General features: G+C 73.2%; 103 protein-coding genes, 1 tRNA gene, 1 pseudogene and 1 riboswitch. Of the genes and pseudogenes, 57 read left to right on the top strand and 48 right to left on the bottom strand.

The annotated features are described in order from the left end of the window. Positions 1-253: 253 nt before the first annotated feature. The 3 genes from CD790_RS29435 to CD790_RS29445 all read right to left on the bottom strand — a co-directional run bounded on the left by CD790_RS29435 (position 254) and on the right by CD790_RS29445 (position 3,026). Positions 254-1,018, bottom strand: coding sequence for a nucleotidyltransferase family protein (locus tag CD790_RS29435; RefSeq protein ID WP_144386424.1), 765 nt, complete (start codon positions 1,016-1,018; stop codon positions 254-256). 157 nt (positions 1,019-1,175) lie between these two features. Continuing rightward, positions 1,176-1,592: a hypothetical protein gene (locus CD790_RS29440; RefSeq protein WP_144386425.1), complete on the bottom strand. Its 417-nt coding sequence runs from the start codon at positions 1,590-1,592 to the stop codon at positions 1,176-1,178. A 306-nt stretch (positions 1,593-1,898) separates the two neighbouring features. Continuing rightward, the gene (locus CD790_RS29445; protein ID WP_144386426.1) at positions 1,899-3,026 is read right to left on the bottom strand and encodes an ABC transporter ATP-binding protein; all 1,128 of its coding nucleotides are present in this window, start codon (positions 3,024-3,026) and stop codon (positions 1,899-1,901) included. A gap of 182 nt (positions 3,027-3,208) precedes the next feature. On the opposite strand from CD790_RS29445, the gene CD790_RS29450 reads away from it, so the two are divergent. From CD790_RS29450 to CD790_RS29485, 8 genes are all read left to right on the top strand, one after another. Then, positions 3,209-3,281, top strand: a tRNA-Thr gene (locus tag CD790_RS29450). A gap of 676 nt (positions 3,282-3,957) precedes the next feature. Next, the gene (locus CD790_RS29455) at positions 3,958-4,824 is read left to right on the top strand and encodes a response regulator transcription factor (RefSeq protein WP_144386427.1); all 867 of its coding nucleotides are present in this window, start codon (positions 3,958-3,960) and stop codon (positions 4,822-4,824) included. A gap of 40 nt (positions 4,825-4,864) precedes the next feature. Then, positions 4,865-5,731: a LuxR family transcriptional regulator gene (locus CD790_RS29460; protein ID WP_144386428.1), complete on the top strand. Its 867-nt coding sequence runs from the start codon at positions 4,865-4,867 to the stop codon at positions 5,729-5,731. Positions 5,732-5,921: 190 nt separating this feature from the next. Further along, positions 5,922-6,656: an IclR family transcriptional regulator C-terminal domain-containing protein gene (locus tag CD790_RS29465; RefSeq protein ID WP_313956550.1), complete on the top strand. Its 735-nt coding sequence runs from the start codon at positions 5,922-5,924 to the stop codon at positions 6,654-6,656. A gap of 388 nt (positions 6,657-7,044) precedes the next feature. Next, positions 7,045-7,830 carry a LuxR C-terminal-related transcriptional regulator gene (locus CD790_RS29470; protein ID WP_260867988.1) on the top strand — a complete coding sequence of 262 codons (786 nt, stop codon included), beginning with the start codon at positions 7,045-7,047 and terminating at the stop codon, positions 7,828-7,830. A gap of 48 nt (positions 7,831-7,878) precedes the next feature. After that, the gene (locus CD790_RS29475) at positions 7,879-8,772 is read left to right on the top strand and encodes a LuxR family transcriptional regulator (protein ID WP_144386429.1); all 894 of its coding nucleotides are present in this window, start codon (positions 7,879-7,881) and stop codon (positions 8,770-8,772) included. Positions 8,773-8,861: 89 nt separating this feature from the next. After that, complete coding sequence (locus tag CD790_RS29480) at positions 8,862-11,105, top strand: MMPL family transporter (RefSeq protein WP_144386430.1); 2,244 nt, start codon at positions 8,862-8,864, stop codon at positions 11,103-11,105. 159 nt (positions 11,106-11,264) lie between these two features. Next, positions 11,265-11,516 (top strand): acyl carrier protein, encoded by a 252-nt coding sequence (locus CD790_RS29485; protein ID WP_144386431.1) that lies wholly within the window; start codon positions 11,265-11,267, stop codon positions 11,514-11,516. Positions 11,517-11,636: 120 nt separating this feature from the next. On the opposite strand, the gene CD790_RS29490 is transcribed toward CD790_RS29485, so the two are convergent. The 5 genes from CD790_RS29490 to CD790_RS29510 are packed head-to-tail and all read right to left on the bottom strand — an operon-like array spanning position 11,637 to position 15,513. Beyond that, the gene (locus CD790_RS29490) at positions 11,637-12,062 is read right to left on the bottom strand and encodes a DUF3995 domain-containing protein (RefSeq protein ID WP_144386432.1); all 426 of its coding nucleotides are present in this window, start codon (positions 12,060-12,062) and stop codon (positions 11,637-11,639) included. Positions 12,063-12,101: 39 nt separating this feature from the next. Continuing rightward, positions 12,102-13,049, bottom strand: coding sequence for a 3-hydroxyacyl-ACP dehydratase FabZ family protein (locus CD790_RS36310; protein WP_260867989.1), 948 nt, complete (start codon positions 13,047-13,049; stop codon positions 12,102-12,104). Between the two features lie 5 nt (positions 13,050-13,054). After that, complete coding sequence (locus CD790_RS29500) at positions 13,055-13,300, bottom strand: acyl carrier protein (protein WP_144386433.1); 246 nt, start codon at positions 13,298-13,300, stop codon at positions 13,055-13,057. A gap of 6 nt (positions 13,301-13,306) precedes the next feature. Then, on the bottom strand, positions 13,307-14,356 hold the full coding sequence (locus CD790_RS29505) for a beta-ketoacyl synthase N-terminal-like domain-containing protein (protein WP_144386434.1): 1,050 nt from the start codon (positions 14,354-14,356) through the stop codon (positions 13,307-13,309). After that, positions 14,353-15,513 (bottom strand): beta-ketoacyl synthase N-terminal-like domain-containing protein, encoded by a 1,161-nt coding sequence (locus CD790_RS29510; RefSeq protein ID WP_144386435.1) that lies wholly within the window; start codon positions 15,511-15,513, stop codon positions 14,353-14,355. The genes CD790_RS29505 and CD790_RS29510 overlap by 4 nt, the downstream gene beginning before the upstream one ends. Before the next feature lie 338 nt (positions 15,514-15,851). On the opposite strand from CD790_RS29510, the gene CD790_RS36680 reads away from it, so the two are divergent. Genes CD790_RS36680 through CD790_RS29540 form a run of 6 tightly spaced genes read left to right on the top strand, consistent with a single transcriptional unit; the run spans position 15,852 to position 21,585 of the window. Further along, the gene (locus CD790_RS36680; RefSeq protein ID WP_144386436.1) at positions 15,852-18,218 is read left to right on the top strand and encodes an aminotransferase class I/II-fold pyridoxal phosphate-dependent enzyme; all 2,367 of its coding nucleotides are present in this window, start codon (positions 15,852-15,854) and stop codon (positions 18,216-18,218) included. Further along, positions 18,211-18,549 carry a DsrE family protein gene (locus CD790_RS29520; RefSeq protein WP_260867990.1) on the top strand — a complete coding sequence of 113 codons (339 nt, stop codon included), beginning with the start codon at positions 18,211-18,213 and terminating at the stop codon, positions 18,547-18,549. The genes CD790_RS36680 and CD790_RS29520 overlap by 8 nt, the downstream gene beginning before the upstream one ends. Position 18,550: 1 nt before the next feature. Then, positions 18,551-18,955 carry a hypothetical protein gene (locus tag CD790_RS29525; protein WP_144386437.1) on the top strand — a complete coding sequence of 135 codons (405 nt, stop codon included), beginning with the start codon at positions 18,551-18,553 and terminating at the stop codon, positions 18,953-18,955. Then, the gene (locus tag CD790_RS29530) at positions 18,955-19,332 is read left to right on the top strand and encodes a hypothetical protein (RefSeq protein ID WP_144386438.1); all 378 of its coding nucleotides are present in this window, start codon (positions 18,955-18,957) and stop codon (positions 19,330-19,332) included. Before CD790_RS29525 ends, CD790_RS29530 begins: the two co-directional genes overlap by 1 nt. Positions 19,333-19,363: 31 nt before the next feature. Continuing rightward, on the top strand, positions 19,364-20,554 hold the full coding sequence (locus CD790_RS29535) for a beta-ketoacyl-[acyl-carrier-protein] synthase family protein (protein ID WP_144386439.1): 1,191 nt from the start codon (positions 19,364-19,366) through the stop codon (positions 20,552-20,554). Beyond that, the gene (locus CD790_RS29540) at positions 20,551-21,585 is read left to right on the top strand and encodes a beta-ketoacyl synthase N-terminal-like domain-containing protein (protein ID WP_144386440.1); all 1,035 of its coding nucleotides are present in this window, start codon (positions 20,551-20,553) and stop codon (positions 21,583-21,585) included. The genes CD790_RS29535 and CD790_RS29540 overlap by 4 nt, the downstream gene beginning before the upstream one ends. A gap of 9 nt (positions 21,586-21,594) precedes the next feature. Here the strand turns inward: CD790_RS29540 and CD790_RS29545 are convergent, their stop codons facing one another. Both CD790_RS29545 and CD790_RS34950 read right to left on the bottom strand, forming a co-directional pair. Next, positions 21,595-22,044, bottom strand: coding sequence for a DUF3515 family protein (locus CD790_RS29545; protein WP_144386441.1), 450 nt, complete (start codon positions 22,042-22,044; stop codon positions 21,595-21,597). 101 nt (positions 22,045-22,145) lie between these two features. Continuing rightward, complete coding sequence (locus CD790_RS34950; RefSeq protein WP_186319295.1) at positions 22,146-22,316, bottom strand: hypothetical protein; 171 nt, start codon at positions 22,314-22,316, stop codon at positions 22,146-22,148. Between the two features lie 69 nt (positions 22,317-22,385). On the opposite strand from CD790_RS34950, the gene CD790_RS29550 reads away from it, so the two are divergent. Continuing rightward, positions 22,386-22,871: a hypothetical protein gene (locus CD790_RS29550; protein WP_144386442.1), complete on the top strand. Its 486-nt coding sequence runs from the start codon at positions 22,386-22,388 to the stop codon at positions 22,869-22,871. Positions 22,872-23,046: 175 nt separating this feature from the next. After that, entirely contained in the window at positions 23,047-23,352 is a 306-nt protein-coding gene (locus tag CD790_RS29555) for a cupin domain-containing protein (RefSeq protein WP_144386443.1), read from the top strand. Positions 23,353-23,405: 53 nt separating this feature from the next. Here CD790_RS29555 and CD790_RS29560 read toward each other — a convergent pair whose 3' ends face one another. Then, a complete protein-coding gene (locus CD790_RS29560; RefSeq protein ID WP_144386444.1) occupies positions 23,406-24,125 on the bottom strand; it encodes a hypothetical protein in 720 nt (239 codons plus the stop codon). A 185-nt stretch (positions 24,126-24,310) separates the two neighbouring features. Between CD790_RS29560 and CD790_RS29565 the strand changes: the two genes are divergently transcribed. The 3 genes from CD790_RS29565 to CD790_RS34955 all read left to right on the top strand — a co-directional run bounded on the left by CD790_RS29565 (position 24,311) and on the right by CD790_RS34955 (position 27,529). After that, entirely contained in the window at positions 24,311-25,414 is a 1,104-nt protein-coding gene (locus tag CD790_RS29565) for an aminopeptidase P family protein (protein ID WP_144386445.1), read from the top strand. Positions 25,415-25,524: 110 nt separating this feature from the next. Then, positions 25,525-26,745 carry a helix-turn-helix domain-containing protein gene (locus CD790_RS29570; protein ID WP_144386446.1) on the top strand — a complete coding sequence of 407 codons (1,221 nt, stop codon included), beginning with the start codon at positions 25,525-25,527 and terminating at the stop codon, positions 26,743-26,745. 112 nt (positions 26,746-26,857) lie between these two features. Next, on the top strand, positions 26,858-27,529 hold the full coding sequence (locus CD790_RS34955) for a hypothetical protein (protein WP_186319296.1): 672 nt from the start codon (positions 26,858-26,860) through the stop codon (positions 27,527-27,529). Between the two features lie 6 nt (positions 27,530-27,535). On the opposite strand, the gene CD790_RS29580 is transcribed toward CD790_RS34955, so the two are convergent. The 3 genes from CD790_RS29580 to CD790_RS29590 form a co-directional block, all read right to left on the bottom strand. Beyond that, positions 27,536-28,534 (bottom strand): zinc-binding dehydrogenase, encoded by a 999-nt coding sequence (locus CD790_RS29580; protein WP_144386447.1) that lies wholly within the window; start codon positions 28,532-28,534, stop codon positions 27,536-27,538. A 64-nt stretch (positions 28,535-28,598) separates the two neighbouring features. Continuing rightward, positions 28,599-29,561, bottom strand: coding sequence for an LLM class flavin-dependent oxidoreductase (locus tag CD790_RS29585; RefSeq protein ID WP_144386448.1), 963 nt, complete (start codon positions 29,559-29,561; stop codon positions 28,599-28,601). Positions 29,562-29,638: 77 nt separating this feature from the next. Then, complete coding sequence (locus CD790_RS29590) at positions 29,639-30,823, bottom strand: FAD-dependent oxidoreductase (RefSeq protein ID WP_144386449.1); 1,185 nt, start codon at positions 30,821-30,823, stop codon at positions 29,639-29,641. A gap of 171 nt (positions 30,824-30,994) precedes the next feature. On the opposite strand from CD790_RS29590, the gene CD790_RS29595 reads away from it, so the two are divergent. Next, positions 30,995-31,654, top strand: coding sequence for a pentapeptide repeat-containing protein (locus CD790_RS29595; RefSeq protein ID WP_144386514.1), 660 nt, complete (start codon positions 30,995-30,997; stop codon positions 31,652-31,654). 26 nt (positions 31,655-31,680) lie between these two features. Here the strand turns inward: CD790_RS29595 and CD790_RS29600 are convergent, their stop codons facing one another. Continuing rightward, the gene (locus CD790_RS29600) at positions 31,681-32,178 is read right to left on the bottom strand and encodes a hypothetical protein (RefSeq protein ID WP_144386450.1); all 498 of its coding nucleotides are present in this window, start codon (positions 32,176-32,178) and stop codon (positions 31,681-31,683) included. Positions 32,179-32,453: 275 nt separating this feature from the next. Between CD790_RS29600 and CD790_RS29605 the strand changes: the two genes are divergently transcribed. Further along, positions 32,454-33,374 carry a zinc-binding dehydrogenase gene (locus CD790_RS29605; protein ID WP_144386451.1) on the top strand — a complete coding sequence of 307 codons (921 nt, stop codon included), beginning with the start codon at positions 32,454-32,456 and terminating at the stop codon, positions 33,372-33,374. 58 nt (positions 33,375-33,432) lie between these two features. Here the strand turns inward: CD790_RS29605 and CD790_RS29610 are convergent, their stop codons facing one another. Continuing rightward, the gene (locus tag CD790_RS29610) at positions 33,433-34,518 is read right to left on the bottom strand and encodes an S-(hydroxymethyl)mycothiol dehydrogenase (RefSeq protein ID WP_144386452.1); all 1,086 of its coding nucleotides are present in this window, start codon (positions 34,516-34,518) and stop codon (positions 33,433-33,435) included. 138 nt (positions 34,519-34,656) lie between these two features. Next, positions 34,657-36,288, bottom strand: coding sequence for a M4 family metallopeptidase (locus CD790_RS29615; RefSeq protein ID WP_144386453.1), 1,632 nt, complete (start codon positions 36,286-36,288; stop codon positions 34,657-34,659). A gap of 434 nt (positions 36,289-36,722) precedes the next feature. On the opposite strand from CD790_RS29615, the gene CD790_RS29620 reads away from it, so the two are divergent. Both CD790_RS29620 and CD790_RS29625 read left to right on the top strand, forming a co-directional pair. Further along, positions 36,723-36,947 (top strand): hypothetical protein, encoded by a 225-nt coding sequence (locus CD790_RS29620; RefSeq protein ID WP_144386454.1) that lies wholly within the window; start codon positions 36,723-36,725, stop codon positions 36,945-36,947. Between the two features lie 74 nt (positions 36,948-37,021). Then, on the top strand, positions 37,022-37,276 hold the full coding sequence (locus tag CD790_RS29625) for a hypothetical protein (protein ID WP_144386455.1): 255 nt from the start codon (positions 37,022-37,024) through the stop codon (positions 37,274-37,276). A 70-nt stretch (positions 37,277-37,346) separates the two neighbouring features. Here CD790_RS29625 and CD790_RS29630 read toward each other — a convergent pair whose 3' ends face one another. After that, the gene (locus CD790_RS29630; protein ID WP_144386456.1) at positions 37,347-37,922 is read right to left on the bottom strand and encodes a TerD family protein; all 576 of its coding nucleotides are present in this window, start codon (positions 37,920-37,922) and stop codon (positions 37,347-37,349) included. Between the two features lie 195 nt (positions 37,923-38,117). Here CD790_RS29630 and arfB point away from each other — a divergent pair, with 195 nt between their 5' ends. Together arfB and CD790_RS34960 are read left to right on the top strand one after the other, a co-directional pair. Next, positions 38,118-38,546 carry an alternative ribosome rescue aminoacyl-tRNA hydrolase ArfB gene (gene arfB / locus CD790_RS29635; RefSeq protein ID WP_399218441.1) on the top strand — a complete coding sequence of 143 codons (429 nt, stop codon included), beginning with the start codon at positions 38,118-38,120 and terminating at the stop codon, positions 38,544-38,546. Between the two features lie 205 nt (positions 38,547-38,751). Then, complete coding sequence (locus CD790_RS34960; RefSeq protein ID WP_186319298.1) at positions 38,752-39,618, top strand: hypothetical protein; 867 nt, start codon at positions 38,752-38,754, stop codon at positions 39,616-39,618. A 113-nt stretch (positions 39,619-39,731) separates the two neighbouring features. On the opposite strand, the gene CD790_RS29645 is transcribed toward CD790_RS34960, so the two are convergent. Continuing rightward, positions 39,732-40,289, bottom strand: a complete 558-nt coding sequence (locus CD790_RS29645) for a flavin reductase family protein (protein ID WP_260867992.1) — start codon at positions 40,287-40,289, stop codon at positions 39,732-39,734. A 389-nt stretch (positions 40,290-40,678) separates the two neighbouring features. Between CD790_RS29645 and cdgB the strand changes: the two genes are divergently transcribed. Both cdgB and CD790_RS29655 read left to right on the top strand, forming a co-directional pair. Beyond that, positions 40,679-42,352, top strand: coding sequence for a diguanylate cyclase CdgB (cdgB, locus tag CD790_RS29650; protein ID WP_144386458.1), 1,674 nt, complete (start codon positions 40,679-40,681; stop codon positions 42,350-42,352). A gap of 117 nt (positions 42,353-42,469) precedes the next feature. Next, positions 42,470-43,480, top strand: coding sequence for a carbohydrate-binding protein (locus CD790_RS29655; RefSeq protein WP_144386459.1), 1,011 nt, complete (start codon positions 42,470-42,472; stop codon positions 43,478-43,480). Positions 43,481-43,545: 65 nt separating this feature from the next. On the opposite strand, the gene CD790_RS29660 is transcribed toward CD790_RS29655, so the two are convergent. The 5 genes and pseudogenes from CD790_RS29660 to CD790_RS29680 form a co-directional block, all read right to left on the bottom strand. Further along, positions 43,546-44,496 carry a class II fructose-bisphosphate aldolase gene (locus CD790_RS29660; protein ID WP_144386460.1) on the bottom strand — a complete coding sequence of 317 codons (951 nt, stop codon included), beginning with the start codon at positions 44,494-44,496 and terminating at the stop codon, positions 43,546-43,548. A gap of 99 nt (positions 44,497-44,595) precedes the next feature. Further along, positions 44,596-45,546 carry a 1-phosphofructokinase family hexose kinase gene (locus CD790_RS29665; protein WP_144386461.1) on the bottom strand — a complete coding sequence of 317 codons (951 nt, stop codon included), beginning with the start codon at positions 45,544-45,546 and terminating at the stop codon, positions 44,596-44,598. Between the two features lie 153 nt (positions 45,547-45,699). Continuing rightward, complete coding sequence (gene nagA, locus CD790_RS29670) at positions 45,700-46,893, bottom strand: N-acetylglucosamine-6-phosphate deacetylase (RefSeq protein ID WP_144386462.1); 1,194 nt, start codon at positions 46,891-46,893, stop codon at positions 45,700-45,702. A gap of 191 nt (positions 46,894-47,084) precedes the next feature. Continuing rightward, positions 47,085-48,002, bottom strand: a pseudogene (locus CD790_RS29675) (ROK family protein); the annotation flags it as partial. Between the two features lie 171 nt (positions 48,003-48,173). Beyond that, positions 48,174-49,220: an SIS domain-containing protein gene (locus tag CD790_RS29680; RefSeq protein WP_260867993.1), complete on the bottom strand. Its 1,047-nt coding sequence runs from the start codon at positions 49,218-49,220 to the stop codon at positions 48,174-48,176. Between the two features lie 354 nt (positions 49,221-49,574). Between CD790_RS29680 and CD790_RS29685 the strand changes: the two genes are divergently transcribed. The 3 genes from CD790_RS29685 (at position 49,575) to otsB (ending at position 52,265) form a co-directional block, all read left to right on the top strand. Continuing rightward, positions 49,575-50,801 (top strand): extracellular solute-binding protein, encoded by a 1,227-nt coding sequence (locus tag CD790_RS29685; RefSeq protein WP_186319299.1) that lies wholly within the window; start codon positions 49,575-49,577, stop codon positions 50,799-50,801. Between the two features lie 259 nt (positions 50,802-51,060). Beyond that, positions 51,061-51,258 carry a DUF3263 domain-containing protein gene (locus tag CD790_RS37025; RefSeq protein ID WP_144386518.1) on the top strand — a complete coding sequence of 66 codons (198 nt, stop codon included), beginning with the start codon at positions 51,061-51,063 and terminating at the stop codon, positions 51,256-51,258. A 143-nt stretch (positions 51,259-51,401) separates the two neighbouring features. Then, complete coding sequence (gene otsB / locus CD790_RS29695; RefSeq protein WP_144386464.1) at positions 51,402-52,265, top strand: trehalose-phosphatase; 864 nt, start codon at positions 51,402-51,404, stop codon at positions 52,263-52,265. A 20-nt stretch (positions 52,266-52,285) separates the two neighbouring features. Here the strand turns inward: otsB and CD790_RS29700 are convergent, their stop codons facing one another. From CD790_RS29700 to CD790_RS29710, 3 genes are all read right to left on the bottom strand, one after another. Beyond that, on the bottom strand, positions 52,286-53,125 hold the full coding sequence (locus CD790_RS29700) for an endonuclease/exonuclease/phosphatase family protein (protein WP_260868004.1): 840 nt from the start codon (positions 53,123-53,125) through the stop codon (positions 52,286-52,288). A 221-nt stretch (positions 53,126-53,346) separates the two neighbouring features. Beyond that, on the bottom strand, positions 53,347-54,828 hold the full coding sequence (locus CD790_RS29705; RefSeq protein WP_144386466.1) for a trehalose-6-phosphate synthase: 1,482 nt from the start codon (positions 54,826-54,828) through the stop codon (positions 53,347-53,349). Between the two features lie 49 nt (positions 54,829-54,877). Further along, positions 54,878-55,870: a glucosyl-3-phosphoglycerate synthase gene (locus CD790_RS29710; protein WP_144386467.1), complete on the bottom strand. Its 993-nt coding sequence runs from the start codon at positions 55,868-55,870 to the stop codon at positions 54,878-54,880. Between the two features lie 155 nt (positions 55,871-56,025). Then, positions 56,026-56,195: riboswitch (SAM riboswitch) on the top strand. Here CD790_RS29710 and thrC point away from each other — a divergent pair. From thrC to groL, 4 genes are all read left to right on the top strand, one after another. Beyond that, on the top strand, positions 56,189-57,535 hold the full coding sequence (thrC, locus tag CD790_RS29715; RefSeq protein ID WP_144386468.1) for a threonine synthase: 1,347 nt from the start codon (positions 56,189-56,191) through the stop codon (positions 57,533-57,535). Its footprint overlaps the riboswitch before it by 7 nt. Before the next feature lie 42 nt (positions 57,536-57,577). After that, positions 57,578-57,853 (top strand): MoaD/ThiS family protein, encoded by a 276-nt coding sequence (locus CD790_RS29720; RefSeq protein WP_144386469.1) that lies wholly within the window; start codon positions 57,578-57,580, stop codon positions 57,851-57,853. A gap of 416 nt (positions 57,854-58,269) precedes the next feature. Then, positions 58,270-58,473 (top strand): cold-shock protein, encoded by a 204-nt coding sequence (locus CD790_RS29725; RefSeq protein ID WP_010035953.1) that lies wholly within the window; start codon positions 58,270-58,272, stop codon positions 58,471-58,473. Between the two features lie 442 nt (positions 58,474-58,915). Next, positions 58,916-60,538: a chaperonin GroEL gene (gene groL, locus CD790_RS29730; RefSeq protein WP_144386470.1), complete on the top strand. Its 1,623-nt coding sequence runs from the start codon at positions 58,916-58,918 to the stop codon at positions 60,536-60,538. A 113-nt stretch (positions 60,539-60,651) separates the two neighbouring features. On the opposite strand, the gene murQ is transcribed toward groL, so the two are convergent. Both murQ and CD790_RS29740 read right to left on the bottom strand, forming a co-directional pair. Next, entirely contained in the window at positions 60,652-61,602 is a 951-nt protein-coding gene (murQ, locus tag CD790_RS29735) for an N-acetylmuramic acid 6-phosphate etherase (protein ID WP_144386471.1), read from the bottom strand. Between the two features lie 57 nt (positions 61,603-61,659). Next, the gene (locus CD790_RS29740; RefSeq protein WP_144386519.1) at positions 61,660-62,604 is read right to left on the bottom strand and encodes a MurR/RpiR family transcriptional regulator; all 945 of its coding nucleotides are present in this window, start codon (positions 62,602-62,604) and stop codon (positions 61,660-61,662) included. 223 nt (positions 62,605-62,827) lie between these two features. Here CD790_RS29740 and CD790_RS29745 point away from each other — a divergent pair, with 223 nt between their 5' ends. Then, the gene (locus CD790_RS29745) at positions 62,828-63,190 is read left to right on the top strand and encodes a hypothetical protein (protein ID WP_144386472.1); all 363 of its coding nucleotides are present in this window, start codon (positions 62,828-62,830) and stop codon (positions 63,188-63,190) included. Positions 63,191-63,368: 178 nt separating this feature from the next. On the opposite strand, the gene CD790_RS29750 is transcribed toward CD790_RS29745, so the two are convergent. Beyond that, positions 63,369-64,427 (bottom strand): hypothetical protein, encoded by a 1,059-nt coding sequence (locus CD790_RS29750; protein WP_260867994.1) that lies wholly within the window; start codon positions 64,425-64,427, stop codon positions 63,369-63,371. Between the two features lie 551 nt (positions 64,428-64,978). Here CD790_RS29750 and CD790_RS29755 point away from each other — a divergent pair. Genes CD790_RS29755 through CD790_RS29765 form a run of 3 tightly spaced genes read left to right on the top strand, consistent with a single transcriptional unit; the run spans position 64,979 to position 68,276 of the window. Then, entirely contained in the window at positions 64,979-66,166 is a 1,188-nt protein-coding gene (locus tag CD790_RS29755) for a phosphotransferase (protein WP_144386474.1), read from the top strand. Beyond that, complete coding sequence (locus tag CD790_RS29760; protein WP_260867995.1) at positions 66,163-67,107, top strand: lactate/malate family dehydrogenase; 945 nt, start codon at positions 66,163-66,165, stop codon at positions 67,105-67,107. The genes CD790_RS29755 and CD790_RS29760 overlap by 4 nt, the downstream gene beginning before the upstream one ends. Next, entirely contained in the window at positions 67,104-68,276 is a 1,173-nt protein-coding gene (locus tag CD790_RS29765; protein ID WP_144386475.1) for a hypothetical protein, read from the top strand. Before CD790_RS29760 ends, CD790_RS29765 begins: the two co-directional genes overlap by 4 nt. On the opposite strand, the gene CD790_RS29770 is transcribed toward CD790_RS29765, so the two are convergent. Further along, positions 68,245-68,925 carry a hypothetical protein gene (locus tag CD790_RS29770; protein WP_144386476.1) on the bottom strand — a complete coding sequence of 227 codons (681 nt, stop codon included), beginning with the start codon at positions 68,923-68,925 and terminating at the stop codon, positions 68,245-68,247. The genes CD790_RS29765 and CD790_RS29770 overlap by 32 nt on opposite strands. Positions 68,926-68,996: 71 nt before the next feature. On the opposite strand from CD790_RS29770, the gene CD790_RS29775 reads away from it, so the two are divergent. Further along, positions 68,997-69,719, top strand: a complete 723-nt coding sequence (locus CD790_RS29775; protein WP_144386477.1) for a copper homeostasis protein CutC — start codon at positions 68,997-68,999, stop codon at positions 69,717-69,719. Positions 69,720-69,786: 67 nt separating this feature from the next. On the opposite strand, the gene CD790_RS29780 is transcribed toward CD790_RS29775, so the two are convergent. After that, on the bottom strand, positions 69,787-71,862 hold the full coding sequence (locus CD790_RS29780) for an ATP-binding domain-containing protein (RefSeq protein WP_260867996.1): 2,076 nt from the start codon (positions 71,860-71,862) through the stop codon (positions 69,787-69,789). A gap of 334 nt (positions 71,863-72,196) precedes the next feature. On the opposite strand from CD790_RS29780, the gene CD790_RS29785 reads away from it, so the two are divergent. Beyond that, complete coding sequence (locus CD790_RS29785; RefSeq protein WP_144386478.1) at positions 72,197-72,391, top strand: hypothetical protein; 195 nt, start codon at positions 72,197-72,199, stop codon at positions 72,389-72,391. Positions 72,392-72,400: 9 nt separating this feature from the next. Here CD790_RS29785 and CD790_RS29790 read toward each other — a convergent pair whose 3' ends face one another. Further along, on the bottom strand, positions 72,401-74,050 hold the full coding sequence (locus tag CD790_RS29790; protein ID WP_144386479.1) for a DNA repair helicase XPB: 1,650 nt from the start codon (positions 74,048-74,050) through the stop codon (positions 72,401-72,403). Positions 74,051-74,134: 84 nt separating this feature from the next. Beyond that, positions 74,135-76,963 (bottom strand): helicase C-terminal domain-containing protein, encoded by a 2,829-nt coding sequence (locus CD790_RS29795; protein ID WP_144386480.1) that lies wholly within the window; start codon positions 76,961-76,963, stop codon positions 74,135-74,137. A 296-nt stretch (positions 76,964-77,259) separates the two neighbouring features. Between CD790_RS29795 and CD790_RS29800 the strand changes: the two genes are divergently transcribed. Both CD790_RS29800 and CD790_RS29805 read left to right on the top strand, forming a co-directional pair. After that, the gene (locus CD790_RS29800) at positions 77,260-78,723 is read left to right on the top strand and encodes a hypothetical protein (protein WP_144386481.1); all 1,464 of its coding nucleotides are present in this window, start codon (positions 77,260-77,262) and stop codon (positions 78,721-78,723) included. A 159-nt stretch (positions 78,724-78,882) separates the two neighbouring features. Next, a complete protein-coding gene (locus CD790_RS29805) occupies positions 78,883-79,557 on the top strand; it encodes an HAD family hydrolase (protein ID WP_144386482.1) in 675 nt (224 codons plus the stop codon). Here CD790_RS29805 and CD790_RS29810 read toward each other — a convergent pair. Beyond that, positions 79,485-79,739 (bottom strand): hypothetical protein, encoded by a 255-nt coding sequence (locus CD790_RS29810; RefSeq protein ID WP_144386522.1) that lies wholly within the window; start codon positions 79,737-79,739, stop codon positions 79,485-79,487. The genes CD790_RS29805 and CD790_RS29810 overlap by 73 nt on opposite strands. Positions 79,740-79,984: 245 nt before the next feature. Between CD790_RS29810 and CD790_RS36690 the strand changes: the two genes are divergently transcribed. After that, positions 79,985-80,368 (top strand): cold-shock protein, encoded by a 384-nt coding sequence (locus CD790_RS36690; RefSeq protein ID WP_144386483.1) that lies wholly within the window; start codon positions 79,985-79,987, stop codon positions 80,366-80,368. A 221-nt stretch (positions 80,369-80,589) separates the two neighbouring features. Here the strand turns inward: CD790_RS36690 and CD790_RS29820 are convergent, their stop codons facing one another. Genes CD790_RS29820 through CD790_RS29835 form a run of 4 tightly spaced genes read right to left on the bottom strand, consistent with a single transcriptional unit; the run spans position 80,590 to position 84,176 of the window. After that, positions 80,590-81,435 (bottom strand): 1,4-dihydroxy-6-naphthoate synthase, encoded by an 846-nt coding sequence (locus CD790_RS29820; RefSeq protein WP_144386484.1) that lies wholly within the window; start codon positions 81,433-81,435, stop codon positions 80,590-80,592. Beyond that, entirely contained in the window at positions 81,428-82,204 is a 777-nt protein-coding gene (locus CD790_RS29825) for a futalosine hydrolase (RefSeq protein ID WP_260867997.1), read from the bottom strand. The genes CD790_RS29820 and CD790_RS29825 overlap by 8 nt, the downstream gene beginning before the upstream one ends. Further along, the gene (locus tag CD790_RS29830; protein ID WP_144386485.1) at positions 82,174-82,671 is read right to left on the bottom strand and encodes a hypothetical protein; all 498 of its coding nucleotides are present in this window, start codon (positions 82,669-82,671) and stop codon (positions 82,174-82,176) included. Before CD790_RS29830 ends, CD790_RS29825 begins: the two co-directional genes overlap by 31 nt. 26 nt (positions 82,672-82,697) lie before the next feature. After that, positions 82,698-84,176 carry an MFS transporter gene (locus CD790_RS29835; RefSeq protein ID WP_144386486.1) on the bottom strand — a complete coding sequence of 493 codons (1,479 nt, stop codon included), beginning with the start codon at positions 84,174-84,176 and terminating at the stop codon, positions 82,698-82,700. A gap of 317 nt (positions 84,177-84,493) precedes the next feature. On the opposite strand from CD790_RS29835, the gene CD790_RS29840 reads away from it, so the two are divergent. Both CD790_RS29840 and CD790_RS29845 read left to right on the top strand, forming a co-directional pair. Then, positions 84,494-85,399 (top strand): DUF3027 domain-containing protein, encoded by a 906-nt coding sequence (locus tag CD790_RS29840; protein WP_144386487.1) that lies wholly within the window; start codon positions 84,494-84,496, stop codon positions 85,397-85,399. Between the two features lie 461 nt (positions 85,400-85,860). Next, on the top strand, positions 85,861-89,226 hold the full coding sequence (locus CD790_RS29845) for a sacsin N-terminal ATP-binding-like domain-containing protein (RefSeq protein WP_144386524.1): 3,366 nt from the start codon (positions 85,861-85,863) through the stop codon (positions 89,224-89,226). 325 nt (positions 89,227-89,551) lie between these two features. On the opposite strand, the gene CD790_RS29850 is transcribed toward CD790_RS29845, so the two are convergent. Continuing rightward, positions 89,552-90,370: an SAM-dependent methyltransferase gene (locus CD790_RS29850; RefSeq protein WP_144386488.1), complete on the bottom strand. Its 819-nt coding sequence runs from the start codon at positions 90,368-90,370 to the stop codon at positions 89,552-89,554. Between the two features lie 157 nt (positions 90,371-90,527). On the opposite strand from CD790_RS29850, the gene CD790_RS29855 reads away from it, so the two are divergent. Further along, positions 90,528-91,301 carry a calcium-binding protein gene (locus CD790_RS29855; protein WP_144386489.1) on the top strand — a complete coding sequence of 258 codons (774 nt, stop codon included), beginning with the start codon at positions 90,528-90,530 and terminating at the stop codon, positions 91,299-91,301. A gap of 42 nt (positions 91,302-91,343) precedes the next feature. Here the strand turns inward: CD790_RS29855 and CD790_RS29860 are convergent, their stop codons facing one another. Both CD790_RS29860 and CD790_RS29865 read right to left on the bottom strand, forming a co-directional pair. Continuing rightward, the gene (locus CD790_RS29860; protein WP_144386490.1) at positions 91,344-93,734 is read right to left on the bottom strand and encodes a cation-translocating P-type ATPase; all 2,391 of its coding nucleotides are present in this window, start codon (positions 93,732-93,734) and stop codon (positions 91,344-91,346) included. A gap of 87 nt (positions 93,735-93,821) precedes the next feature. Continuing rightward, positions 93,822-94,085: a DUF2530 domain-containing protein gene (locus CD790_RS29865; protein WP_144386491.1), complete on the bottom strand. Its 264-nt coding sequence runs from the start codon at positions 94,083-94,085 to the stop codon at positions 93,822-93,824. A gap of 351 nt (positions 94,086-94,436) precedes the next feature. Between CD790_RS29865 and CD790_RS29870 the strand changes: the two genes are divergently transcribed. Continuing rightward, the gene (locus CD790_RS29870; RefSeq protein WP_144386492.1) at positions 94,437-95,909 is read left to right on the top strand and encodes an NCS2 family permease; all 1,473 of its coding nucleotides are present in this window, start codon (positions 94,437-94,439) and stop codon (positions 95,907-95,909) included. Positions 95,910-95,927: 18 nt separating this feature from the next. Here the strand turns inward: CD790_RS29870 and CD790_RS29875 are convergent, their stop codons facing one another. Continuing rightward, positions 95,928-96,113, bottom strand: a complete 186-nt coding sequence (locus CD790_RS29875) for a ribbon-helix-helix protein, CopG family (RefSeq protein ID WP_144386493.1) — start codon at positions 96,111-96,113, stop codon at positions 95,928-95,930. Between the two features lie 383 nt (positions 96,114-96,496). Between CD790_RS29875 and CD790_RS29880 the strand changes: the two genes are divergently transcribed. From CD790_RS29880 to thpR, 3 genes are all read left to right on the top strand, one after another. Further along, on the top strand, positions 96,497-96,874 hold the full coding sequence (locus CD790_RS29880) for a MarR family winged helix-turn-helix transcriptional regulator (protein WP_144386525.1): 378 nt from the start codon (positions 96,497-96,499) through the stop codon (positions 96,872-96,874). Between the two features lie 78 nt (positions 96,875-96,952). Beyond that, entirely contained in the window at positions 96,953-98,413 is a 1,461-nt protein-coding gene (locus CD790_RS29885) for an MFS transporter (RefSeq protein ID WP_144386494.1), read from the top strand. A 222-nt stretch (positions 98,414-98,635) separates the two neighbouring features. Beyond that, a complete protein-coding gene (gene thpR / locus CD790_RS29890) occupies positions 98,636-99,220 on the top strand; it encodes an RNA 2',3'-cyclic phosphodiesterase (RefSeq protein WP_144386495.1) in 585 nt (194 codons plus the stop codon). Positions 99,221-99,471: 251 nt separating this feature from the next. Here the strand turns inward: thpR and CD790_RS29895 are convergent, their stop codons facing one another. Continuing rightward, positions 99,472-100,467, bottom strand: a complete 996-nt coding sequence (locus CD790_RS29895) for an aldo/keto reductase (protein ID WP_144386496.1) — start codon at positions 100,465-100,467, stop codon at positions 99,472-99,474. A gap of 161 nt (positions 100,468-100,628) precedes the next feature. Here CD790_RS29895 and CD790_RS29900 point away from each other — a divergent pair, with 161 nt between their 5' ends. From CD790_RS29900 to CD790_RS29910, 3 genes are all read left to right on the top strand, one after another. Next, positions 100,629-101,285, top strand: a complete 657-nt coding sequence (locus CD790_RS29900) for an RNA polymerase sigma factor (RefSeq protein WP_144386497.1) — start codon at positions 100,629-100,631, stop codon at positions 101,283-101,285. Beyond that, entirely contained in the window at positions 101,282-102,382 is a 1,101-nt protein-coding gene (locus CD790_RS29905; RefSeq protein ID WP_144386498.1) for a CU044_5270 family protein, read from the top strand. The genes CD790_RS29900 and CD790_RS29905 overlap by 4 nt, the downstream gene beginning before the upstream one ends. Positions 102,383-102,490: 108 nt before the next feature. Beyond that, positions 102,491-103,549 (top strand): hypothetical protein, encoded by a 1,059-nt coding sequence (locus tag CD790_RS29910; protein ID WP_260867999.1) that lies wholly within the window; start codon positions 102,491-102,493, stop codon positions 103,547-103,549. A 34-nt stretch (positions 103,550-103,583) separates the two neighbouring features. Here CD790_RS29910 and CD790_RS29915 read toward each other — a convergent pair whose 3' ends face one another. Continuing rightward, positions 103,584-104,039, bottom strand: a complete 456-nt coding sequence (locus tag CD790_RS29915; protein ID WP_144386499.1) for a PPOX class F420-dependent oxidoreductase — start codon at positions 104,037-104,039, stop codon at positions 103,584-103,586. Positions 104,040-104,079: 40 nt separating this feature from the next. Next, positions 104,080-105,198: a phosphoserine transaminase gene (gene serC, locus CD790_RS29920; RefSeq protein WP_144386500.1), complete on the bottom strand. Its 1,119-nt coding sequence runs from the start codon at positions 105,196-105,198 to the stop codon at positions 104,080-104,082. 217 nt (positions 105,199-105,415) lie between these two features. On the opposite strand from serC, the gene CD790_RS29925 reads away from it, so the two are divergent. Both CD790_RS29925 and CD790_RS29930 read left to right on the top strand, forming a co-directional pair. Further along, a complete protein-coding gene (locus CD790_RS29925; RefSeq protein ID WP_186319304.1) occupies positions 105,416-105,646 on the top strand; it encodes a hypothetical protein in 231 nt (76 codons plus the stop codon). Between the two features lie 435 nt (positions 105,647-106,081). Next, the gene (locus tag CD790_RS29930; protein ID WP_260868000.1) at positions 106,082-108,967 is read left to right on the top strand and encodes an FAD-binding and (Fe-S)-binding domain-containing protein; all 2,886 of its coding nucleotides are present in this window, start codon (positions 106,082-106,084) and stop codon (positions 108,965-108,967) included. 74 nt (positions 108,968-109,041) lie between these two features. Here CD790_RS29930 and CD790_RS29935 read toward each other — a convergent pair whose 3' ends face one another. Both CD790_RS29935 and CD790_RS29940 read right to left on the bottom strand, forming a co-directional pair. Continuing rightward, positions 109,042-109,935 carry an ABC transporter permease gene (locus CD790_RS29935; protein ID WP_186319301.1) on the bottom strand — a complete coding sequence of 298 codons (894 nt, stop codon included), beginning with the start codon at positions 109,933-109,935 and terminating at the stop codon, positions 109,042-109,044. Beyond that, positions 109,932-111,107 (bottom strand): ATP-binding cassette domain-containing protein, encoded by a 1,176-nt coding sequence (locus CD790_RS29940; RefSeq protein WP_144386501.1) that lies wholly within the window; start codon positions 111,105-111,107, stop codon positions 109,932-109,934. The genes CD790_RS29935 and CD790_RS29940 overlap by 4 nt, the downstream gene beginning before the upstream one ends. A gap of 92 nt (positions 111,108-111,199) precedes the next feature. Between CD790_RS29940 and CD790_RS29945 the strand changes: the two genes are divergently transcribed. Together CD790_RS29945 and CD790_RS29950 are read left to right on the top strand one after the other, a co-directional pair. Beyond that, the gene (locus CD790_RS29945; RefSeq protein WP_144386502.1) at positions 111,200-111,967 is read left to right on the top strand and encodes a TetR/AcrR family transcriptional regulator; all 768 of its coding nucleotides are present in this window, start codon (positions 111,200-111,202) and stop codon (positions 111,965-111,967) included. Between the two features lie 144 nt (positions 111,968-112,111). Beyond that, entirely contained in the window at positions 112,112-112,918 is an 807-nt protein-coding gene (locus CD790_RS29950) for a TIGR03084 family metal-binding protein (protein WP_144386503.1), read from the top strand. Positions 112,919-113,133 lie beyond the last annotated feature (215 nt).

Below are 113,133 nucleotides of genomic sequence, written 5' to 3' on the forward strand. Positions count from 1 at the left end.
ACACCGAACCCGGAAGGCCCTCACCCATTCAAGATCCCTCAACCGAGACCTGGGTCACCCGTCCACAACCTCCCCGGACAGAACAGCTAGGCGGCCGACGGTCCCGGACCGGACCCGGCCGGCCATCGGCGCCCGGCCGCCCCGCGCCGGGTGCCCGAAGGGCCCGTACGACGCTCTCGCGCGTCGTACGGGCCCTTCGTCGTGGCGCCGGGGCGTCGTGGCGTCGTGGCGCCGGGTGGTGCCTGTCGCCCGGTCAGCTCCGGGCCGCGGCCAGCTCCCGGGCGGCCTCCGTCAGGTCCTTCGCCGTGTCGATGGCCCGCCAGTAGGCGCCGTGCGGCAGCGGGAAGCCGGCCAGCCGGCGTTCGCGGGCCAGCCGCGGGAAGGTGGTCCGCTCGTGGTCGCCGTGGTCGGGGAGGAGCGCGGTGAACTCGGCGGAGAAGACGTAGACGCCCGCGTTGATCAGGTAGGGGGAGGGCGGTGCCTCGATGAAGTCGAGGACGTGGCCGAACTCGTCGGTCTCCACCGCGCCCCAGGGAATCCGCGGGCGGGCGAGGGCGAGGGTGGCCAGCGCGTCGCGCTCGCGGTGGAAGTCCGCCATGTCGCGCAGGGAGAAGCGGGTCCAGATGTCGCCGTTGGTGGCGTACCAGGGCTGGTCGGAGTGGGGGAGCGAGGCGGCGGCGTACTTCAGTCCGCCGCCGCGGCCGAGCGGCTCCGGCTCGACGACCGTGGTGACCCGCAGTGGGAGGTCCGCCGCGTCGAGCCAGTTCCGCAGCACGTCGGCGAGGTGGCCACAGGAGATGACCGCGTCGGTGACGCCCTCGGCCGCCAGCCACTCCAGCTGGTGGCCGATGATCGGGGTCCCGGTGCCCGGGATCTCCACCATCGGCTTCGGCCGGTCGTCTGTGTACGGGCGCAGCCGCGATCCCTGGCCACCGGCCAGGATGACGGCCTGTGTGGGGCGTATCGGCTGCGACCGCCCCGCGGCCGACAGGGTGGAACTGTGGGCATCACCATTCATGGACGGCACCCTATGCGGTGCCCGGGGCGGTCCCGCGCGGGGGAGAAGGGGCGGGGGAAGGAGCGGTGGGCGGGAAGCCCTCGGAGGGGCTTCCGAGCGGGGGTGGCCCACCGGGCCGCGGGAGGGGCGGCGAGCGCCCCGAGACGGGCCGCGCGGCTCAGCGGTCGGCCTGGGCGACTCCCGAGGCGAAGGAGACGTCGCAGACGGGCCGGGCGTAGGACTGGGCGCGGCTGGCGCTGCGGTACTTCTCCACCGCCGCCCGGCCCAGGGCGCGGGCGATCGAGGCGCAGTGCTCGGCGATCGAGGGTCGGCGCTCGCTCTCCGCCTGCAGATGGGTGAGGGCCGTGCCGGGATCGGTCTCCTGGAGCTCGGCCAGCAGCCGGTCGCGCAGCTCCTCGTGGGGGGCGAGCCGGTCCTGCGGGGAGGCCTTGTCGGAGGAGGCGGCGAGGACGCGTGAGTCGGTGCCGTGAGAGGCCCAGGGGACGCGGGTGACCGCGAGCGTCCCGGAGAGCACCAGGACGACGGGGAGGACGAGGGCGAGTGTTCTGCCGATGCGGCGGGCTGCGGTGTTCACGGAGGTCTTCCTCGCGGATCGGGGTGGGCGTGAGCGGTACGCCCGCGATCGTAGCGAGGAGTGATGATTTGGCGACATTTAGTCACCCCGTCGAGTGACGGAGTGGCGGTCGAGGCTCGACGTGATGTTGACGTACGGGGCTCGAAATGAACCTTCTGCTGGGCTATTTGTCGACAACGGCCGAGGGTGCCACCTCGTCCACGAGGTGGCACCCTCGGCTCCGTATGGGCCTCCGGCCCGTTCCGCACGGCCGCCCGGCCCGTTCCGCACGGGCCTGGGGGCCGGGCCGCGCCGGGCGCGGTGGGGTCAGTCGGTCAGGCGCTCGCCGGAGGAGGTGGAGAAGACGTGGGTCTCACCCGGACGCGGGACCACGTGCAGCACCGACCCCTTGGCCGGGACCTGGCGGCCGTTGACCCGGACCACCAGGTCCTTGACCGTGCCGCCGACCTCGGCGGTGCCGTAGACATAGCCGTCGGCGCCGAGCTCCTCGACGACGTTGACGGTCACGGCGAGCCCGGCCGGGGCGTCCTTGGAGAGCGACTCGCCCGCGTCGCCGCCCTGCTCGACCACGTCGAAGTGCTCGGGGCGGATGCCGACGGTGACCGTGCGGTCGCCCTTGTCGGCCGCGGCGCCCAGCGCCTCCCGGGAGACCGGCACGAGGCTGTTGCCGAACTTCACCCCGCCGTCGGTGATCGGCACCTCGACCAGGTTCATGGCGGGGGAGCCGATGAAGCCGGCCACGAAGAGGTTGGCCGGGCGGTCGTACATGTTGCGCGGGGAGTCGATCTGCTGGAGCAGCCCGTCCTTGAGCACGGCCACCCGGTCGCCCATGGTCATCGCCTCGACCTGGTCGTGGGTGACGTAGACGGTGGTGATCCCCAGGCGGCGCTGGAGGCCGGCGATCTGGGTACGGGTCTGCACGCGGAGCTTGGCGTCCAGGTTGGACAGCGGCTCGTCCATGAGGAAGACCTGCGGTTCGCGGACGATGGCGCGGCCCATCGCCACGCGCTGGCGCTGACCGCCGGAGAGCGCCTTGGGCTTGCGGTCCAGGTACTCGGTGAGGTCCAGGATGCGCGCCGCGTCCTCGACCTTCTGCCGGATCTCGGTCTTGTTGACGCCGGCGATCTTGAGCGCGAAGCCCATGTTCTGGGCCACGGTCATGTGCGGGTAGAGCGCGTAGTTCTGGAACACCATGGCGATGTCCCGGTCCTTCGGCGGCAGGTGCGTGACGTCGCGGTCGCCGATGCGGATGGCGCCCCCGTTGACGTCCTCCAGGCCCGCGAGCATGCGCAGCGAGGTGGACTTGCCGCAGCCCGAGGGGCCGACGAGGACCAGGAACTCGCCGTCCTCGATGGCGATCTCGAGCTGGTCGACGGCGGGCTTGTCGCTCCCCGGGTAGATCCGGGTCGCCTTGTCGAACGTGACCGTAGCCATGGGTGTATGGGTCCCTTCACCGGCAGGAACGTGCCGGACGATCCGAGTAAAGGTAGATGTGGTGTCCACCGGGTGGACATGCGGTGACGCTACCTGCCGTCGCGCGCCCTGTCAGCAGTGATGCGCAATCGCAATTTCCGACCGGGGCATCGCGCGGTCGTGGGTACACTGCTGTGAGTCTTGCCGCCTTAGCTCAGCTGGTAGAGCACCGCTCTTGTAAAGCGAAGGTCGTCGGTTCGAACCCGACAGGCGGCTCTGGATCGGAGAACCGCAGCTCGCCCCACCCGGTGACCTGCGGTTTTTCATGTCCTTACGTCCTGCGGGGGCCGGCCGGGGCGGGCGGCCGTGCGGGCGGCCCGCCCCCGGGCGCGGGGGGCGGCTCGGTGACGGGCGCCGCGACGGCCGGTGGCGGGCGTCGCGACGGCCGGTGGCGGGCGCCGGGACGGGCGTCGGGACGGCCCCCGACCGAGGGGCGCCGCGACAGGCCCGCAGGGTGTCGGAACGTTGTCGTCCGCGAGGCTTCCGGTATCCATCCTCTGGAACGGGGACGGTCGGGGCCGTCGTCTCGGACGGCGGGCGGGGTGGAAACCCCCGGATACGGGTGATCGTAAAGCTGTCAACAAGCGGCCACGGATGAAGGTGTCGCTCGCCGAACGTCGCCGTTCCAAGCCCTTCGCCTGCGGAGCGTGTTCGCTTCGTGAAGGTTGCCGACCGGGACTGCAGCTTGATGACAATCCGCGCACCCCCGATGCCCCGGTGAGCAGATCCATCGGAGGCGTGTGGGTGTTTTGCCCAAGCTTTACGGACTGGGTTTCGTTGACTGGCTCCCAACCGGCCAACTAGCCTCGCGCCACCAGAGCTTGGGAAGGCTTTCCTGACACAGCGCGATCGGTTCGGTGGAAATGCCTCCCGCGCATGGCATGGGGGAGTCATGTCTGAACAAGCGAATGTCAGCAATGTCAGCAAGGTTACTCATCCGGATGCGGGCGCCCGAGGCCGCTCGACCGTGCCCACCGACACCACCGGCGACGTCACCGAGGGTCTGGCCGCCAGCGGCCAGGACGGCTTAGAGGAGGCGTTGCTGCGGGTGCGCCGACTGATCGAGGCGGCGGTGGACCTGCACCGCCGCAACACCGTCCCGGCCACCCCGCTGGTGCCCGTCAGCGACGCCGCCGCCGTCCACGACGCGATAGCCCAGCTGATCGAGCAGGCCAAGCACCGGCTGAGCATCACCATGCCGGGCGGGGTCGAGCGGGCCCGGCCGATCATGCCGCTGCTGCCGCGGATCAGCGCCATCGCCCGTAGCGGCATCCCGGTGCGGATCCTGGCGCACCCGCGGGTGCTGGGGCCGCTGGGCATCCTCTCGGCGGTGCGGCGCGGCAACGCCGGATACGAGGTGCGGGTCCTCGACATCGACCTCCAGGGCACCGTGGTCGCCGACGGGCAGGTGGCCTTCGGGCGCTCGGGGCCGCAGGACGAGTGCGTGCAGGCGTCGGTCATCCTCGACCCGATGGCGGTCCGCACCCTGGATCTGCTGTTCGCCGCGAACTGGGGCAGCGCCCGCCCGCTCGCCGAGCATCTGCGGCTCGCGGAGCGGCTGCACACCGACTCCGCCCGGCTGATCCTGGGACGGCTGCGGGCCGGGCGCACCGATGACGCGGCGGCCCGGGAGATCCAGGTCTCGCTGCGCACCTATCGCCGCCATGTCGCGGCGATCATGCGGGACGTCGGCGCCAACTCCCGCTTCCAGGCGGGGGTTCGGGCCGTGGAGCTCGGCCTGCTCGCGGAAAGTGACTGAGTGAGCTGACCGGCCCGACTGATGTCACGAGGTGAGTAGGGTGAGCAACGCCGCACCGTCCGGAGCGAACGCCGAGCGTGGCCGGCTCCACCGCGCCATGGACCGTCGGACGGCCGGGGCCGTCGACGACCGGCAGATCGAGGACGACATCGCGCAGGAACTCATGGCCGTCCGAGAGCTCATCGAGACGACCGTCGTCAAGCACCGTGTCCGGCAGTCCCGTTCGCACTGGGTCTCCGCCGTCGACACCCATGACGAGGAGATGGTGGCCGCCGGCGACCAGCTCATCGGCACGGCGCGCAGATCCATCGACGTGGTGTACGCGGTGGCCGACCCCTCGCACTCGCGGGTCGTGCGGACCGTGCTCACCCGCTGGCTGACCACCGGCCCGAGGAACGTGCGCACCCGGATGCTGTGCAACCGGTCCACCGTCGACCGGCCGCTGATCCGCGCCTATGCGGAGGCCGGCCGCCCGCTGGAGGTGCGGGTGGCCCGGGTGCCGATGCTCTCCGCGCTGATGGTGGACGGCCGTGAGTCCCTGGTCTGCGCCGATGTGCCCGGGGGCAGCGAGGCGTCCTCGATCCGCGACAGCGGGGTCATCGAGACGATCGCGGTGCTGTTCGAGGGGCTGTGGCGCAGCGCCGTGGTGGTCACGGACGAGATCGACTTCGGTGACCGGGCGCGCACCAAGATGGTGCGACAGATCCTGGAGTGGCTGCGGCTCGGCGTCACCGACGAGGTGGCGGCGCGCGAGCTGGCGGTGTCGGTGCGCACCTACCGGCGCTGCGTCGCCGAGATCATGACACTGCTGGAGGCGAACTCCCGGTTCCAGGCCGGGGTGCGCGCCGCGGAGCTGGGGCTGCTGCCGCCGTCGAACGCGGCGGAGCCGCCGAGCAGACGCGGCTGATCCGCTGATGTGAAGGTCGACTCTCCACGCCCTGGCAGCTTCCTGTAGCGGTCGTATCCGGCTGCCCGGCACCGGGGTTAGATAGGGGCCCGCGGGACACCTTGATCCACGTGGCCGGTGAGTTGACGGGGGAGAGAGGGAGCGGCCGAGCCCGTATCCCGAATGGCTTACCGGACGAGGAGGCACCATCGTGACGACAGTGATTTCCGAGCAGACGCTGAGCGGAGTCGGCGTCCTCGATAAGGCGTCGCTCTTACTGGGAGTTCTGGAGAAGGGACCGGCGTCGTTGTCGCGGCTCGTCTCCGACACCGGGCTGAAACGCCCCACCGTGCACCGGCTGGTGTTGGCGCTGGAGCGGCTGCGGCTGCTGGCGCGCGACGCGCAGGGGCGGTTCATCCTCGGCCCGCGGCTGGGTGTGATGGCGGTCCAGGCGTGCCAGGACCGTCTGGTGACGGTGGCCGAGCCGGTGCTCTCGGAGCTGCGCGACCGCACCGGGGCCAACGCCCGGCTCTACCGCCGCCACGGCAATGTGCGGGTGTGTGTCGCCGAGGCCCAGGCGTTCGGCAATCCGGTCGGCCACGACCGGGCCGCGGTCGGCGCCGCGTTCCCGATGAGCGCCGGCCCCGCCTCCCAGGTGCTGCTCGCCTGGGAGCGCCCGGACGAGCTCAACGCGGGCCTGCGCGGCGCCCAGTTCACCGCGGCGGTGCTGTCCGGGGTGCGGCGCCAGGGATGGGCGCAGAGCATCGGCGGGCGGGAGCACCCGGGCGCCGCGGTGGCCGCTCCGGTGCGCGATCCGGGGGGCCGGGTGGTGGCCGCGGTGTCGATCTCCGGGCCGACCACCCGGCTGACCACGGCGCCGGGACGGCGATACGGCGGGGCGGTGGTGGACGCGGCGATCCGTATCGCCGGCGGATTCGTCCAGTAGCCGGATGTGGCGACGGCTGTTGCAGAACTGTCGAATTTCCCCGGGGAATGCCGAATTCCGGCATGGAATTAGGAATTCCATGCCGGATGGCGATGTCGGGTTCCAGAAAACGGGCTGAGGCGCCGCGGCGGGGGCCGGCGTCCGTAACGACTCTGTCACTCTTGTCACCGTGAGCCGGGGCGGGAGGCTTTGCGATCCCTTGGGCCGTGACTATCCGTCGTTGACTGGACAAGAACCAGCGAACTAATCTCAACTCGGCACGTTTAGCCGACCGTGCACCGATTTGCGGATGGCCGGCCCTGGAGCCGTCGTTTCAATTTTAAAGTGAAACGAAATCCGCGGACTCGGCAGGGCGAGAACACATTCGCTGAGGGCTCTAGGGGAAACCATGATCGATCTGTCGCTGCCGTCGCGCCCTGCCGAATCCATCCCGGACACACCCGAAGACACCCTGGAACGCGTGCTGCTCCAGGCCCGCGCACTGATCGAGTCCACGGTGACGGCGCGCCGCAGCGCGCCCGGCTCCCGCGCCCTGTTCGAGATACACCCGGAGGGCCAGGCGGTCGTGGACACCACCACGCGGCTCATCGGCCGGGCCCGGCACAGCGTCTCCATCGCACTGCCCGGCGGCTGCGAGCTCCAGGTGCGGGCGGTGGGGGCCGCCATCTCCGCGCTGGGCGCCGCCGGTCGGCGCGGGGTGACGGTCCGGCTGCTGTGCTCGCCGCTGATGATCGGCAGCGCGCTGGTGCGCGACGCCTCGGCCGCCGGCTGCGAGGTCCGGGTGGTCACCGGCGAGCTCCAGGAGTCCGTGATCGCCGACGGTCGGGTGGCGATGGTGCGCTCCGGGCCCGAGCGCACCGGGCGGAGCGCCGCGATCCTCGAGAACCCGGCCGCGGTGCGGGCGCTGGACCTGCTGTTCGCCAGCACCTGGGCCGGCGCGGTCCCGCTCGCCGCGGGGGCGGTGCTCAACGAGCGGCTGCGGCTGGAGACGGTGCGCAAGGTCCTCCAGTGGCTGTGTTCGGGCCAGACCGACGAGGTGGCCGCCCGGGAGCTCTCGGTCTCGCTGCGCACCTACCGCCGCCATGTCGCGGAGATCATGCGGGCGCTGGGCGCCACCTCCCGCTTCCAGGCCGGGGTGCGGGCCGTGGAACTCGGACTGGTGGAACGCGGCTGACCGGACGCGGTGTCGACGGCGAAGAGCACGTTCACGGGGGTGAGTGGGATGGACGAGGCATACGACGGGCGCGAGGCGTTCGGTGCCTATGGATCACACGAGACGGACGGGTCGCTTGAGGCACAGGGCAGCCACGACGAGCTGGAGCGTTCGCTGCTCGAGGTCTGCGCCCTGATCGAGCAGACCGTCGACAAGCACCGGGACCGGCGCGCCCAGCCGGCCCTGGTGTACGAGGTGCCGGCCGGCAGCGCCGACCACGCCGCGCTCGCCCGCGAGCTGATCGCCGGCGCCACCGAGAGCGTGGAGGCGGTGCTCGCGGGGGAGCCGGGGCGCCGCTGGGCCACCCACGGCACCCTGCACGAGCTGACGGTGGCCGGCCTGGTCGAGGCGGCCACCCGGGTGCTGTGCACCCGCGCCACCTTCGACCCGGAGCTGCTGCGGCGGCTGCCGGCGTGGAAGGGGCGGCCCGCGGTGCGGGTCAGCGGGATGCCGACCCTGGAGGTGCTGATCGTCGACGAGCGGGCGGCGCTGGTCTGCGTCGACTCCGGCTCCGGCGGCGCCGCCTCCCTGATCCACGCGCCCTCGGTGATCCGCGGGCTGCACACCCTCTTCGAGCGGGTGTGGCGGACGGCCATGGAGCCGACCGGGCCGGTCGGGCTGAACGACGGCGCCCGCACCCGGCTCAACCGACGCATCCTGGAGCAATTACGGGCCGGGGTGACCGACGAGGTGGCGGCGCGCGAGCTGGCGGTGTCGGTGCGCACCTACCGTCGTTACGTGGCGGAGCTGATGTCCCGGCTGGGCGCCACCTCCCGCTTCCAGGCCGGGGTGCTGGCCGCCGAGTACGGACTGCTGCCGGCCCCCACGGCCTTTCCCGCCCCGACCTCCGCGCCGGCTTCCGGTCCTGTTCCTGTCGACCGCCGCCCGTCCGCTGGCAGTTAGCTGACGGGTTCCTTTACCTCGCCCGGATTCCAGCCCTCCGGCGGAGCAGGGTAACGGACGGAAGGAAGGAACCACGGACGGAGTAAAGGGTGTTTGCTTGGCTGGGGCAGTTTGTGGTGCGGGCGCGCCGGGCGATTCTCGTCGCCGGGTTGGTCCTGATCGCCGCCGTCGGCATGTGGGGAATGGGCGTCTCGGAAACCGGCGTCCTGAGCCAGGGCGGCCTCGAAGACAAGAGCAGCGAATCCTATCGGGCCATGGAGCGGATGAAGTCCGAGGTGGGCCGGCAGGATTCCGACGTACTGGTGCTGTATTCACAACCCGGCACCTCCGTCGATAATCCAGAATTCAAGCAGTCGGTGACCGCGGCGCTGGAGAAGGCGCGGCGCAGCCCGGAGGTCGAGCACGTCGAGTCGTACTACGACGCCGGACTGCCGCCCTCGACGCGGGAGGCGCTGGTCTCCGAGGACCACGAGGCCACCTACGCGGTGGTGCGGCTCAAGGGCGCCGACGACGACCAGCGCATGACCTCGTACCTGGACCTGAAGGACGCCGAGGGCGGCAACCCGCTGGTGGTGCCGGGGGACGGGATCACCACCCAGCTGGGCGGCCTGCGGCCGATGCTGGACGACGTCAACAGCGGGATCACCGACGGGCTGACCATCATCGAGGTGGTCACCGTCCCGGTGCTGTTCCTGCTGCTGCTGTTCGTCTTCCGCAGTGTGGTCGCGGCGCTGGTGCCGGTGGTCGTCGCGGTCATCGCGCTGGTCTTCGGCATGGCCGCGATCAGGGCGCTGAACGAGGCCACCACCGTCTCGGTCTTCTCGCTGAACGTGCTGATGTTCATGGCGCTCGGCCTGGCGGTGGACTACGGCCTCTTCATGGTCAGCCGGTTCCGTGAGGAGTTGGCCGCGGGCCGGGAGGTGGGACCCGCGGTCGTGCGCACCATGCGCACCGCCGGGCGGACCGTCCTGGTCTCCGGTATCACCGTCACCCTCGCCCTGACCGGCCTGCTGGTCTTCCCGCAGGCGTATGTGCGCTCCATGGCCTGGGGCGGGCTGGTCGGCGCCTTCTTCGCGATGGTCGCCTCGCTCACCGTGCTGCCCGCCTTCCTCGCCGTCATCGGGCGGAAGGTGGACGCGCTGCGGGTGCCGCTGCCGCGCCGCCGCCGTAGCGCGGAGGGGGCGCCGGAGACCGGCGGCTGGGGCGCGGTGGCGCGCTTCGTGATGCGGCGCCCGGCGATCGTCACCGTGCTCACCGTGGGCGGTCTGCTGGTGCTCGCGGTGCCGGTGTCCGGGGTGACCTTCGGCACCAGCGACGAGCGCACGCTGGCGAAGGACGCGCCCAGCCGGGTGGTGGCCGACCGGCTGGACGACGAGTTCGCCTTCGACGCCCGCAAGTCGCTGTACGTGCTGGTCTCCGGTGTCGAGGGCGGCGAGCGCCAGGCGCGCTCCGCGGCGCAGGAGCTGGCCGGGCGGATCCGGTCGGTCGAGGGCGTGGACGCCCCGACCGTCGGCGTCGTGGGCGCCCGGGCGGAGGGCGGCACCGGTTCTGCCGTGGTCGTCGCCAACCACAAGGGGGAGTGGACCTCCGGGCAGGCGCGCGACGTGGTCGGCGACATCCGCGAGCTCAAGGAGCCGGACGGGGCCGAGGTGCTGGTGGGCGGCATGGCCGCCGATCTGAAGGACCAGCGCTCCGCGCTCGCCTCGCACCTGCCGCTGATGGCCGCCGTCATCATCGTGATCACGATGCTCTTCATGTTCCTGGCGTTCGGCTCGCTGCTGGTGCCGCTGATGTCGGTGGTGCTCAACATCGTCTCCATCGCGGCCGCGTTCGGTCCGATCGTGCTGATCTTCCAGGACGGGCATCTCTCCGGGCTGCTGGACTTCACCTCCTCGGGCTTCGTCACCGGCATGGAACCGGTGATGATGCTGGCCTTCGCCTTCGGTCTGTCCATGGACTACTCGGTGTTCCTGATGTCCCGCATCCGCGAGGAGTGGGACACCACGGGCGACGCCGAGCAGGCGGTGGTGGCCGGGGTGCAGCGCACCGGCGGGATCATCACCTCCGCGGCCGTGCTGCTCGCGGTGACCATCGGCTCCTTCGCCCTGGTCGAGGTGCGCGACATGAAGTTCATCGCGGTCGGGATGTTCGTCATCATCCTGCTCGACGCCACCGTGGTGCGACTGCTGCTGGTGCCCGCCGTCCTCAAGCTGCTGGGTCCGGCCGCCTGGTGGGCGCCGAAGCCGCTGCGTCGCTTCTACGCCTCGTACGGCATCAAGGAGACCGACGGCGAACCGGCGGAACCGGCGCCGGCTTTGAGCGGCCGACCCTGAGGAAATCGCGCTGTCAGCCCCTTGCTGACAAAGCCGCATAAGGCTTTGTCAGCTTGCTGCAGCACTTCTTGCGACGTCCGCCCGGGCATCGATAGAAAAGACTCGGGCGGACGTTCCGCGTATTCCCTGAGCAGATAATTCCCGAAAGAGGGCCCAGGCATGTCCCAAGAGCGTGAGACGCGCATCCAGACCATCAAGGAGATTGTCTGCGACATCCTTGAGATCGAAGAGGACGAGGTCACCCAGGACAGCCTCTTCAAGGAGGACCACGACGCGGACTCGCTGCGCGCCATCGAGATCCTGGCCGCGCTGGAGAAGGAGTTCAGCGTCGTCATCGACCAGTCCGAGCTGCCGCGCATGGTGAACCTCAAGGGCGTGTACGAGGTCGTGGCGGAGTCCGCCGGCTGGTGAGCCCGACCACGGATGAGCCCGCCGTCGCGGTGACGCGACGGCGGGCTCATCCGTGGTCCGGTTCCGTTGTCGGACACGGCCGTTGGCGGCGGCCGGGGGTCAAGCGGGATCGAAGGGCGCTCAGTTGGCGAGCGCCACCACGCCCACCATCAGACCCAGGGCGATGCACAGCGGCGAGTAGACGGCCGAGTTGAGCCGGCTGAACTCCTCGGCGGAGCCGCTGTTCATGGCGTAGCCGCCGAGCCCACGGCCCAGCAGCGCCACGGCCAGGCCGTAGATCGCGACGGTGCGCATCCAGCTCGGGCCGAGCTGCGGGACCGTGTCGTTGACCATCAGTGGCACGACCGCGGCGACGATGATGACCAGGCCCATCACGGCGGAGAGCGCGGCGGGGAACGGCCAGGCCCCGTCCTTCGCGCCGAAGACGGACTTGACGAATATCTCGGTGCTTTCAAAGGGCCACGGCGAGAACGCCCAGACCACATGCAGAAGGCCGATCGCCAGCAGGGCGATTGCCGCGATCCAAGCGGCCGCAGTGGTGATCATCACCATCCCTTTCGGTAAATGTGCATGGTCGGCTCGATGCTACGGGGTGGGGGCCATCTCGGGCCGTATCAGGGTGGCTTGACGGCGTGCCAGCACCATCTGGCCTGCGGTGAGCACCAATTTGCCACGTACACGAGTTGAACCTTCAAAGAATTGGGTGTCATTGAGGGTTCGGGTCAGCCGCACGGTGTGTTCCAGGAGATCCCCCGGATAGACCGGTTCGCCGAACGAGACGTGGCCGTAGCTGCCGAGCATCAGCACCTCGGAGGCCAGGACGTCGGTGTTGGCGGCGTCGGCGGTGGCCAGCATCGCGGCGGCCTGGTTGAGCGACTCCATCAGCAGGCCGATCGGGTACGCGTACGCCTCCGCGGCGGTCGGCTCCGGGCGCTGCCAGCGGTACCACGGCTCGCCGTAGGTCACCGCCTTCACCGCCGTGACGTGCTCCCCGGGCACGAAGTCCAGCACCTGGTCGATCAGCAGCATCTGCTGGCGGTGCGGGATGCGCTGGACGATGTCCGGGACGAGCATCCGGTCTCCGGTCCCGGAGGCCGGCGCCGTGACGGCGGGGAACGGCTCGACGGGCGCGGCGGCCGGGGCGTAGCGCAGTCGCACCCGCGCCACCGCCGCCCGCGGGCCGGAGAGGACGCCCCGGACCAGCCAGCCGTCGCCCTTCGGCGTCCAGGTGAGTTCGACGGTCAGCAGATCGCCGGGGTAGGCCGGGCTGAGGAAGCGCGCGGACTCCACGGCGGCGAGCCGGAGCGGCCCGCAGCCCTCGGGCGGGGCGGCGGCCGCGGCCCGGTGGGCCGACTCCACGAGGAAGACCCCGGCGAAGATCGGGAAGCCGGGGTAGTGGCCGTCGAAGACCGGCTCCTGGGCGTCCAGGGCGAGTTCGGCGGTGGTGATGTGGTGGGCGTCGGGGCCGGACCGGCCGGTCCGCACCACGGTGAGCGGGGTGCGGACCGAACGGCAGAACTGGGTCGAGCCCATCCGGCTCAGGCGGCTTTCCGGGTGAGCAGCTCGTAGGTCTGCCCGAAGTTCGTGATCTGCTTGAACTCCTCTTCGTTGATCTTGATGCCGAAGGTCTTCTCCAGCTGCACCATGATCTCCAGGCCCATCAGCGAGTCGACGCCGAGATCCTCGATGTAGTTCGCCTCGTCGGTGACCTCCTCGACCTCGACGTCGAGCGCGTCGGCCACGAGCTCGCGGAGTGCTTCCTTCTCGATAACGGCAGTCGACATGTCTGGTCAGCTTCCTTCCGTGGGTGAATCCATGGGTGACAGGGGAATGTGGGGCGCCGGGCTGACCCGGGCGACCGCGACGGTGCCCGCCCGGCCGGCGGTGATGATCAGCCGTGGTTCCGCGGCGCCGAGCGCGTCGGCGACCTGACGTACGGGGCCCAGGCACCCGGCACCGGCCGCGACCGGCTCCGCGCGCCCCTCACAGGCCCGCGCCAGCGCGTCGGCCACCGGAGAGCCGTCGGTGATCAGCCGGACGCCGTCGGCGGGCAGCCGCGGCAGGCCGAGCCCGGCCAGCGCGGCGGCGAGCAGCCGGCGGGCGTGCTCGGGTCCGTCCCCGGCGGCGGCCGCCGCCGGCGGCAGACAGAAGACCCGCGCCGTGACGGTGCCGAGGCTCCGGCCGCCGCGCGCCGCGACCGCGGACGCCGGCTCGAAGACCAGCGCCACGGCCCCGTCCTCGGGCGTCCCGTCGAGCGCGAGCGCCTTGTCGTCGGCCGGCGGCGGCTCCTCGGCGGCGCCCGCCAGCAGCCAGTCCGCGCGGCCGAAGCGCAGGGCGCGCAGCCCGGCGTGGACCGCCTCCAGGCCGCCGGTGCCCGGGGTGTGCACACCCAGGCTGAAGCCCTTGAGGGCGTGCTCGATCGCCAGCCGGCCGGCGATGAGGTTGGGCGAGAAGTAGGGCGCGGCGGCGGGCGAGATCAGATGGGCCTCGCCGCCGGTGGTGGCGGCGTCGACCTCGGTGTGGATCCGGGCCGCCCCGTGGTTGCTGCCGATCGCGACCGCGCGCCGCTCCTCCGGCGTGGTCTCCAACCCGCCCCCGGCCGCCGCCAGGGCCCGCCGGGTCGCGGAGAGCAGGTACTGACAGGCCGCCGGCAGCTTCTTGTACCCCCGCCCCAACTCGGCCCGCTGGTCGAACCACCCGTCGGCGCCCGGCGCCGGGGGAAGGGTGGTGCCGATGGCGGTGACCACGAGGTCCCGGGCGGGGGCGGCGGAGGTCGGGACGGCTGGGTCGGCCGTGGTGCCGGCGCTCGCCCGGGGCGTCGCGTCGTGGAGGTCGGTCATGCCGCCACCCCCTGGAGGGCCAGCGAGATGTTGTTGCCGCCGAAGGCGTAGGAGTTGACCAGGGCCACCCCGCCGTCCAGCGGGGTGATGCCGGTGGGGAGGTGGACGGGGCACTCCGGATCCGGCTCCCGCAGGGGAGGGTTGGGCGGGATCTCGCCGTGGTGGAAGGCGAGCGCGGCGAGGATGGTGCCCATCACACCGGCGCCGCCCGCCAGGTGCCCGATGATCGCCTTCAGGTTGTGCAGCGGGATCTCGGCCAGCCGGTCGCCGAAGGCGTCCGCCATGGCGGTGGCCTCGGTGGAGTCGTTCAGCGTGGTGCCGGTGGCGTGCGGCACGATGAACGAGACGTCCTCCGGCCCCGCCCCGGCCTGCGTCAGGGCGTCCCGCATGGCCCGCTTGATCTGGGTGCCCGACGGATCGGGAGCGGTGGGGTGGGCGGCGTCGCAGCTCCAGCCGGAGCCCGCCAGCCGGGCGTAGGCACGGGCGCCGCGCGCCGCGGCGTGCGCGGCCGACTCCAGCACCACCGCGCCCGCGCCCTCGCCCAGGACCACGCCCTGCCGCCCCTTGTCGAAGGGGCGGGGCCGCTCCGGGCCGAGGGCGCCCATCCGGTTGAAGGCCGCGATGGTCACCCGCGAGTACGCCTCCACGCCGCCCGCGATCACCACGTCCGCCTCGCCGGCCTCGATCATCTCGGCGCCCATGGCGATCGCGTAGCCGCTGCCGGAGCAGGCGTTGCTCAGGCTCACCGCCCCGGCGCAGGGTCCGATCCGGGCGGCCAGGGCCGAGGCCATCGAGAACGGCGGCGAGCCGCCCGTCACGGCCGGCGCCTCGCCGGCCCTGGCGAGCTCGGTCTGCCGCGCGTCCCCGACGCTGGAACCCATCAGCACGGCCACCCGGTACGGGTCCACCTCGCCGACGCGGCCGTCGGCGGCCGCCTCCTCCCCGGCGGCGACGGTGAACTCGGAGGCCGGCCCGCCCGCGTGGACGGCGGACCGGCCCGGCACCATGTAGTACAACGGGAGCGGCACCTCGGCCCGCTCGTCCGGCACCCGGTCCGGCTCCGCGGTACGGGCCGCCATGACGCCGTTCCAGAAAGCGTCGACACCCGTGCCGAGCCGGCAGACGGCACCGAGGCCGGTGATGACGATCTCGCTCACCGCGTGAAATCTCCCTGCTTCCTGGGGCTTTCCCGGACTTTCTTCGGGCTTTCCTGGGGCCTTAACGTCCTTGCGTCATATCCCGACCTCGACCGACCTCGACCGGCCTCGACTGAAAAGGCCGCGAATTGAAGCTAGCGGTCGTCCAATGTCCCCGACAACGCCTTGGCAACAACGTGCAGTTGCTCGCGGAAGGCGTGGACGGCCGCCGGGCAGGAACCTGTCAGGAGACCGCTTAAAACCGCGTTACCCCCGGTCGGCCCGGCTACGTTTCCGACACAGTAATCGTCCGGGCGGACCGCCGGGACGAGCCGGCGGAGAGGAACGGTAGAGGAGATATGTCGCTCTCGGAATGGGGTTTCGGGGACTTCGCGCAGACGCTGCGTGAACTCGGCTTCAGCCGCCCTCCGGCCTCCGACATCATGCCCGGCGCGGTCCATGGCAACGGCTCGTATGTCACGAATTTCGCGCCGGTCAACTTTCTCAATCTGCAGCGCCGCGCCGATGTCATGGAGCGCATGGTGGCGGCGACCCAGCAGTACGGCCTGGCCAGCGGCGGCTCCCGTACGCTGCAGGGCGTCTCGCTGCACCACCTGGCGATGGAAGAGACCATCTCCCGCTATCTCGGCAAAGAGGCGTCGATCAGCTTCGGCACCGGCGTGCTGGCCAACATCGGCTTCATCCACGCGATGTCCGGCCGTCAGGTCTTCAGCCGCGGCCTGGTGCTGGACAACAGCGACACCGTCTTCGTCTTCGACCGCGACGCGCACTGGTCGCTGTGGAAGGCCGCGGAGGGGCTGAAGTACGGCGAGCGGCTCTTCTCCTTCAAGCACAACCGGGTCGACGAGCTGGAGAAGGTCCTCCAGGGCCTCCAGGGCAAGCGGGTCGTGGTGGTCTTCGAGTCGGTCTACTCGATCGACGGCACCGTCGCCCCGATGCACGAGATCGTCGACGTCTGCGAGAAGTACGGCGCGCTGTCCTTCTGCGACGACGCCAACGGCTTCCTGGTCTACGGCCCGTCCCACCGCCGCTTCTACGACGAGTACCAGGGCCTGCTGCGCTCCACCTTCATCATGGTCTCGATGAAGAAGGCGGTGGGCGTGGAGGGCGGTCTGATCGCCGGCCCGCGGGACGCGATCGAGGGCTTCGAGGTGCTCACCGGCACGGCGACCTTCACCGCCGGCATGTCCGCCCCGGCCGCCGCCGCCACCGACTACATCACCCAGCTGCTCGCCTACAACGAGCCGGGGATCGTCGACAACTACCTGGCCAAGGTGGAGGACTTCCGGCGCCGGCTGTTCGCCGCCGAGCTGCCGGTCACCGAGACCGAGACCTGCTTCACCTCGATCCAGGTCGGTGACGAGCACAAGGCGTTCGCCGTCCACCACGACTTCCTGGAGCGCGGCTTCCGGGTGCCGGTCTACTGCTACCCGGCCACCAAACGCAACGAGGCCGTCCTGCGCATCATCCTCAACGACGCTCACACGGACGAGCAGACCACCGAGTTCATCAAGGTGGCCAGCGAACTTCGGGACAAGTACGGTTTCGACGGGCCCAAGAAGCGTCCGAACCGCAACGTCAGCCCCCTGCAGAAGACGGTCACCCACGTGCTGAACGAGCCCAGCCAGGTCGAGGTCCGCCCGCGCTACGAGGGCAACAACATCAACACCTGGATCGGCTTCAAGCACGTCAACTACATGGTGGAGGAGGCCGTGCTGGCGCACTTCCGCGCCGCCGGGCTCTCCTCGCGCACCCTCTTCGAGGAGTACGGTCTCGGGCTGGACATCGCCCGCCTCGACACCCGCATCCTCAACGCCTTCCACCTGGACGAGTCGGCCGTCGCCACCGTCACCCCGGTCGGCAAGGGCCAGGAGCTGACCTTCCGCGTCACCCTCTCGAAGAGCACCACGGGCGCCGAGGGCACCGAGGGGGCCGACGGCGCCGAGGGGACCGAGGCGGGCGGCAAGGCCACCAAGGACGTCACCGCGCAGGTCAAGGTGGTGCTGCGGCGGGAGAAGTACGTCGACGCGACCAACGCCGTGCCGCGCGAGCTCTCCCGGTTCGCGGTCAACAAGATCGCCCACGCCCAGCCGGAGCGCGACGCCGAGGTCACCCCGTCCGCGGACTGGGGCATCACCGCCACCCACCGCACCGACCCGCTGCTCAAGGAGCTCACCGAGGGCCGCAACGCGATCGGCTGGCGCTGGCGCATCCCCTACCCGTACTGCCACAACAACGAGCGGCTCCAGATGTCCGGCTACCTGCGGCTGATGGAGGAGGCCAAGGACCGGTTCGTCGCCGACCGCGGCATCTCCATCAAGACGCTGCTGGACGAGCGCAAGTGGATCCCCGTGGTGCCGCGGTCCCGGATCGAGTTCCTGGACGAGGCGCTGATGGAGGAGGAGCTGTACATCGTCTACTCCGTCGAGGACGTCTTCAAGGACTTCACGTACACCTCGCGGATGGACTGCTACGTGGTGCGCGACGGCAAGCTCGTGCCCACCGCCACCGGCACCATCGTGCACGGCTACGCCGAGATCGCCGACCGCAAGAACTGGTCGCTGGTCAGCTTCGACGACCGGGTGCTGGCCGCGCTGAACGGGACGGTGGCCGAGGAGGGCACCGCCGCCGAGGAGGAGCCGGCGGCCGCCGAGGCGGAGTCCGACCCGGGCGTGACGATGCACCTCTCGCTGCGCGGTGCGTGACCTCGTGCCGGGGTATCTGCTGATCGAGTCCAACGGACCCGCGTCCGGTCCGGGCGGCGCGCGCTTCTTCACCGATGCGCTGGCGCTCGCCCGGGCCGGGCACCCGGTCCGGCTGGTGCTCATCCAGGAGGGGATCGGCGCGGCCGTGCCGGAGACGGCGCCCGAGCTGGCGTCGCTGCTGGACGCCGGCGGCGAGCTGTGGGTGGACCGGTTCTCCGTCCTGCAACGCGGACTGACCCCGGACGACGTGGCGACGCGGGCACGACTGGTGGAGATGGACGAGGTGGCGGCGGCGCTGCTCGCCCCCGACGTACAGGTGGTGTGGCACTGAGATGGCCGGTGCACCCAAGACCGATGTGATGCTCGTGGTGATGGGCCCGCCGCACTCGGGGGAGCTCACCACCTCGGTGCTGCGGCTGACCCACGCGCTGCTGGCCCAGGGCGCCACCGTGCAGGTGTGGGCGTGCGGCTACAGCACCATGCTGAGCCAGCAGGCGATGGGCGAGACGAAGCCGATCAACCTGCTGGACCGGCACGCCGAGTACCCGACCACCGTGGCGCTGATCCGCTCCCTGCACGAGGCGTTCCCCGGTCGGCTGTGGTGGTTCGGCTGCCGTGCGTGCAGCGAGCACCGCGGCGCCACCGGACACATCCCGGAGGTCGTGATGCGGGCCCCGTCCACCTTCGGCAAGCACGTCGCCGCGGCCACCAAGACCGTTTTCATGGGGGTGGCGTGATGCCGTCGCTGGCGATCGTGGAGCGCGCCTACCGGGGCGCCCTGGAGGTCTCCTACTTCGACGCGCTCTTCCTGGCCATCGAGATCCATCGACAGCTCGGCCTGGACGTGCTGCTCCGCGGCGAGGCCGTCGGCTACGCGCTGCGGGCCGACCCGCCGCCCCCGCTGACGGTCGGCACCACCGTCGTGGAGGCGTACGACGCGCCCCGCGAGGACCTGCTGCGCCTGCGTGACCTGGGGGTGGGGATCTGGGTCGAGGAGCCCGACCTGAGGGCCATGGGGCTCGGCCCGGAGCGGCTGGCGGAAGGGGTGCGGTGCGTGGCGGCCGGGGAGTTCGCGGCGCGCTGGCCCAGTTACGACCGGGTCTTCTTCCTGTAGGGCCCGAATTCTCTAGATCCCGGAGGTACCGGTGACCGAGGTTGTCATAACCGGTCTGGGGGCGGTGTGCCACCTGGGCGGGGGCGTCGAGAGCTTCTATCGGGCGCTGCTCGATCCCGAGCGGGCCGTGCCCGACACGACGACCGACCCCCTGGCGCACGTACCCGTGCCGAACTTCTACTTCACCCCCAAGGGGGCGGTGCCGGCCGAGCCGGCCGTCGTGGACGGGCTGCCGGTCGGGCACGCCACCCGCACCGCGCTGACGGTCGCCCGCGAGGCGGTGGCCGACGCGGGCCTGGAGGGCGCCCTGGACGCGCACGGCACCGCCGTCCTCATGGGCAGCAGCGTCGCCGACGCGTATGTCGTCGAGGACTGGCGGGCCCACGGCTCCTTCCCGGAGGAGGACCGCTGGACGCCGGTCTTCTCCACCGCGTCGGTCGTCGCCCAGCTGCTCGGGGTCAACGGCCTGGCCACCGGTGTCAGCAACGCCTGCTCGGGCAGCGGCTACTCGATGGCCATCGGCGCCGACATGATCCGGGCCGGCGAGGCCGACGTGGTGGTCGCCGGGGGCTTCGAGACCTACTCGCGGGTGGCGCTGGCCGCCTTCAACCAGGTCGGCGCCCTGGACCCGGTCAGCTGTCGCCCGTTCGACGTGGGGCGGGGCGGGACGGTGCTCAGCGAGGGCGCGGGCGCGGTGGTGCTGGAGCGTGCCGACCGGGCCCGGGCGCGCGGGGCGCGGATCTACGCCACGCTGGCCGGCTCCGGCTGGAGCTGTGACGCCTTCCACGCCACCGGGCTGGACCCGGAGGGCGCCCAGATCGTCCGCGCGATGCGGGACGCGCTGGAGGAGGCGGAGGCCAAGCCGGACGACGTCTCGTTCATCGTGCCGCACGCCACCGGCACCAAGCTGAACGACGTCACCGAGTCGCGGGCCATGGAGCAGGTCTTCGGCCCCCGGACCGCGGAGATCCCGCTCTACAGCCTCAAGGCGCTGACCGGCCACACCGGGGGCGCCTCCGGGGGCCTCGGCGTGGTGGCCGCGGCGCTCTTCCTGCACCACGGCTCGATGGCGCCCAACCTCCCGGTCGCCGAGCAGGACCCGGAGTGCCGGGTGCACGTGCCCACGGAGCCGACGCCGCTGTCGGGCCGGCTCGGGATGGTGAACGCCTACGCGTTCGGAGGGAACAACATGTCTCTGGTGCTACAGGGGGAACCCCGATGAGGGCGGCGACGGCGACGACGGCGGTGACCACGGGCGACCCGGCTCCGGCCGCGAAGGCGACGACCGCGATGACGACCGCGATGACGACCGCGACGGCGGTGGTCACCGGCATCGGGATCGTCACCCGGGAGACGCTGGACCCGGCGGGGGAGAAGGAGGGCGACGCCTGGTTCACCGCCCGCGCGGTCCTGGGGCGGGGCTACAAGTACCTGCCGCGCTCCAGCCAGTACCTGATCGCCGCGACGCGCCGGGCGCTGGCGGACGCGGGTACCGACTTCGACGCCATACCGGAGTCCGAGCGGGCCATCACCGTGGGCACCAACAACGGCACCTCGGCGATGCAGGGGGAGTTCGACCGCACGGTGATCGAGCACCGCTCGGACGTGCTCAGCCCGCCGTCGGTGCCGTACTTCTCGGTCAACCTGGTCGGCAGCCGGGTCGCGATGGAGCACCAGCTCAAGGGCTTCAGCCTGGGCGTCCACAGCCCCCGCGTCGCGGGCCTGGAGGCGCTCCAGCACGGTCAGCGCGCCCTCGCCGCGAGGCGCGCCCGCTGGCTGCTCACCGGCGCCGCCGAGTCGCCGCTCTCGCCGGACGAGCCGGGGGTGGCGGGCGGGGAGGACGGCGCGGTCGCCCTGGTGGTGGAGCCCGCCGCCGACGCCGCCGCGCGCGGCGCCACCGGCTACGGCCGGGTGCGCGTGCGCAGCTTCCTGCTGCCGCGCGCGCAGGCCGCCCGCGCGGACGGCCTGGACCTCGCCCGCCGCCCCGTGGAGGCCGCCCTCGCCGGACTGGGCCTGGGCCTGCGGGACCGGCGTCGTCATCCGGTGCGGCTGGTGGCCGAGGACTGCGTGGTCGCCGACCGGGTGTCCCGGCTGCTGGGCCCGTCCGTCACCCGCGTCCCGGCGGCCTCCGGCTGCCTCGGCCCCGTCCTGGAGGTCGCCGACCTGTTGACGAGCGGGGCCGGGGAGCACCTGGTGGTGAGCGTCGCGGAGCAGGGGAACGTGTCGATCGCGTACGTGGCACCGGGCCGCTAGCGGGCCCGGTCAGATGCAGGTGCGGCCCTGGCGGATCCGGGAGACCGCCCGACTCAGATCCACCAGGGCCTCCCCCGGGTTCGAGCCGGCGTCGGAGAGGACGACCTCGACGGCCGGGTTCCGGCCGTAGCTGATGAGCACCTGGGTGCCGTCCTTGGACTTCGCCTCCTCCAGGACCCAGTCGACCCCGTCCACCTGGAAGCAGGGGTCGACCGTCGGCCGCGGCGGCTCCATGCCGCACCGCAGCACCACCGTCTCGTCGCCCCACACGGCCACTCCCGGGGGCAGGTCGGCGTCGGAGCGGGACTCCCCGAGGAGTTCGTCGGGGTAGTCCTCGGCGATGCGCTCACAGAGCCGATGATCCCCGCGCGGGGCACCCTCCACATCGGACTCGGACGACCGCGTCGCGTGGACCACCAGCCCGGCGGCGGCGACGATCGCGAGGACGGAGGCGCCCATGGCCAGGCGCACCCCGCGGGGGGACGCCGGCGGCGACGGGGACGCGGACGGCGGCGCGGGGTCCGTTCCGTCCCGCGCCGTGAGATCGCTCTGTTCCTGCGTCAATGGCGCCGAGCCTCCCCCGTGTTGGCGACCGTGGTCACCGCTTCACCACGGTCGATCATATGGCCGGTACGCGCCCCCACCTCGTCCGGGTCGGCGTCGCGGACGGGGGCGAACCGGCTGGTGAGGCCGCCGTCCTGGGCGTCGGAGTCGAGGGCTAGGCTGGCCAAGCGCCAGACCGGGGGCATCGGCTCCCGGGTCTCCGGCTGCCTTTGTCGTCGAGACGATGGAGCGGACCGATGAGCGTTCCCCTGCCCCGGGTGGCCGCGTTCGCCGCGGCGGCGTCGTTCGTTCCGTGGGGGGTGGCGGCGTCGCTGTCCGCCGCCCTCACCCCCGTGGGAGTCACCCCCTACGAGGGCCAGACCGCCGCGGAGGCGCGGCGGGAGGCATGGGCGTCGTACGCCGACGAGTGGTTCTCCCCGGAGGCGCTGCTCCTCCCGGTGCTGACCTTCCTCGCCCTCGTCGCCCTGCAGTACGTCGGCTGGCGCGCCAACCGCTGGCTGATCGCGGCGAAGAACGTCCTCGGATACGCGGGCGTCCTGGCGCTGGTGACCCTGGTGCGGGGCATCGCCGCGGGCGACGAGCGGCCGGAGGACACGGTCTTCCTCATGCTCAGCCTGGCGCTGCTCACGCTCCAACTGCCCGCGTGCTACCTGGTGTCGGCGGCGATGGCGAAGCCGTTCGAGACGGCGGCGCACGGGGGCGCCGTACGGGGGCGCGCGTAAGCGCTCCGTGGGCAGTCCACGACGGGCCGTCGGATGGTCGGGTGGAGATCCTTTGCCGAACGGTCAGCCCATCGGCCGCGCCGCTCGCCTAGGTTCGAGGACACCGAACGAGACCCGAGAGCGGGCCGGCGAGCCCGCGTGCTCCCGCCGTCCCGCGGAGGAGGCGTGTGCCGTCATGAGCCCGATCGACCTGAGGACCACCGCGGCGGAGCTGCCGGGGAGCTGGCGCTCGACGATCCTGGGGGAGGTGGGCGGCGCCTCGGTGAAGGTGCTGCGGATGGACGCGATGCCGGTGGCGGAGGAGAGCCACCGGGCGCCCGAGGCGCTGCTCGTCCTCGACGGACGGCTCGAACTCGACGTCGCGGGGCGGCCGGTGTCCGTGGGGCCGGGGGAGCTGTACATGGTCCCGGCGGGGACGCCGCACGCGGTCCGCCCCGGCAGTCGGGGCACGCTGGTGATCGTCGAACACGCGGAGGGCTGAGGCGGGACGCCTGGGGCGGGGCGGGGCGGGTCGGGCCGGGGTCGCCGGGCCGGCTACTCCGTGACGGAGGCGCTCTCCAGCACCTCGTCGACGCGCTCCCGCCGCTCCGGGGCGTCACCGGAGAGGCCGAGCAGGAAGGCCGAGCGGTGGTCGTCGACCGAGACGAGCGTCATCCGCAGATGGAGCTGGTGGCCCTCGCCGTCGTCGACCCGGAGGGCCACCGTGTGGGCGGGCCGGTCGCTCACGGTCGTGGCCCGGGACTCCTCCAGGGTGGAGCGGCCGTCCGGGCAGAAGAACTCCGCGTTCGACCGGGCCGCCATGCGCGTCTGCCGCTCCAGGGCGGCCTCCGGGATGGCGCCGGCCCGGCCGGCGAGGACGGTGCTGCCCCCGATGCCGTCGTCCGTTCCGCCGGGCTCGCCCTCGGCGCCCGCGGGGTCCTTGACACCCACGGCCGAGGTGAAGGCGTCGATCAGGTCCTTGCCGGACTGCTCCTTCCAGCCCTCCGGTATGGCGTACGAGATCCCGGCCGCCCGGTCCGTCACCCGCGGCCGCCCGGCCAGCACCGAGTCGTCCTCGGAGCGCGTCAGCCACCAGGCGCCGGCGGTCGCGCCCGCCACGACCAGAAGCACCGCCGCGATCACCCCGACCACGGCCGCGCGGCGCCGGCGCGGCGGCGCGGGCGGCAGCGGGGGCAGCGGTGTCAGGGGCGGCTGGCCGAAGTGTCCGGTCTGGGGCGGGTGCGGCGGCGGGCCGACGAGGGGAGGCGTCGTCATGCCCCCAGCCTCCCGGTGCCGCCCGGCCCCGACCTGAGCGTTCGTACTCACTCCCGTACTCAGTTCCCCCGGCTGGCGCAGCGATCGTGACAGTCCGCGTCCGCGCGGGCGCGGAACGCGCGCGGGGGTGAACGGAGTGATGTCTTCCTGTCGCGGGCGCGGCGCCCCCGCGCGATGCTGGCCGCATGACCCTCGTCGACTACTCCGTTCGCATGGAACGCGCGCTCCGCGCGGCCGCCGAAGCCGGCCTGGCCGGGCTCATCGTGATGCCCGGCCCCGACCTGGCGCATCTGTGTGGCTACGCCCCCACCGCGGTCACCGAGCGGCTCACCGCGCTGCTGCTCACCCCGGACCGCAAGGCCCGGTTGCTGGTGCCGGTCCTGGAGCGCCCCGAAGCGGAGGCCGCGGTCGGCAGCGCGCCGGTGGAGGTGACCGGCTGGATGGACGGCAACGACCCGTACGAGGATCTCGCCGAGCTGCTCCCCGCCCAGGGGCGGTTCGGCATCTCGGACAGCGCCTGGGCGGCGCATCTGCTGGGTCTCCAGCGCAAGCTGCCGGGCACCGCGTACTCCGCGTTCAGCGAGGTGCTGCCGATGCTGCGGGCGGTCAAGGACGGTTACGAGGTGGACCGGCTGGCCGCCGCGGGCGCTGCCGCCGACGCCACCTTCGAGCGGATCGTCGAGATGCGGTTCTCCGGCCGGCGTGAGCGGGAGGTCGCCGACGACCTGGCCGCCCTGTTGCTGGAACACGGCCACAGCCAGGTGGACTTCACCATCGTCGGCTCCGGCCCGAACGGGGCCAACCCGCACCACGACTCCGGCGACCGGATCATCGAGGACGGCGACATGGTCGTGCTCGACTTCGGCGGCCTGAAGGACGGCTACGGCTCCGACACCACCCGCACCGTCCACGTCGGCGAGCCGACCCCGGAGGAGCGGAAGATCCACGAGGTGGTGCGCGAGGCCCAGCAGGCCGCCTTCGAGGCGGTGCGGCCCGGGGCCGCCTGCCAGGACATCGACCGCGTGGCCCGCAAGGTCATCGGCGAGGCCGGCTACGGCGAGTACTTCATCCACCGCACCGGCCACGGCATCGGCGTCACCACGCACGAGCCGCCGTACATGGTCGAGGGCGAACACCTGCCGCTGGTCCCCGGCATGTGCTTCTCCATCGAGCCGGGCATCTACCTGCCGGGCCGCTTCGGGGTGCGCATCGAGGACATCGTGGTGTGCACGGAGACGGGGGCGCGGCGGCTGAACAACACGGCGCGGGAGCTTCGGATCGTGTCCTAGGGGCGACGACCGGCCGCACGACGGACCCGCCGGCGGTGGGCCGTCGTGCGGTACAACCCGGTGGTGTCCAGGCGTACATTGCGAGGGTCAGCACGCAAGGGGAGCCAGTGATGCCCGAGAGCACCGACAAGCACATCGGGGCCCGCATGCGCGAGTTCCGTGCCATCCGCGACTTCTCCCTCGCCGAATTGAGCCGCCGCGCCCACGTGTCGACCAGCCAGTTGTGCCGCGTCGAGAACGGCGAACAGCCCGCCAGCCCTTCCGTACTCGCCTCCGTCGCCCGCGCGTTGGGCGTCACGCTGTCCGTGCTGCACGGTCAGCCGTACATCCACATGCTCCAGAAGGACCAGCTCGACCGTCTGCTGGCGCCCATCAGCAGCGCTCTGGACGCATGGGACATCCCGCCGGATGACGACGTCCCGCCGCGCTCGCTCGACGACCTCGCCACGGACACGGCGGACGTCGCCGCCAAGCGGGCGCGGGGCGAGTTCGGGGCCGTGGCGGAGGCGCTGCCGGCCCTGATCGCCGATGCCGCGATCGCCGTGCAGACGTACACGGCGCCCGGCCGGGACCGCGAGCGGGCACACAACCTCCAGGCCGAGATCGCCCGCACCACGGCGATCGTGGCGTATCGGCTCGGCTACATGGACCTCGCCCGGCTCGCGCTGGCCCGCATGGCCGTCGCGGCGCCGGAGTCCGGGGACCCGCGACAGGTCGCCGTCGAGCGGTACGAGCGGGCCGTCATCACCCATGCCGAGACGTCGCGCCCGGACCGGGGGGTGGCGCTGATGCGGCAGGCGCTGCGCGACCTGCACGACGACGGGGACCCGGCGACCCTCGCGGTACGGGGCACCCTGCTGCTGCGCGCCTCGGCCCTCTCCGCCGTGCAGAAGGACCATGCCGCAGCGGGGGACTGGCTGGGCCAGGCGAACGACCTCGCCGAGGCCGCCGCCGCCGCGGACGCCGCCGAGGACCCGCCGGGCACGCGGTACGCCCTCGCCTTCGGAGCGTTGAACGTGGCCCTCGGGCGCCTCGACGTCGCCCTCTACCAGGACGACCACGAGGAAGCGCTGCGGGTGGCGTCCGACGTGCGGTTGCCCGGCTCCTACCAGCCGACACGGGTCGCGGGATTCCTGATCCGCAAGGCCGGCGCGGAGGCGTGGACGGCGCGCCACGAGGAGGCGCTCACCTCGCTGGAGCAGGCTCGGGACGCCGCGCCGCAGCTGACGCGCTACCACCCCGAGGTGCACCAGACCGTTGGGACGCTGCTGCGTGCCCGACAGCGGGCGCCTCGACGACTGCGTGAGTTCGCCCAGTGGAGCGGCATTTAGCGCGACACGCCGTCGAGGTCAAGGCTTCGGCGTCCCCACCATGGGGACGCCGGGGCCCTTCCCCGTCGACACGATGTCAGGGTCAGCGCGCCAACCCGGACAGGAGCCGACCATGACGACCGGAACGCCACCGTGGACACCTCCCGACGGTCCCGGGACCGGGGTGCAGCCCGCCGGGCTGTGGTGGGACGCGGTGAAGGTGCCCGCCGTGATCGCCGCGCGGGCGCTCGATCTGCTGGGCGAGGAGGACCGCGGACCCGTCGTCGAGGACCCGTACGGCGCCGTCTGGTACTGGCTCGTGCCGCCCGGGGCCGCCGCGGACTGGACCATCCATCGGGTCCTGGCGCGCGGCTCCCACCTCGCGCTGCCGCCGCGCGGGCGCGTCCGGGGGCCGGGGCCGCACTGGCGGGTGGCCCCGGACGGCCGGGGCGGGTTCACCGACGCCGAGCGACTGCACACCGCCCTGCGGGCCGCGAACGCGTGCTTCAAGGTCTGCCTCGGCTGCCAGCGGCTGACCGACGAGCCGGTCGAGTTGGCGGTGATCCACGGCGCCGGCGCGGGCCGTACGCACTACGCCTGCCCCGCCTGCGCGCCGCGCTTCCCGCGGCGGCGGGACCCGCTGGTGGACCCGGCCGCCGTCCGGCGGGCGATCGGCGAGCGGCGGACCTGGCGGGCGGCGATCGTCCATCTCACCGAGTGCGCCGACTGCCGCGCGTCCGATCGGGGATGCGCGGCGGGGCGGAGGCTGCTGCGGGCACACCGCGCGGCGCTCGGCGGCGGGTGAGCGGTCCTACGGGACCAGCACCACCTTGCCGATCGTGCCGCGGGTCTCCAGGGCCGTGTGGGCCCTGGCGGCCTCGGCCAGCGGGAAGCGGTGGACCAGGGGCACGAGGCGGCCGGAGGCGGCCTCGGCCATGGCCTTCTCCTCCAGTTCACGGACGGCGCCGGGCCGGCTGACGAACGCGCGCCACTCCGCGGTCTCCAGGACGGAGAGGGAGGTGACGCCGAGCTCGGCGAGCTCCTCCGCGGTGAGCTTCAGCGGGCCGCCGCCGGACCAGCCGTAGACGAGGTGGCGGCCGCCGGGGGCGAGCAGCCCCACCGCGTCGCGGGCCACGTCGCCGCCGACGGCGTCGAAGAGGGCGGTGGCCGCGCGCTCGCGGCCACCGAGGGCCGCGCGCACCTGGGCGGTCCAGTCGTCGGCGGTGTAGTCGACGGCGACGTCGGCGCCGAGCTCGCGCACCCGGGCGACCTTCTCCGGGCCGCCGGCGAGGCCGATGACGGTGGCGCCCACGTTCTTGGCGTGCTGGACGAGCAGCGAGCCGATGCCGCCGGCGGCCGCGGTGACGATCGCGACGTCGTCCGCGGTGAGATCGGAGAAGCGCAGCACGGCCATGGTGGTGCGGCCGGTGCCGATCATGGCGATGGCGTGGTCCTCGCGCAGGCCGTCGGGCAGCTCGTGGAGCTTCTCCACGGCGACGACGGCCTTCTCCGCGTATCCGCCGGGTGCCAGGCCCAGATGGGCGACGACGCGGCGGCCCAGCCACCGCTGGTCGACGCCCTCGCCGAGCGCGTCGACGGTGCCGGCGACCTCCCGGCCGGGGATGGTGGGCAGCTGCGGCGGCTCGGGGTACGGGCCCAGCTCGCCCTGGCGCAGCGCGGTGTCGAGCACGTGCACGCCGGCGGCGGCGACGACGACGCGGACCTGGCCGGGGGCGGGCTCGGGGTCGGCGACCCGCTCGTAGGCGAGGTTCTCGGCCGGGCCGAAGGCGTGGAGGCGAATGGCGTGCATGGTGTTCTCCAGGGTGGGGTCGTCGGGGAGGGGGGAGAGGGGCGCTGACGGGGGCGCGGCGGGCTCAGAGCAGCGCAGCCGCCTCCGCCAGGAGCTCGTACTGCTGCCGCCAGTTCTCGGCGGGCGTGCTGAGCACGATCCGGGCGGCGCCCGCCTCGGCGTACGCGGCCAACTGCTCGGCGGCCTGAGCCGGTTCGCCGCCGATCATCACGGCTCCGGCCTGGTCGGCCGGGACCCCGTAGGTCTCGGAGACCAGCCTGGTCACCTGCTCGCGGGGCCGGGTGGCGGGGCCGAGGCCGAAGGGCAGGGCGACCGAGACGCCGGGCTGCTGCGCGCGGCCGACGCCGGCGGCGAGCTCGGCCAGCACCTCGCGGCCGGTGGCGAGTTGGCGCGGCGGGGCGAGGGACGGGAACCACTGGGCGCCGTACTGGACGGCGCGGCGCAGCGCGGCCGCCGAGGTGCCGCCGATGAGCAGCGGCGGGGCGTCGACCTTGGGGGTGAGGGTGAGCTCCGGCGTGCCGGGGTGGTCGGTGAGGCGTACCGGCTCGCCGGAGAGCAGCTCGGGCATCAGGTCGAGCGCGCGGTCGAAGAGCCGGTCCCGGTCCTCGTAGGCGAGGCCGGCGGCCTGCCAGGCGGTGGTGTCGCGCACCCCGCCGCGCCAGCGGGCGCGGGGGCCGGTGCCGCCGGAGCCGACCCCGAGCAGCACCCGGCCCCCGGAGAAGTGCTGGAGGGTGGCGAGGCGCTGGGCGGTCTGGACGACGGGGTGCAGCGGCAGGTGCAGCACACCGAAGCCGATTCCGATGCGCTCGGTGACGGCGGCGGCGGTGGCCAGCGTCAGCCCGGACTCGACCATCGTGGTGCGGCCGACGAGGTGGTCGCCGGTCCATACGTGGGCGAATCCGAGCTCCTCGGCCCGCCGCGCGGCGGCCGTGATCTCGGCCGCCGTGCCGCCGGGCTCGGGGCCCACCGAGGGGAGGAACACGCCGATCTCTGGCTTGCCTGCTGGTGTCTTCGCCGTCTGCCTCATGTCTCCAAGCCTCCAACTTCAACTTGGGTTGAGGTCAAGTGATCTCCGGGTGTGACGACGCTCACCTGGGGGTCCGCTCACCCGGCGCGCTCGCTCAACGCCCGGTCGCCGGAGACGCGTTCGCCCAGGGCGCTCGCGACCGCCTCCAGGGCGCTGCTGAACGACACCTCCGAGAGCACGCCCGGCGCCGCCACCTGATCACCCGCCAGATAGACGCCGTCGCCGCGGTCCACCGCCGGCCGGTCCCGCCAGGTGCGTCCGGGCAGGTCCACCGCGCCGGTGCGGCCGCCCGCCAGGGCCTCCCGACGGTACGTCACCCGCTCACGCCAGCCAGGGAAGCCCAGGTCCAGCAGGCGTTCGGCGCGCGCGACACCGGCCTCCCGCCCGGTGCCGGGCGCGACGGGCAGCTGGGCCTGGACCAGCTGCTCCCCGGCCGGGGCCAGCGTCGGGTCCTGGGCGGTGAAGCGCTCGATCCAGCCGGGCGCGTCCAGGTCCGAGACGACGAAGGCGTCGCCGCGCCGGGTGCGCAGCCCGAGGTCGAGCAGCGCGCAGCGGCCGCTCTCCCAGCTCAGCGAGGGGTCGCCGAGCAGTCCGCGGGCCGCGTCCAGCGAGGTCGCGACGATCACCGGGCCGTGGCCGGCCGGCAGCGCGTCCAGGGAGCCGACCCGGGCCCCGGTCTCGATCCGGACGCCGAGCGCGCGGGCGTGGTCGGCCATCCGTCCGATCATCGTGCCCCAGCCGCCGCGGACGTACGTCGCCTCCGGCGGCAGCGAGGTGACGCGCCGCAGCCGCTCCTGCACGAAGGCCGCCGACAGTCGCCCGGGGTCGTGGTGGAAGAGCGCGACGGCCATGAAGTGGGCCGCGGCCCGCGCCCCGGCCTCGCCGACCCGCCCGGCCGCCCAGCTCGCGAAGTCGGCGTCGACGGGTGCCTCCTTGTGGCGCGCCAGCCGGAGCAGGGCGAGCGGCGGTACGCGGTGCAGCCGCCCGGCGCGGTGGAAGCGGAACCGGGCCGCCTCGCGCGGCGGGACGGCCGCGAGCTCGCCGAGCAGGCCGCGCCGCTTCAGCCACGACCAGTGCGGGCCGCGGTTGTACAGCGCGTGCGGGCCCTCGTTGGTGCGGTACGGGCCGTCGGCGGTGCGGGCCCGGCCGCCGAGGGCGCGGTGCGCCTCGTACAGGGTCACCCGGGCCCCCGCCTCCGCGCCGCCGATGGCCGCGACGAGCCCGGCGAAGCCGCCGCCGACGACGGTGATGTGCTGCTGCATGGACGTTCCCTCCCACGGTGGGGTCGATCGTTTCGCCGGTACGACGGACGGGGCGGCCGCGGGCGTGACATCCAGGCGTTGTCAGTGGCGTAGGTCACGATGGGGGGCATGGCGAGCGACGGCACGGGCAGGGGCGACGGCAAGGGCAGGGGTGGCGGCGGTGGGAAGGCGGTGCGGGCGGCGCGGCGGGCGGAGGTCGTGCTGCCGCCGCTGCGGCCGTACGACGGCGGGGCGGCCTGGGAGCGGGAAGGGGACTACGACGGCCTGGAGTTCGCTGACACGGACTTCGGCGGCCGGGACGCGCGCGGCGCGCGCTTCCTCGACTGCGCGCTGCGGCGCTGCGCCCTGGACGAGGCGGTGCTGAGCCGGGCCCGCCTCATCGACTCCGTGCTCACGGAGGTGCGCGGGGTCGGCGCCGACCTGTCCGAGGCGCGGCTGCGCGAGGTGGAGGTGCGCGACGCGCGGCTGGGCGGGGTCCAGCTGTACGGCGCGGAGCTGGAGCGGGTGGTGTTCCGCGGCGGCAAGATCGACTATCTGAACCTGCGGCAGGCCCGGCTGACCGACGTCGTCTTCGAGGGCTGCGTCCTGGTCGAGCCGGACTTCGCCGGTGCCCGGCTGGAGCGCGTCGCCTTCGTGGACGCCACGCTGACGGGGGCCGACTTCAGCGGCGCGGCGATGACGGACGTGGACCTGCGGGCGGCGGCCGGGCTCGACATCGCGCGTGGCGTCGACGGGCTCGCGGGAGCGGCGATCAGCCCGGGGCAACTGCTGGAGCTGGCCCCGGTGTTCGCGGCCCGGATGGGGGTGCGGGTGCTGGCGCCGGGGGACTGACGAGGCCGGCGCGACCGCCGGGGCTCCTAGGTGCGGGGGAAGCGCGCCTGCAGCTCCCAGATCGCGGGGTTGTCGCCCAGGCCCTCGTGCATGTCGACCAGGTCGGCGATCAGGTCGTGCAGGAAGTCACGCGCCTCGCGGCGCAGGGCGGCGTGGTTGAAGGTCAGCGGGGGCTCCTCGACCGGCACCCAGTCGGCGGTGACGTCGACCCACCCGAAGCGGCGCTCGAACAGCATCCGGTCCGTCGACTCGGTGAAGTCCAGCTCCGCGTGTTGGCGCCGCGCGGAGCGGCTCCCCTGCGGGTCGCGGTCGAGCAGCTCGACGATGTCGCACAGCGCCCACGCGAAGTCGAGCACGGGCACCCATCCCCAGGCTGTGGACAGCTCGCGGTCGGTCTCGGTGTCGGCGAGGTAGACGTCGCCGCAGAACAGGTCGTGGCGCAGGGCGTGCACATCCGCCCTGCGGTAGTCGGTCTGCGGGGGGTCGGGGAAGCGCCGGGAGAGGGAGTAGCCGAGGTCGATCACGGGGTCGATGGTGTCACGCCACCGGCCCACCCGCCGCCACGGGCCGCCCGCCGTCACGGGGTCACGGGCCGCCGCCACTATGAGCCGCCCGCCGCCCGCCGCCCGCCGCCCGCCGCCCGCCGCCCGCCGCCCGCCGCCCGCCGCCCGCCGCCAGGGGCGGGGGCGGGGGCGGGTCGTAACGGCCGGCCGTCGGGAGAGGGGAATAGGGCCGCAGAAACGGAGGTTGCCTCCGGGTGTGGGCCGGTCGGCCCCCGATGACGAGGAGTGGAGAGAGCATGCGGGCTTTGATCTACGACCCCGAGGCGCCCCAGGGGCTGCGGCTTGACGAGGTCCCGGACCCGGTTCCGGGGGAGGGGCAGGCCCTGGTCGAGGTGCGGTCGATCTCGTTCAACTACGGGGATCTGAAGTACCGGCCCGAGCTGGTCGAGCCGGGCGCCGTCTCCGGCTGGGACGCGGCGGGCGTCGTGGTGCGCGCCGCCGCCGACGGCTCGGGGCCGGCCGTGGGCACCCGTGTGGTGACCTTCGGCTGGAACAACGCATGGGCCGAGCTGCGCGCGGTGGACACCGCCGAGCTGGCCGTGGTGCCCGACTCCGTCGACCTCGGCGCCGCCAGCGCCCTCCCGGTCGCCGGCGTCACCGCCCTCCAGGCGCTGCGCAAGCTCGGCCCGGTGGTCGGCCGCCGGGTGCTGATCACCGGCGCCTCCGGCGGCGTCGGTCGCTTCGCCGTCCAGCTCGCCGCCCGCGCGGGCGCCGAGGTGGTCGCGGTGGTCGGCAGCCCCGAGCGGGCCGAGGGGCTGGCCGAGCTGGGCGCCCAGGAGGTCCTCATCGGCGACCTCGAGAAGATCTCCGGGCCGCTCCACGGGATCCTGGACAACGTCGGCGGCCCGCTGCTCGGCGAGGCCATGTTCCACCTCGCCCCGGGCGGCGTCGTCCAGTGGATCGGCAACGCCTCCCAGCAGCCGCTCCAGATCGGCGCGAAGCTCCGCGAGACCCGCAAGTGGCGGCTGGAGACGTTCTTCGTCGACACTCCGATCGGCGCCGACCTCCAGTACCTCGTCGACCTCCTCACCCGCGGCGAGCTCGACCCGCAGATCGGCTGGCGCGGCCCCTGGGACCGCGCCCCCGAGGCCGCCGAGGCCCTCTTCGGCCGCCGCGTCCAGGGCAAGGCGGTGCTGGACCTGCCGCCTCGTGGGTGACGACGAGAGCCGGTGAAAGGCGGCGGGGCGGGGAGCACTCCGCGCCCCGCCCGACGGCCTACAGCAGTACCACGGACCGCAGCACCTCACCGCGCTCCATCCGGGCGAACGACTCCTCGACCTCGTCCAGCGTGATCGTCTCGCTGACGAACGCGTCGAGAGGGAGCCGGCCCTGGAGGTAGAGGTCGATCAGCATCGGGAAGTCGCGGGAGGGCAGGCAGTCGCCGTACCAGGACGACTTGAGCGCCCCGCCCCGCCCGAAGACGTCCAGCAGCGGCAGCTCCAGCTTCATCTCCGGGGTCGGCACCCCGACGAGCACCACGGTGCCGGCCAGATCGCGGGCGTAGAACGCCTGCCGATAGGTCTCGGGGCGGCCGACGGCCTCGACGACGACGTCCGCGCCGTGTCCGCCGGTGAGCTCGCGGACCCGCTCCACCACGTCCTCGGAGCGGCCGTTGACGGTGTGGGTGGCGCCGAGCGAGCGGGCCAGCTCCAGCTTCCGGTCGTCCAGGTCCACGGCGATGATCTTCGCCGCGCCGGCCAGTCGGGCGCCGGCGATCGCGGCGCAGCCCACGCCACCGCAGCCGATCACGGCCACCGAGTCGCCACGGCCCACCCCGCCGGTGTTGATCGCGGCGCCGAGTCCGGCCATCACCCCACAGCCCAGCAGCCCGGCGGCGGCGGGCGCGGCGGCCGGGTCCACCTTGGTGCACTGCCCGGCCGCGACCAGGGTCTTCTCGGCGAAGGCGCCGATGCCCAGGGCGGGCGAGAGCGGGGTGCCGTCGGCCAGCGTCATCGGCTGGGCGGCGTTGTGGGTGTTGAAGCAGTACCAGGGGCGGCCGCGCAGACAGGCGCGACACTGGCCGCACACCGCACGCCAGTTGAGGATGACGAAGTCACCGGGGGCCACCTCGGTGACGCCCTCGCCGACCGACTCCACGACGCCCGCCGCCTCATGGCCGAGCAGGAACGGGAACTCGTCGTTGATGCCGCCCTCGCGGTAGTGCAGGTCCGTGTGGCACACGCCGCACGCCTGTACCCGGACCACCGCCTCGCCCGGGCCCGGGTCCGGGACCACGATCGTCTCCACCCTGACCTGCTCGCCCTTGCCCAGGGCCACCACTCCGCGCACGTGTTGAGTCATGCGGTCAGCCTAGGCGGGGGTGACGCGGGGCGGCACGAGCGAAACGGGCCGCACCCGGGGGTGGAGGGTGCGGCCCGCTTCGCGGTGGAGGCTCGCGGGGGAGGCACTACCCCGCGGCCGCCTCGGAGGATCCGGCGATCACTTCACGTTGATGGCGGTCCAGGCCGCCGCCACCGCCTTGTACTCGGCGCTGCTGGAGCCGTACAGGTCGGCCGCCGCCTTCAGGGTGCCGGTGCGGGCCGCCTTGTAGTTGGTGGTCGAGGTGAAGTACGTGGTCAGCGCCTTGTACCAGATCTTGGTGGCCTTGTCCCGGCCGATGCCGGTGACCTTCGAGCCGTCGTAGGTCGGGCTGTTGTAGCTGACGCCGTTGACGGTCTTGGCGCCGCTGCCCTCGCTCAGCAGGTAGTAGAAGTGGTTGGCCGGGCCGGAGGAGTAGTGCACGTCGACGCCGCCCAGGCCGCTGTACCAGTAGTCCTTGGAGGCGCCGTCCTTGCTCGGCTTGTCCTGGTAGCGCAGCGGGGTGCCGTCGCCGTTGATGTCGATCTTCTCGCCGATGAGGTAGTCACCGGGGTCGGAGGAGTTGCCGGAGTGGAACTCCGTGGCGGTGGCGAAGATGTCCGAGGTCGCCTCGTTCAGGCCGCCCGACTCACCGCTGTAGCGCAGGCCCGCCGTGTTGGAGGTGACGCCGTGGGTGAGCTCGTGCGCGGCCACGTCCAGCGAGGTGAGCGGGTTGGCGTTGCCCTCGCCGTCGCCGTAGGTCATGCAGAAGCAGCTGTCGTCCCAGAACGCGTTGACGTAGTTCTGGCCGTAGTGGACCCGGCTGTAGGCGGCCTTGCCGTCGTTCTTGATGCCGTTGCGGCCCAGCACGTCCTTGTAGAAGTCCCAGGTGGCCGCGTGGCCGTAGGCCGCGTCCACGGCCGCGTTCTGCCGGCCGCCGCCCCACACGTCGTCGGCGTCGGTGAACAGGCTGCCGGTGCCCGAGGTGCGCTGGTTGAGGTCGTACGTCTTGTGACCGCCGCGCGCGCCGTCGGTGAGGTTGTAGGTCGAGCCGCTCCTGGTGGTGGTCAGCGGCACCGTGCCGTTGTAGTCGCCGGTGCCGGTGCCGGTCTCGATCCGCTCGTCGCTGAAGAGCTTCTCGCCGGTGGCGGCGTCGGTGATGACGTGCAGTTCGCTCGGCGTGCCGTCGTGCTGCAGCCCGGTGACCACGGTCTCCCAGGCCAGCACCGGCTTGCCGTTCGCCGCCCAGATCACCTTGCGCGGGGCCTTCTTGGCGTCGGCCTTGCCGGTCTTCCCGGCCGCGGCCTTGAGCGCGGTCTTCTCGGCGCTGGCGGCCGGGACCTTGGCGTCCGTGCCGGACACGGCTATCCGGGCGGTCGTCGCCTTGGTCACGCTGCGGGCGCCGCTCTTCTTCTCGTGCACCACGAGGTCGCCGCCGAGGACCGGGAGCCCGGCGTAGGTGCGCTCGTAGCGGGTGTGGACGGTGCCGTCCGCGTCCTTGAGGACGTCACGGACGACCAGCTTCTCCTTGGTCCCGAGCCCCAGGGACTCGGCCTCGGCGCCCACCCGCGTCTGCGCCGCCTTGATGGCGGAGGCCCGCTGATCGGCCGTCAGCAGCAGCGCGCTGGCACCCGCGGCGCGGTCCGCACCCGCGTCACGGTCGGGCTGCGCGTTGGCGGCACTCTGGACGCCGACGACCACCATGGCGGCGGAGGCGACGAGGGCGGCGGCGCGGAGGGCGTTCTTGCGAGGGGAGGAAGCGGAAAGTCTCACTCGATCTCCTTGCACGGGGCCGCGAGAGGGCGGCCGTGTGGGGGACGGACAGCCTTGGGTGAGGCCGTCCGGTGGTGCAGGTGATGCCGATGTGCTCACCGATGCAGCGGCGAACGTCCAGAGACTGACATCGATCGAAGTGATCTGACAGGTTCGTAACAAGAATTTGACTTTTGGCTGTCCGTTACCGGTCGTTACGTGTCCGCTATATGGTGAACAGGCCCTGAAGCACGGGGACTTATGAAGCGTCAGTTCCGCTTGTCTCGCCGATGTGCGAGGTCGATCCGGGGCGACGAGGTCGGGTCGGTGGCCGCGCGGTCGCCTGTGCCGGCGGCGGTGGGGGCGGCCGAAAAGGCTCCCGGCAAATACCCGCAACCACTGAGGAACGGTACAGTCCGGCCATAAGCCCCAGTAGACCTCTGTGGAGGCACGACGTGGCCGATCACGGCAACGGTTCCCCGGGACGCCGCGGTGAGTGGACCGACCACCGCTACGCCGACCTGGTCAGGCAGGTGCGCCAGCAGGCGGTGGCCGCCGCGCGGCACACCGGCGGCCGCTCCTGCCCGGTCTGCGCCGGACTCGGGGCGGTGGTGATGCAGCGTGCGGGCAAGCCCTTCAGTCTGCCCTGTATCGCCTGTTCCGTTCCGCGTGCGTCCTAGGAGCAACCCCTATCCGGGTGATTCGGATGGGATGCGGGAGGACTCCTGAGACGGCTCGCGTACCCTGCGCCGCGATGACCGAATTCGTAGACGAAGCCCGCTCCCGCACCGCGCGCCTGCTCCGGATGGCCGCAACCGAGGACGGCCGCACGCGGGCGCGGATCATCGAGTACGCGGACACCACCCCCGAGCCGCCGCTCATGGGGCGCGACGGCATCCGCACCACCGGCTGCCCCCGCTGTCGCCGCACCATGTGGTGGCAGCGCGACGCCGGCGGGCCGCTCTGGGTGTGCGCGTCCTGCGGGCACGTACAGGACCCGGGGCCCTGAGAACGAGCGAGGGCCGCCCCTCGGAAGGGGCGGCCCTCGGTCATGGCCGGGACGCGGCGCGGGTCGTCCGTCAGACGTTGACGCCGAAGTCCTTGGCGATGCCCACGAGGCCCGAGGCGTAGCCCTGGCCGACCGCGCGGAACTTCCACTCGGCGCCGTGGCGGTACAGCTCGCCGAAGACCATCGCGGTCTCGGTGGCGGCGTCCTCGCTCAGGTCATAGCGGGCGATCTCCGCGCCGCCGGCCTGGTTGAGGATGCGGATGTAGGCGTTGCGCACCTGGCCGAAGTTCTGGCTGCGCGACTCGGCGTCGTAGATGGAGACCGGGAAGACGATCTTCTCGATCTCGGTCGGGAGGCCCGCCAGGTTGACGTTGATCTGCTCGTCGTCGCCCTCGCCCTGGCCGGTGAGGTTGTCACCGGAGTGCACGATGGTCTGGTCCGGCGTGGACTTGTTGTTGAAGAAGATGAAGTGCTGGTCGGAGTGGACCCGGCCGCCCGCGTTGACCGCGATGGCGCTCGCGTCGAGGTCGAAGTCGGTGCCGGTGGTGGTGCGGACGTCCCAGCCGAGGCCGACGGTGACGGCGGTCAGGCCCGGTGCCTCCTTGGTGAGGGAGACGTTGCCGCCCTTGGACAGGCTTACAGCCATGGGGAGTCCCTTTCATGGTCGAGTCGTCGGGCTTCGTACTCCGGACGAAGCTACCGTCACCCTGCTCAACGCGAACGAGGGACCACGAGGTTCCAGCTCTCTTTACTTTCTTTGCCGAATCCTGATGCCGGCCGTCCACGGGGGCCGAGCGGAATTGGGGTGACGGGGTCCGCGGGGCGCGGGATCATAGGTGTCATGTCCGGGCCCCACGTCATCCGTGGCTCGGTCTCCCTGCCGGAGACCGAGCTCATGTGGCGTTTCTCGCGCTCCTCCGGCCCCGGCGGCCAGCACGTCAACACCAGCGACAGCCAGGTGGAGCTCCGCTTCGACCTCGCGGCCACCGAGGCGCTCCCCGAGGTGTGGAAGCGGCGCGCCCTGGAGCGACTCGCCGGCCGGCTGGTCGACGGGGTGGTGTCCGTACGGGCGTCCGAGCACCGCTCCCAGTGGCGCAACCGGGAGACGGCGCTGGTCCGGCTGGCCTCGCTGCTGGCGGAGGCGACCGCCCCGCCGCCCAAGCCGCGCCGCCCCACCCGTGTGCCGCGGGGCATCAACGAGCGGCGGCTCCGGGAGAAGAAACAGCGCGCCGAGACCAAGCGCGGCCGCAGCGGTCGCGACTGGGGCTGAGCGACCCGCTCGCCCACGTTCCCGTTCGGGGCCGGCGGCCCGCCCGGGGTCGCGGCCCACTCGGCGGGGGTCCCTGCTCGGCCTCGTTCCGTTGCTGCATTCCGGTGTGTTTTGCCGCCGTGTCGGCTTGGTGTGCCCGCCTCGCTACTGATTGTCCGTTAAGTGGAGATAACGGAAATTAATCCGATCTCAGTGAGGTGGCGTCATGCTCCATTCCATTCCTCGGGGACTCGCTGCCGCGAGCATCGCGGTGGCGATCGCTGCGGGCCCGATGACCGGTGCGGCCTTCGCGGCGTCCGCTCCCGCCGCCGCGCCGTCCGTCGCGGCCCACGACTGCGACTCCAGCTCCAGCAAGTCCGAGAAGAAGGACAGCAAGAAGCGCACGGGCGACAACTGCGACAACGGGAACCACAACAACAACCACGACTACAACAACAACCACCACTACAACAACGACCACAACGGGCGTGACGACGACCGTGAGTACAACCACTACCACCACTACTTCCACCACTACGACAAGGGCCGCCACGACAACGGCCACCGTGGCTTCGACTGGAAGGACGTCATCAAGTACGCCCTGATCGGCCACCACGGGGGCGGCCACGGCGGCAACGGCCACAAGGGTGGTTACGGCGGCTTCGGCCACAACGGCGGCGGCTGCGGCGACAACGGCTACGGCGGCTTCGGCCACCACGGCGGCAACGGCGGCCACAACGGTGGTCACGGCGGCTACGGCGGCTACGGCCACAACGGCGGCGGCAACGGCGGCTACGGCGGCAACGGCGGCCACAACGGCGGCTACGGCGGCAACGGTGGCTACGGCGACAAGAGCGGCTACCGCCACGGCGACGACAACCACGACGACAACGGCAACGGCAACCACTACAACGGCAACAACCACAACGGGAACCACCACAACGGCGACAACCACAACGGCGGCCGCGGGGACTACGGCGGCTTCGGCGGTCACCGGGGCGACTACGGCCACCACGACGACAACGACAACGGCGGCTGCGAGTTCAGCATCACCAAGAACGCCCTCGGCGGTCTGTTCGCCGTGAACTTCTAGTCCGCGTCACCTGGTCGGCATCACCCCCCGGATCGTCCGGTCGTCGGACGGTCCGGGGGTGTTCCCGCTCCGGCCGTCGGCGACCGGCCTCCCCCGGCTCCGCCCGCCCCGGATCAGTCCAGCGCGCGGTAGCGCCCGCGGAAGTACATCAGGGGCCCGCCCTCCGCGCTCGGCGTGGCGGCCGTGAGCACCCGGCCGACGACCAGCGTGTGATCGCCGGCGGTCACCCGCTGCTCGGTGCGGCACTCCAGGGTGGCCAGCGCCCCGCCCACCAGCGGGGCCCCCGAGGCCGCGCCGCGCGTGGTGGCGAGGTCCTGGAAGAGCAGCCGGTCGCTGATCCGGCCCTTCATGGCGAAGCGCCCCGCCACCTGGCGCTGGCTCTCGGCCAGGATCGAGACCGCCCACAGCGGCTGCCGGGACAGCAACTCCGCCATCCGCGACTCGTTGCGCACGCTCACCATCACCAGCGGCGGGTCGAGCGACACGGACAGGAACGCGGTGGCGGTCATTCCGACGTCCTCGCCGCGCGGACCGTCCTCGGGGTCGTGCGCGGTCACCAACACCACGCCCGCGGCCAGCCGCGACAGCGCGGCACGGAACTCGTCGTCGCTCACACCCTCAGCATGGGGCACGGCGGACTCGGTGGTCGTGGAAGGCGCGGTCGAGAACACACCGGCACGCTAGCCCGGCCGGCCGCGGCGGCGCATCGGCCCCGGGTACCAGTCGGGGCGTAGGTCTTCCGGAGGAGCGGGCGCGGGGCGACGGTTGCCGGGAGTCACCACGGGCCGTCGGGGAGCGGTCGCGAAGGTGCCGGGGCAGCGCTCGGCGGGCGCCCAAGGGGGAGGCTGCCTCCCTATTTGCCCTATTTGCGTTCAGGAAAACTGGGAGCGCTCACATAACGCCCTGCCAGGCATCGAACACGCACTGTGACATGAGTCACAGCGGGGGGTAATTGTTGACCCTGTGTACCTGGCGAGCAGCTCGCTGTGATTCAGTGGCGAGGGCAATCGGAGGACAAGAAGCCAGGAGTTGCTGTCGAGGTCTCGGGGGAGAGCGCGTGATGGAGACCGAGTCGGAGCCGTACATCCGCCTAGCGACGCTGCGGCAGCTGCATCAAGTGGTCGCCGACCTGAACACCGCGCGCAGCCTGGCCGACACCCTGCAGACCGTCGCCGACGGCATCATCGCCGGGCTCGGCTACGAGCTGTCGGCCGTCAACCTGGTCCGCCCCGACGGTGATCTCGTCGTCGCCGCGGTGGCCGGCAGTCCCGGCGCCGAAGCCCTGATGGCGGGCCGGGTCGGCTCTCGGACCTCATGGGAGCGGCGGCTCGCGATGGGCGACCGCTGGGGTGACCTCCGCTTCATCCCGTACACCGAGGGCTGGGTGCTGGACGACGACGACGTGCCGCAGTGGCACAGCCCCGGACCCGCGCCGCGGTTCGCCGACGAGTGGCACCCCATGGACCGGCTCTTCGCCCCGATGTACGCGCAGGGCGCCTCCGGCGGCGAACTCATCGGCGTCATCTCCGTCGACAAGCCGCGCAACGGGCGCCGACCCGGCGCATGGGGGCGCGAGGCGTTGCAGATGTACGCCTTCCACGCCGCGATTGCGATCGGCAACGCCCGACTGCGTGCAAACATGCAGCGCGCCCTGGTCCGGCTGGAGCGGGAGCAGCAGGCGCTGCGGGCCAGCGAGGAGAGCTTCCGGCAGGCGTTCGAGTACGCGCCCAGCGGCATGGCCATCGCCGAGATGGGAGGAGACCAGCACGGCCGGCTGCTGCGCACCAACGACGCGCTGTGCCGGCTGCTGGGCCGCCCCGCCTCCGTGATGCGCCGCTACTCCTTCTCCGACCTGGTCCACCCGGAGGACATCGGCACGCTGCTGCGCACCTCCGCCGAGGGAGGCCGCGCCGAGCTGCGACTGGCGCGCCGGGACGGCACCTACGTCTGGGTGTCGCTGCGGAACTCGGTGGTGGCCGACGCCGCCGACGGGCCGCGGTTCCTGCTCACCCACGTCGAGGACATCGAGGAGCGCAAGCGGCACGAGCTGCACCTGGCCCACCGGGCCAGCCATGACTCGCTGACCGGACTGCCGAACAGCGCCGAGCTGCGCGCCCGGCTCGGCGCCCGGCTGTGCGCCCATCCGCCCATGCCGCCCGGTGACCCCTCCGCGCCCACCCTCGACGCCACCATCACCGGACCCGCCGGGCTGCCCGACGAGGGCGACCACGGCTTCGGCGTGGACGGCTTCACCCACGGCGGTCCGCTCGCCGACGGCGGCCCCTTCGACCACCATGTGCACACCTACGCCCCCGACGAGGACGTCGACGACGGCCGCAAGGGGCTCGCGGTGCTCTTCTGCGACCTCGACGGCTTCAAGTCGATCAACGACCGGTTCGGGCACCACACCGGTGACGCGGTCCTCATCGAGGTGGCCCGTCGACTCAGCGACGGGGTGCGCGAGGGCGACACCGTCGCCCGACTCGGCGGTGACGAGTTCGTCGTCCTCGCCGACGGCCTGGGCCGGGCCGACGCGGCCGACCTGGCGGTCCGGCTGCGCAACGCGATCATCCCGCCGATCCGGGTGGACGGACGGGCGGTGCGGGTCGGCGCCAGCTTCGGCATCAGTTGGGCGGGCTGCGGCATGTCCGCGGAAGAGGTGCTGCAATCCGCTGACCAGCGGATGTACCGGGAGAAGCGATCCCGCTCCCGGGACCGGCGGCGGGCCGGCTGAGATCCACGACCGCAAGACGATCACTGCTGACCGGCATACCGTCACCGGATGGCGGTAGGCTCCGCGCATACGTGCCAGGGGGCTGATGGCCATACGCATTGGGGAGTGACGAGAGGCATGACCGCCGGCAACAACGGGAACGGCGCGGACACGCCGGAGAACGACGACCCGTTCGCCTACCTCTACCGCCAGGACGATGACGGGACCGGCCAGGGGGGCCAGCCGCAGCGCACCGGAGGCTACGGCTACCCCGGCCCCGGCACGCCACCCCAGCCCGGCGTTCCCCGCACCTCGTACAACCACGTCCGCGCGGTGGGCGAACGGACCTATGGCGGCCAGCAGAGCTATGCCCAGCAGCCCCCGACGTACGGTCAGCAGGGATACGGCCAGCAGGGATACGGCGCCCAGCGCAACGCCCACTACGCCGCCCCCGAGACCCTCCCGGGGGGCGCCCCCCGCCAGCCCGCCCCGCCCGGCGGCGGCCGCGGCTCCGGCGGCGGCCGCGGGCCGAACATCAAGGGCCTGCTCATCGGGGCGATAGCCGTCGTCGCCGTGGTCGTCACCGGCATCGGCGTGGCGATAGTGACCAACGGGGACGACAAGAAGAAGGAACAGGCGAACGAGGAGACCACGGAGCCGACGGGCGCGGCGAGCGTCCAGCCGAAGGAACCCTCGGAGAAGCCCTCCCAGAAGCCCGCGCCGCTGCCGACCGACGACGCGTCGGGGCTCACCCTGGCCGGCGGGGCGGCCGTGGCCAGCGAGATCAAGGGCGCCCAGGCCAAGGGCGGCACATACGTGGGGGGCTTCAACAAGGTCGGGGCCTCGGCCACCTGGAGCCTGGACGTTCCGGATTCCGGGAAGTACACGCTGTTCGTCGGCTACGGCGTCCCGGGCAAGGACGCCAGCTCCACCCTCACGATCAACGGCCAGGCCCGCACCCAGTCGCTGAACTTGAAGAACTGGGCCAAGGCCGGCGAGGGCCAGTGGGACAAGGGGTGGACCCACTCCTACGCCTGGCTTGAGCTGAACAAGGGCACCAACACCATCAAGATCTCCTGCGAGCAGGGCGACAAGTGTGAATTCAACCTCGACCAGGTGTGGATGAAGACCGGTCATGTGACCAAGTGATCCCGCGCCCTCGGTAGACGCCGACGGCCCGCCGCGCACGCGGCGGGCCGTCGCGGCGTCCGGGGTCAGTGCGCCGCGGCCAGCACTCCCAGGAAGTGCGCCACCGTGCGGGCCATCGCGTCACGGGCCGGGGTGAGGTAGCGGCGGGGGTCCACGGTGGTGCCGTCGGACTCCAGGAAGGCGCGGACGGCGGCGGTGTAGGCGGCGTTGAGGGCCGTGCCGACGTTGATCTTCGACATCCCGGCGGCGACGGCGTGGCGGAGTTCGGAGTCGGGGACGCCGGAGGAGCCGTGCAGGACGAGGGGGACCGGGACGGCGGCGCGCAGCCGGGTGATCAGGGCGTGGTCCAGGGCCGCGGTGCGCTCGGTCATCGCGTGGGAGCTGCCGACGGCCACGGCCAGGGCGTCGACGCCGGTGGCCGCCACATAGGCGGCGGCCTCGGCCGGGTCGGTCCGTACGCCCGGGGTGTGCGCGTTCAGCGCCGGGCCTGCTGTCTCCCTCCCGCCCAAGCTTGCTGTCTCCCTCCCACCCAAGCTGGCTGTCTCCCTCCCACCCGAGCTTGCTGTCTCCCTCCCACCCGACCCTGGTTTACCGCCCACTCGACCCAGCTCCGCCTCGACCCAGATGTCACGCTCATGGCCCCACCGGACGGCCTCGGCGGTGGCCTTGACATTGGCGTCGTACGGCAGCGCTGAGGCGTCGTACATGACGGAGCCGAAGCCGGCGGCATGGGCCGCGCGGAGCAGCTCGACGCTCTCCACATGGTCCAGGTGGAGCGCGAGGGGCGCTTTGGAGGCGTGCGCGACGGCCGTCGCGGCGGCGGCGACGGGGGCCAGTCGACCGCCGTGGAACCTCACCGCGTTCTCGGATATCTGGAGGATGGCGGGGACCCCGGCGGCCTCCGCGCCGGCGGCGATGGCCTCGGCGTGCTCCAGCGTGATGACGTTGAACGCGGCGACCCCGTGGCCCCGGGCGTGGGCGGTGCGGACGAGCTCCGCGGTGCGGACGAGTGTCATGACGGTCGGACCCCCAATTCCGGGCCGCACGCGGCCCTGATCGGCTTGCGCGTTCGCCTGCTCGTTGCTCCCCCGTGCCGGTCGTGCCCGGCCGGGCCGCTACGCCACCGCCGGGTGCTCGGTGATCCGTATGTGCGGCAGCGCCTCCTCGTAGGTGGCCCGGTCGAACTCGCCGGCCGCGGGCGCGCGGACCGTCGCCGCCGCCAGCGCGACCGCGCGGGCCAGCCGGTGGGGCCAGGACAACCCCTCGACGAGGCCGGACAGCAGCCCGGCGACGGCCGAGTCGCCGGCGCCGGTCGGATTGCCGGCAAGCCGGCGCGGCGGGGTGGCGCGCCAGGCGGTGTCGGCGGTGACGGCGAGCATGCCGTCGGCGCCGAGGGAGGCGGCGACCGCGTGCGCCCCGCGCCGCCGGGCCTCGCGCGCCGCCCGCACCGGCTCGGTGGAACCGGTCAGCCCGGCCAGCTCGTCGGCGTTGGGCTTCACGATGTCGGGGCGGGCGGCGATGCCGCGCCGCAGCGGCTCGCCGCTGGTGTCCAGCAGCACCGGCACGCCGGCGGCGCGCGCGTCCCGGACCAGCCGCGCGTACATCCCCACCGGCACCCCGGGCGGCAGGCTGCCGCACAGCGCGACCGCCGCCGCCTCGCGCAGCAGCCGCCCATAGCTCTCGATGAAGTCGGACCACTCGGCGGAGGTGACCGGCGGCCCCGGCTCGTTGAGCTGGGTGGTGTCGCCGGTGTGGGCGTCCACGACGCCCACGGTGCGCCGGGTGGTGCCGGCTGTCGGCAGCAGCGCGTCGGTGATCCTGCCCCGGAGCGTCCCGGACGCGCCGAGGGCGGCCAGCTGGGCGCGCAGCGCGCTGCCGGTCGGGCCGCCGGCGAAGCCGGTGACGACGGTGTCGTGGCCGAGCGCGGCCAGCACCCGGGCGACGTTCAGCCCCTTGCCGCCGGGCCGTTCGACGACCTCGGCGACGCGGTGCGTGGTGTGCGGGCGCAGCCGGGGGACGCGGTAGGTGATGTCGAGGGCGGCGTTGAGCGTGACCGTGAGGATCACCGTGGCAACCCCTTCTTCCCTGGCTCTGCGGCGCTGCGTGTCACTCGACGTCAGACCTGCGGTGGACCTGTGCGTGTGTGCGTCAGCGATCATGCCATCGGGTCGGGCCGCGGGCGACCCCTCGGGCGGTCCCTCTTACGTCATGGCGGGATGTCAGCCCTTGCCCGGCTCGATGACCCAGTCGCCCTTCCGCATCACGCCGACGAGCGCGAACGCGTCGTCCAGGACGACGAGGTCCGCGTCCTTGCCGGCCTCCAGCGAGCCGACCCGGTCGGCCAGGCCGAGGACGCGGGCGGGGGTGGCCGACAGGGCGCGCGTCGCCTGCTCCACCGTCAGGCCGTCGACGGTCACGGCCCGCTGGAACGCGTGGTCCAGGGTGAGCGTGGAACCTGCGATCGAACCGGCCGTCGGCCCGTCGCTGATCCGGGCCACCCCGTCTTTGACCTCGACCCGCATCGGACCGAGCGGGTAGATCCCGTCGCTCATGCCGGCCGCGCCCATGGCGTCGGTGATGAAGGCGACGCGGTCCGCGCCCGCGCGGTGGAACGCCAGCTCCAGCACGGCCGGGTGCAGATGCGTGCCGTCGTTGATCAGCTCCACGGTGACCCGCTCGTCCTCCAGCAGCGCGGCGATCGGCCCCGGCGCGCGGTGCAGCAGCGAGGGCATCGCGTTGAAGAGGTGGGTGGCCACGGTCGCGCCCGCCTCGATGGCCTCGGCGGTGGCCGCGTAGTCGGAGTCGGTGTGGCCGACGGCGGCGATGACCCCGTGGTCGACCAGCAGTCGTACGGAGTCCAGCCCGCCGGGCAGTTCGGGGGCGAGCGTCATCATCTTCGCCGTGCCGCGCGCCGCGTCGACGAGCTTGCGGACGTCGGCGGGGTCCGGGTCGCGCAGCAGCGAGGGCTGGTGGGCGCCGCAGCGGTGCGGGGAGATGAACGGGCCCTCGAAGTGCAGTCCGGCCAGCTCGCCCTGCTCGACCAGCTCGGACAGGGCCGCCGCCTGCCGGGCGAGGTCGTCGAGGTCGCCGGTGACGGTGGAGGCCAGCATGGTCGTGGTGCCGTGCCGGCGGTGGGTGCCGATGGCGGTGAGGGCCTCGTCGGCGGTGCCGGCGGAGAAGGAGGCGCCACCGCCGCCGTGTACGTGCATGTCGACGAAGCCGGGGACGAGCCAGTGGCCGCTGAGGTCATGGGTGTCCGCGGTCGGCTCGGCGCCGGCCCGGGCGCCCTCGGGGCGCGCGTCCTCGGCCTGGGCGGCGACGATCCGGGATCCCTCGACGGTGACCCGGCCGTTGTCGACGACACCGGTGGGGAGCACCACGCGGGCACCTGCGAGAACCGTTCTGGGGGCCATCAGGCGGTTACCTCCGTGGATGGGTGGGATTCGAGGGATGCGGTGGTGGGGCGGGGGGAGGGCGGCCGTTCGGCCGGGGCGCCCGGTGCGGCCCGGTCGCCGCCGCCGTCCTCGGCGGCCGGGGCGGTCGCGGTGGGCGCGGTGGATCGCGTCGCCGCGGGCTCCGTGGCCTCGCCGGGCTCCGGGTCCGCGGTGGAGACCAGATCCCAGGCGAGCAGCCCGGCGCCCAGGCAGCCGGCGGTGTCGCCGAGGGCCGCGGGCACGATCTCCGGGAGCTTCTGGAAGGTCACGCGCTCCGCGACCGCGGCGCGCAGCGGAGCGAAGAGCGTGTCTCCCGCCTCGGCCAGCCCGCCGCCGATGATCAGCGTGCGCGGGTCCAGCAGGGTCAGCCCGATGACCAGGCCGTCGGCGAGGGCGGCGACGGCCTCGTCCCAGACGGCGCGGGCGCGCGGGTCGCCGGACTCGACGGCCTTGGCGCAGTCGGCGGCGTCGGCCTCAGGGTCGCCCCCGGCGGCCGCCCAGGCGCGGCTCACGGCGCCCGCGGAGGCCAGCGTCTCCAGGCAGCCGCGCTGCCCGCAGCCGCAGGCCGGGCCGCCGGGCCGGACCACGATGTGCCCGATCTCGCCGGCGCAGCCGTGCGCGCCGGCCTCGATCCGGCCCCCGATGCCGATCGCGCCGGCGATGCCGGTGCCCAGCGGCATGAAGAGGAAGCGGTCGGCGCCCCTGCCGGCCCCGATCCGCCCCTCGGCGAGCCCGCCGGTCCGTACGTCGTGGCCGAGCGCCACGGGCACCCCGCCGAGCCGCTCGGACAGCAGCGCGCGCATCGGGACGTCGTGCCACCCGAGGTTCGCGGCGTACACCGCGATGCCGCCGGGCTCGTCGACGATCCCCGGCACGGCCACCCCGGCCGCGAGGGCGGACTCCCCGAGGCGGGCCCGCCCGAGCTCGGCCAGCTCCGCCGCGAAGTCCAGGATTCCGGCGACCACCGCCTCCGCGCCCCGCTCACGGCCGGTCGGCCGGCGCCCCTCGTACAGCAGCGCGCCATCCGCCCCGACCAGGGCCGCCTTCATGCCGGTGCCGCCCACATCGAGGGCGATGACGTGTCTCACGGGTGACAGTGTCGCTCGCCCGTGCGCAAAAGGTCTAGTCCACTATCGGGGTGTCCCTCCATCGGGGGTGTGCCTCGCGGGGGGCGGCCCGCCCCGGGTACGCCCGGCCGTCCGCGCGCCGGCCGTCCGCGCGCCGGGTGCCGGGCGTCGTCCGCGGGGGAGGGGGCGTGATCAGTGCGGCCGGTCGGTGAGGATCACGCTGCGGGTGAGGTTGCGCGGGCGGTCGGGGTCACAGCCGCGGGCCTCGGCGACGGCCACGGCGAGCCGTTGGGCACGGATCAGGTCGGCCAGGGGATCGAGCCCCGCTTCGGCGACCAGGGTGCCGCCCGCGCGCGCCACGTCGTCGGCCAGGCCCGCCGGGACCGGTCCGAAGATCCAGGTGACGCGGGTGGGGGCGGTGATGGCGAGGGGGCCGTGGCGGTACTCCATGGCGGGGTAGGACTCGGTCCACGCCCCGGCGGCCTCGCGCATCTTCAGGGCGGCCTCCTGGGCCAGCCCGTAGGCCCAGCCCCGCCCCAGGAAGGTCCACTGGGTGGCGGCGAGCGGCGCCTCGGGCAGGGGGCGGCGCAGCGCCGTCTCCGCGTCGGCCGCGGCCTCGGCGACGGTCGCCACGCCCGCGGGGAGCGGCCCGTGCGCCTCCAGGCCGGCGCGCAGCAGGGCCAGCGCGGTGGTGGCGAAGCGGGTCTGCACCACGGACTCCTCGTCGGCCCAGTCCAGCACCACGACCTCGTCGGCGGCCCGCATGACCGGAGTCCCGGGGTCCGCGGTCAGCGCGGTCGTCGCCGTGCGGCCGCGCACCGCGCCGAGCAACTCCAGGACCTCGGTGGTGGTGCCGGAACGGGTGATGGCGACCACCCGGTCGTAGGCCCGGCCCACCGGGAACTCCGAGGCCGCGAAGGCGTCCGTCTCGCCCTGCCCGGCGGCCTCGCGGAGCGCCGCGTACGCCTGCGCCATGAACCACGAGGTGCCGCACCCGGTCACCGCCACCCGCTCGCCGGGCAGCGGCAGCCCCCGGGCGGTGGCGGCGGCGGACGCGGCCCGGCGCCAGCACTCCGGCTGGGTGGCGATCTCACGTGCCGTACGCGAGGCCGCGGACGGAGGTCCGCACGGAGCGGCGGAAGCGGAAGGGGAACCGGAAGCGGAAGGGGACACGGAAGCGGCGGGGGAACCGGAAGCCGCGGCGGCGGATGCGGCGGCGGACTGTTCGGCTGCGGTCATCTGTGGCTGCTCCTCGCGTGACGGCTCTACGGGCACCGTGGCGCGGGTGGCGACGCGGGGCCAGGGCGTTACAGGACAAGGGAGTTGGGGCCGGAACCCGGTGTCGGGGGTGGCCCCCACAGCGACGTGGATAGCAGCCCCTTTCGGCTCATGGGAAGGCCGGTATCAAAGCGAGATCGGCCATGGTGTAGACCTTGTGTAGGTATGCGGGGGAGACTCGCTACTCGTGCCGGCGTTCTGGAAGCGGAAACTCCGGTAGGGCAAAGGGGACATACAAACCACAAGGTGGGTAGCGGGCAAGTGCAGCGGCGGCGTTTCTTGGGTCTTTCGGCGGCGGGTGCCGCCACGGCGGCGATGGCACCTGCCCTCACGTCCTGCTCGGGCTCCGGTTCCGATTCCGGCAAGGTGACCCTGAAGCTGGTCGCCGCCGACTACGGCGATTCCGCGGCCAACACCTCGCAGAAGTACTGGGACCGGCTGGCGGTCGCCTTCGAGGCCGACCACAAGGACATCACCCTCGACGTCAAGGTCCTGAGCTGGACCGAGGTCGACCGCAGGGTCGCCGAGATGGTCAAGGACGGTGACGCCCCCGACCTGGCCCAGATCGGCGCCTACGCCGACTACGCGGCCGCCGGCAAGCTCTACCGCGCCGACCAGCTGCTCTCCATACCCACCCAGGCGAGCTTCATCAGCTCCGTGGCCCGCGCCGGTGAGGTGCGGCGGGTGCAGTACGGGCTCCCCTTCGTCTCCAGCGCCCGACTGCTCTTCTACAACGAGAAGCTCTTCACCGCCGCCGGCATCAGCTCCCCGCCCGAGTCCTGGGACGAGCTGAAGGCCGCCGCCGTCAAGCTCAAGTCGGCGGGTGTGAAGATCCCGTACGGTCTGCCCCTCGGTCCCGAGGAGGCGCCCGCCGAGACCATGATGTGGATGCTCAGCGGCGGTGGCGGCTACACCGACGCCAACGGCGCCTACACCATCGACTCCGTCGAGAACATCAAGACCTTCGAGTGGCTGCGGGACGAGCTCGTCGGTACCGGCCTGACCGGCGCCGGCTCCCCCGGCCGCACCAACCGCCAGGACGTCTTCGACGCGTTCGTCCGCGGCGAGGTCGGCATGCTCAACGGCCACCCCACGCTGATGAAGCAGGCGGAGGAGGGCGGCGTCAGGTTCGGCACCGCCCCGCTCCCCGGCGTCAACGGCAAGTCCAAGTCCACGATGGGCGTCGCCGACTGGATGATGGCCTTCAACCAGAACGGCAAGCGCCGGGAGATCGGCGCCTTCCTCGACTTCGTCTACACGAAGAAGAACGTCCTGGACTTCACCGGCCAGTACGACCTGCTGCCGGTCACCACCGACGCCTCCGAGGCGATGCGCGCGGACGAGGACTTCAAGCCGGTCTGGGAGTTCCTCGACGAGCTGGAGAGCGCCGAGTTCTACCCGGCGGACAAGACCTCCTGGGCCACGGTGAGCAAGTCGATCAAGCAGAAGATCGGCACGGTCGTCGCCAAGGGCGCCGACCCGGCGAGCATCCTGGGCGAGCTCCAGCGCGAGGCGGACACCACGGAGAACGCGAAGCGCTAGGCGGCGACCGCGCGGCCGGCCCCCGCCCCGGGGTCCGGCCCGCCGGGTACGCCCGGTCGGGCGCGGTGGCAAGGTGGAAGACGTGACCGAGAACCAGCCCAGCGAGCCCGACCGGCCCGGCACGCCGCCCGGGGAGCACCGCCCGTCCGACGACCCCGGGACCCGGCCGGCGCCCGCCGAGGAAGACACCGAGGGAGACACCGAGGGAGACGCCGAGGGAGGCGCCGACACCGGTGGACTCTCCGAGCGCGACCGGGCGCTGCTCGCCGTGGAGCGGCGCGGCTGGCCCGGCCCCGGCGCCAAGGAACGCGCCATCCGCGAGCGGCTCGGCATCTCGCCCACCCGCTACTACCAGCTCCTCAACGCCCTCCTCGACGACCCCCGCGCCCTGGCGCACGACCCGGTGACGGTCAATCGCCTCCGCCGCGTCCGCGAGGAGCGCCGGGCCCGCCGCTGAGACGCGGCGCCCACCCGGGCGGCGGGGCGACGCGGACGCCCCTCTGGGACGCGACGCCACTCGGGCGGCGGATGCGACGTTCCCGGGGACGGGCCCGCGCGGCCCCGTGTCGCCTTCGGGGCGGCGTCGGTAGGGTCGGCCGCATGGGCAGCCACCCTCTCCCCGTACCCGCGACGCCCGCCGGACGGGATGGACTCGCCGCCATCATCGAGCGGCCGGACCGGGCCGTGATGGCCCTCGACTTCGACGGCACCCTCGCCGAGATCGTCCCCGATCCCGAGCAGGCCCGCGCCCACCCCGACGCCCTCCCCGCCCTCGCCCGGCTGGCCCCCAGGCTGGGCTCCGTCGCCGTGCTCACCGGTCGCCCGGCCGGGGTCGCGGTGCGCTACGGCGGCTTCGCCGGCGTGCCCGGACTGGAGGGCCTCACCGTGCTCGGCCACTACGGCGCCGAACGCTGGGACGCGGGCAGCGGCGAACTCAGCGCCCCGCCGCCCCACCCGGGCGTCGCCGCCGTCCAGGCCGAGCTGCCGGAGGTGCTGGAGCCCGGCGGCCTCGCGGACGGCGCCCGGGTCGAGGACAAGGGCCGCGCCGTCGCGGTGCACACCCGCCGGGCCCCCGACCCCCAGGCCGCCTTCGACCGGCTCCGGGAGCCGCTCCAGCGGCTCGCCGAGCGACACGGGCTGATCGTCGAGCCCGGCCGCTACGTCCTGGAACTCCGCCCGCCGGGCATGGACAAGGGCGTCGCCCTCACCGAGTACGTCCGCGAGACCGGTGCCGGCGCGGTCCTCTACGCCGGCGACGACCTCGGCGACCTCGCCGCCTTCGCCGCCGTCGAGGACCTCCGCGCCGACGGCCTCCCCGGTCTGCTGGTGTGCAGCGGCAGCGACGAGGTCACCGAACTCGCCGCCCGCGCCGACCTGGTGGTCGACGGCCCGCGCGGCGTCGTCACCCTGCTCACCGCCCTCGCCGACACCCTGGCCCGCGACCAGGCGACGTCCGGCGGCTGAGCCCGGCGCGCCGCCTCGCCTCACGACGGCAGGGCCAGGTCCGCCACCACGGCGGCGTGGTCGGAGGGCCAGACGCCCGACACGGGGGCGTCGCCGGTGCGGCGGACGGCACGGACATGGCCGAGGCCGTCCGGGCCGGGGAGGCCGACGTGGATGTAGTCGATGCGCGCGCTGGGTTCGAAGCCGGCGGCGACATGCGGGTTGGCGCGGTCCCAGGTGACCGCGGGGGCGGCCGGGTCGGCGTACTCCCAGGCGTCCACCAGGACCTGGCCGGGCACCACGGGCGCGGTGCGGAAGCCGCCGAGGAGACGGATCTCGTCGGAGTCGGGGACGGCGTTGAAGTCGCCGGTCACCACGGGCGGGAAGGCGGTGTCGCCGCTGTGCGAGGCGACGAACTCGGCGAGCGCCGCCACCTGGGCGCACCGCACCGCCGACTCGTACGGGGCCTGGTTGAGGTGCGCCGTGAAGAACGGTACCCGCGCCCCCGGCGCGGCGATCAGCGCGTGCAGGGCCAGCCGGCCGTCGTCGGCGCCGCCCGCCGTGGGCAGCCGCAGCACGTCGCGGTCGACGATCGGCCACCGGCTCAGCACCGCGTTGCCGACGTCGAGCGTGTCGTCGTCCACCCGCCGGCGCCAGCGGTCCGGCATCTCGGACGCCGCCCAGGTCCAGGCCCACTCCTCGCCCGGCTCCCGCGACAGCTCCGCCGCCAGCCAGGCCGCCAGGTTCTCCGAGCCGTCCCCCCACACCTCCTGCAGCCCGATGACGTCGGGCCGGGTGGCGCGCAGCACCGTCGCGATCGCCTCGCGCCGCTCCCGCCACGCGCCGAAGCGCCACCACACGTTCCAGGTCAGCACGCGCAGCACGGCGCCGCGCCCGGCGCCGGCCGCACCGGTCGAGCCCGCTGCGGCGTCCTCCGCCCCGGCCGCGCCGGCCCCCGTGTCTTCCGCGCCGGCCTCCCCGCCGGTCGCACCGGTCGCACCGGTCGCACCGGTCGTATGCCTCGTGCCCGTCATGCCCGTCGTGCTCGCCTCACCCGTCGTGCCCGCCGTGGTCGCCGTGCCCCGTGCCCCCCGCCCCCCGCTCACCCGCCCAGGGCCCGGAGCTGGGCCAGGAACCAGGCCTGCGGTGGCAGCGCGGTGGCCGCGTCCGCCATCCGCCTGCCGCGGTCGGCGCGCTCTTCGGCGGACATGGTGAGCGCCTCGTGCAGCGCGTGGGCGGTGGCCTCCACGTCGTACGGATTGACCGCGATCGCCTCGTCGCCCAGCTCCGCGAAGGCGCCCGCCTCCCGGGAGAGGACCAGCGCGCAGCCCTTCTCGGAGACCACGGGGATCTCCTTGGCGACGAGGTTCATGCCGTCCCGGATCGGGTTGACCAGGGCCACGTCCGCCAGCCGGTAGGCGGCCAGCGAGCGCGCGAAGTCGTCCTTGACGTGCAGCGCCACGGGCCGCCAGTCGGGGGTGCCGAAGGCGTCGTTGATCTCCTCGGCGACGCGTCGCACCTCGGCGGTGTACGCGCGGTAGACGGCCAGGTCCTGGCGGGAGGGGTAGGCGAAGGCGATGTGCACGACCCGGCCGCGCCACTCCGGGCGGATCTCCAGCAGCCTCCGGTAGGCCAGCAGGCCGCGGACGATGTTCTTGGACAGCTCGGTGCGGTCCACCCGCACGATCGTCCTGCGCCCCGGCCCGATCTGCTCGCGCAGCGCGGCCAGCCGCTCGGTCACGTCGGGTCGGCGCGAACGCTCGCGCAGGAAGTCGGCGTCGGCCCCCAGCCCGTGCACGCCCAGCCGGGTGGTCCGGCCCTCGTGGGCGATGGCCAGCTCGCCGCCGTACCGCACGATCTCCGCGCCGAGCACGTCCGCGCAGCACTCGGCGAAGGCCGCGGCCCAGCGGTCGGTGAGGAAGGCCGCCCGGTCACCGCCGAGGATGCCGCGCAGCACCCGCTCCGCCACGTCATCCGGCAGCAGCCGGTAGTAGTCCGGCGGAGCCCACGGGGTGTGCGAGAAGTGCCCGATCCGCAGGTCGGGCCGCCGCTCCCGTAGCAGGCCCGGGACCAGCGCGAGGTGGTAGTCCTGCACCAGGACCGCGGCTCGCTCGGTCGCCTCCTGGGCGAGCGCGTCCGCGAAGGCCGCGTTGTAGCTCTCGTACGCCGCCCACTCGGCGCGGAAGCGGGCGTCGAAGACGGGTTCGAGCGGGGTCTGGTAGAGCAGATGGTGCACGAACCACAGCACGGAGTTGGCGATCCCGTTGTACGCCGCGGTGAAGACGTCCGGCGCGATGTCGAGCATCCGCACCCGCTGGCCGCCGGTGTCGGCCCGGTCGAGGTGCCCGCCGCCGCCCGCCTCCGCGGCGGCCCGCGCCGCCTCCCGGTCCCCTTCCCCGAGCGCCGCGCACACCCACACCGCGTCCGTCTCCGGGCCGATCGCGCTCAGCCCGGAGACCAGCCCGCCGCCGCCACGCCTGGCGGTGAGCCGGCCTGTGCCCTCCTCCCGCGTGTACGAGACGGGGCCGCGGTTGGACGCTAGGAGGACCTGGGCGCCCTGGGCGCCGGAGCGGGCGAAGGCCATGTCGCGAGCCTAGCCATCGCGCGGGGCGGGCAAACGTGCGAACGGATTCTTACGCCGCGTGGCGGGTGGTGTATTCGGGGACCTCGGTCATCGGGGGGCGCTCCTCCGTGTCGACGGCGGCGGTGCGCGGCACGAAGCCGCCCTCCTCGCCGCGGTCGAACTGGGTCAGCCGGGGCCGCACCAGATGGCCGCGGGCCAGCCGCAGCTGGGCGGTGCGGTAGATCGCGGCGGCCATTCGGCCCAGCGCCTGGTCGTCCTGGTGGCGGTGGAGCCGCACCCCGACGTCCACCTGCGCCAGCGCGTCCAGCCCCACCGTGTGCAGCGCGTCCACGAGCAGCCCCAGCTCCACCCCGTAGCCGACGGGGAACGGCAGCCGCTCCAGCAGCGAGCGGCGCGCCGCGTACTCCCCGCCCAGCGGCTGGACGAAGCCGGCCAGCAGCGGCCAGTGCAGGTTGAGCAGCGGCCGGGCGACCAGCTCGGTGACCCGTCCGCCCTGGCCGGCGGCCCCGGCGCCCGCCGCGCCGCCGGCCAGCGGCCGGTCGTACATCGCCTTGACGAAGTGTACGTCCGGGTCGGTCAGCAGCGGGCCGACGATGCCGGAGACGAACCGGGCGCGGAACTCGCGCAGGTCGGCGTCGACGAAGCAGATGATGTCGCCGCCGGTCACCAGCAGGGAGCGCCACAGCACCTCGCCCTTGCCGGGCAGGGCCGGAACGCGCGGCAGGATCGCGTCGCGGTGCACGACCCGGGCGCCCGCCTCGGCGGCCACCTTCGCCGTGCCGTCGGTGGAGCCGGAGTCCAGCACCACCAGCTCGTCGACGAGCGGCACCCCCGCGCCGCCCGGCTCACTCTCCGGCCGGCTCATCAGCTCGCGACGGATGGTGGCGACGATCTCGCCCACCGTCGCCTCCTCGTTCAGGGCCGGCAGCACCACGCTCACGGTGGTGCCCGCCGCCCGTTTGGCGGCCAGCAGCTGGTCGAGCGGGCGGTCGGCAGCGGACCAGGAGCGCTGCCGCAGCCAGCGCTCCACCTCTTCCAGCACGTGCGTTCGTCTCCCCGGTCGGCATCTCGCATCTCGCGGTGCGGACGGCCCTCTTCACCGCCCGCCCCTTCGGTTACAGTCTTGAACAACGCGGACGGCCTTCGCATGCCGGGGTCGGTCCGCAGAAAAACGCCTGGGTTCGCCCAGCGCCATACCGCTCATCCAGAGGGGCAGAGGGACACGGCCCGTTGAAGCCCCGGCAACCCTCCAGCCGGTCTCGGTCACCGACGTCAGCGCTCGACGCGACGCCGTCCGACGCGAGGCTCCCGGCGGGGAAGGTGCCAATTCCGTCTCGCGGCGAGACACGTCGCGAGGAAGATGAGGAGAAAGGGCCTCGCCGCTATGGCTGTACCCGCCGCACCCGCCGTCGAAGTCTCGACCGCCGCCGCACCCGCCGCCGACTCCGCCGCCGGCTCCGTGAACCTCGGTCCCGCCGTCGCCCTGTCCTGTCGGGAGTGCGGGGAGCGCTTCGGGCTCGGCCCGATCTTCGCCTGCGAGGTCTGCTTCGGCCCCCTGGAGGTCGCCTACGAGCTGCCGGAGGGCGACCCCGAGGAGCTGCGCCGCCGCATCGAGGCCGGCCCGAACAGCATCTGGCGGTACGCGCCACTGCTTCCCGTCCCCGCCGACGTCGCCTCCCGGCCCAATCTGAACCCGGGCTTCACCCAGCTGGTCAGGGCCGACAACCTCGCCCGCGAGCTGGGCGTCACCGGCGAGCTGCACATCAAGGACGACTCCGGGAACCCCACCCACTCCTTCAAGGACCGGGTGGTGGCCATCGCCGTCGAGGCGGCCCGGGCCTTCGGCTTCACCACCCTGTCCTGCTCCTCCACCGGCAACCTGGCCGGCGCGGTGGGCGCCGCGGCGGCCCGGGCCGGCTTCCGCTCCTGCGTCTTCATCCCGCACGACCTGGAGGCGGGCAAGGTCGTCATGGCCGCGGTCTACGGCGGCGACCTGGTCGGCATCGAGGGCACCTACGACGACGTCAACCGCTTCTGCAGCGAGCTCATCGGCGACCCGCTCGGCGAGGGCTGGGGCTTCGTCAACGTCAACCTCCGCCCGTACTACGGCGAGGGCTCCAAGACGCTGGCGTACGAGATCTGCGAGCAGCTCGGCTGGCGGCTGCCGGACCAGATCGTGGTCCCGATCGCCTCCGGCTCCCAGCTCACGAAGATCGACAAGGGGCTGAAGGAGCTGATCCGACTCGGTCTGGTAGAGGACCGCCCGTACAAGATCTTCGGCGCCCAGGCGGAGGGCTGCTCCCCGGTCTCCCGGGCCTTCAAGGACGGCCATGACGTCGTCCGGCCGGTGAAGCCCGACACCATCGCCAAGTCGCTCGCCATCGGCAACCCGGCCGACGGCCCCTATGTGCTGGACATCGCGCGGCGCACCGGGGGCGCGGTGGAGGACGTGGACGACGCGCGGATCGTCGACGCGATCAAGCTGCTCGCCCGCACCGAGGGCATCTTCGCCGAGACGGCGGGCGGGGTGACGGTCGGCGTGACGCGGAAGCTGATCGAGGCCGGCGTGCTCGACCCGACCCTGACCACCGTCGTGCTCAACACCGGCGACGGCCTGAAGACGCTGGACGCGGTGGCGCCGACGACGGGGCCGTCCGCGGTGATCCGGCCGAACCTGGACGCGTTCCGCGAGGCCGGTCTCGCGTGAGCGACGGCCACTCTCCCCGTACCTGACCGGAGGTCACACCACATGAGCGTCAACGTCCGAATCCCGACCATCCTGCGCACCTACACCGGCGGCCGGGCCGAGGTGACCGCCGAGGGCGCCACCCTCGCCGAGGTGATCGCGGACCTGGACCGGAACCACCAGGGCATCGGCGCCCGGGTCCTGGACGACCAGGGCAAACTGCGCCGCTTCGTCAACGTCTACGTCAACGACGACGACGTCCGCTTCGCCGACGGCCTGGCCACGTCGGTGCCGGACGGCGCCGGAGTCTCCATCATTCCGGCGGTGGCCGGAGGCTGACCCAGCCCCCTTCCCCCCTATACCGCCCGGTAATCACCCCGTCCCGAAAAGAAACCGGACGGGGTGATTCCGTGTGTTGAGGCGCGATACAGTTGAGGCGTTTCCCCTCGCCGGCGGCGCGCCGAGCACATATGAGAACCCGTCAAGTTGTGCGCGAATTGTGTGCATGAATTGTCGGGTTAGCCTGCTATGTCCGGCCCGACTTGCCCCGGATTCTTCGACATTCTCCCAGTTCGGCGTCTAGGCCGCTGCCGGAATTCTCGTCCGATTGACCTGTTGCGCTGGGCAGTTGGACAGATACATTCAGCGGCGGTCGACGCGTTCCGGCGCACACCTTCCACTGACCGGAGGGTGAGGTCTGACCCGGGTCCGCGGAGTGCGGTCCTGCGCAAGGGCCAGTAATAGGGGAGTTAGGAATGGCTCAGGGCACCGTCAAGTGGTTCAACGCGGAGAAGGGGTACGGCTTCATCGCGGTCGACGGTGGTGCGGACGTGTTCGTCCACTACAGCGCGATCCAGATGGACGGCTACCGCACCCTTGAGGAAGGCCAGCGGGTCGAGTTCGAGATCTCGCAGGGCCAGAAGGGGCCGCAGGCGGACATGGTCCGAGTGTCGGCCTGATCGCTGATCGCCGAGACGTAGACCGCTGACTGCAGCGTAAGGAAGGGCTCGCGCTTCGAGGAGGGAGCGTGGGCCCTTCCGCGTGCCCGGAGAAAAGGGGTACGCCCCGTCCTCAATCGAGCGGTCGCTGCGCGACCGCCTTGCTCCCACCCGTCTCCCGCCACCGCCCTCAATCGAGGGGTCGCTGCGCGACCGCCTTGCTCCCACCCGTCTCCCGCCACCGCCCTCAATCGAGCGGTCGCTGCGCGACCGCCTTGCACTCTCGGGGGTCGAGTGCTAATCATTGGCGTTAGCACTCTGAAGGTGAGAGTGACAACGAAGGACCGGGTCGGTGAGGTCAGCAGGGCCTGCGGGGTAGGGAACCGCAAGGCTCGGGGGCCGTCCGTCGCGGGCGCCAGCGCGGTCCGGAGCAATCCACCCCGTCCTGGGAGGACCACTTCACATGGCCAAGATCATCGCGTTCGACGAGGAGGCGCGGCGCGGCCTTGAGCGCGGGATGAACCAGCTCGCCGACGCCGTCAAGGTCACCCTCGGCCCCAAGGGTCGCAACGTCGTCCTTGAGAAGAAGTGGGGCGCCCCCACGATCACCAACGATGGTGTGTCCATCGCCAAGGAGATCGAGCTCGAGGACCCGTACGAGAAGATCGGCGCCGAGCTGGTCAAGGAGGTCGCGAAGAAGACGGACGACGTCGCCGGTGACGGCACGACGACCGCGACCGTCCTCGCCCAGGCGCTGGTCAAGGAGGGCCTGCGCAACGTCGCCGCGGGCGCCAACCCGATGGCTCTCAAGCGCGGCATCGAGAAGGCCGTCGAGGCCGTCTCCGCCCAGCTGCTCGAGCAGGCCAAGGACGTGGAGACCAAGGAGCAGATCGCCTCCACCGCCTCCATCTCCGCCGCCGACACCCAGATCGGCGAGCTCATCGCCGAGGCGATGGACAAGGTCGGCAAGGAAGGCGTCATCACCGTCGAGGAGTCGCAGACCTTCGGTCTGGAGCTCGAGCTCACCGAGGGCATGCGCTTCGACAAGGGCTACATCTCCCCGTACTTCGCGACGGACATGGAGCGTATGGAGGCGTCCCTGGACGACCCGTACATCCTGATCGTCAACTCCAAGATCAGCAACGTGAAGGACCTCCTTCCGCTGCTGGAGAAGGTCATGCAGTCGGGCAAGCCGCTGCTGATCATCGCCGAGGACATCGAGGGCGAGGCCCTGGCGACCCTGGTCGTCAACAAGATCCGCGGCACCTTCAAGTCCGTCGCCGTCAAGGCCCCGGGCTTCGGCGACCGCCGCAAGGCCATGCTGGGCGACATCGCCATCCTCACCGGTGGCACCGTGATCTCCGAGGAGGTCGGCCTCAAGCTCGAGAGCGCGGGCATCGACCTGCTGGGCCGCGCCCGCAAGATCACCGTCACCAAGGACGAGACCACCATCGTGGACGGCGCCGGTGACGCCGAGGCCGTCCAGGGTCGCGTGAACCAGATCCGCGCCGAGATCGAGAACTCGGACTCGGACTACGACCGCGAGAAGCTCCAGGAGCGCCTCGCGAAGCTGGCCGGCGGCGTGGCCGTCATCAAGGCCGGCGCCGCGACCGAGGTGGAGCTCAAGGAGCGCAAGCACCGCATCGAGGACGCGGTGCGCAACGCCAAGGCCGCCGTCGAGGAGGGCATCGTCGCCGGTGGTGGCGTGGCCCTGCTGCAGACCGTCTCGGTCTTCGAGAAGCTGGAGCTCGAGGGCGACGAGGCCACCGGTGCCCAGGCCGTGCGCCTGGCCCTGGAGGCCCCGCTGAAGCAGATCGCCGTCAACGCCGGCCTCGAGGGTGGCGTCGTCGTGGAGAAGGTGCGCAACCTGACCCCGGGTCACGGCCTCAACGCCGCGACCGGCGAGTACGTCGACCTGGTCGCCGAGGGCATCATCGACCCGGCCAAGGTCACCCGCTCCGCGCTGCAGAACGCCGCGTCGATCGCCGCGCTGTTCCTCACCACCGAGGCCGTCATCGCCGACAAGCCGGAGAAGGCCGCCGCGGCCGCTCCGGGCGGCATGCCGGGCGGTGACATGGACTTCTGATCCCCACGGGATCGGTAGTTCCGGTACACGGACCGAGGGCGGCACCCCGCGAGGGGTGCCGCCCTCGGGCGTTCCCGGGTGTGCCGGCAGCGGGCGCGCCACGCCCCGGGCCGCTACGCGTCGGGGACGCCGGCCGTCTGGAGGGCGGTGCGCAGCCGGCCGTCGGCGTCGGCCAGCAGCCGGGCCGCGGTGGGCGCGTCCACTTTGGCCAGGATGGCGAGGATGGCGTTCTTCACCTCGCCGCCGGTGGCGGTCAGCGCTTCCTCGACGGTGCTCTCGTCGGCCCCGGTGGCCAGCGCGACGATGCGCCGGGAGCGGGCGCGCAGCTTGTCGTTGGAGGCGCGCACGTCGACCATCAGGTTCCCGTAGGTCTTGCCCAGCCGGATCATGGTGATGGTCGAGAGCATGTTGAGGACGAGCTTCTGGGCGGTGCCGGCCTTGAGCCGGGTGGAGCCGGTGAGCAGCTCGGGCCCGACCACCACCTCGATCCCGTGGTCCGCGGTGGCGGCGAGCGCGGACCCGGCGTTGCAGGAGAGCCCGATGGTGAGCGCGCCGCGCCGCCGGGCGTGCGCGACGGCGCCCACGGCGTAGGGGGTGCGGCCGGAGGCGGAGATCCCGACGACGGTGTCGGCGGCGGTCAGCCGCAGCGCGTCCAGGTCGGCGGCGGCCAGTCGCTCGCTGTCCTCGGCGCCCTCCGCCGAGACCACCATGGCCCGTGGCCCGCCCGCGATCAGCCCGACGACCTGGTCCGGGCGGGTGTTGAAGGTGGGCGGGCACTCGCTGGCGTCCAGGACCCCGAGCCGCCCGGCGGTGCCGGCCCCGGCGTAGATCAGCCGCCCGCCGCGGCTCATCCGGACGACGGTGGCGTCGACGGCGGCGGCGATGCGCGGCAGTTGGGCGGCGACGGCGGCGGGCACGGTGGCGTCCTCGCCGTTCATGATCCGGGCGATGGAGAGGGTGTCGAGCCGGTCGATGTCGGCGAGCTCGGGGCGGAACGCCTCGGTGGTGAGGCCGTCGAGCTCGGCGCGCAGCCGGGTCTCCTGGTCGTGGTCGAGGGAAGACATGGGGTGAGGGGGCTCTTTCGGGGGTGGGGGTGGCGGGTCTCTCCGGTGGTGGCCGCGTCAGCGGCGGCCGCGCGGCTCGTGCCGGTGTGCGAGGGCCTCGTACGTGGCGGCCAGCGCGGGTGCGGCGGTCTCGTACGTACGCTGGGCGACGCCTATGAACAGGCAGTCGACGACCAGGAGTTGGCTGGTCCGGCTGGACATGGCGGCCGGGCGCAGCTCGCTCTCGCGGGCGGTGGAGGTGGTCAGCACCAGGTCGGCGTACTGGGCCACCTCGCCGTCCGGCCGGCCGGTGATCGCGACCGTGGTCGCGCCGCGTTCGAAGGCCGCCCGCAGCGGCTCGATGACGTCGGTGGTGCGGCCGGAGTGGGTGATCGCCATGGCCACGTCCCCGGCCCGCAGTTGGACGGCGTTGGTGACGGCCAGGTGCGGGTCGCCGGGGGCGTGCGCGACCAGCCCGATGCGCAGCAGCTTCTGGACCAGGTCCTGGCCCACGAGGTGGGAGGCGCCGATCCCGTACACGTCGATGCGCCGCGCGCCGGCGAGCGCGGCGGCCGCCGCCTCCAACTGCGCGGTGTCCAGCCCGGCGGCGGTGTCCGCCAGGCACTGCTGTTCCTCCTGGGCGAGCTTGGCGACCACGTCGGCCATCGGGTCGTCGACCGCGATGTCCGCGGTGACGGCGGGCGCCCGCCCGGCGGCCTGCTGGGCGGCGAGCGCGGCCAGCGCCAGCCGGAGGTCGCGGTAGCCGGGGTAGCCGAGCAGGCGCGAGGTGCGGACGACGGTCGCCTCACTGGTCCCGGTCCGCGCGGCGAGCCCGGTCACCGTCAGCGCGGCACACCCGGCCGGGTCCCCGGCCACCGTCTCGGCGACGCGCTGCATGGAGCGGGTCATCGAGGGGGCGAGGGTGCGGACCTTGGCGGCGAGCGCGGCGGGGGGAGGCGGCTGGACGCCTCCACCGGACCCGCCGGGGGCGGGTCCGTCCTGACCCTGGCCCGACTGTCCCACGCCCGACCGCGCCTGGGCGGTCTGCGCCTGGCCGGTGGGGCCCGGGCCGGCCGGTGCCCGACCGGTCGGGGCTGAGCCTGTCTGGGGCGGGCCGGGCCGCACCGGGCCCGCCGGGGCCGGGCTCCCCTGGCGGAAAGTTTCCTTCAGTGGACTGCTCACTCTTGAAAAGTATTTTCGGCGACTGTGGGGCGTCAAGGCTCCGCGCCGCGCGACAATGATCCGTATGGACCTCGAACAGGCGCTGCACGCGGCGCGAGCCCTCGTTCTCGCCGACCTCACCGCCGGTCAGGTCGCCCAGGCGGACATCGTCTCGTTGGTCGAGGACGCCATCGCCCACCGTCGCTGGTGGGTCGAGCAGTGGCCGGAGGGCGTGGAGTACGTGGCGGGTCTGGTCGCCCAGGACGTCCAGGACGCCCTGCTGGAGCGGTACGGCCGCTGGCCGCTGTGCCCCGTCTGCGTCGGTGACAACCCGCACGCGCTGGACGTCGAGCCGGAGCTGGGCCCGGACCCGCACTGGGTCTGCGGCAAGACGGCGGTGGCGGTCGCGCGGGTGGGGAAGCTGGGGCAGGCCGGAACGGCGGGCTGAGCCCCCGGCGGAGCGGTCGCCGCCCTACCGGTGGCCCCGGGGCCGTCACGCGAACCAGGCGCGCGCCTCGTGCCGGAATCCGAGGTCGGTCGCCCGCAGGGCCGCCGCACGGAAGGTCGTCCGCTGGCGCATGGGTGCGCGGGCAGCCAACCATCGCCGCCGAGCGGCCCGACCGGCCCTAGTGCGCCGTGTCCCGCAGCCACGTGCGTGCCCGCTCGTCCAGTTCCGCGGCCGGACGGGCGCCACGACGGCGGAACCGGGCGAGGTCGGTGCGCATGGCTTGGACGGCTTTGCGGGTGCGGGCGGAGCGAACGCCTTCCATGGCGTCCAGGGCGCGGTGCCAGGTGTGGCAGGCGGCGTCGATGTGGCCTTGGGCGCACTGCATCTGGCCTTGGGCGGCGATGCTGAGGGCCTTGATGCGCTGATGGGCGGTGTCGCCGTAGCGGGCGGCCGCTTCACCGTGGTGTTTCTCCGCCGCCGAGTGGTCGCCGAGGCGCTGGAGGATCTTGGCGGTGTGGGAGTCGACGGTGGCGGGTGCCGCGCCCCACATGGCGGCCCAGCCGGCCATGTCGCCGGGGGTCGCGTCGGCGGCCATACCGCGGGCGCGGAGTGCCTCCTGGACAGCTTGGCGAGGGCGGCCGGCGTTGGCCAGGGCGCGGGCTCGGCAGATCACGAACAGGGACTCGGTGGCCCGGTCGGTGCCTCCCTTGGCGCGGCTGAGGGCGGCTTCGGCCAGGCCCAGGACGTGCTCGTGGCGGCCGTTGTCCATGCCATGGTGGGCGAGGATGCGCAGGACGAACGCGGCGTGCGCGTCGTCGCCGGCCTCCTGGGTGAGGGCGTATGCCTGGAGGTAGTAGCGCTGCGCCAGGCCGTGTTCCCCGGCGTCGTACGCCTTCCAGCCGGCCAGGTACGCGAGGGAGGCGGCGGCGCTGAGCATCTCTGCGTGCTGGCGCTCGGTGCGGAAGCGGGCACGGCAGAGCGCGGCCACATCGGTGGTGAGGTAGTGGACGACAGCGCCGCGGCCGTGCTGGCCGCCGTGGCGTTCGTCGATGGCGGTGAACATGGCGGTCATGTCGCGTACGGCGGCGATCTCGGCCGCGCCGGCGGTGGCGCCGTGCTCGACGGCGGTGGCCCGCGCCGCGTACTCCTGTGGCACCCCGAGGGGAAGCGCGGCTGCGGCGACGGAATAGGCGCTCCCGGTCAGGAAAGTTCGGCGTTCGATGTCGGCTCTCCCCATCCGTCCGAGGGTCTCCACCGGATCCGGGCCGAGGCTCAGCCCCAGGTCTGGGTGGCCGCCCAAGTCCGCTGCTGACGACGATAGACCCATGTCTTCGAATGTGAGTGCGCGATGCAGGCGGCGGGACAGCGCTTCGACGAGGTAGTGGGCGGTCTCCTCGGCGGGCTGCGCGCCGGCTACCCAGTGGGCGACGGCGGAGCGGTTCGTTCGCAGTGCCGTATTCCCCGCTGACGCGGCGATGACGCGCACGTCGTGAGCCAAGGCGTCGTAGCTCGCGCCTGACTCCCTGATGGCCTCGCGGAGCCGGTGGTTGGGTGATCGCTTCACGGGTTGCTCCCCTGCGACGCGTCGAGCCTGGGGGTCCACCGTAGACCCGATGGGACATCGGATTCAGCGAGCGTAAACGCGTTAAACGCCCCTGCGGTCTGCCCCCCGTAGTTGCGGACTGCGTGGAGGCGTTGACTGTCCGTGTGCGCCTCGGCGGGGCGGGCGATGCCCGACGGCTCGCTGGCAGGGCACGCTGCGATCACCTGAAGGAGCAGGGGGCAACCATGCAGATCGTCACTTCCCCAGGCGCTGCCAGCCGGGCGGCGCCCGTAGGGCCCGCGGTCGTCGATGTGCTCGCCTACGGACGGGAGCAGATCCGTCGGGCAGCAGCTGAGGAGTGGTCGGGCACCGAGGTCGTGCTGACGTCGCATGTCCCGAGCGTCACTGGATACGTGCACCGCCTGCGCGTGGGGGGCCGGGAGTTATATGGGAAGTGCTCGTTCCTGGGGGTCTCCCTGGTGTCGCTGCTGCGCGGCACGTGTGGGGACTGGCCGCAGGTGCTGAGGGCTCAAGCGGAGTACGTCGCGTGTCCCGACTGCCTCCTGGCGCGGGAGGCGGCACAGCTCCGCTTCCTCGCCCGACTGGATCGTCCAGCGGTGTGTGGTGTGGCGGCCTTCCGCAATGGGGTGTTGTTCACAGAGCCGGTGTCGGGCTCGACGCTGGCGGATCTGATGGTGTCGAGTCCGGGGAACGTCGCCGAGCTCCTCGCCATGTCGCTGGAACAGTTGCGCGGGCTCCACCAGCCGTACGCTGTACGCCGCTTGTCCCGGGACAGCGATATCGCCGAGCGCGACATCGCGGCGACGTTCGATCGTAAGTTCCATGGTCAGGGCGGTCGCAAGTCCGGCTGCTGGGAAGACCTGCCCCCTACGCTCCGCCAGGCCGTGACCCGGCTGGACCGTATGCGGCCCGCCGTGCTGCCGGCGACCTGCCCCACACTCGTGTACGGAGACCTGAAGCCGGAACACGTGGTCGTCGCCGACAGCGGCCGGCCGGTGTTCCTCGACCCCGGGCTGATGCGTGCCCGTGCAAGTGTCGACACCGCGAAGCTGGTCAGCCGTACCGTGCTGCTCCTGGCAGCGTCCCGGCCTGGTGGCCGCGCGGCACGCCAGGCGACCGAGGGCTTGGGAGCGTTCGTCGAGTCTCGCCTTGGCCTGTTGCCTCGCCAGGAGCGCGCGGAGTGGCTCTGCGAGCTGCTGACTCTCTGGCTCATGGACACGGGCAACATCCTGACGACCTACCTGGCGGCCCCCTCGGTATTGCCGTTACCCGTGCGTGCCGCGGCCCTGGTGCGGCGTGCCGATGCCGTATGCGCCTTCCTGGACGCCGCCGCCGCCGACCTGACCGGTCAGCCCAGCCCGCGCCGAGCCTGGGAGCGCGTCCTGGCCCATGCTGAGGAGGTGGCGTCGTGAGCCCTTCATCGGCCCGAGTGTCGGCTGTGGGAGTGGTGGGGGCCGGCGCGGTCGGCCAGGCGGTGTGCGGGGCGCTGGTGATGTCCGGGCTGTGCGGACGGCTGCTCCTGACGTCACGTATGTCAGAACAGACCGCGGCGCTAGCGGCTGACCTTGATGACATGCGCGTCGGTCTCGGCTCTCCGGTGCGCCCGCTCACCTGCCATCCAACGGACCTCATGGATTGCGAGGCGGTGGTGGTCACCCTCCGGACGGGCTTCGTCAACACCTGCCGGACGGATATCCGTATGGGCGGAGCCGCGGCGAACGCATCCGCCGTCCGCGCCCTCGGCGCGGGGCTGCGCGGCTACTCGGGCACTGTTCTCGTGGTCACCAATCCGGTGGATCTGATGGCGCGTGCGTTCGCCGAAGTGTCCGGCTGCCGTCGCGTCTTCGGGATCGGCTCGAACCTCGACAGTGTCCGGTACCGAGGGGCCCTGGCCCGCCTGCTGAACGTCACGCCCCGAGCCGTACGAGGGCACGTGATCGGCGAGCACGGAGACGGCGCTGTGGTGTGCGCCTCGTCCACCACCGTCAACGCGCAGCCGGTCCCCATTCCCTTGCAGCAGGTCCGCGACGAATTGGCCACACGGCCCGGCCGGATCCGCGCCGGGATCGGCCGTACTCGTTCCGGTCCCGCCGGAGCCGTGGCCTCCGCGCTGCGTCTGACGCTCGGCCTCAGCGACGGAGTGACCGAGCTGTCAGCGCCTTGGCAGGGCGGCTGGATCGGCATCCCCTTGCGTTTCACCCATGGGCGACCCGTCGCGTGCCTGCCCGCTCTGGACGACTCCGAGCAGCGCCAGTTCGCCGCCGCCCACCACAAGCTCGTCACCGCCTACAGGGCATTGCACGGTCACGCCACCGAGGCGATCGCCGTACCCGCCCAGGAGAGGACACCGTGAACACCTGTACCGCAACGCGCCTCCGTGCGGCCGAGGCGTCCGTCACCGTCATGTCCCACTCCGACGCCGTCACTGACTGGGTGCGCCGTTACTTCGGCCCCTGGTGGAGCGCGGAGCATGTGCCGGCCCAGCAGGATTCCCCCTCGCCGGTCGTCCGCGCGGACATCGACCCCGCGTACTACGCGGACCTTGCCGCCACCGTCGCGGACCACCTCGGCGAGGAGACCATCTACGCCCGAGCCCCGATGCTGGTCACTCGCCATGACGGCGAAGGGACGGTGACCGCCGTCTCTCCCGAGCACCGGCTGGCGTACTACTCGGAACCCGGCCGTATGTGCCTGACCATTGCCGGGTGCGACACCCAGGCGGTCGCCATGGCCGCCTGCCGCCTTGCCCGCGACACCGTACGCGGCGCCCTGCTCCGGGGCGGGTGGGCGCTCCTCCACGGCTCCGCCGTCGTCCACGACGGCGGAGCCGTGCTGACCTTCGGGGCCAAAGGTGCCGGGAAGACCACCACCGCGTTGCTCCTGGCCACCAGGGGCTGGGAGCTGCTCGCCAATGACCGGATCTTCGTACGTCCAGACCCCACCACCGGCCAGGTGCGCATCCTGCCCTGGCCCTCCGCCGCAGCCCTCGGACTCGGACTGCTCGACGCACTCGGACTGTACGACTCCGCTCACCAGCGAGTACTGGCCGGGGAGGCACTGCACCCCACCCAGGACCAGCGGGTGACCGACGCCCTTCTCGCCGGCCGCCGTGAACCCCTCTGGGAGGCGTCCGGGCGAGAGCTGAAGGCCCAGGTCTTCCCCGATCAGTTCGCCTCGTGGTTCGGGCTGAACCTGGCCACCGGTGGCAACGCCACCGCGCTGATCTTCCCCTCCATCGCCCCAGACGCCGCCCCCGCCATCGTCGATGCCGCACGCACTCTCGGTGATCACGACTTCATGCGGGGGGCTACCGAGGATCGCTACCCCGACGTGTTCGGCCTCGCCGGGGGAGTCGACGGCGGCGGCCGAGCCGAGGCGCGCTCCGCGGTCGCCGAGCAACTGGCCCCGCTGCCCCATCACTGCGTCGTCCTGGGCCACCGCGCAGCCGCCAATGCCGACTTTCTGGTGAAGCTGGTCAGTGCGGGCGGCGCTACGCGCCGAGCAGCTCGAGCTCCGTCATGAGGTTCCGTCGGGCGGTCCGCTCCCAGCGCCCGTACCCCTCCGGTGTGTGGAACAGCCGGGGGAGTCCGATGAGTTGGCGTAGGGCGGCGGCGCGGCCGGCGCGGAAGGCGTCGTCGGGGACGAAGGCGAACTCCTCGCGGACGGCGGCCGCGTAGCCGGCGTAGGCGTCGGGCGGGCCGGCGAGGACCGCGAGGTCGGCGTCGCAGAGGACCTCGCCGTTGGTGTCGCCGGGGGCCGGGTCGTGGGTCCTGGTGAGCCGCACCAGTCGGGCGACCTCGGCGGTGCGGGGCGCGGGGACGCCGGCCTCGGGGAGGGCGCGTTCGGCGAGGCGGGCGCTGCGCTCCTCGTTGGTGGAGCGCTCCGGGAGGTAGACCGCGTCGTGGAACCAGGCGGCCAGCCGGACCGCGTCCGGGTCGGCGGCGTGGTGGGCCAGCGCGTCGACGTGGTCGAGGGTCGCCCTCAGATGGTCGGTGGTGTGGTAGCGCCGCTGCGGCTCCGACCATCGGGCGAGCAGGTTCTCGCCGTACGCGTACGGGCCCGGGTGGCACGCCCCGTCGCGGGCGCTGTCGAGCAGGACCACCCAACGGGAGAGCAGGGCGTCGTGCTCGGGGTGCGGCGGCTGGGCCGGGCGGGGCCGGGGCGACGTCATGAGGTCATTGTGCGGCAAAGGAGGGAGGGGCCGGGTTTCGGCGCCGGGCCGCGTGTGGCAGGCTAGACTACATGTCTAGACCAATTCTTGAGGTGATCGCGCTCGACGTGGCCGACGCCGTCGCTGCCCAGTCCGGTGGGGCGGATCGCCTCGAACTGGTCACGGACATGGCCGCGGACGGTCTCACCCCCGACCACGAGACCTTCGCGGCCATCCGCGCCGCCGTGTCCCTCCCGCTGCGCGTGATGCTGCGGGCGACCGACGGCTTCGCGGCGGGGGACACGGCCGCGCTGGACGCCCTCTGCGAGACCGCGCGGGCGCTGCGGGCGGAGGGCGCCGAGGAGTTCGTCCTCGGCTTCCTCGACGACGGCGGCCAGCCGGACCTCGCCGCGGTCGGCGCGCTCGTCGAGGCCGTCGACGGCGCCTCCTGGACCTTCCACCGCGCCATCGACCACGCCGCCGACCGCGACGCGCTGCGCAAGCGGCTCGCCGGGCTGCCCGGACTGGACACCTACCTCACCGCCGGCTCCCCCCGCGGCGTGGACGAGGGCCTCGCCACGCTGCTGGCCGAGGCCGCCCGCGCCGCCGACCCGGTCCCCGAGCCGGGCTACGGGCCGCGCATCATGGTCGGCGGCGGGCTCCAGCTCAAGCACCTGCCGATGCTGCGCCAGGGAGGCGTCGACGCCTTCCACATCGGCGGCGCGGCCCGCCCCGACGGCTGGGCCTCCCCGGTCGACGCGGCCTCGGTGACCATCTGGCGCGAGGCCCTGGAGACCCCGCTCCCGGTGCGCTGACCGCCTCGCGCCGTCCCGCCTGCCGCCTCGCGGCGCGCCGCCGTGTCGTGCGTCGGGTCTCTCGCGGTTACGCCAACCGCTCCGGCAGGGCCGTCGCGTGCACCACCGTCAGTCCCGACACCGCGCGCGTCAGCGCGACGTACAGCCGTCGCAGGCCGGTCCGTTCGTCCGGCTCGCCGTCGACCACCGCCGCCGGTTCGTCCAGGACCACGTAGTCGTACTCCAGGCCCTTGGCCAGCGTCGCCGGCACCAGGGTCAGCCGGGACTCGGCGGTGGTCTCCGCGCCCGGGGAGAGGTGGGCCAGGCCCGCCGCCTCCAGCGCCGCGGTCAGCGCCGGGATCCGGGCGTCCGCGGCGATCAGGCCGATCGAGCCCTCGCGCGTCAGCGCCTCGCGGCAGGCGGCGACGACCGCGGCGTCCAGCCCGTCCGGCGCCACGGCCCGTACGGAGAAGTCCCCCGGCGACTCGCGGACGGAGGTGGCCTCCGTCAGTCCCGGGGCGATCGCGGGCAGCAGCCGGGAGGCGTAGGCGATCACCTCGCGTGGGACGCGGAAGCCCTGGGTCAGCTCCTCGATCGTCGCCTCCGGCTTGCCGAGGTGGGTGAGCGCCTCCTGCCAACTCCCGGTCGCCCACGGGGTGGTGCCCTGGGCCAGGTCGCCGAGGACGGTGGCCGAGCCGGTGGTGCAGCGCCGGCCGACCGCGCGGTACTGCATCGGGGACAGGTCCTGCGCCTCGTCCAGCACCACGTGCCCCAGCGAGCCGGTGCGCTGGATCAGATCGGCCGCCTCGTCGATCAACACGGCGTCGGCGGGCGACCACTTCGCGGACCTCACGCTCCGCGCGGGCTTCGCCCAGAGCACGGCCTTCTGCTCGTCGGCGGAGAGCACCCCCGCCGCGTGCTCCGCCAGGAAGTCGGCGTCCGAGAGCAGCCGCAGCACCAGCTTGGCCGGATCCACCGGCGGCCAGACCGCCTTCACCGCCGCCTTCACCGCCGCGTCGCGCGCCACCGCGTCCTGCACCCGGTCGTCCGGCGCCTCGCCCGCCTGCTCCATCCGCACCAGCACCGCGTGCGCGATCCGCTGCGGCAGCGCCTCGCGGGCGGCCCCGTAGCGGATGTCGCGCCCCAGCAGCTCGGTGACGATCTCCTCCACCTCGTACGCCGGCACCCGCCAGCGGCGCGAGCCGCGCACCACGACCACCGGTTCGGTCGGCGGCGACACATGCGAGCGCAGCGCGCGCCGCAGCACCTCCGCCATCCGCGCGTCGCCCTTGGTGCGCGCCGCCTCGGCCTCGTCCGCGCCGCGCACCGTCACGCACTCGCGCGCCACCAGGTCGTCGACGGTGGCCTGCCGCACCTGGAGCTCGCCGAGCGCGGGGAGCACCTGCTCGATGTACTGGAGGAAGGAGCGGTTGGGGCCGATGACCAGCGTCCCGGTGCGGGCCAGCCGCTCGCGGTGGGCGTAGAGCAGATACGCGATGCGGTGCAGGCCGACGGCGGTCTTCCCGGTGCCGGGCGCCCCCTGGACACAGACCGTCCCGCCGATCCCGGTGCGGACGATCTCGTCCTGCTCGGGCTGGATGGTGGCCACGATGTCGCGCATCGGGCCCACGCGCGGCCGCTCGATCTCGGACTGGAGCAGCCGGCTCGCTCGCTCCCCCTCGTCGGGGTCGGTCAGGTGCTCGTCCTCGTAGGCCGTCAGCTCGCCGCCGGTGTAGCCGAAGCGGCGGCGCAGCTCCACGTCCATCGGCTGCTTCTTGGACGCCCGGTAGAAGGGCTGCGAAACGGGCGCGCGCCAGTCGATGACCATGGGGTCGCCGTCGGCGTCGTGCACGTGTCGCCGCCCGATGTAGAACCGCTCGCCTTCCGCGCCCTCGGCCAGGTCCCCGCCCGGGGCGTGCCGGTAGTCCAGCCGGCCGAAGAAGAGCGGGGTGTGTGCCAGATCCGCCAGCGCCTTGATCCGCTCGTCGATCTGGAAGGCCAGCACCTCGGCGTTGACCCAGTTCGCCGTCACATCCGTGATGTCGAGCGCCTCGACATCGGCCCGCATCGCCCGCAGCGCTGCCCGGGAGGCGGTCAGGTGGGTCCGCTCCCGGTCGAGCGGGTTGTGCGCATCGTGCTGCTGGTCAGGGGCGTGCGAGGGCACGGTTTCGCCTCCGGCGGTACGCGACGGGGTCGGTCAGGGCGTAGCGAGCCGGCCGGTTTCCGTCCGGGCGGCGGCTCTCCCGAGCGGGAGGCGGCAAGCGGCTCTCCCGAGCGGGAGGCGGCAAGACGGGCGAGTGTAGCCAGCGGGCGATGCGCGCGCGAACGGTTTTCCGTGGGCGTCCCCGAGGTGTTCTCAGGGTCGGTCTCGCCCTCCCGTAGGGGGCGGCATGGCCCTGGGGTCGTACCCGCGGATGCCCACGGTCGTACGTCGGCGTCCCACCGGTTACACCGCGAGACCGATGATTCCGCCGGCGCTCGGGACCATCCTTGAAGACATGAGCACCGCAGCCTTCTCCCCCCTGCCGGGCGCCCCGACCAGCGGCGCCACCGCCCTTCGCCCCGAGACCGAGGCGCACCACCGCCATGTGCTGGGCAACGCCCTGCGCGCGGTCAGGGTCTTCGCCACCGCCGCCTTCGGCGTGACGGTCCTCGGTGAGTACGGCGACGACCTGGTCAAGCGCAGGAACTGAGACCCGGCTCTACACGTCCTCGTCCGCCAGCAGCTCGCCCGAGTCCACGATCCGGTAGGCGTAGCCCTGCTCGGCCAGGAACCGCTGGCGGTGCGCCGCGAAGTCCTGGTCGATGGTGTCCCGCGCGACCACCGAGTAGAAGACCGCCGGGTGACCGTCCGCCTTGGGGCGCAGCACCCGGCCCAGCCGCTGGGCCTCCTCCTGGCGGGAGCCGAAGGTGCCGGAGACCTGGATGGCGACGGTCGCCTCCGGGAGGTCGATGGAGAAGTTGGCGACCTTGGAGACCACCAGCACCGAGATCTCGCCCTGCCGGAACGCGTCGAAGAGCTTCTCGCGCTGCGCGTTGGACGTCTCGCCCTTGATGACGGGCGCGTCCAGGTGCTCCCCCAACTCGTCGAGCTGGTCGATGTACTGGCCGATGACGAGCGTCTGCTGACCACGGTGCCGGTCCACCAGCGCCTCGGTGACATGGCGCTTGGAGGCGGTGGTGGCGCAGAAGCGGTACTTCTCCTCCGTCTCGGCGGTGGCGTACGCCAGCCGCTCGGAGTCCGTGAGGTTGACCCGCACCTCGACGCAGTCGGCCGGGGCGATGTAGCCCTGGGCCTCGATCTCCTTCCACGGCGCGTCGAAGCGCTTGGGGCCGATGAGGGAGAAGACGTCGGACTCGCGGCCGTCCTCGCGCACCAGCGTGGCCGTCAGGCCCAGCCGACGGCGGGCCTGGAGGTCGGCGGTGAACTTGAAGACCGGGGCGGGCAGCAGGTGCACCTCGTCGTAGACGATCAGGCCCCAGTCGCGGGAGTCGAAGAGCTCCAGATGCGGGTAGACGCCCTTCCGCTTGGTCGTCAGCACCTGGTACGTGGCGATGGTGACCGGGCGGATCTCCTTCCTCGTCCCGCTGTACTCGCCGATCTCGTCCTCGGTGAGCGAGGTGCGCTTGACCAGCTCGTGCTTCCACTGCCGGGCCGAGACCGTGTTGGTGACCAGGATCAGCGTCGTCGACTTGGCGGTGGCCATCGCGCCCGCGCCCACCAGCGTCTTCCCCGCGCCGCAGGGCAGCACCACGACGCCCGAGCCGCCGTGCCAGAAACCCTCCACGGCCTGCTTCTGGTAGGGCCGCAGCGCCCAGCCGTCCTCACGCAGCTCGATCGGGTGCGCCTCGCCGTCCACATACCCGGCCAGGTCCTCCGCGGGCCAGCCCAGCTTCAGCAGCACCTGCTTGATCTGTCCGCGCTCGGAGGGGTGGACGACCACCGTGTCCGGGTCGATCCGTGCCCCGACCAGCGGCTGGATCTTCCTGGACCGCAGGACCTCCTCCAGCACCGGCCGGTCCGTGGAGTTCAGCACCAGCCCATGGCTCGGGTGCTTGACCAGCGTCAGCCGCCCGTACCGCGCCATCGTCTCGGCGATGTCGACGAGCAGCGCGTGCGGCACCGGGTAGCGCGAGTGCGTGACCAGCGCGTCCACCACCTGCTCGGCGTCGTGCCCGGCCGCCCGCGCGTTCCACAGCCCCAGCGGTGTCACCCGGTAGGTGTGGATGTGCTCCGGTGCCCGCTCCAGCTCCGCGAAGGGCGCGATGGCGCGGCGGCAGGCGTCGGCCTGGTCGTGGTCGACCTCCAGCAGCAGCGTCTTGTCGCTCTGGACGATCAGGGGTCCGTTCACGGGTGTCTCGGCCCTTTCGCTTCGCGTCGTACGGCGGCCAAACATCCAGTGTCCACCATCGGCGGAGTGTTCCGGCCGGACGCGTCAGTCCGCTTCGTCCGCCAGTTCGGCCGCGCCGGTGATCCGGTGCAGCGGGTAGGTGCGGACCTCGTCGGCGGTGTGGTCGTAGGCCGTGACGAAGCCGCCCTCCACGCGGATGGGGGCGATCACGCGCTGGCTGGCGGCGCCGTCGGCGCTGACGTAGCCGATCCAGACGGCGGAGCCGGTGAGGACGGCGGCCTGGACGGTGGCCAGGGTGTCGGCGGCGGTGGTGCGGGGCAGCCCGGTCTCGCTGGTGGCGGCCGCCGGCCGGGCGGCGGAGGTGGGCAGCGGCTTGTGCGGGGTGGTCGCGGCCAGGTCGCCGGCGCGGATGGCGCGGACCGCGGCGCCCAGCAGGGTGTCGTCCGGCAGCGGCGGACCGTCCGGGACGGGGGCCGGGGCGGTGCGCGGCGGGGTGCGGTGCGCGTCGGCCCGGGTGACCACCACATCGCCCTCGGCGGACTCGGCGGCGGGCGCGTAGCCCATCGCGCGCAGCCCGTCGAGCAGCACGTCCGGCGCCACCTGCGCGGCCAGCACGGTCGGCGCGAGACGCCGCAGCCGCAGGGCCACCGAGCGGCGGTCCACGAGGATCTCGGCGAGCAGCGCGTCGTCGTCGCAGCGCAGATACGCGGAGGCCGCGCCGATCCGCAGCCGGCCGTGCTTCCGGGCGACGTCGTCGATCAGGTACGCCAGCGGCTGCGGGACCGGCGTGCGGGAGTGTCGGGCCAGGAAGGCGTGCAGGTCGGACGCCGACCGGCCGGCGTCCAGGGCGCGGCGCACGGACTCCGGGGTGAAGCGGTAGACCGTCGCGCCGCCCTTGGACTCCACCTCCGCCAACACCCCGAGCGTCTCCGCCAGCGGGCGTTCGAGGGGGCCGGGGGCGACGGCGGTCAGGTCGGCCTGGAGCAGCACATGGTCCAGCGGCTGGGGCAGCAGCGGCGCCAGCAGCCGTGCCGCCTCCGCGGCGGCGGCCCCCGCCTGCGCGGAGGTGCCTCCTGTCGTGACCGGGTGCGCGTGCGGGTGCTGGTGCGGATGCGGCGGCAGCGGGCCCAGCAGCGCGCGGCCGTGCGCGGACAGCGCGCCGCGGCCGGTGACGCCCAGCAGCTCCGCCTCGGTCAGCGTCCAGCCCGCGAGGCGCGACCGCAGGTCGTGCGCGGGCCCGGGCTCCCCGGCGGCGGAGCGGGTGGCGGCGGTCGAGGCGTCCGCGCCGGCCCCGCTCGCGGCGGTGCCCGTTTCCGGCGCCGTGCCCATCGCCGGACCCGTCGCCGGCGGGCGGGTCGCGCCCACCGTCGTACGGGCCGCCGCCGCGCCGCGCGGCGGCCGTTCCCACCGGAGCCGTGCCAGCAGCGAGTCGGGCGTCGCGGAGGTGCCGGCGGGCAGGGTGGCGAGGAGTGCCAGGGCCCGGCGGCGGACCTCGGGCGCGGGGGAGCGGTCCAGGTCCGGGCCGAGCGCGGAGAGGGTGCGGCCCTTGGGGTCCCGCCCGCCGACCACGCCCGCCGTACGGGTGGCCGCCAGCCAGGCGGTGGCCAGCGCGGTCCAGCGCTCCGCGGCGGGCAGCGCCAGCCAGTCGTCGTAGGCGGGCGTCGGCGCGTAGCGCTCGTCGATGTCCCCGTCCGAGGCCAGCAGCCCGGCCGCGTACGCCAGCTCGATCCAGAACGCCGCGACCGGCTCGCTCACATCCAGCGCGGTCGCGGTCCGCTTGAGGTCGCGGACGCTCAGCCCGCCCGAGCGCAGCACCAGCGGGCTGCCGGTCTCCCACCGCTTGAGCAGCTCCTCCACGGTGGCCAGCGCGGTGAACGCCTGCCCGGCCGCCGTCGCGTCCACAGCCTGTGGATGGTGTTCTGCGGCGGGCACCAGCGCCGGCGGGACCGGCTCCGGGGTCCGGTGCGCGCGGCCGCCGCGCAGATGAAGGGCGACCTCGCGGGGCAGCACCACGTGCCGGGTCCCCGACGGCAGCAGCAGACCGCGGGCCATCAGCCACTCGACGGGCGCGGAGGGCGAGGCCACGGAGACCTCCCCGTACGGCGGGCCCCAGGCGAGTCGGCCGAGCACGCCCAGCGCCTCCCGCGGCGCCTCGGCGAGCAGCGCGGCCATCCGGGCCCGGTCGCCGAACAGCCCCGACAGCGCGGCCACCGCCGACACCGGGTCGTGGGTCGCGGCCAGCCCGGCGGCGGCGAGTATCTCCTGGAGGCGGCCGGGCGACATGCCCGCCGCGGCCTCCGCGACGGTGGGGCCGAGGCCGGTGGGGGACGGCGCGGACGGGGTCGGGGCGAGTAGCTCACGGGCGGTGCGGACCAGGCGCAGCCGGTCGTCGCCGCCCCAGATGAGCGCCTGGGCGCGCAGGGTGGCCACGGCGCGCGGCAGCGCGGCGGCGATCGCGGCGGTGGAGGCCGCGTCCAGCGCGCCGTCCACGGTGCCTCCGGCGGCGTCCGTGGGGCTTCCGGTGTCCTTCTTCGTGCTCTCGGTGCTCTCGGTGGTGCCGCCGACGGAACCGTCCGTGTCGCCGGCCATCAACGCGTGCAGCGTCTCGTAGGGACACGGGTCCGGCGCCACCGCCAGCGCCTCCGCCGTCTGGAGCGCGAACCGGTCCAGCCGCTCGACGGCCCGCACCACCGAGGCGCGGGTGGCGGCCCGCGTGGCCAGCTGCGTCAGATCGTTGGGGACGGGGTTGAGCAGGTCGGGCCGGGCGCGCAACAGCTCCGTGAGGGCGTCGTCGGGCCGGGCGCGCAGCTCCTCGGCGAGCGTGCGCGGCGCGGTGTCAGCGGTGCGCCCGCCCTCTCGCTCGGTGGCTTTCCGTGGGGGCCGGGAAGTCCGCGAGGCGCGCGAGGTGGTCATTCGATCCACAGTAGCGGGTGATCGGCGACGGGCCCGAGGTCTCGACGGCGATGGATCATGCCCGAGCCACGGCTGACCTGGTACGGGTGAGGTGCGGGGCGTGATCCGGACGAGCGGGTGCGAGGTGCGGGGCACGGTCCCGGCACGGTGCGGAAGGCGCGGCCCCCGGTCGCGCGCGTCCCGGCGCGGCGGGGACGGGCGCGGTACCGTCGATGGGGTTTGGAACGGGTCGCCGTGCTGCTCGGCGCGCTGGCGGTGCGCCCGTCCGCAGGGGCTTTTGGTGGGGGGTCTGTCTGGTGGGGATCGAGAGCGATCGGCTCGTCTACGACTATCTGAGCCGCGTCGGCGACCTGGCTCAGCAGCAGGGCCTGCCCTCCCGCGATCGCATGCGGCTGGTGGCCACCCTGCGTGCCCGGATCGACGAGAGCCGGGCCGGGGCCGGAGCGGGTGGCGACAGCGCGGCCGGCGTCAAGCGCATCCTGGGGCGGCTGGGCACGCCCACGGAGGTCGTGGCCCAGGCGGAGGCGGGGGTACGGGCGCGCGCGGTGTCGCCCCTGGAGCCGGAGGGCGCGCCTCGTGCTGCGGATCCAGGCCCGCGGGGCGTGGCGCCTGCCCCGTCCACCACCTCCGACGGTGGGTCCGACGGTGGGCCCGTACGGCCGGCTTCGGGATCGGTCGCGACGTCGAAGGTGGCGGGGCGGGCCGGTGTGACGGCGGAAGCGGGACGGACCTCGGCCCACGCGTCGGCCGTGCCGCGCGGTGCGGCCGACGCGGCGGGGTCGGCCGCCACCCCGGACGCGTCCGGGCGGTACGACGCGCAGCCGCGGTACGACGCCGCGCCGGCCCGGGCCCCGGAGCCGCCCACTGTCCCCGCGCCCGCCGGGCCCACGAGCCCCATCGGCCCCGCCGCGCCGACGGCGCCGCGCGAGAGCGCCGAGTCGGAGGCGTCCGGTGGGATGCGGAAGGCGGGGCGTACGGCGCGGGAGCGGCTGGCGGGGCTGGCCGAGCGCAGTGGGCTGGGCGGGAAGGTCGTGCCCCCGCGGGAGGGTGCCGCCCCGGTGCCGGCGGCCGGAGTCGACGCCCCGCGGACCGCCTCGCCGCCGCACCTGGCCGGTGAGGACGAGCTGAGCTCGCGGGAGTCCAACCCCGACTGGTGGCGGACGGAGGCGGGGCCGTTCTCGCCCCGCGAGGACGTGCCGTTCGGCCAGGTGGACGGGTTCACCGGTGGCATCGAGCTTCCCGAGCTGCTCAAGCCGCCGTCGGAGCAGCGGGAGAAGCCCGAGCGGGAGGCCGAGGCGGAGGCGGCGGCCGGGGCCGGCGACGGCGCATCGGACGGTCGGTCCACGGGCGGCGGCCGCCGCGGGCTGTTCCGCCGCGTCCTGCGGCGCCGCGCCGCCAAGGCCGACGGCGCCCCGCGCGGCAGCCTCGGCCCGCTCCTGCTGCTGGCCGTCGCCCTCCTCGTCGCGGGCGCCGTCATGGCCAACGTGCTGGTCCTCGCCTTCGGCTGGCTGATCGCGTACTACACGCCGCGGCTCACCCCCGGCGAGCGCAAAGCGGCCGTGTTCGGCGTTCCGGGCACGGTCGCCTTCGGCGCGATGGTCTGGCTCTGGGGGCGGCTGAACGAGCGTTGGGGCGAGCCGATCCCGGAACACGGGCTCGGCGACGCCGTCCAGGACGCCTGGCCCGTCGTCGTCCGCGCCGCGGCCGTCGCCTCGGCCCTCTTCCTGATCTGGCGCGCCCGACGCCGCGCCCCGTCCTGACCGCCGTTTCGGGGACGCGGGGCTCGCGGCGCTCATGACGGTCGCGGAGACCGGCATGAGCGCCGCGGGCTACCCGCACTGTCAGGGCACGGCACACCCGCGCTGTCGAGAGGCATGGCACAACCCGCCCCCTCTCGGGGCCACGGCACAATGGCCGGCATGGCTGCGCACCCGTTCACGGTCGGTTTCGATCTCGATATGACGCTCATCGACTCGCGCCCCGGCATCAAGGCCGCCTATCTGGAGCTCACCGCCCGCACCGGTATCCCCATCGACGCCGAGCTCGCGATCACCCGGCTCGGTCCGCCGCTGGAGCAGGAGCTGGCCCACTGGGTCCCCGCCGAGCGCGTCGACGAGGTGGCCGATCTCTACCGGGCGCTCTACCCGCGGCACGCGATAGCCCCCAGCCTCGCGATGCCCGGCGCCCGGGAGGCCGTCGCCGCCGTGCGGCGGCTGGGTGGGCGGGCCATCGTGGTGACCGCCAAGCACGAGCCCAACGCCAAGCTGCACCTGAGCCACCTGGGCATCGAGGCGGACGCCGTCATCGGCTGGCTGTGGGCGGAGGCCAAGGCGGAGGCGCTGCGCGAGCACGGCGCCAGCGTGTACGTGGGCGACCACACCGGGGACGTGCGCGGAGCCCGCACCGCCGGGGCGCACTCGGTCGCCGTGTCCACCGGGCCCTGCGAGGCGGACGAGCTGCGAGCGGCGGGCGCCGATGTGGTGCTGCCCGACCTGACCGCGTTCCCGGAGTGGCTGGAACGCTACGCGGAGGGCCCCGAGGCCGTCGCCGGCTCCGTCGCCCCGGAGGACCGCGCCGCCACCGACCTGGCCTGACGGCGCTGCGCCCCGATCGACCGGAACACGCCCGCCGCGGCGATCATGAAGCCGACCCCCATCAACATGCTGACCAGGTAGGCGGCGGTGGGCAGCGGGTCCGAGCCCAGCAGCAGCGGGGCGACGGTGGCCAGGGTGGCCACCGCGCCGATCACGAAGACGATGGTCCCGGCCTGGACCAGCCGGTCGCCGGGGCCTGGTCCGGGACGGTCGACCCGGCCCGCGGGGGCGGTACGCCGAGGAAGAGGTGTGTCGCTCACCGCTCCAGGGTAGGTGGCTTTCAGAAGCGCGTAGGAACCACCCGGGTACGTCTTGTCACCAGGCTCCGGACCATTAGCCTTGGTGGTGGCGGGTCTGACGACCCGCTGTAGTGCTGTCCAGAGCTGTTTTCCGTGATCCGACGAGTGACGAGGACGAGGACAAAGACGTGCCTACCGGCAAGGTCAAGTGGTTCAACAGTGAGAAGGGCTTCGGCTTCCTCTCCCGTGACGACGGCGGTGACGTCTTCGTGCACTCCTCAGTGCTCCCGGCAGGCGTCGACTCGCTGAAGCCAGGCCAGCGCGTCGAGTTCGGTGTCGTCGCCGGGCAGCGCGGTGACCAGGCGCTGAGTGTGAACGTTCTCGACCCGGCCCCCTCCGTCGCGGCCGCGCAGCGGCGCAAGCCGGACGAGCTGGCGTCGATCGTGCAGGACCTGACCACGCTGCTGGAGAACGTCACCCAGCAGCTGGAGCGCGGCCGGTACCCGGACAAGGCGCACGGCTCCAAGATCGCGGGCATGCTGCGCGCGGTCGCCGACCAGCTGGACGTCTGAGCGGGCGTCTCGCGGACCTCCGGCGTGGTCCGGCGCGCCGCCCGGAGCGTCCTTGATCGGTCGACGAACCGTCGACGGTTGATCGCTTTCAGCGCCGACCACGTCTAGTGCGGCTACCGCATCCGTACCAAGCCCGGTGATCACTCATCCCGGTGATCACCGGGGCCGAACGGGCGAATCCTCGAAGGCGCGACGCCGACCAGGCGAGGGCGCGGCGGCGATCAGACGAAACCGAGCGCGTCCCGGCTGAGGGGCGGCACCAGCCCCTCGGCCGCCGCACGCGTCAGCAGCCCGCGCACCGCGGCGTAGCCGGACTCGCCGAGGTCCGCGGTGAACTCGTTCACGTACAGCCCGATGTGCTGGTCGGCGACGGCCGGGTCCATCTCCTGCGCGTGCGCGAGCACATACGCGCGCGAGGCCTCGGGGTCGTCCCACGCCATGCGCACCGAGGTGCGGGCCGCCTCCGCCAGCGCGCGCAGCCGCTCCGAGCCCAGCGCACGCTTGGCGATGATCGCGCCGAGCGGGATCGGCAGCCCGGTGGTGGACTCCCAGTGCTGGCCCATGTCGGCGAGGCAGTGCAGCCCGTAGTCCCGGTAGGTGAAGCGGGCCTCGTGGATCACCAGCCCGGCGTCCACCTTCCCGTCCCGTACGGCGGGCATGATCTCGTGGAACGGCAGCACCACCACGTTGCCCACGCCGTCCGACAGGGTGTCCGCGGCCCACAGTCGGAACAGCAGATACGCCGTGGAGCGCTCGCTGGGCACCGCGACCGTCTTGCCGGTGAGCTCGACGCCCGGCTCGCGGGTCAGCACCAGCGGCCCGCAGCCGCGCCCCAGCGCCCCGCCACACGGCAGCAGCGCGTAATCGTCCAGCACCCAGGGCAGCACCGCGTACGACACCTTCAGGACGTCGTACTCGCCGCGCACCGCCATCCCGTTGGTGATGTCGATGTCGGCGAAGGTGACATCGAGGGCGGGGGCTCCGGGCACCTTGCCGTGCGCCCACGCGTGGAAGACGAAGGTGTCGTTCGGACAGGGCGAGTAAGCGATCTTCAGCGACTCAGTCATCGGTCTCTCCGTGCCTCCCCGGCTCTTTCCAGCCCTCGATCACGGGAACGAGTCCGCCGAACGCGGTGGCCAACGCGTCCAGCGCCGCTCCGATCCGCCATGCCGCGCGGTCCCGCGGCCCCACCGCGTTGGACACCGCCCGCACCTCCAGCACCGGCAGCCCGTGCGCGGCGGCCGCCTCGGCCACCCCGAACCCCTCCATCGCCTCGGCCGCCGCGTCCGGGTGGCGCGCCAGCAGCGCGGCCGCCCGCTCGGCGCTGCCGGTGACGGTGGAGACGGTGAGCACGCTCCCGCGCGCCGCGCCGGTCGCCTCGGCGGCGGCCGCCGCCAGCGCGGGCGGCGGACAGTGGGTCACGGTGCCGAAGCCCAGCTCCGCGACGGAGGCGAAGCCGTCGGCGGTCTCGGCGCCCAGATCGGCGGCGACGATCGTGTCGGCGACCACCAGCGAACCCACCGGGGCGCCCGGGAAACCGCCGCCGATGCCGGCGGAGACGACCAGGGCGTAGCCGGTGCCGCGGGCGGCCGCGGAGGCCAGCGCGGTGGCGGTGGCGGCGGCCGCGGCCGCGGGGCCGACCCCGCCTTCGATCACCACGAAGCCCCGACCCGTGCCCCCGGCGTCCGGGAGGGTCGGGCCGCCGGTCGGCGAGGCGTCGACGGGGCACGCGCTCGCGCCCACGCCGCGCACCACGGCATCCCGCTCGGCGGCTACCGCGGTGACGACGAGGATCCGGCCGTCCGTCAGGACTCCTGCTTGAGGTTGAAGTGCCACAGGCCCTTGGGGCCGCTCTCACCGGCCTCGACGACGGTCAGCGTGACCTCCTTGAGCGGGATGAGCTGCCCCGTCTCGTCCTGGCGGACGAAGAGCAGGTCGGAGTCGAAGCTCCGGTAGGTGGCCTTGGTGTCGTCCACCACCACCCGGCCGCCGGCGACCAGCGTCCAGCCGGACTCGGCGATCTCCGGGTCCACGCCGACGCGCACCTTCTCACCGCTGTGCACGGTGAGGGTCCTGGCGCCTTCCCTGTTCAGGCAGGCGCGCCACTTCTTCTCCTCAAGGGCCTTGCCGTCGGTGTAGCAGCCCTTGGTGGCCTCGGTGGTCTTCGAGGTGGAACCGACCGTCACCGTCGCAAGCGGGGTCGGCTTGTCGCAGGCGGTGAGGGCGACAAGCCCGAGAGTCACGGCACCGACGGCGGCAGCGGCACGTCGGCCCTTGCCCCGGGAAAACAACGCAGCGGTCATGTCGGCAGGCTATCTGGCCGCCGGGTTCACGCCACGCGGGGGTGCGGCGTGCCGCGCCGACCGGCCGCCAGCAGCCCCCGTACGGTCGTCGCCGTGCCCAGCGCGATCACCCCCGCGGCGACCGACATCCCGAGCACGCCGTTGAGCGGCAGCGCGATGCCGACGGCTCCGCCCACCACCCAGGACAGCTGCAGGGTGGTCTCGGAACGGGAGAACGCCGAGGTGCGCACCGTTTCCGGCACGTCCCGCTGGATCAGCGCGTCCAGCGACAGCTTCACCAGCGCCTGGGAGATGCCGGCGGTCGCCGCGACCACGGCCACCAGCACCGTGGAGTACAGCGCGGCGGACGCCGCCAGAACGCCCAGCGCCGTGCTGAGGACGACGGCGATGATCCGCTCCGGACCGCGCGATTTCAGCCATGCTCCGATCGCCGTGCCCAGGGCGTTGCCGCCGCCCGCCGCCACCGCCACGATGCCCAGTGACACCTCCGGACTCAGGCCGTTCATCGGGTGCTCGCGGAGCAGGAAGGCCAGGAAGAGGGTGAGGAAGCCGGAGAGGCACTTCACCGAGGCGCACGCCTGGAGCGCGTGCAGCACCGAGGGGCCGACCGTGCGCAGCCCCGGCCGCCTGGCCTTCTCGGTGCTGCTGGTGGCCTTGCCGGTGCCGGCCCGGTGCATCGCGTGCGGCAGGTGCAGATGGTGTTCGCCCGAGGTCAGCTGGGCGCGGGCCTCACCCTTGGCCGAGTCGACCTTGTGCGGCAGCGTGAACGACAGAAAGGTCCCCGCCGCGAACACCACGAACGCCCCGTACAGCGGCCAGCCCGGGCCGATCTGGTGCAGCCCGGCGCCCAGCGGGGCGGCGATGCCGGTGGCCAGCAGCCCGGCCAGGGTCACCCGTGAGTTCGCCTTCACCAGCGAGAAGCGCTGCGGCAACAGGCGTGGCACCACGGCGGAGCGCACGACCCCGTACGCCTTGGAGGCCACCAGCACGCCCAGCGCCGCCGGATACAGCTCCAGCCCCCCGCCGGCCACCGCCCCCGCCATCGTCAGCGCCAGCAGCGCCCGGGTCAGCATCGATCCGGCCATCGCCGCCCGACGGCCGTGCGGCACCCGGTCCAGCAGCGGGCCGATGACCGGCGCGAGCAGCGCGAAGGGAGCCATCGTGATGGCCAGGTAGAGCGCCACCCGGCCGCGAGCCTGGTCGGTGGGGACCGAGAAGAAGACCGTGGACGCCAGCGCGATGGTGATCATCATGTCGCCCGCGGAGTTCACCGCGTGCAGCTCGATCAGCTTGCCCAGCCCGGATTCACCCGCGCCGTGGGCGTGGGTGGCGCGCCGGATGGAGCGGCCCGTGAACGCGAACGGATGCCGGATCACCCGGCCGAGGGTCCGGAAGACTCCCGGCCGCCGGGGCTCGTCACTGGAGCTGACGTTCTTCCTCACCCGACGTGCCACCCGGAGTGTCACCCGACCTTTCACCCGCCTCGCGCCGGCCCATCGCCCCATGGTCCCGCCAACCCGGCGCGGGAGTGCGGCTTTGCGGCCTCTTTCCGGTCGCGAGCCGCCGCGAGGTCGGACTTCGTCGTGGACGGGGTAGGGATGGCAGCGCTGAACAAGGTAGCGTGCGTAACGCGCCACCGGCGGTCGTTCTTGGCCACGCCCCCAGTCACTATCCCGCAGAATGGGACGTGAGGGTGCGCCCGAGGCCGACCGGGCGCGGACGTCGACGCGGTCCCATGGTCCGCTCCGTCCGTCTCCCCGGCCGCAGGGCTGGCGCACTCGTGAGACGGCGTAGGAGAGAATCGATTCTTGTGAGTGCTGCGATGCGAAGCCGTACCCCGGACCGTCTGTGCGCCGAGGCAGTCGAACTCGCCCGCGAGGCGGCGCAGCAAGCGGCGCTCCCCGGAGAGGTCGGGGAGCACGTCGGCGTCGTCGCCGACGGGGACCGCGTCGTCACGCACCTCTTCGAGTGCAGGGAGCCCGGCTACCGCGGCTGGCGCTGGGCCGTGACCGTCGCCCGCGCCTCCCGCGCGAAGGTGGTCACCCTCGACGAGACCGTGCTGCTCCCCGGCGACGACGCACTGCTGGCCCCCGAGTGGGTGCCGTGGAGCGAGCGGCTGCGCCCCGGCGACCTGGGCCCCGGTGACCTGCTGCCCACCCAGGCCGACGACCTGCGCCTGGAGCCCGGCTTCACCGGCGAGGACGCCCCGCCGCCGAACGCGGTGGTCTCCGAGGAGATGGAGCAGCTCGCGGCGGCCGAGGACGCCGAGGTCACCGCCGGCTCGCCCGCCACCCAGCCCACCACCCCGGCCCGCGGCAGCATCGCCGCCCTGGCCGAGGAGCTCGGCATGCGCCGCGCCCGGGTGCTCTCCCGCTACGGCCTGCACACCGCCGCCGATCGCTGGGACGAGTCCTACGGCGCCAAGACCCCCATGGCCCAGGCCGCCCCCGCGTCCTGCGTGACCTGCGGTTTCCTGGTTCCCCTGGCCGGCTCCCTGCGCCAGGCGTTCGGCGTCTGCGCCAACGAGTTCAGCCCCGCCGACGGCCGGGTCGTCTCCCTCACCTACGGCTGCGGCGGCCACTCCGAGGCCGCCGTCATGCCCAAGCCGCCGCGCCCCGCGCAGCCCGTCATCGACGAGACGGTCGTCGAGCCGATGCCGCTGCACCCCGACCGCACCGGCGGATCCGTGGAGCCGGGGGCTCCGCAGGAGGAGCTGGGCCACTCCTGACGCGCGCCGGCCCGCGGCCTGCCCCGCTCCGACCTGAGCGCCGAGCCTGGCGGGGTGCATGGCCGGATGCCGGGTGCCGGTCTCGTCTCGCGCCTTCGGCGCACAGCGGCAGCGGTGAGAGCGGGGGAGGGCCTTTCGCCGTTTCCGGGCGGCGGCGCCGGGGTCGTCTGCCGGGGTCGTACGTAGTCGTCTGCCGTGGTCGTTCGGGCGCCGTGCGGCCTTCGCGGCGGAGAAGGAGACCCTGCCCGGAATCGGTTGTCCTGATGCTTGCTCTGGGACAAGTTTTTCTGCGGGAAGGTGTCCGCTTCCGGTGGCCGACGCGGGTCGGGTGGAGGCAGGGCCAGCGCGAGCGCAGGATCGAGATGGCGGTACGTTCGCCGCATGCAGTCGCGCGGGCGTACCCGTGCGGCGAAACGGATGCAGCGGCCAGGACCCGGAGGCGAAACGTGAGCAGCACGGCGATGGTGCGAGGCGCGGCCGAGGACGCGGACCCGTTCGGGACCGCGCGGCTGCGGCGCGGCGTGCTGGACGCGTGGTCCGCGTCGCCCGCCCGGTTCCGCGAGGACGCCAACGCCGAGGAGGACCTGGCGCTCGGCGGCTACCGCGACCGACTGGTGGTGGAGCTCGCCCAGAACGCCTCGGACGCCGCCGCCCGGGCCGGCGTCCCCGGCCGGCTGCGGCTCACCCTGCACCCCGCGACGGGGGACGACCCCGCCGCCCTCGCGGCCGCCAACACCGGCGCCCCGCTGGACGCCGCGGGCGTGGAGTCGCTGGCCACCCTGCGGGCCTCCGCCAAGCGGGACGACGCGGCGGCGGACCTCGCCGTCGGCCGCTTCGGCGTCGGCTTCGCGGCGGTGCTCGCGGTGAGCGACGAGCCCGCCGTCGTGGGCCGCACCGGCGGCGTGCGCTGGTCGCTGGCGGAGGCCCGGGAGCTGGCCCGGGGCGCCGCCGAGGCCAGCTCGGGGCTGGCGGACGAGCTGCGCCGCCGCGAGGACCATGTGCCGCTGCTGCGCCTGCCGCTGCCCGCCGAGGGCACCGCCCCGGAGGGCTATGACACCGTCGTGGTGCTGCCCCTACGGGACGCCGCCGCCGAGGATCTGACGCAGCGTCTACTCGCCGCCGTCGACGACGCGCTGCTGCTCACCCTGCCCGGACTGACCGAGGTGGTCGTCGCCACCCCGCAGTCCGTACGGACGCTGCGCCGCCGCCAGGACGGGCCGTACGCGGTCGTCGAGGACGAGACCGTTCCCGCCGGCGCCGCCGCCGTGACCGCGGTGCGGCGTTGGCGCACCGAGCGGGCCGGCGGGCGGCTGGAGCCGGAGCTGCTGGCCGACCGGCCGGTGGAGGAGCGGCTGCGCCCGGCGTGGTCGGTGACCTGGGCGGTGCCGGTGGACGCCGCGGGCGAGCCGGTGCGGCCGGAGACGGCCCCGGTGGTGCACGCGCCCACCCCCACCGACGAGGCGCTGGGCGTACCGGCCCTGCTGATCGCGTCCTTCCCGCTGGAGCCCACCCGCCGTCACGCGGCGCCGGGTCCGCTCACCGACTTCCTGCTGGCGCGGGCCGGTGAGGCGTACGCGGGCCTGCTGCGCGAATGGCACCCGGTGAGCACCGGAACGCTCGACCTGGTTCCGGGCCCGCTGGGGAAGGGCGAGCTCGACGGGCGGCTGCGCCAGGAGATCCTGCGCCATCTGCCCCATGTCCCCTTCCTGCCCAGCGCCGCGGCGCCGGCCGCGGCCGGCGACGAAACCGGCCGCGAGCTGTGGCCCGAGAGCGGGGACGCCTGGACCACCGGCCCGGCCGAGCCCGCCACGGCACCCCCGGCCCCGGAGGCGCCGGGCCTCCCCGGCGGCGCCGCCCCTGAGTGGGAGCCGCTGCCCGTCGGCGCGGGCGGCGAGCCGATCGCGCTGCGCCCGCGGGACGCGGAGCTCGTGGAGGGCGCGGGCGCGGAGACCGTACGGGTGCTGGCCGAGCTCTTCCCGGGGCTGCTGCCCGCCGGGCTGGAGCGCCGGCCGGGCCTGCGGGTGCTGGAGGTGGCGCGGGTCCCGCTGGGTGAGGTCATCGACCGGCTGGCGGGCGTGGAGCGTTCGCCGGCGTGGTGGTGGCGGCTGTACGACTCGCTGGCCGGAGTGGACCCGGACCGGCTGAGCGGGCTGCCGGTGCCGCTGGCGGACGGGCGTACCACCGTCGGCCCGCGGCAGGTGCTGCTGCCGCTGCCGGGCGCCGAGGAGGAGATGGCGGCGCCGGCCGGCCCGGACGGGAGCGTCGAGCCGGACACCGAGGCCACGCCCCGCCACCAGGCGCTGGCCCGGCTCGGGCTGAAGGTCGCGCACCCCGACGCCGCCCATCCGCTGCTGGAGAAGCTCGGCGCGACCCCGGCCACCCCGCGGGCGGTGCTGACCACCCCTCAGGTGCGGGCCGCCGTCGCCGCCTCGCTCGACGACGAGGAGCGCTGGGACGAGGCCGAGGACGGCCTGGACGCGTACGAGCTGGCGGAGACCGTACTGGGGCTGGTGCGCGACGCCCAGCTCGCGCCCGGCGACGAGCCGTGGCTGGCGGCGCTGGCGCTGCCGGACGACGAGGGCGAGCTGGCCCCCGCCGGGGAACTGGTCTTCCCGGGCAGCGACTTCGAATGGGTGATCCGCGAGGGCGAACTGCCGCCGTGCGACCCGGAGCTCGCCGCCCGCTGGGGCGAGCAGCCGCTGGCGGCGGTCGGCGTGCTGGCCGGGTTCACCCTGGTGCGCGCCGCCGACGTGGTGCTGGACCCGGACGAGCTGGAGCCGCGGGACGGGGACTGGGCGGAGCCGGACGACGCGGGGCTGCTGGACGCGGTGGACGTGTGGTGCGAGGACGTCCTGGACCGGCTGCCGGAGAGCCCGGTGCCACCGGTGGCCACCGAGCTCGTCGCCGTGCGGGACCTGGACCTGGTGGCGGACGACGCCTGGCCGCAGGCGCTGGCGATGCTCGCCAAGCCGCCGCTGCGGGACGCGCTCACCACCCCGGTGCGGGTGCTGCTGCCGGACGGCACGACGGAGACGGTGCGCCCGTACACCGCCTGGTGGCTGCGCGGCCACCCGGTGCTGGAGGGGCGGCGGCCGGCCGGCCTCCGGGCGGCCGGGAGCGACCCGCTGCTGGAGGGGCTGTACGAGCCGGCGGACGCGACCGGCTTCGACGACGAGCAGGTGCTGCGCGCGCTGGGTGTGCGCACCTCGGTGGCGGCGCTGCTGGACGAGCCGGGCGGCGCGGCCGAACTGCTGGCCCGGCTGGCCGACCCGGCCCGCGAGGTGACGGCCGCTCAGTTGCACGCCCTTTACGGGCTGCTGGCCGATCTCGACCCGGAGCAGGTCACCCTGCCGGACGAACTGCGGGCCGTGGTCGACGGCGAGGTGCGGGTGGTGGACGCGGCGGAGGCGCTGGTCGCCGACGCGCCGGACCTCCTTCCGCTGGCCACCGGGCGGGCGCTGCTGCCGGTGCGGCCCGCGCGCGCGGCGGAGCTGGCGGAGCTGTTGCAGGTGCGGCGGTTGAGCGAGGCGTTCGCGCACGCCCCGGTGGACGGCGAGGGCGAGCTCCGGGACGTCCCGGACGCGGTCCGGGTGCTGCTGCCGGGCGCGCCCGACTCCTACGTCGAGCACGAGGAGCTCGTTGTCGACGGGGTCGCCCTCGACTGGCGACGCACCCCCGACGGCGTGCTGCACGCCGCCACCCTCGAAGGCGTCGCCGCGGGGCTGGCCTGGGCGGCCGGCCACTGGCACCGCCGCTTCGAGGCCGCGGCCCTCCTGGAGGACCCCACCCGCACCGAGGAGCTCTCCCGCGACCGCTGGTTCGACTGACCCGCCGTCAAGCGGCGGATCCACCCGAGGATCCGCCGCGACGGCAAGCCCCAGACGGCGAGGGGCCTCCCCGATCCGCCGCGACGGCGAGAACCTACGACGACAGGGTCCGGCGGCATGGCAACCGACCGCCACCACCGACGAGGGGCCCTGCCCGATCCGCCGCGACTGCGAGAACCCAAGACGACAGCGTCCGGCGGCATGACAACCGACCGCCACCATCGGCGAGGGCGCCTCCTCCCACCCGTCGCGACGGCGAGAGCGCCGTTTCCACGACCCCTCGCCGGGAGGCGGCCCGGCCCGCAGGCGGCCCGGCCCGGAGGCGTCACGATTTGCGGGCCACCCCCGCGAACAGGTCGATCTTCGTCTTGGCGAGCTCCTCCGGGTCCTCGTCGGGTTCCGGGCGCCAGCAGTGGGCCATCTGGACGCCGGGTTCGATCAGTTCCAGGCCGTCGAAGAAGCGGACGACCTGGTCGAGCGGGCGGCCGACGACGGTCATGCCGCCCTTGCGGTAGAGCTCGGTGACCCGCTCGATGATCTTCGGATCGGAGCCGAGGGCGGTGTGCGAGAGGACGAGATAGCTGCCGGGCACGAGGGCGTCGACCAGCTCGGCGACGATGCCGTAGGGGTCGGCCTCGTCGGCGAAGAAATGCATCACGGCGTTGAGGGAGAGGGCCACGGGCCGGCTCAGATCGAGGGCCTCGCGCAGCTCGGGCGCCTCGATGATCGACCGCGGCCTGCCGAGATCGGCGTGCACGAAGGCGGTGCGGCCCTCGGGCGTGCTGCGCAGCAGGGCGGTGGCGTAGGTGAGCACGATGGGGTCGTGGTCCACGTAGACGACTCTGGCGTCCGGGGCCAGACTCTGCGCGATCTGGTGGAGGTTGGGCTCCGTGGGGATGCCGGTGCCGATGTCGAGGAACTGTCGGATGCCGGCTTCGGCGGCGAGCCAGCGCGTGGCGCGCTGCATGAAGTCCCGGTTGGTCCGGGCGATCAGCCGGATCTCGGGCCAGACGGCGATGACGCCCTCGGCGGCCCGCTGGTCGACCTCGTAGTGGGTCTTGCCGCCCAGGTAGTAGTCGTACATCCGGGCGGAGTGCGGCTTGCTGGTGTCGATCTCTTCCGCGCGTAACCCGTAACTAGTCATGTTCGGAAGGCTACGTGAAAACCATGGTCAAGTTCGGCCCCGTTGAATCCTGTTGAGTATGGAGCTTCCGGGGCCGTTGTGGGTAATGAGTGAAGATCGTACTCTTGTTCCGCTCTGGCTTCGCGATGCGAAGCCTCATCATTCTGTGGGGGAATAGATGCGCAAGCGCACCTCGCTCGCCGTACTCACCGCCGCCTCCGCGGCGGTGGCCACCGTCGGACTCGCCGCCCCGGCGGCCCAGGCGGATGGTTACGGCGACACGGCGATCACCAAGGTGGTCGTCAACGGCGGCAAGAGCGTCGTCGTGGGCACCAGCGGTGCCAAGAAGTTCACGGTCTCGGTGACGGCGAAGGACAACTCCGGCATCAAGAAGGCCGAGATCAACCTGCACGGCCCGGCGTCCGGCTTCGAGCAGCCGACCTCCAAGGTCACCTGCAAGGCGGACAACGCCACCACCTCGACCTGCTCGGCCACCTTCGTGGTGGACCCGAAGGTCGACCTGTACGACAACAAGCTCGCCGGCACCTGGTACGTCTACGCGTGGGTGGACGCCACGGACGGCGACTTCTACACCAGCGAGAAGGTCGGCTCCTTCAAGCTGCAGCGTGAGTCCAAGCTGACGGTCAACGCCTCCCCGGAGCCGGTGAAGAAGGGCAAGACCCTCACCGTCACCGGCAAGCTGACCCGCGCCCACTGGGACGTCTTCGGCGACAACAAGTGGGTCGCGCACGGCAACCAGTCCGTGAAGCTGGAGTTCCGCAAGAAGGGCACCAAGACCTTCACCTCCGTCAAGACGGTGAAGAGCGCCTCCAACGGCGCCCTGAAGACGACGGTCAAGGCGTCGGTGGACGGCGACTGGCGCTTCAACTACGCCGGCAACACCAGCCACTCGGCGGTCGCCTCCGCGGTGGACTTCGTCGACGTGCGCTGAGACGCGCGCTGAGCTCGTCCCCCGGCCGCGCGGCCGGGGTTCTCATGGCGCCGGTTCGCCGCCTTCCGCGGCGAACCGGCGCCATGCCACTTCCAGCCCCAGGCCCGCCAGCACCGCGATCCCGACCGCGGTCCACGGCATGGTGGTGCCGATCAGCTTGAGCGCGAAGAAGTCCTGGAGCCACGGCGTGATGAGCACGACCACGAAGCCGAGCGCCATGGTCAGCACCAGGGCCACCCGCCACCAGGTGTAGGGGCGGGCGACGATCGCCAGCACCCACAGCGAGACGAGGAAGAGCGTCAGCGTGGCGGCGCTGGTCTCGGCCTCCAGCGACTCGTCGCCCGAGTAGTGGTTCCTCGCCAGCAGATACGCCGCGAAGGTGGCAGCGCCCGCGATGAGCCCGGCCGGGACGGCGTACCGCATCACCCGCCGTACGAAGTGCGGTCGGGCCCGCTCCCTGTTGGGGGCGAGGGCCAGGAAGAAGGCGGGCACCCCGATGGTGAGCGTGGACAACAGCGTCAGATGGCGGGGCAGGAACGGGTACTCCACCCGTGAGCAGACCACCAGCAGGGCGAGCAGCACCGAGTAGACGGTCTTGACCAGGAAGAGATTGGCGACCCGCTCGATGTTGCCGATGACCCGGCGGCCCTCGGCGACGACGGAGGGCAGCGCGGCGAAGCTGTTGTCGAGCAGCACGATCTGGGCCACCGCGCGCGTCGCCTCGCTGCCCGAGCCCATCGAGACCCCGATGTCGGCGTCCTTCAGGGCCAGCACGTCGTTGACGCCGTCGCCGGTCATGGCGACGTTGTGGCCGCGCGACTGGAGCGCCCCCACCATGTCCCGCTTCTGCCGCGGGGTGACCCTGCCGAAGACGGCGCCGCCCTCCAGGGCGGTGGCCATCTCGCCGCGCTCGGCGGGCAGCCGACGGGCGTCGACGGGGCGTTCGGCACCGGGCAGACCGAGCTTGGTGGCGACCGCGCCGACGGAGACGGCGTTGTCGCCGGAGATCACCTTGGCGTCGACGTTCTGCTCGGCGAAGTAGCGCAGGGTGTCGCCGGCGTCGGGACGCAGTCGCTGTTCGAGCACGACGAGCGCGGCGGCCCGGACCTCCTCGGCGACCCGGGGATCGCCCAGTTCACGGTCGCTGCGGGCCAGCAGCAGCACCCGCAGGCCGCGCGCGTTGAGTTCCTCGATCCCGGCGAGCGCCGGATCGCCGTCCGGCAGCAGCACATCGGGGGCGCCCAGGAGCCAGGTGGCGCTGCCGGCCCGGCCGCCCGGGTCGGGGCCGGTGACGGTGGCGCCGCTGTACTTGCGGGCGGAGGAGAAGGGCAGCGTGTCGGTGCAGCCCCAGTCGGGGTGGCCGTCCGGACAGGCGTCGACGATGGCCTGGAGGCTGGCGTTGGGGCGCGGGTCGGCGGCGCCCAGGACGCCCAGCACACGCCGCAGCCGCTCCTCCTCCGAGCCGTTCAGCGGGCGCAGCTCGGTGACGTCCATGCCGCCCTCGGTGAGGGTGCCGGTCTTGTCCAGACAGACCACGTCGACCCGGGCCAGCCCCTCGATCGCCGGCAGCTCCTGGACCAGGCACTGCTTACGGCCCAGTCGGATGACGCCGATCGCGAAGGCGACGGAGGTCAGCAGCACCAGGCCCTCGGGGACCATCGGCACGATGCCGGCCACCATCCGGCGCACCGACTCCCGCCAGTCGTCGCCCTCCACCACGAACTGGCTGATGATCAGGCCGATCGCGGTCGGGATCATCATCCAGGTCACGTACTTCAGGATCTGGCTGATGCCGCTGCGCAGCTCGGAGTGGACGAGGGTGAAGCGGGACGCCTCCTCGGCGAGCTGTGCCGCGTACGCCTCGCGCCCCACCTTGGTCGCGGTGAACGCCCCGCCGCCCGCCACCACGAAGCTCCCCGACAACACGGGGTCCCCGGGCCGCTTGAGTACCGGGTCCGCCTCGCCCGTCAGCAGCGACTCGTCGATCTCCAGCCCGTCGGCCTCGGCCACCCGGCCGTCGACGACGCACTTGTCCCCGGGCCCCAGCTCCACCAGGTCCCCGAGCACGATCCGCGAGGTGGGGATCTGGACGGCCGCCCCGTCCCGCCGGACGGTCGGCTTGGCCTCCCCGATCACCGCGAGGCTGTCCAGCGTCTTCTTGGCCCGCAGCTCCTGGACGATGCCGATCGCCGTGTTCGCCACGATCACGAACCCGAAGAGTCCGTCCTGGATCGGCCCCACCACCAGGATGATCAGAAACAGCACCCCGATGATCGCGTTGAACCGGGTGAACACATTGCCGCGGACGATGTCCGCCGTCGACCGCGACGACCGAACCGGAACGTCGTTGACCTCCCCCCGGGCCACCCGCTCCGCCACCTCGCCCGCGCTGAGCCCGGGATTCGTACGCGCCATCGCCCGCGATGCGGTCATGTCTCCGACGGTACGGGGGGAATCGGGCCCTCACGCGCCGAACGGCGATACCCGCCGGGCGGTGACACGCGCCGCGCGGCGCGGGGTTCAGCCCTCGGTCGCCGGCTCACCCTGCGCGCGGCGGATGGCGGCGTCGCGCTTGCGGACGTACCAGATGCCGATGAGCCCGAGGCCGCCGCCGGCGAGGCAGGTCCAGAGCCACCAGAGGCGGTCGTGGTCGGAGAGCCAGCCGTAGAAGGGGAGCTGGGCGAGGAAGAGGAGGAACCAGAGCACGGTGCCGCCGGTGATGGTGGCGACGACGTTGCCCTCCAGGGGCTCGGGGGCCTCGTGCTTGGGGGTCCACTTCGTCATGCGGACAGCTTACGGGGGAGGAGCCGTTCCCCCGGGCCGTGCGCCCGTGCGTACCGAGCGCGTACCCGCCGTACGGGCGTCCGGCCCGGCCGGCGGCCCCGCGCGGGCGCCCGCTCACACCCGTCGGCACCCGTCGGCGCTCGCCCACACCTGTCGGCGCCCGTCGGCGCCCGCCCACACCCGTCGGGTCCCGCCCACCCCGGGGGTGTCTACGCGCGGAGATAGCGTCAGTCGGCTTATGCATTCATACTGAATCGATCTGGGTCTGACTGGATTTCTTTGTCTGATCATCCAATCAGGCCCGGTTTCTTTTTGCCCTGGTCCCGAAGTCCCCGCATCACGAGGTCATCCATGTCCCCCTCCGCCACGGCTCCGGTCGACGCCAAGCAGCCCCCGCCGGAACCCGCACCGCCCGTCGGCCGGATGGACGGGTTCTTCCGGATCACCGAGCGGGGGTCGACGGTCGCCCGCGAGATGCGCGGCGGTCTGGCGACCTTCTTCGCGATGGCGTACATCATCGTGCTGAACCCGATCATCCTCGGGTCGGGCACGGACAAGTTCGGCCACCAGCTGGAGAACGGGGAGTTGGTCACCGCGACCGCCCTGATGGCGGGCCTGACCACGCTCCTCATGGGCGTCATCGGCAATGTGCCGATCGCGCTCGCGGCCGGGCTCGGCATCAACGCCGTGGTCGCGCTCCAGCTCGCGCCCCGGATGAGCTGGCCGGACGCGATGGGCATGGTGGTCCTGGCGGGCCTGGTGCTGATGATCCTGGTCGCCTCCGGTCTGCGGCAGCGTGTGATGGACGCGATCCCGCGCGGGCTCCAGCGGGCGATCGCGATCGGCATCGGCCTGTTCATCGCGCTGATCGGCCTGGTCGACGCCGGCTTCGTGACCCGTAACCCGGACCGCGCGCACACCACCGTGCCGCTGGGGCTGGGCATCGACGGGCGGCTCCAGGGCTGGCCGGTGCTGGTCTTCGTGCTCGGTCTCGCCCTCACCTTCGTGCTGGTCGTCCGCAAGCAGCGCGGCGCGATCCTCATCGGCATCGTGGTCAGCGCCTTCTTCGCGATCATCCTCAACTCGCTGGTCACCGTCCCGGACGAGGACTGGGGTCTGAGCGTCCCGCGGGTGCCGGACCAGGTGGTGGACACCCCGGACTTCGGCCTCATAGGCGACGTCAGCCTCTTCGGCGGCTTCCACGAGGTCGGCATCCTCACCGGCTGCCTCTTCGTCTTCACCGTGCTGCTGTCCGGGTTCTTCGACGCGATGGGCACCATCATCGGCGTCGGCGAGGAGGCCGGACTGACCGACGAGCGCGGTCAGCTGCCGGGCATGGGGCGGGTCCTGATGGTCGACGGCGTCGCCGTGGCCGGCGGCGGCTTCGGCTCCTCCTCGGCCAACACCTGCTTCGTGGAGTCCACGGCGGGCGTCGGCGAGGGCGCGCGGACCGGCCTCGCCAACGTCATGACCGGCGGCCTCTTCCTGCTGGCGCTCGTCTTCACCCCGCTGGCGAAGGTGGTGCCCTCGCAGGCCGCCACCCCGGCGCTGGTGGTCGTGGGCTTCCTGATCATGGCGGCGAACGTCAAGGAGATCGACTGGAACGACTCCACGATCGCCGTTCCGGCCTTCCTGACGATCATCTGCATGCCGTTCACGTACAGCATCACCAACGGCATCGGGGTCGGCGTGCTGGCCTTCATCCTGCTGAGGGTCGCGGTCGGCCGGGCGCGGGAGATCCCGTGGCTGCTGAACGCCGTGGGGCTCTGCTTCCTGGTCTACTTCCTGCTGGACCCGATCGAGCAGCTGCTGGGCGTCCAGTAGCGGCGGTGACTCGGCAACTCAGGGGACCTCGCGGTAGAACCGCTCGGTCTCGTCGACGGCCGTCTTGAAACGTTCGTCGAAGTCATCGCGGATGAGCGTCCGGACCACATAGTCCTGGACGCTCATTCCGCGTTTGGCGGCGTGCTGCCGGAGGCGCTCCAGCAGCTCCGTGTCTATCCGCAGGCTGAGCACTCTGGATCCCATGCCGTCAGCCTCGCGGGGGCCCTACCTCACCGCGTCGGTTTCCGGTCGGTCCTCACCCGTTCGGGGGAGGGGGTGCCGTCACGTTGAATCGTTTTCTTTAGACGAGGTAATGAGTTATGCTAAAGAACATGCCGGATCTGTCCCCTCTTCCGCGACCGGCGGAGGAGTTCCCCGAGGAAGCGGCCGACCCCGAAGAACGGGTCGAGGCCGAATCCGCCGCCCCGCGGGCGGCCGCCGACCGCCACGACGGACACGACGACGACCGCGATGACGACGGTCGTCACGACGCCCGTCATGACGCCCGTCACGACGCCCGTCATGACGGGCGGCCCGCCGGGCCCGATGCCGACGCGGTCGCCGTGGACCAGCTGCGCTCCGCCGTGATGCGGCTGGGGCGGAGGCTGAAGCACCAGCGCGTGGACGAGTCGCTCAGCCCCACCGAGATGTCGGTGCTGGGCACCCTGGCGCGCTGCGGCTCGGCCACCCCCGGGGAGCTGGCCCGCAAGGAGCACGTCCAGCCGCCGTCGATGACCCGCATCGTGGCGCTGCTGGAGGCCAAGGGACTGGTCAGGCTGGAGCCGCACCCCGAGGACCGGCGCCAGAAAGTGGTGTCGCAGACCGAGCAGGCCGAGGCCATGCTCGAAGAGAGCCGCCGCAAGCGCAACGCGTGGCTGGCCGAGCTGGTCGGGGAGCTGACCGAGGACGAGCGGGCGACGCTGCGCGCCGCCGCGCCCGTGCTGGAGAAGCTGGCGCACCTGTAGCACCCACAAGCACACGGCACACAGAGCACGGCTGGCAAGCGCGGCGCTTACCACCCGCTCCGAGGAGGCGAACGCACCTTGAGTACGGGACCCGGAGCAGACTCCGCACCCGCACCGAACCCCGACTCCCACCCCGACTCCCACCCCGACCCCCACCCGAACCCCGACGCCGGATCGCAATCCGCTCGCGTCGGCGCCCACCCGGATCTGACGAAGCGCTCCGCCGAACCCGCCGCCCGCGGGATGTTCAGCTCGCTCAAGGTCCGCAACTACCGGCTCTTCGCGACCGGTGCCGTCATATCCAACACCGGCACCTGGATGTCCCGCATAGCCCAGGACTGGCTGGTCCTCAGCCTCACCGGATCCTCCGCCGCCGTGGGCATCACCACGGCCCTGCAGTTCCTGCCCATGCTGCTGTTCGGGCTGTACGGCGGCGTGATCGCCGACCGCTACCCCAAGCGGCGCGTCCTGCTCATGACCCAGTCGGCGCTCGGTGCCTGCGGCCTGGCGCTGGCCGCGCTCACCCTCAGCGGCCATGTGCAGGTCTGGCACGTGTATCTCTTCGCGTTCCTGCTCGGCCTGGTCACCGTGGTCGACAACCCGACCCGCCAGGCGTTCGTCGCCGAGATGGTCGGCCCCCAGGACCTGCGCAACGCGGTCAGCCTGAACTCCGCGAACTTCCAGTCCGCCCGACTGATCGGCCCGGCGATCGCCGGTGTCCTGATCACCGCCGTCGGCAGCGGCTGGGCCTTCCTGCTCAACGGCCTGTCCTTCGGCGCCCCGCTGATCGGCCTGCTGATGATGCGCCCCGCCGAGCTGCACAGGATGGAACGTGCACCGCGCGGCAAGGGCCAGCTGCGGGAGGGCCTGCGGTACGTGGCCGGACGCCCCGAGCTGCTCTGGCCGATCGTCCTGGTCGGCCTGGTCGGCACCTTCGGCTACAACTTCCCGATCTGGCTGAGCGCCTTCGCCGACGACGTCTTCCACGCCGGCCCCGGCACCTACGGCCTGCTCAACACCTTGATCGCGATCGGCTCGCTGACCGGCGCGCTGCTCGCCGCCCGGCGCGCGACCTCGCGGCTGCGGCTGATGGTCGGCGCGGCGCTGCTGTTCGGCGTCCTCCAGATGGCGGCGTCCCTGGCCCCGTCGTACTGGCTCTTCGCCGCGCTGATGGTCCCGATCGGCGTCTTCGGCCTGACCTTCCAGGTCACGGCCAACTCCAGCGTCCAGCTGGCCACCGATCCCGCGATGCGGGGCCGGGTGATGAGCCTGTTCATGATGGTCTTCGTCGGCGGCACCCCGCTGGGCGGCCCGCTGGTCGGCTGGCTGACCGACGCCTACGGCGCCCGCGTCGGCTTCCTCGTCGGCGGCACGGTCTCCGCCCTGTCGGCCCTCACCGTCGGCCTGGTCCTGGTCCGACTGGGCGGCCTGCGGCTCCGCGTCGATCTGCGGCGCGGCGAAGGCGGCCGGCGCATCGCCTTCGTGCCCAGGGACCCGGCGCCCACGGCGGAGCCCGAGCGGGTGACGACGGCGGCCTGACGCCGCGCGGCCCGTGCTGCCCCGCGGCGTACGGACGCCCGGACCCCGCTCCGCCGGGTCGGGGCGTCCGCGCCCTGGCCTGTCGCGCGCGGGTGGCCGGGTGCGGGTCCGGGGGGGGCGAGCCCACCCGTTCGGCCCCAGCGGAACGACCGACCGCGCGACCGACCGCGCGAACGCCCGCGGACCGCGCCGCGTCGGCGTCCGACGCGGGAGACTCGACGGGTGAGACTCTTCACCGCGGTGATCCCGCCCCCGGAGGCCCTCGCCGAGCTCGCCGCCGAGTTCGACGTCCTGCGTCGGCTGCCCGACGCGGACCGGCTGCGCTGGACCGAGCGGGCGGGCTGGCACTTCACCCTCGCCTTCTACGGGGAGGTGGCCGAGGACATCGTCCCCGAGCTGCGCGAACGCCTCGCCCGCGCCGCCCACCGGGCCCGCCCGCACGAGCTGTGGCTGGCCGGCGGCGGGCGCTTCGGCAACCGGGTGCTGTGGGTCGGCGCCGACGGCGACCTCTGGCCGATGCGCGCGCTCGCCGACGCCACGGCGGCCGCCGGCCGCCGGGCCGGTGCCGCCGTGGACGAGCACCGCCCCTACACCCCGCATCTGACCATCGCCCGCGGCCGCGGCCGGGGGCGTCACTACCGGGGCGAGGTCGACCTGGTGCCCTTCGCCGCCGAGCTCCTCGACTTCGCCGGTGACCCCTGGACCGTCGAGGAGCTGTGTCTGGTCCGCAGCCATCCGCCCGCCCCGGGGGTGCGCGGGGCCCAGCCGCGCTACGAGACGATCGGGAGCTGGGCGCTGGGCCGCTGAGCCGTCCGGTTAACCTCGAAGTGTGGATCCCAAGACCAGAAACATGATCATGAGCGGTGGGCTCGTGTTGTTGCTCATCGTCGTGGCCGTGGCGGCGGCCTTCGGCTAGCCGCCCGCGACGGGGGCATCGCCCGCGCCCGCCTCCGGACCGAGCGCCGCCCCCGCCGCCTTACCGCTTACCGCCTCGCCGTCTCATCGCCTCACGGATGCGGCCGCCCCACGGATGCGGCCGCCCCATGACAGCGGCCGCCTCACCAGGCGAACGCCTCCGGGGACTCCCCGGGCCCGGGGAAGATCTCGTCGAGTCCGGCCAGCAGCTCGGGGCCCAGCTCCAGCTCGACCGCCCGCAGCGCCGAGGCCAGCTGCTCGACCGTGCGCGGGCCGACGATCGGCCCGGTGACGCCCGGCCGGGTCAGCAGCCAGGCCAGCGCCACCTCGCCGGGCTCCAGGCCGTGCTTGTCCAGCAGGTCCTCGTATGCCTGCACCTTCTCCCGCATCGCGGTGTCCCGCAGCGACGTCGCGCTGCGCCCCTCGGCGGTGCGCGCGGCCCCGCCCTCGCGTTCCTTACGGATCGCGCCGCCCAGCAGCCCGCCGTGCAGCGGGGACCAGGGGATGACGCCGAGCCCGTACTCCCGCGCCGCCGGGATCACCTCCATCTCGGCCCGCCGCTCCGCCAGGTTGTACAGGCACTGCTCGCTCACCAGCCCGTACGAGCCGCGCCGCCGGGCCGTCTCGTTGGCCTGGGCGATGTGCCAGCCCGCGTGGTTGGAGGACCCCACGTAGAGGATCTTGCCCTGCTGTACCAGCACGTCGACGGCCTGCCAGATCTCCTCCCACGGCGTCGACCGGTCGACGTGGTGGAACTGGTACAGGTCGATGTAGTCCGTCCCCAGCCGGCGCAGGCTGGCCTCCACCCCGCGCCGGATGTTCAGCGCCGAGAGCCTGTCCTCGTTGGGCCACGGCGCCCCCTCGACGCCCATGTTCCCGTAGACCTTGGTCGCCAGGACGGTCTTCTCCCGCCGCCCGCCCCCCTTGGCGAACCAGCTCCCGATGATTTTCTCGGTACGGCCCTTGTTCTCACCCCAGCCGTACACGTTCGCGGTGTCGAAGAAGTTGACCCCCGCCCCCAGCGCGGCGTCCATGATCGTGTGACTGTCGGCCTCATCCGTCTGCGGACCGAAGTTCATCGTGCCGAGCACGAGTCGGCTGACCTTGAGTCCGGTGCGTCCGAGCTGTGTGTACTCCATGAACCCTTAGCCAACGTCTTGGAGTGCGCTCGAATCAAGGGCGTGCGCCACCCGGCCGGTGCGGCGGGGCGGCCGTGCGCTCGCGCGCACCGGGGAGATGTGACGGGAGTCACGGGAAGACGGTGGGCGGTGCCGAACAGCTCATGGAGGTGAGCACTCAAATGCGTACCCGGGTACGGGCCGGGGATCCGAGCGCGTTCGCGGAGCTTTTCGACAGCTATGCCCGTGCGGTCTACAACCACGCCTTCCGGCTGACCGCCGACTGGTCGACGGCCGAGGACGTGATGGCCGCGACCTTCATGGAGGCGTGGCGGCTGCGCGACAGGGTCGATCCCGAAGGCGGCTCCCTGCGGCCCTGGTTGCTGGGCATCGCCACCAACACCGCGCGCAACCAGTACCGGAGCAACCGGCGCTACCGGGCGGCGGCCAACGCCGCCGCGGCGGCCGAGCTGTCGGTGCCCGACCACGCCGAAGAGGTGGCCGAACGGGTCGACGACCGGAGGCGCCTGGCGAAGGCCCTGGCCGCCCTCGCCTCGCTGCGCAGGACGGAGCGCGAGGTGGTGGCGCTGTGCCTGGGGGAGGGCCTGGACTACGCGGCCACGGCCGAGGCCCTCGGGATTCCGGTCGGCACCGTCGCCTCCCGCCTGTCCCGGGCCCGCCGGAAGCTCCGGGTACTCGCCGCCGACGAACCGGCCGGCCCGGCCGCCGCGCCGGCGCCGAAACCGATCCGCGGAAAACGGGAAGGCGGCCGTTCGGGCCGACAGGTAAGAGGCGATCACGCCCATGTGGTCCGGCCCGCGCAGGGAGGAAACCGATGAACGCGAACACGTCCGGGCAGCGTCCCGCCGAGTGGGAAGAGGGCGCGCGGCTGCTGTCGCAGACGGCGCGTGACCTGCCCGCGGGCCGTCACCGGTTCCACAAGGAGCAACTGATGGCCCAGATCCAGCGGGAACAGCACACGGAGACGGCGGCCCCGGCCCCGGCGCGGACACGGCGCTTCCGGCTGCCGCGCCCGGCGATCGTGCTGCCCGCCATCGCCGCCGCCCTGGCCGGGACGGTCGTCGCCGTCCTGGCGATGCCCGGTGACCACGGAGCCGGGGCGGGAGGCGACGGCCTCGCCACCGGACCGGCCCTGACCACCCCGGTCGGCGCCGCGACCACCAAGGGGGTGCCGCAGCTGCTCGACCGGATCTCCCTGGCGGCGGCCGACGAGCCCCACCCGGTCGTGCGGCCCGGCCAGTACATCTACGTCGAGTCCCAGACGGCGGAGACCTTCCCCAGGACGGTCGGCGACAAGACCACCCTGGTCAGCCACGCGCTGCACCGCCGCCAGATCTGGACCTCTCCCGACGGCACCAAGGGCTGGCTGATCGACCCCGGCGTCAACGAGGACCCCGAGGGGGAGACCCTGAGCCTCCCCGACGAACTGGGCAACGCCCCGAAGGCCGGCCTGAACACCCCCTCGTACGACTACCTGGCCAAGCTCACCACCGACCCCGACAAGCTGCTCGCCAAGATCTACGAGGAGACCAGGGGCATGGGCAACTCCCCGGACCAGCAGGCGTTCACCACCATCGGCGACCTGCTCAACGAGAGCTACCCGCCCGCGGAGCTGTACCCGGCCCTGTTCAAGGCGGCCGCGAAGATCCCCGGAGTCGTCGTCGTGGAGGACGCGGTGGACGCGGTGGGCCGACACGGGGTGGCGGTGGCCCGGTTGGACGAGCACGGCGGCCAGCGCGAGGAATGGATCTTCGACAAGAAGACCCATGTCTTCCTGGGCAAGCGCACCGTTCAGGTGAAGGGGAACAGCGGGGAGGACGGCGTGATCAAGCCCGGCACGGTCACCGGCACCAGCGCCGTCACCTACCGAGCCATCGTGGACGGCATCAAGCGGACCCCGTCCTCGGCGGACTGACAGGCCCTCGGAGAAGCGCCCCGGGCCGCGCCGTGTGACGGCCGGCCCGGCCCTGCGGCCCGGTTTCGGTACCGCTTCGGCGCGACAGGGCCGCATATCTTTGGAGGCATGCGTGCGCTCCTCACCTCGCTCGGCGTGGCCGGGCTGATCGGCCTCGGGCTGACCGCCGTCGCCCCCGCCGCCGTCGCCGACGACTCCCCGTCCTCGTTCACGATCGAGGACCCGAAGATCACGGAGTCCAGCGGGCTGGCGGCCAGTCGGGTGCACCCGGGGGTGTACTGGACGCACAACGACAGCGACGACGGCCCGTACATCTACGCCGTGGACAGCAAGACGGGCCGTGTCGTGGCCACCGTCACGATGGGTGGGATCGGCGATCCGCGCGACGTGGAGGCGATCTCGATCGGGCCGGACGGCGATGTCTACGTGGGTGACATCGGGGACAACCTGAACGGCACCTGGCCCAAGGTGTGGATCTACCGCTTCCCGGAGCCGAAGCAGCTGCGGGACGTGACGGTGGACGCGACGCAGTTCACGGTGCGGTACGAGGACGGGCCGCGTGACGCGGAGGCGCTGATGGTGCACCCGGTGACCGGCCGGGTGTACATCGCCAGCAAGAGCCAGCAGAAGGGCCGGCTGTACGCCGGGCCGGAGCGGCTGTCGACGTCGGGGGAGAACGTCTTCCGCCGGGTGATGGACCTCGGCGACTGGGGCTTCGACAAGGGCGTGACGGACGGGGCCTTCTCGCCGGACGGCAGCCGGCTGGTGCTGCGCGGCTATATCTCGGTGGTGGAGTACCGGTGGAAGAAGGACGGGAAGCCCACGCCGCTGGAGCAGTCGCCGCCCATGCCGTTCCTCCGGCAGGGGGAGTCGGTCACCTTTACCCCGGACGGCGGCACGCTGATGTACGGGTCGGAGGGTGAGCGGAGCCCGGTCAAGGCCAAGGAGCTCGACGGCGAGCTGCTGCCGGACGCGACGGCGAAGGCGCGGGAGCAGGGCGACGACGGCAAGGGCGGCGGCGGTTCCGCGTCGGACGACGGCGGCTCGGGCGGCGGCGACGACCGCAGCGTCCTGGTGGGCGCGCTGGCGGTCGGCGCGCTCGCGCTGGTGTTCTTCGGAGCGCGGGGCAAGGGCAAGGGGAAGGGCAGGCGGCGCGCCGGCGACTGACCGGTCATGCCGCCCGCCGGGCGACGGGCGGGGGCTAGAACATGCCCGTGCCGCCGCCCTCGATCGTCCGTTCGTCCTCGGCGAGCAGCCGCACCTCGTAGTGGAGGGTCCGGTCCCGCTTGAGCCGGTGCGCCAGCGGTACGAGGAGGCCCTGGGTGATCGGGTACTTCCGGGTCAGACACCGGGCGGCGTGCCGGTCCTCGCCGCCGCCCTGCGCGAGCAGATGGACATGGGCCTTCACCGAAGGCCCCGTCGCCCTGCCGCGCCGGGTGGACGGCGCGAGCTCCACCCGGGGGTTGTTCCGCATCCGCCTCGCCTTCCAGGCGTGGCCGAAGGTGCGGATGTACGCGTGGTCCCCCTCCACCGCGATGTTCACCGGCGTGCCGACGGGCGTGCCGTCCCGCTTGTAGGTGGTGAGCAGCACCGCGTACTGCTTCTTGAAGCGGGAGATGGTGGGCGGGGGACCCGGTGGTGGCTGCGCGGTCGTCATACCTCCATGGAGGCACAGAAACCGCGGTTGTACGACTGCTCTAGAGCCGTTCGATGACGTAGTCCACGCAGGCCGTCAGCGCCTCGACGTCCGCCGGGTCGATGGCCGGGAACATCGCCACCCGCAGCTGGTTGCGGCCCAGCTTGCGGTACGGCTCGGTGTCGACGATGCCGTTGGCGCGCAGCGCCTTGGCGATCGCGGCGGCGTCGATGTCGTCGTTGAAGTCGATGGTGCCGACGACCTGGGAGCGCTTGGCCGGGTCGGTGACGAACGGGGTGGCGTACTTGGAGGACTCCGCCCAGCCGTAGAGGGCGCGCGCGGAGGCGGCGGTGCGGCCCACGGCGAAGTCGAGACCGCCCTGGCCGTTGATCCACTCCAGCTGCTCGTTGAGCAGGAAGAGGGTGGTCAGGGCCGGGGTGTTGTACGTCTGGTTCTTGCGCGAGTTGTCGATCGCGGTGGGCAGCGAGAAGAACTCGGGGATGTGGCGGCCGGAGGCGTGCACCCGCTCGGCGCGCTCCAGGGCGGCCGGGGAGAACGTCGCGAGCCACAGCCCGCCGTCGGCGGCGAAGGACTTCTGCGGTGCGAAGTAGTAGACGTCGCTCTGGGTGATGTCGACCGGCAGGCCGCCCGCGCCGGAGGTCGCGTCGACCAGCACCAGCGAGCCGGCGTCGGCGTCGGGGACCCGCTGGACGGGGAGGGCGACGCCGGTGGAGGTCTCGTTGTGGGTGAGGGCGTAGACGTCCACGCCCGTCTCGGCCCGCGGGGTCGGGTGGGTGCCGGGCTCGGAGGAGATCAGCGTCGGCTCGTCCAGCCAGGGCGCGGCCTTGGCGGCCTTGGCGAACTTCGAGGAGAACTCGCCGAACGTCAGGTGCTGGGACTTCGCCTCGATCAGACCGTGGGTGGCGATGTCCCAGAAGGCGGTGGAGCCGCCGTTGCCGAGGATCACCTCGTAGCCGTCGGGCAGCGAGAAGAGCTGGCTCAGGCCGTCCCGCACCTTGCCGACCAGGTTCTTGATCGGGGGCTGGCGGTGGGAGGTGCCCAGCAGTGAGGAGCCGGTGGCGGCCAGGGCGCTGAGCGCCTCGGTGCGTACCTTGGAGGGACCCGAGCCGAAGCGACCGTCGGCGGGCTTGATGTCAGCGGGAATCTGGATCTCAGCCACGGGCGCAGCCTAATCCGTTCGAACTCCGGTGTCGGTAGCGCGTCCAGCCGATGAGACGCGTTTCGCGGCCGTTCGAGACGGCGACGACCTCGGAAAACGTCGGAAAACGTCGATCACCGGTCGGATGATCTCGCGTGACCTCTCACCGTATCGCTCGATAACCACACCGGAGGGCCCGAGCGGCCGAAGACAGCGGACGAGGAAAGCAGGGAGACGCGTGAGCAGCGAGCGCGCACTGGTGCGGTGGGTCGTCGGGGCGGCGACGACGGCGGTGGCGACGGCCTCGGCGGTGGGGCTGTCGGCGGGGGCGGCACACGCCGACGAGTACCCGAAGGACTCGCACAACGGGGCGCGCTTCGCGGTGGTCAACACCGGCCAGATCGACGACCCGATGGAGGACGTGCTGGAGCACTTCCTGCTCTGGGGCGACGGCTACACCTGGGACTGATCCCGACCCTGGAGGGAGTCCGGGTCCGGGCCGGATCTCGGGTCGGCGGCCGGCGTGGTCCACCGCCGTCGCACCCGACAGGATCCACCGTCGTCCCCGGCGTGACGGGGTCGACGGTGGACACTGGGACCCATGGCGGATCACGGTGGTCTCAACGATCGTGACGATCGTGGGAAACGTGGGGACGGTGGGGAGCGTGAGGCGCGCGCGGAGCGCGCGGGGCACGGCCCCGGCAGCGATCCGCCCCATGAGCCGCCCCGGGAGTCGCCCCCTGAGCGGCCCCACGAGCGGCCCCACGAGCGGTCCCCCGAGCGGCCGCGTGAGCCGGCGCCCCCGCCGACCCGACAACCGGTCCCCGCGCCGACCCGGGGGCCGACCCGGGGGCCGACCCGGGGGCCGTCCCGGGGGTCGATCCGCGGGCCGGGGTCCGAGCCGGTGTCCGAGGCGACCCGTGAGCTGAGTCGGGCGCTGCGTCAGGTCGTCCGCGGCGAGGTCGAGTTCGATCCGTCCAGCCGGGCGCTGATGACCATGGACGCCTCCAACTACCGTCGGGTGCCCGTCGGAGTCGTCGCGCCGCGCGACGCCGACGACGTCGCCGCGGCGCTCGCCGTCTGCCGGGAGCACGGGACGCCGGTGGTGGCGCGCGGCGCCGGGACCTCGATCGCCGGGCAGGCCACCGGCACCGGGGTGGTGCTGGACTTCACCCGGCACATGCGCCGCGTGCTGTCCCTCGACCCCGCCGCGCGCACCGCGGTCGTCCAGCCCGGGGTGGTGCTGGACGAGCTGCGCGCGGCGGCGGCGAGCCACGGGCTGACCTTCGGCCCGGACCCCTCGACGCACAGCCGCTGCACCCTCGGCGGGATGATCGGCAACAACGCCTGCGGCGCGCACTCGGTGGCCTGGGGCACCACCGCCGACAACGTCCTCGCGCTGGAGGTGCTCGACGGGGCGGGTGCGGCGCTGCGGCTCACCCGCGGCCGGGAGGCGTGGGACGCCCTGCCGGCGCGGCTCCGCGACGGGCTGCGCGCCCTGGTCGACGGCGACCTCGCCCTGCTGCGCACCGGCTTCCCCGACCTCCCGCGCCGCATCTCCGGCTATGCGCTGGACGCGCTGCTGCCCGAGCGCGGCCCCGACCTGGCCCGCGCCCTCACCGGCAGCGAGGGCACGCTGGCGGTGCTGACGGAGGCGACCGTGCGGCTGGTCCCGGCGCCCGCCCACCGCGCGCTGGCGGTGCTCGGATACGCCGACGAGAGCGCCGCCGCCGACGCCGCGCACACCCTGCTGCCGTACGGCCCGCTGACCGTGGAGGGCATGGCCGCCGACCTGGTCGGGGCCGCCGCCCCCGAGGGAGCGCCGGCCCGGATCGGCCCGCCCGGCGGCCGCCCCGCCCTGCCACGCGGCGGTGCCTGGCTCTTCGTCGAGGTCGGCGGGGAGAGCGCCGCCGAGGCGCGGGCGCGCGCCGAGGAGCTGGTGCGCGGCGCCGCCGCCGGCACCACCGGCAGCGCCGTCCTCACCGACCCGGCCGCGCGGCGCGCGCTGTGGCGGGTGCGCGAGGACGCCGCCGGCACCGCGACCCGGATGCCCGACGGCAGCGAGGCGTGGCCCGGCTGGGAGGACTGCGCGGTGCCGCCCGCCCGGCTCGGCGGCTACCTGCGGGACTTCCGCGCCCTGCTCTCCCAGCACGGGCTGCGCGGCACGCCGTACGGGCACTTCGGCGACGGCTGCATCCACGTCCGCATCGACTTCGACCTGCTGGGCGCCGAGGGCGTGCGGCGCTTCCGCGCCTTCTCCACCGACCTGGCCGACCTGGTCGTCGCGCACGGCGGCTCGCTGTCCGGGGAGCACGGCGACGGGCTGGCCCGCGCGGAGCTGCTGCCACGGATGTACGGGGCTCCGATGGTCGCCCTCTTCGAGCGGTTCAAGGACCTGTGGGACCCGGCCGGCCTGCTCAACCCCGGCGTCCTGGCCCGCCCCCGCCCGTTGGACGCGAACCTGCGCTTCGCGGTGCTGCCCACCCGCCCGGTGGACGTCGCCTTCGGCTATCCGCAGGACGGCGGCGACTTCGCGGCCGCGGTGCGGCGCTGCGTGGGCGTGGCCAAGTGCCGTACGACGGCGCCCGCGGCGGGCGGCGGCGTGATGTGCCCCTCGTACCGCGCGACCCGCGAGGAGCGGCACTCCACCCGCGGCCGCGCCCGGCTGCTGCACGAGATGCTGGTCGGCGAGGTGGTGACGGACGGCTGGCGCTCGCCCGAGGTGCGCGAGGCGCTCGACCTGTGCCTGTCCTGCAAGGGCTGCCGTAGCGACTGCCCGGTCGGCGTCGACATGGCCACCTACAAGGCGGAGTTCCTGCACCACCACTACGCGGGCCGGCTCCGGCCCGCCGCCCACTACACGATGGGCCGGCTGCCCCGATGGCTGCGGGCCGCCGCGGCGCTGCGGGCGGCTCCGGTCCTCAACGGGCTGGCCCGCACGCCGCTTTCGGTCGTGGCCAAGCGGCTGGGCGGCATCGCCCCGGAACGGGACCTCCCCGAGCTGCCGCCGGAGCCCTTCACCCGCTGGCTCGCCCGCCGGGACCGGGAGCGCTACGGCGAGAGCACCCGGATCCACGCCACCAGCGAGACCGTCCTGCTGTGGCCGGACACCTTCACCAACCACCTGTCCCCGTCGGTCGGCCGGGCCGCCGTGCGGGTCTTCGAGGCCGCCGGACGGCGCGTCCTGCTGCCCCTGCCCACCCCCAAGCCGGTGTGCTGCGGCCTGACGTACGTCTCGACCGGCCAGCTCGACCGGGCCCGCGCGGTGATGCGGCGCAGCCTGGACCGCGTCGGCCCCTTCCTCGGGACGTCGCTGACCGTGCTGGAACCCAGCTGCGCGGCCACCCTCCGCACCGACCTGCCCGAACTGCTCCCCGACGACCCGCGCGCCGCCGAACTCGCCGCCTCGGTGCGGACCTTCGCACAGACCCTGGAGGAGTCCGCGCCCGACTGGGAGCCGCCGCGCCTCGACCGGCCGGTCGTCGGCCAGACCCACTGCCACCAGCACGCCGTCCTCGGCGACGCCGCGGAGCGCCGGCTGCGCGAGCGGGTGGGGCTGACCGGCGAGCTCAGCGGCGGCTGCTGCGGGCTGGCCGGCAACTTCGGCTTCGAACGCGGCCACTACGACGTCTCCGTCGCCTGCGCCGAGGAGGCGCTGCTGCCCTCCGTACGGGCCGCGCCACCCGGCGCCGCCGTCCTCGCCGACGGCTTCTCCTGCCGCACCCAGCTCGACCAGCTCGCGGGGCGCCGGGCGCGTCACCTGGCGGAGGTGCTGGCGGAGGCGCTGTAGGGAGGGGCGGGCCCGCGGTGTTGGTCTTCCGGCGGCTCAGCCGCTTGGAACGGCCCGCTCCCGGGCGCCTTCGCTCAGCGGCTCAGCCGCTGGAACCTCCGTACCGCCAGCGGCAGGAAGACGACGGTGAGCGCGAGCGGCCAGGCCACCGACATCAGCAGCGCGTGCTGCTCCACCCAGCTGTCGCCGCCCGGCAGCGGGTTGCCGAAGAGGTCCCGGATGGCGTTGGCGGTGGAGGAGACCGGGTTCCACAGGGCGATGGCGCCCAGCCAGTCCGGCATCATCGAGGGCGGGGTGAAGACGCTGGAGATCATCCCGAAGGGGAGGGCGACGGCGAAGAGGTTCCCCGCGGTCTCCTGGTTGGGGACCAGCAGACCGAGCAGAACGCCCACCCAGATCAGGGAGAAGCGGAGCAGCACCAGGAGCGCGAAGCCGGCGAGGGTGGCGAGCGGGCCGTTGCCGGGGCGCCAGCCGATGGCGAGCGCGATCACCGTCATCACCAGGAGGTCGACGGCCGCGCCGATCACGTCGGAGACGCCGCGCCCGCTGACCACCGCCGACGGCGCCATGGGCATGGAGCGGAAGCGGTCCATGACCCCGCGCTCCTTGGCCACCGCGACCATGACGGCCGTGGTCATGAAGCCGTTGGCCATCGTCATGGCGAACATGCCCGGCAGGGCGTAGTCCTCGTAGTCGGCGCCGTCGCCCACCTTCATCGCGCTGCCGAAGACATAGACGAACAGCAGCACCGAGACCACCGGGGCGCCCAGTTGCCAGGCGATGTTGGCCGGCTGCCGGACCAGGTGGGTGAGCTCGGTGCGGACGATGGTCAGGCAGTCCGCCACCGCCCAGTAGGCGCGGCGTCGGAGCGTCTCCTCGGCCGGGTCCGGGGCGGCCAGGCGGCGGATCTCCTCGTCCCGTGCCGCGGCGACCTGGGTTTTCGTGTCCTCGATCTCCATGGTGCTCATGCGGCCACCTCCGCGTCCCGCGCCGTCGCGCCCCGATCCCCGGTCTTCCGTGTCGCCGTGTCCTGGCCCGCGTCGTCGCCCACGATGTCGTCGCCCGCGGTGTCGCCGTCCGGAGTGTCGCCGTCCGGGGGGCCCTCGCCCGCGGTGCCGCGGTTCGCAGCGCCGCCGTTCGCGACGTCCGGGCCCGGCGTGTCGTCGTCCGCCCCGTCCTGGTCCGTCCGTTCGCCGGTCAGCCGCAGGAACACCTCGTCCAGCGTCGGTCGCCGCAGCGCGATGTCCTCGACGGCGATCCGCTCGTCCCGCAGCGTCCGGGCGACCTCGGTCAGCGCGGCCACCCGGTCGGCCACCGGGGCCGTGACCCGCCGGTTCTCGTGGTCGGCGGAGGGCCGGGCGGCCCCGTCCGCCGCCACCCGGGCCACCGTCTCGAGCGCCCTCGGCACATCGGCGGGGTCCCGCACCACGACCTCGATCTGATCGCCGCCGATCGCCTGCTTGAGTCCGTCCGGGGTGTCGTCGGCGATCTTCCGGCCGCGGTCGAGAACCGCGATCCGGTCCGCCAGCTGATCGGCCTCGTCCAGGTACTGCGTGGTGAGCAGCACCGTGGTGCCGCCCGCGACCAGGGAACGCACCGCCTCCCACACCTCGTTGCGGGCGCGCGGGTCGAGCCCGGTGGTCGGCTCGTCGAGGAAGAGCACCTGAGGGGCGAGGATCATGCTCGCGGCCAGGTCGAGTCGGCGGCGCATGCCGCCGCTGTACTCCTTGGCGCCCTTGTCGGCGGCGTCCGTGAGCGAGAACCGCTCCAGCAGCTCGTCCGCGCGCCGCCGGGCCCGCTGCTTGTCCAGGTGGAACAGCCGCCCGAACATCGTCAGGTTCTGCCGCCCGGTCATGAGCTCGTCGACCGCGGGCTGCTGCCCGGTCAGCCCGATGCTCCGGCGCACGTGCCGCGGCTGGCGTGTGACGTCGAACCCCGCCACCACGGCGCGCCCGCCGTCCGGCCGCAGCAGCGTGGCCAGGATCCGCACCGCCGTGGTCTTGCCCGCGCCGTTGGGCCCGAGCAGCCCGCAGACCGTGCCGTGGGGGACGTCGAGGTCGAAGCCGTCGAGCGCCGCCCGGTCTCCGTACCGCTTCAGCAGTCCTTCGGTGAGAACCGCGCTGTCGTTCCTCGGGGCCACCCGGCCACCCCCATAACTGAGTACGGTGTATGCAGATCGCTCGCAGCGTACACCGTACTCAGTTTTCGGGCCAGGGTTACGATGACCGGGAGATGACCACCGAACACAGCGGAAGCGGCGATGTGTCCCGCAGCCTGGAGCTGCTCTGGGGCACCGGAGAGCGAGCCACCCGCGGCCCCAAGCCCGGGCTCGACCTGTCCCGGATCGTGGCCACCGCCGTGCGGATCGCCGACGCCGAGGGCCTGGCCGCCGTCTCCATGCGCCGGCTCTCCACCGAGCTCGGCGTCGGCACGATGTCGCTCTACCGCTACATCCCCGGCAAGGCCGAGCTGCTCGATCTGATGATCGACCACGTCAACGGGGTCGGCGCCGGGCCCGAGGAGGCGCCGCCGGGCTGGCGCGCCACGATGGAGCACGTGGCGCGCGGCATCTGGGACCTCTACCACCGCCACCCCTGGCTGATCCACGTCGACCAGGGCCGCCCCATCCTCGGTCCCAACGCCATGGACGGGTTGGAGTTCGCCATGCGCGGCCTGGACGGGATCGGTCTCGACGACCGCGAGATGATCAATGTGCTCGTGGTCATCGACGGCTTCGTGAGCGGCGTCGCCCGCAGCTTCCTCAACGCGGCGATGGCGGAGCAGCGGACGGGTGTCAGCACCGAGGAGTTCTGGAGCGCCCAGGCGCCGGTGCTGGAGAAGGCCATCAACTCCGGGCGCTATCCGGTCCAGGCCAGGATGACGATGGACGCCTTCGCCGGCACCGGCGAGGAGGTCTTCGAGCTGGGGCTGCGCAGCCTGCTCGACGGCCTGGAGGTGGTCATCGCCGGTCGGGCGCAGGGTGGACGGCGCGACGCCTGAGCGCGCCCGCACCCCCGACTCCCCCTCGCGCAAGCTGAGTTCGCGCGGCCGAAAATCATGCAAGCACGCTTGATTGTTTCCCGTTCCGGTGCCACCCTCGGCTCCCGGTGAGGTCCGCGCAAGGCCCTACGAGGGGAGCGAGCGTTGTCCCAGGCACACGTCGTACTCGGTGATCTCCGGGACGAGAGCGAGGAGTTGGACGCTCTCGTGGTGGCGGCCGGGGAGGAGGCGTGGACCACGGCGACACCCGCCCCCGGCTGGACCGTCGGCCACCAGATCGCCCACCTCGTCTGGACCGACGAACGGGCCGTGCAGTCGGTGACCGACCCGGACGGGTTCGCCCGGGACGCCGCGGAGGGGCTCGCCATGGCCGACGTCTTCGTGGACCGGGCGGCCCGGGAGATCGCCCGGGCGAGCCCGGCTGAGCTGCTGCGGCGCTGGCGGGCGAGCCGGTCCCGGGTCCAGGAGGCGCTGGCCCGGGTGGCGCCGGGCGTCCGGCTGCCGTGGTACGGGCCGCCGCTGAGCGCGGCGGGGATGGCCACCGGTCGGATGATGGAGACCTGGGCGCACGGCGAGGACATCGCGGACGCGCTGGGCGTACGCCGCGCGCCGACCGGGCGGCTGCGACACGTGGCACGGATCGGGGTGCGCGCCCGGGACCACGCCTTCGCCACGCACGGACTCACCCCGCCCGCCGAGGAGTTCCGGGTCGAACTCGCCGCCCCCGACGGGGAGCTGTGGGCGTACGGCCCCGAGGACGCCCGCCAGCGGGTCACCGGCCCCGCCCTGGACTTCTGCCTCCTCGCGGTCCAGCGCGCCCACCGCGCCGACCTGGCGCTGCGCGCCGAAGGGCCCGACGCCGAACGGTGGTTGGACATCGCCCAGGCGTTCGCCGGCCCGTCGGGCGAGGGCCGGGCGCCCTCCGGCGCCGCGCCCGGGACCCCCGCGTGACCTCGCCGCGGCCGTTGCCGGCGGGGCCGGCGGGGCCGGCGGGGCCGGCGGGGCCGGCGGGGCCGGCGGGGCCGGCACGGTCGTCGCGGTCGTCGCGGTCGTCGCGGTCGGGAGACCCCGACGCGGGGTCCGAGCCGGGGCGGGCGGGGGGAGCGGCGGGATACGCGGACCCCGGGCCGATCGCGCGCCGCGCCTCGCGGCCGGCGCCGTCCGCG

This window comes from Streptomyces sp. SAJ15 (genome assembly GCF_007595705.1).
GTDB lineage: Bacteria > Actinomycetota > Actinomycetes > Streptomycetales > Streptomycetaceae > Streptomyces.

Coding starts and splice junctions, on each gene's coding strand:
- CD790_RS29590 (WP_144386449.1), bottom strand. CDS start 30,823: ATGCAGCAGCACATCACCGTCGTCGGCGGCGGCTTCGCCGGGCTCGTC.
- CD790_RS29785 (WP_144386478.1), top strand. CDS start 72,197: ATGAGCACCGCAGCCTTCTCCCCCCTGCCGGGCGCCCCGACCAGCGGC.
- CD790_RS29530 (WP_144386438.1), top strand. CDS start 18,955: ATGCCGTCGCTGGCGATCGTGGAGCGCGCCTACCGGGGCGCCCTGGAG.
- CD790_RS29855 (WP_144386489.1), top strand. CDS start 90,528: ATGCGCAAGCGCACCTCGCTCGCCGTACTCACCGCCGCCTCCGCGGCG.
- arfB (WP_399218441.1), top strand. CDS start 38,118: ATGTCCGGGCCCCACGTCATCCGTGGCTCGGTCTCCCTGCCGGAGACC.
- CD790_RS29475 (WP_144386429.1), top strand. CDS start 7,879: ATGGACGAGGCATACGACGGGCGCGAGGCGTTCGGTGCCTATGGATCA.
- CD790_RS29500 (WP_144386433.1), bottom strand. CDS start 13,300: ATGTCGACTGCCGTTATCGAGAAGGAAGCACTCCGCGAGCTCGTGGCC.
- cdgB (WP_144386458.1), top strand. CDS start 40,679: ATGGAGACCGAGTCGGAGCCGTACATCCGCCTAGCGACGCTGCGGCAG.
- CD790_RS29560 (WP_144386444.1), bottom strand. CDS start 24,125: ATGACGACGCCTCCCCTCGTCGGCCCGCCGCCGCACCCGCCCCAGACC.
- CD790_RS29875 (WP_144386493.1), bottom strand. CDS start 96,113: ATGGGATCCAGAGTGCTCAGCCTGCGGATAGACACGGAGCTGCTGGAG.
- CD790_RS29850 (WP_144386488.1), bottom strand. CDS start 90,370: ATGACTAGTTACGGGTTACGCGCGGAAGAGATCGACACCAGCAAGCCG.
- CD790_RS29545 (WP_144386441.1), bottom strand. CDS start 22,044: ATGGGCGCCTCCGTCCTCGCGATCGTCGCCGCCGCCGGGCTGGTGGTC.
- CD790_RS29580 (WP_144386447.1), bottom strand. CDS start 28,534: ATGCACGCCATTCGCCTCCACGCCTTCGGCCCGGCCGAGAACCTCGCC.
- CD790_RS29865 (WP_144386491.1), bottom strand. CDS start 94,085: ATGACGAAGTGGACCCCCAAGCACGAGGCCCCCGAGCCCCTGGAGGGC.
- otsB (WP_144386464.1), top strand. CDS start 51,402: ATGGGCAGCCACCCTCTCCCCGTACCCGCGACGCCCGCCGGACGGGAT.
- CD790_RS29935 (WP_186319301.1), bottom strand. CDS start 109,935: ATGAGCACCATGGAGATCGAGGACACGAAAACCCAGGTCGCCGCGGCA.
- CD790_RS29485 (WP_144386431.1), top strand. CDS start 11,265: ATGTCCCAAGAGCGTGAGACGCGCATCCAGACCATCAAGGAGATTGTC.
- CD790_RS29435 (WP_144386424.1), bottom strand. CDS start 1,018: ATGAATGGTGATGCCCACAGTTCCACCCTGTCGGCCGCGGGGCGGTCG.
- CD790_RS29835 (WP_144386486.1), bottom strand. CDS start 84,176: ATGGGGCGATGGGCCGGCGCGAGGCGGGTGAAAGGTCGGGTGACACTC.
- CD790_RS29745 (WP_144386472.1), top strand. CDS start 62,828: ATGGACCTCGAACAGGCGCTGCACGCGGCGCGAGCCCTCGTTCTCGCC.
- CD790_RS29505 (WP_144386434.1), bottom strand. CDS start 14,356: ATGACCGACCTCCACGACGCGACGCCCCGGGCGAGCGCCGGCACCACG.
- CD790_RS29525 (WP_144386437.1), top strand. CDS start 18,551: ATGGCCGGTGCACCCAAGACCGATGTGATGCTCGTGGTGATGGGCCCG.
- CD790_RS29565 (WP_144386445.1), top strand. CDS start 24,311: ATGACCCTCGTCGACTACTCCGTTCGCATGGAACGCGCGCTCCGCGCG.
- groL (WP_144386470.1), top strand. CDS start 58,916: ATGGCCAAGATCATCGCGTTCGACGAGGAGGCGCGGCGCGGCCTTGAG.
- CD790_RS29585 (WP_144386448.1), bottom strand. CDS start 29,561: ATGAGGCAGACGGCGAAGACACCAGCAGGCAAGCCAGAGATCGGCGTG.
- murQ (WP_144386471.1), bottom strand. CDS start 61,602: ATGTCTTCCCTCGACCACGACCAGGAGACCCGGCTGCGCGCCGAGCTC.
- CD790_RS29705 (WP_144386466.1), bottom strand. CDS start 54,828: ATGGCCTTCGCCCGCTCCGGCGCCCAGGGCGCCCAGGTCCTCCTAGCG.
- CD790_RS29770 (WP_144386476.1), bottom strand. CDS start 68,925: ATGACGTCGCCCCGGCCCCGCCCGGCCCAGCCGCCGCACCCCGAGCAC.
- CD790_RS29775 (WP_144386477.1), top strand. CDS start 68,997: ATGTCTAGACCAATTCTTGAGGTGATCGCGCTCGACGTGGCCGACGCC.
- CD790_RS34960 (WP_186319298.1), top strand. CDS start 38,752: ATGCTCCATTCCATTCCTCGGGGACTCGCTGCCGCGAGCATCGCGGTG.
- CD790_RS36680 (WP_144386436.1), top strand. CDS start 15,852: ATGTCGCTCTCGGAATGGGGTTTCGGGGACTTCGCGCAGACGCTGCGT.
- CD790_RS29445 (WP_144386426.1), bottom strand. CDS start 3,026: ATGGCTACGGTCACGTTCGACAAGGCGACCCGGATCTACCCGGGGAGC.
- CD790_RS29840 (WP_144386487.1), top strand. CDS start 84,494: ATGCGAAGCCGTACCCCGGACCGTCTGTGCGCCGAGGCAGTCGAACTC.
- CD790_RS29845 (WP_144386524.1), top strand. CDS start 85,861: ATGGTGCGAGGCGCGGCCGAGGACGCGGACCCGTTCGGGACCGCGCGG.
- thrC (WP_144386468.1), top strand. CDS start 56,189: ATGAGGAGAAAGGGCCTCGCCGCTATGGCTGTACCCGCCGCACCCGCC.
- CD790_RS29880 (WP_144386525.1), top strand. CDS start 96,497: ATGCGGCTGGGGCGGAGGCTGAAGCACCAGCGCGTGGACGAGTCGCTC.
- CD790_RS29680 (WP_260867993.1), bottom strand. CDS start 49,220: ATGACCGCAGCCGAACAGTCCGCCGCCGCATCCGCCGCCGCGGCTTCC.
- CD790_RS29625 (WP_144386455.1), top strand. CDS start 37,022: ATGACCGAATTCGTAGACGAAGCCCGCTCCCGCACCGCGCGCCTGCTC.
- CD790_RS29685 (WP_186319299.1), top strand. CDS start 49,575: ATGGCACCTGCCCTCACGTCCTGCTCGGGCTCCGGTTCCGATTCCGGC.
- CD790_RS29805 (WP_144386482.1), top strand. CDS start 78,883: ATGGCTGCGCACCCGTTCACGGTCGGTTTCGATCTCGATATGACGCTC.
- CD790_RS34955 (WP_186319296.1), top strand. CDS start 26,858: ATGACGACCGGAACGCCACCGTGGACACCTCCCGACGGTCCCGGGACC.
- CD790_RS29830 (WP_144386485.1), bottom strand. CDS start 82,671: ATGACCGCTGCGTTGTTTTCCCGGGGCAAGGGCCGACGTGCCGCTGCC.
- CD790_RS29610 (WP_144386452.1), bottom strand. CDS start 34,518: ATGACTCAACACGTGCGCGGAGTGGTGGCCCTGGGCAAGGGCGAGCAG.
- CD790_RS29945 (WP_144386502.1), top strand. CDS start 111,200: ATGACCACCGAACACAGCGGAAGCGGCGATGTGTCCCGCAGCCTGGAG.
- CD790_RS29755 (WP_144386474.1), top strand. CDS start 64,979: ATGCAGATCGTCACTTCCCCAGGCGCTGCCAGCCGGGCGGCGCCCGTA.
- CD790_RS36310 (WP_260867989.1), bottom strand. CDS start 13,049: ATGGGCTCGACCCAGTTCTGCCGTTCGGTCCGCACCCCGCTCACCGTG.
- CD790_RS29490 (WP_144386432.1), bottom strand. CDS start 12,062: ATGATCACCACTGCGGCCGCTTGGATCGCGGCAATCGCCCTGCTGGCG.
- CD790_RS29540 (WP_144386440.1), top strand. CDS start 20,551: ATGAGGGCGGCGACGGCGACGACGGCGGTGACCACGGGCGACCCGGCT.
- CD790_RS29870 (WP_144386492.1), top strand. CDS start 94,437: ATGTCCCCCTCCGCCACGGCTCCGGTCGACGCCAAGCAGCCCCCGCCG.
- CD790_RS29555 (WP_144386443.1), top strand. CDS start 23,047: ATGAGCCCGATCGACCTGAGGACCACCGCGGCGGAGCTGCCGGGGAGC.
- nagA (WP_144386462.1), bottom strand. CDS start 46,893: ATGGCCCCCAGAACGGTTCTCGCAGGTGCCCGCGTGGTGCTCCCCACC.
- CD790_RS29660 (WP_144386460.1), bottom strand. CDS start 44,496: ATGACACTCGTCCGCACCGCGGAGCTCGTCCGCACCGCCCACGCCCGG.
- CD790_RS29550 (WP_144386442.1), top strand. CDS start 22,386: ATGAGCGTTCCCCTGCCCCGGGTGGCCGCGTTCGCCGCGGCGGCGTCG.
- CD790_RS29605 (WP_144386451.1), top strand. CDS start 32,454: ATGCGGGCTTTGATCTACGACCCCGAGGCGCCCCAGGGGCTGCGGCTT.
- CD790_RS29795 (WP_144386480.1), bottom strand. CDS start 76,963: ATGACCACCTCGCGCGCCTCGCGGACTTCCCGGCCCCCACGGAAAGCC.
- CD790_RS29905 (WP_144386498.1), top strand. CDS start 101,282: ATGAACGCGAACACGTCCGGGCAGCGTCCCGCCGAGTGGGAAGAGGGC.
- CD790_RS29725 (WP_010035953.1), top strand. CDS start 58,270: ATGGCTCAGGGCACCGTCAAGTGGTTCAACGCGGAGAAGGGGTACGGC.
- CD790_RS29915 (WP_144386499.1), bottom strand. CDS start 104,039: ATGACGACCGCGCAGCCACCACCGGGTCCCCCGCCCACCATCTCCCGC.
- CD790_RS29630 (WP_144386456.1), bottom strand. CDS start 37,922: ATGGCTGTAAGCCTGTCCAAGGGCGGCAACGTCTCCCTCACCAAGGAG.
- CD790_RS29720 (WP_144386469.1), top strand. CDS start 57,578: ATGAGCGTCAACGTCCGAATCCCGACCATCCTGCGCACCTACACCGGC.
- CD790_RS29820 (WP_144386484.1), bottom strand. CDS start 81,435: ATGACTGAGTCGCTGAAGATCGCTTACTCGCCCTGTCCGAACGACACC.
- CD790_RS29895 (WP_144386496.1), bottom strand. CDS start 100,467: ATGGAGTACACACAGCTCGGACGCACCGGACTCAAGGTCAGCCGACTC.
- CD790_RS29910 (WP_260867999.1), top strand. CDS start 102,491: ATGCGTGCGCTCCTCACCTCGCTCGGCGTGGCCGGGCTGATCGGCCTC.
- CD790_RS29455 (WP_144386427.1), top strand. CDS start 3,958: ATGTCTGAACAAGCGAATGTCAGCAATGTCAGCAAGGTTACTCATCCG.
- CD790_RS29570 (WP_144386446.1), top strand. CDS start 25,525: ATGCCCGAGAGCACCGACAAGCACATCGGGGCCCGCATGCGCGAGTTC.
- CD790_RS29655 (WP_144386459.1), top strand. CDS start 42,470: ATGACCGCCGGCAACAACGGGAACGGCGCGGACACGCCGGAGAACGAC.
- CD790_RS29470 (WP_260867988.1), top strand. CDS start 7,045: ATGATCGATCTGTCGCTGCCGTCGCGCCCTGCCGAATCCATCCCGGAC.
- CD790_RS29860 (WP_144386490.1), bottom strand. CDS start 93,734: ATGACCGCATCGCGGGCGATGGCGCGTACGAATCCCGGGCTCAGCGCG.
- CD790_RS29750 (WP_260867994.1), bottom strand. CDS start 64,427: ATGGGGAGAGCCGACATCGAACGCCGAACTTTCCTGACCGGGAGCGCC.
- CD790_RS29900 (WP_144386497.1), top strand. CDS start 100,629: ATGCGTACCCGGGTACGGGCCGGGGATCCGAGCGCGTTCGCGGAGCTT.